93 protein-coding genes, 1 tRNA gene, 1 other RNA gene, 1 pseudogene and 1 riboswitch (1 of these 97 running past the window's edge) are annotated in these 115,343 nt (G+C 69.3%); of the genes and pseudogenes, 34 read left to right on the top strand and 62 right to left on the bottom strand.

From position 1 onward, the window contains the following. Positions 1–622: the 3' portion of a glycosyltransferase gene (locus tag ASE10_RS14685; protein WP_055900501.1), read on the top strand. Its footprint begins 1,484 nt before the window's first position; 622 of the gene's 2,106 nt are visible here — the last part of the coding sequence; its start codon lies beyond the left edge, outside the window; the stop codon is at positions 620–622. Between the two features lie 84 nt (positions 623–706). Here ASE10_RS14685 and ASE10_RS14680 read toward each other — a convergent pair whose 3' ends face one another. Both ASE10_RS14680 and ASE10_RS14675 read right to left on the bottom strand, forming a co-directional pair. Further along, the gene (locus ASE10_RS14680; RefSeq protein ID WP_056305908.1) at positions 707–2,134 is read right to left on the bottom strand and encodes a hypothetical protein; all 1,428 of its coding nucleotides are present in this window, start codon (positions 2,132–2,134) and stop codon (positions 707–709) included. Positions 2,135–2,377: 243 nt separating this feature from the next. Next, on the bottom strand, positions 2,378–4,561 hold the full coding sequence (locus ASE10_RS14675; RefSeq protein WP_055900498.1) for a bifunctional (p)ppGpp synthetase/guanosine-3',5'-bis(diphosphate) 3'-pyrophosphohydrolase: 2,184 nt from the start codon (positions 4,559–4,561) through the stop codon (positions 2,378–2,380). 76 nt (positions 4,562–4,637) lie between these two features. On the opposite strand from ASE10_RS14675, the gene ASE10_RS14670 reads away from it, so the two are divergent. Beyond that, positions 4,638–5,132, top strand: coding sequence for a hypothetical protein (locus ASE10_RS14670; RefSeq protein WP_055900495.1), 495 nt, complete (start codon positions 4,638–4,640; stop codon positions 5,130–5,132). A 378-nt stretch (positions 5,133–5,510) separates the two neighbouring features. Next, entirely contained in the window at positions 5,511–6,020 is a 510-nt protein-coding gene (locus ASE10_RS14665) for a hypothetical protein (protein ID WP_055900492.1), read from the top strand. A gap of 70 nt (positions 6,021–6,090) precedes the next feature. On the opposite strand, the gene hrpA is transcribed toward ASE10_RS14665, so the two are convergent. Next, entirely contained in the window at positions 6,091–10,068 is a 3,978-nt protein-coding gene (gene hrpA / locus ASE10_RS14660) for an ATP-dependent RNA helicase HrpA (RefSeq protein WP_056305868.1), read from the bottom strand. Positions 10,069–10,271: 203 nt separating this feature from the next. On the opposite strand from hrpA, the pseudogene ASE10_RS14655 reads away from it, so the two are divergent. The 4 genes and pseudogenes from ASE10_RS14655 to ASE10_RS14640 form a co-directional block, all read left to right on the top strand. Next, positions 10,272–10,751 (top strand): annotated as a pseudogene (locus ASE10_RS14655) (Dps family protein); the annotation flags it as partial. Positions 10,752–11,012: 261 nt separating this feature from the next. After that, the gene (gene recQ, locus ASE10_RS14650) at positions 11,013–12,824 is read left to right on the top strand and encodes a DNA helicase RecQ (protein ID WP_055900484.1); all 1,812 of its coding nucleotides are present in this window, start codon (positions 11,013–11,015) and stop codon (positions 12,822–12,824) included. 879 nt (positions 12,825–13,703) lie between these two features. Beyond that, positions 13,704–14,657 (top strand): prolyl aminopeptidase, encoded by a 954-nt coding sequence (pip, locus tag ASE10_RS14645; protein ID WP_055900482.1) that lies wholly within the window; start codon positions 13,704–13,706, stop codon positions 14,655–14,657. Positions 14,658–14,707: 50 nt separating this feature from the next. Further along, positions 14,708–15,220, top strand: a complete 513-nt coding sequence (locus ASE10_RS14640) for a hypothetical protein (RefSeq protein ID WP_056305873.1) — start codon at positions 14,708–14,710, stop codon at positions 15,218–15,220. Positions 15,221–15,326: 106 nt separating this feature from the next. Here ASE10_RS14640 and ASE10_RS14635 read toward each other — a convergent pair whose 3' ends face one another. Further along, positions 15,327–15,926 (bottom strand): hypothetical protein, encoded by a 600-nt coding sequence (locus ASE10_RS14635; RefSeq protein ID WP_055900476.1) that lies wholly within the window; start codon positions 15,924–15,926, stop codon positions 15,327–15,329. Between the two features lie 291 nt (positions 15,927–16,217). On the opposite strand from ASE10_RS14635, the gene ASE10_RS14630 reads away from it, so the two are divergent. Next, a complete protein-coding gene (locus ASE10_RS14630) occupies positions 16,218–16,949 on the top strand; it encodes a GAP family protein (RefSeq protein ID WP_056305876.1) in 732 nt (243 codons plus the stop codon). A 166-nt stretch (positions 16,950–17,115) separates the two neighbouring features. Here the strand turns inward: ASE10_RS14630 and ASE10_RS14625 are convergent. The 16 genes from ASE10_RS14625 to ASE10_RS14550 form a co-directional block, all read right to left on the bottom strand. Beyond that, positions 17,116–17,191 (bottom strand) — tRNA-Lys (locus tag ASE10_RS14625). A gap of 92 nt (positions 17,192–17,283) precedes the next feature. Continuing rightward, positions 17,284–17,982 (bottom strand): 7-cyano-7-deazaguanine synthase QueC, encoded by a 699-nt coding sequence (queC, locus tag ASE10_RS14620; protein WP_055900471.1) that lies wholly within the window; start codon positions 17,980–17,982, stop codon positions 17,284–17,286. 119 nt (positions 17,983–18,101) lie between these two features. Continuing rightward, the gene (queE, locus tag ASE10_RS14615) at positions 18,102–18,779 is read right to left on the bottom strand and encodes a 7-carboxy-7-deazaguanine synthase QueE (RefSeq protein WP_055900468.1); all 678 of its coding nucleotides are present in this window, start codon (positions 18,777–18,779) and stop codon (positions 18,102–18,104) included. Between the two features lie 121 nt (positions 18,780–18,900). Next, a complete protein-coding gene (gene ybgF / locus ASE10_RS14610; RefSeq protein WP_055900464.1) occupies positions 18,901–19,719 on the bottom strand; it encodes a tol-pal system protein YbgF in 819 nt (272 codons plus the stop codon). 15 nt (positions 19,720–19,734) lie between these two features. Further along, complete coding sequence (pal, locus tag ASE10_RS14605) at positions 19,735–20,274, bottom strand: peptidoglycan-associated lipoprotein Pal (protein ID WP_055900461.1); 540 nt, start codon at positions 20,272–20,274, stop codon at positions 19,735–19,737. 97 nt (positions 20,275–20,371) lie between these two features. Next, entirely contained in the window at positions 20,372–21,685 is a 1,314-nt protein-coding gene (gene tolB, locus ASE10_RS14600) for a Tol-Pal system beta propeller repeat protein TolB (RefSeq protein WP_055900457.1), read from the bottom strand. A gap of 135 nt (positions 21,686–21,820) precedes the next feature. Continuing rightward, on the bottom strand, positions 21,821–22,786 hold the full coding sequence (tolA, locus tag ASE10_RS14595) for a cell envelope integrity protein TolA (RefSeq protein ID WP_055900454.1): 966 nt from the start codon (positions 22,784–22,786) through the stop codon (positions 21,821–21,823). Next, complete coding sequence (tolR, locus tag ASE10_RS14590; RefSeq protein ID WP_055900451.1) at positions 22,783–23,232, bottom strand: protein TolR; 450 nt, start codon at positions 23,230–23,232, stop codon at positions 22,783–22,785. The genes tolA and tolR overlap by 4 nt, the downstream gene beginning before the upstream one ends. Before the next feature lie 95 nt (positions 23,233–23,327). Next, entirely contained in the window at positions 23,328–24,107 is a 780-nt protein-coding gene (gene tolQ, locus ASE10_RS14585) for a protein TolQ (protein WP_055900448.1), read from the bottom strand. A gap of 37 nt (positions 24,108–24,144) precedes the next feature. Next, positions 24,145–24,579 carry a tol-pal system-associated acyl-CoA thioesterase gene (ybgC, locus tag ASE10_RS14580; RefSeq protein ID WP_235565770.1) on the bottom strand — a complete coding sequence of 145 codons (435 nt, stop codon included), beginning with the start codon at positions 24,577–24,579 and terminating at the stop codon, positions 24,145–24,147. Between the two features lie 4 nt (positions 24,580–24,583). After that, positions 24,584–25,612: a Holliday junction branch migration DNA helicase RuvB gene (gene ruvB, locus ASE10_RS14575; RefSeq protein ID WP_055900443.1), complete on the bottom strand. Its 1,029-nt coding sequence runs from the start codon at positions 25,610–25,612 to the stop codon at positions 24,584–24,586. Positions 25,613–25,830: 218 nt separating this feature from the next. Then, a complete protein-coding gene (locus ASE10_RS14570) occupies positions 25,831–27,795 on the bottom strand; it encodes a potassium transporter Kup (RefSeq protein WP_055900439.1) in 1,965 nt (654 codons plus the stop codon). A gap of 36 nt (positions 27,796–27,831) precedes the next feature. Beyond that, positions 27,832–28,422 carry a Holliday junction branch migration protein RuvA gene (gene ruvA, locus ASE10_RS14565; RefSeq protein WP_055900436.1) on the bottom strand — a complete coding sequence of 197 codons (591 nt, stop codon included), beginning with the start codon at positions 28,420–28,422 and terminating at the stop codon, positions 27,832–27,834. Between the two features lie 34 nt (positions 28,423–28,456). Next, positions 28,457–28,984, bottom strand: a complete 528-nt coding sequence (gene ruvC / locus ASE10_RS14560) for a crossover junction endodeoxyribonuclease RuvC (protein ID WP_055900433.1) — start codon at positions 28,982–28,984, stop codon at positions 28,457–28,459. Between the two features lie 9 nt (positions 28,985–28,993). Continuing rightward, positions 28,994–29,725, bottom strand: a complete 732-nt coding sequence (locus ASE10_RS14555; protein WP_055900430.1) for a YebC/PmpR family DNA-binding transcriptional regulator — start codon at positions 29,723–29,725, stop codon at positions 28,994–28,996. 108 nt (positions 29,726–29,833) lie between these two features. Further along, the gene (locus ASE10_RS14550) at positions 29,834–30,424 is read right to left on the bottom strand and encodes an alpha/beta hydrolase (RefSeq protein WP_235565769.1); all 591 of its coding nucleotides are present in this window, start codon (positions 30,422–30,424) and stop codon (positions 29,834–29,836) included. A gap of 357 nt (positions 30,425–30,781) precedes the next feature. Between ASE10_RS14550 and ASE10_RS14545 the strand changes: the two genes are divergently transcribed. Continuing rightward, positions 30,782–32,248, top strand: a complete 1,467-nt coding sequence (locus ASE10_RS14545; RefSeq protein WP_055900427.1) for a DUF4832 domain-containing protein — start codon at positions 30,782–30,784, stop codon at positions 32,246–32,248. Between the two features lie 594 nt (positions 32,249–32,842). On the opposite strand, the gene ASE10_RS14540 is transcribed toward ASE10_RS14545, so the two are convergent. Beyond that, positions 32,843–33,367, bottom strand: coding sequence for a GNAT family N-acetyltransferase (locus tag ASE10_RS14540; protein WP_055900424.1), 525 nt, complete (start codon positions 33,365–33,367; stop codon positions 32,843–32,845). Between the two features lie 187 nt (positions 33,368–33,554). Then, on the bottom strand, positions 33,555–35,321 hold the full coding sequence (aspS, locus tag ASE10_RS14535) for an aspartate--tRNA ligase (protein WP_055900421.1): 1,767 nt from the start codon (positions 35,319–35,321) through the stop codon (positions 33,555–33,557). A 250-nt stretch (positions 35,322–35,571) separates the two neighbouring features. Here aspS and ASE10_RS14530 point away from each other — a divergent pair, with 250 nt between their 5' ends. Beyond that, positions 35,572–36,480, top strand: coding sequence for a DUF3011 domain-containing protein (locus tag ASE10_RS14530; RefSeq protein WP_055900418.1), 909 nt, complete (start codon positions 35,572–35,574; stop codon positions 36,478–36,480). 100 nt (positions 36,481–36,580) lie between these two features. On the opposite strand, the gene ASE10_RS14525 is transcribed toward ASE10_RS14530, so the two are convergent. Then, positions 36,581–36,907, bottom strand: coding sequence for a zinc ribbon domain-containing protein (locus ASE10_RS14525; protein WP_055900414.1), 327 nt, complete (start codon positions 36,905–36,907; stop codon positions 36,581–36,583). A gap of 170 nt (positions 36,908–37,077) precedes the next feature. Between ASE10_RS14525 and ASE10_RS14520 the strand changes: the two genes are divergently transcribed. Beyond that, complete coding sequence (locus tag ASE10_RS14520) at positions 37,078–39,174, top strand: NHL repeat-containing protein (RefSeq protein WP_055900411.1); 2,097 nt, start codon at positions 37,078–37,080, stop codon at positions 39,172–39,174. 156 nt (positions 39,175–39,330) lie between these two features. Here the strand turns inward: ASE10_RS14520 and ASE10_RS14515 are convergent, their stop codons facing one another. Further along, entirely contained in the window at positions 39,331–41,199 is a 1,869-nt protein-coding gene (locus ASE10_RS14515; protein WP_055900880.1) for an ABC-F family ATP-binding cassette domain-containing protein, read from the bottom strand. A 319-nt stretch (positions 41,200–41,518) separates the two neighbouring features. Between ASE10_RS14515 and ybaL the strand changes: the two genes are divergently transcribed. Next, positions 41,519–43,210 carry a YbaL family putative K(+) efflux transporter gene (gene ybaL / locus ASE10_RS14510; protein WP_055900408.1) on the top strand — a complete coding sequence of 564 codons (1,692 nt, stop codon included), beginning with the start codon at positions 41,519–41,521 and terminating at the stop codon, positions 43,208–43,210. A 29-nt stretch (positions 43,211–43,239) separates the two neighbouring features. Further along, positions 43,240–43,923, top strand: coding sequence for a YceH family protein (locus ASE10_RS14505; RefSeq protein ID WP_055900405.1), 684 nt, complete (start codon positions 43,240–43,242; stop codon positions 43,921–43,923). Positions 43,924–43,986: 63 nt separating this feature from the next. On the opposite strand, the gene ASE10_RS14500 is transcribed toward ASE10_RS14505, so the two are convergent. Genes ASE10_RS14500 through btuB form a run of 12 tightly spaced genes read right to left on the bottom strand, consistent with a single transcriptional unit; the run spans position 43,987 to position 55,316 of the window. Beyond that, positions 43,987–44,715: an adenosylcobinamide-GDP ribazoletransferase gene (locus ASE10_RS14500; protein WP_055900877.1), complete on the bottom strand. Its 729-nt coding sequence runs from the start codon at positions 44,713–44,715 to the stop codon at positions 43,987–43,989. Next, complete coding sequence (locus ASE10_RS14495; RefSeq protein ID WP_055900403.1) at positions 44,712–45,284, bottom strand: histidine phosphatase family protein; 573 nt, start codon at positions 45,282–45,284, stop codon at positions 44,712–44,714. Before ASE10_RS14495 ends, ASE10_RS14500 begins: the two co-directional genes overlap by 4 nt. Further along, positions 45,284–46,327, bottom strand: coding sequence for a nicotinate-nucleotide--dimethylbenzimidazole phosphoribosyltransferase (gene cobT, locus ASE10_RS14490; RefSeq protein WP_055900400.1), 1,044 nt, complete (start codon positions 46,325–46,327; stop codon positions 45,284–45,286). Before cobT ends, ASE10_RS14495 begins: the two co-directional genes overlap by 1 nt. 23 nt (positions 46,328–46,350) lie before the next feature. After that, entirely contained in the window at positions 46,351–46,872 is a 522-nt protein-coding gene (gene cobU, locus ASE10_RS14485) for a bifunctional adenosylcobinamide kinase/adenosylcobinamide-phosphate guanylyltransferase (RefSeq protein ID WP_055900396.1), read from the bottom strand. Then, a complete protein-coding gene (locus ASE10_RS14480; RefSeq protein WP_055900393.1) occupies positions 46,860–48,350 on the bottom strand; it encodes a cobyric acid synthase in 1,491 nt (496 codons plus the stop codon). Before ASE10_RS14480 ends, cobU begins: the two co-directional genes overlap by 13 nt. Continuing rightward, entirely contained in the window at positions 48,347–49,345 is a 999-nt protein-coding gene (gene cobD / locus ASE10_RS14475; protein WP_055900390.1) for a threonine-phosphate decarboxylase CobD, read from the bottom strand. Before cobD ends, ASE10_RS14480 begins: the two co-directional genes overlap by 4 nt. 44 nt (positions 49,346–49,389) lie before the next feature. Beyond that, positions 49,390–50,319 carry an adenosylcobinamide-phosphate synthase CbiB gene (gene cbiB, locus ASE10_RS14470; protein WP_055900874.1) on the bottom strand — a complete coding sequence of 310 codons (930 nt, stop codon included), beginning with the start codon at positions 50,317–50,319 and terminating at the stop codon, positions 49,390–49,392. A gap of 5 nt (positions 50,320–50,324) precedes the next feature. After that, positions 50,325–51,638, bottom strand: coding sequence for a cobyrinate a,c-diamide synthase (locus tag ASE10_RS14465; protein ID WP_056305877.1), 1,314 nt, complete (start codon positions 51,636–51,638; stop codon positions 50,325–50,327). 4 nt (positions 51,639–51,642) lie between these two features. Next, positions 51,643–52,260, bottom strand: coding sequence for a cob(I)yrinic acid a,c-diamide adenosyltransferase (gene cobO, locus ASE10_RS14460; protein ID WP_055900385.1), 618 nt, complete (start codon positions 52,258–52,260; stop codon positions 51,643–51,645). Next, positions 52,257–52,862, bottom strand: coding sequence for a hypothetical protein (locus ASE10_RS14455; RefSeq protein ID WP_056305879.1), 606 nt, complete (start codon positions 52,860–52,862; stop codon positions 52,257–52,259). Before ASE10_RS14455 ends, cobO begins: the two co-directional genes overlap by 4 nt. A 16-nt stretch (positions 52,863–52,878) precedes the next feature. Beyond that, on the bottom strand, positions 52,879–53,469 hold the full coding sequence (locus ASE10_RS14450; RefSeq protein WP_055900379.1) for a hypothetical protein: 591 nt from the start codon (positions 53,467–53,469) through the stop codon (positions 52,879–52,881). Between the two features lie 29 nt (positions 53,470–53,498). Then, positions 53,499–55,316 (bottom strand): TonB-dependent vitamin B12 receptor, encoded by a 1,818-nt coding sequence (gene btuB / locus ASE10_RS14445; protein ID WP_235565774.1) that lies wholly within the window; start codon positions 55,314–55,316, stop codon positions 53,499–53,501. Positions 55,317–55,467: 151 nt separating this feature from the next. Continuing rightward, positions 55,468–55,699, bottom strand: a riboswitch (cobalamin riboswitch). Positions 55,700–56,002: 303 nt separating this feature from the next. Between btuB and ASE10_RS14440 the strand changes: the two genes are divergently transcribed. Both ASE10_RS14440 and ASE10_RS14435 read left to right on the top strand, forming a co-directional pair. After that, positions 56,003–58,387 (top strand): TonB-dependent receptor, encoded by a 2,385-nt coding sequence (locus ASE10_RS14440; RefSeq protein WP_055900374.1) that lies wholly within the window; start codon positions 56,003–56,005, stop codon positions 58,385–58,387. A 203-nt stretch (positions 58,388–58,590) separates the two neighbouring features. Further along, entirely contained in the window at positions 58,591–60,624 is a 2,034-nt protein-coding gene (locus ASE10_RS14435) for an amidohydrolase family protein (RefSeq protein WP_055900371.1), read from the top strand. Between the two features lie 281 nt (positions 60,625–60,905). Here the strand turns inward: ASE10_RS14435 and clpB are convergent, their stop codons facing one another. From clpB to rluD, 11 genes are all read right to left on the bottom strand, one after another. Continuing rightward, positions 60,906–63,491 carry an ATP-dependent chaperone ClpB gene (gene clpB / locus ASE10_RS14430; RefSeq protein ID WP_055900367.1) on the bottom strand — a complete coding sequence of 862 codons (2,586 nt, stop codon included), beginning with the start codon at positions 63,489–63,491 and terminating at the stop codon, positions 60,906–60,908. Between the two features lie 322 nt (positions 63,492–63,813). Next, positions 63,814–64,344 carry a lactoylglutathione lyase gene (gene gloA / locus ASE10_RS14425; RefSeq protein ID WP_055900364.1) on the bottom strand — a complete coding sequence of 177 codons (531 nt, stop codon included), beginning with the start codon at positions 64,342–64,344 and terminating at the stop codon, positions 63,814–63,816. 54 nt (positions 64,345–64,398) lie between these two features. Beyond that, on the bottom strand, positions 64,399–65,997 hold the full coding sequence (locus tag ASE10_RS14420) for a hypothetical protein (protein WP_055900361.1): 1,599 nt from the start codon (positions 65,995–65,997) through the stop codon (positions 64,399–64,401). A 74-nt stretch (positions 65,998–66,071) separates the two neighbouring features. Beyond that, entirely contained in the window at positions 66,072–66,521 is a 450-nt protein-coding gene (locus ASE10_RS14415) for a DUF3574 domain-containing protein (protein WP_055900359.1), read from the bottom strand. A 161-nt stretch (positions 66,522–66,682) separates the two neighbouring features. Beyond that, entirely contained in the window at positions 66,683–67,717 is a 1,035-nt protein-coding gene (locus ASE10_RS14410; protein ID WP_055900356.1) for an NADP-dependent oxidoreductase, read from the bottom strand. Between the two features lie 145 nt (positions 67,718–67,862). After that, on the bottom strand, positions 67,863–68,465 hold the full coding sequence (locus ASE10_RS14405; protein WP_055900353.1) for a TetR/AcrR family transcriptional regulator: 603 nt from the start codon (positions 68,463–68,465) through the stop codon (positions 67,863–67,865). Positions 68,466–68,753: 288 nt separating this feature from the next. Then, on the bottom strand, positions 68,754–69,266 hold the full coding sequence (locus ASE10_RS14400; protein ID WP_082559540.1) for a thiol-disulfide oxidoreductase DCC family protein: 513 nt from the start codon (positions 69,264–69,266) through the stop codon (positions 68,754–68,756). Then, positions 69,256–69,831 (bottom strand): DUF4166 domain-containing protein, encoded by a 576-nt coding sequence (locus ASE10_RS14395; RefSeq protein WP_055900351.1) that lies wholly within the window; start codon positions 69,829–69,831, stop codon positions 69,256–69,258. The genes ASE10_RS14400 and ASE10_RS14395 overlap by 11 nt, the downstream gene beginning before the upstream one ends. 13 nt (positions 69,832–69,844) lie before the next feature. Next, positions 69,845–70,642: a hypothetical protein gene (locus ASE10_RS14390; protein ID WP_055900348.1), complete on the bottom strand. Its 798-nt coding sequence runs from the start codon at positions 70,640–70,642 to the stop codon at positions 69,845–69,847. Then, positions 70,642–71,496, bottom strand: coding sequence for a peptidoglycan editing factor PgeF (gene pgeF / locus ASE10_RS14385; RefSeq protein ID WP_056305880.1), 855 nt, complete (start codon positions 71,494–71,496; stop codon positions 70,642–70,644). Before pgeF ends, ASE10_RS14390 begins: the two co-directional genes overlap by 1 nt. A 3-nt stretch (positions 71,497–71,499) precedes the next feature. Further along, a complete protein-coding gene (rluD, locus tag ASE10_RS14380; RefSeq protein WP_055900342.1) occupies positions 71,500–72,474 on the bottom strand; it encodes a 23S rRNA pseudouridine(1911/1915/1917) synthase RluD in 975 nt (324 codons plus the stop codon). Between the two features lie 80 nt (positions 72,475–72,554). Here rluD and ASE10_RS14375 point away from each other — a divergent pair, with 80 nt between their 5' ends. Next, positions 72,555–73,439 carry an outer membrane protein assembly factor BamD gene (locus ASE10_RS14375; RefSeq protein ID WP_055900339.1) on the top strand — a complete coding sequence of 295 codons (885 nt, stop codon included), beginning with the start codon at positions 72,555–72,557 and terminating at the stop codon, positions 73,437–73,439. A gap of 329 nt (positions 73,440–73,768) precedes the next feature. Here the strand turns inward: ASE10_RS14375 and ASE10_RS14370 are convergent, their stop codons facing one another. The 4 genes from ASE10_RS14370 to ASE10_RS14355 form a co-directional block, all read right to left on the bottom strand. Continuing rightward, positions 73,769–75,952: a bifunctional (p)ppGpp synthetase/guanosine-3',5'-bis(diphosphate) 3'-pyrophosphohydrolase gene (locus ASE10_RS14370; protein WP_055900337.1), complete on the bottom strand. Its 2,184-nt coding sequence runs from the start codon at positions 75,950–75,952 to the stop codon at positions 73,769–73,771. A gap of 353 nt (positions 75,953–76,305) precedes the next feature. Further along, positions 76,306–76,605, bottom strand: a complete 300-nt coding sequence (gene rpoZ / locus ASE10_RS14365; RefSeq protein ID WP_055900332.1) for a DNA-directed RNA polymerase subunit omega — start codon at positions 76,603–76,605, stop codon at positions 76,306–76,308. Positions 76,606–76,884: 279 nt separating this feature from the next. Continuing rightward, positions 76,885–77,505 carry a guanylate kinase gene (gene gmk / locus ASE10_RS14360; RefSeq protein WP_055900326.1) on the bottom strand — a complete coding sequence of 207 codons (621 nt, stop codon included), beginning with the start codon at positions 77,503–77,505 and terminating at the stop codon, positions 76,885–76,887. Positions 77,506–77,780: 275 nt separating this feature from the next. Continuing rightward, positions 77,781–78,656 carry a YicC/YloC family endoribonuclease gene (locus ASE10_RS14355; protein WP_055900323.1) on the bottom strand — a complete coding sequence of 292 codons (876 nt, stop codon included), beginning with the start codon at positions 78,654–78,656 and terminating at the stop codon, positions 77,781–77,783. Positions 78,657–78,724: 68 nt separating this feature from the next. On the opposite strand from ASE10_RS14355, the gene rph reads away from it, so the two are divergent. The 8 genes from rph (at position 78,725) to ASE10_RS14315 (ending at position 85,452) form a co-directional block, all read left to right on the top strand. Then, positions 78,725–79,477: a ribonuclease PH gene (gene rph / locus ASE10_RS14350; protein ID WP_055900867.1), complete on the top strand. Its 753-nt coding sequence runs from the start codon at positions 78,725–78,727 to the stop codon at positions 79,475–79,477. Between the two features lie 23 nt (positions 79,478–79,500). Then, complete coding sequence (locus ASE10_RS14345) at positions 79,501–79,881, top strand: VOC family protein (RefSeq protein ID WP_055900864.1); 381 nt, start codon at positions 79,501–79,503, stop codon at positions 79,879–79,881. Next, positions 79,878–80,474 (top strand): RdgB/HAM1 family non-canonical purine NTP pyrophosphatase, encoded by a 597-nt coding sequence (gene rdgB / locus ASE10_RS14340; protein ID WP_055900320.1) that lies wholly within the window; start codon positions 79,878–79,880, stop codon positions 80,472–80,474. Before ASE10_RS14345 ends, rdgB begins: the two co-directional genes overlap by 4 nt. Positions 80,475–80,478: 4 nt before the next feature. Then, entirely contained in the window at positions 80,479–80,775 is a 297-nt protein-coding gene (locus tag ASE10_RS14335) for an antibiotic biosynthesis monooxygenase (protein ID WP_055900317.1), read from the top strand. A 124-nt stretch (positions 80,776–80,899) separates the two neighbouring features. Next, positions 80,900–81,442: a hypothetical protein gene (locus tag ASE10_RS14330; RefSeq protein WP_055900314.1), complete on the top strand. Its 543-nt coding sequence runs from the start codon at positions 80,900–80,902 to the stop codon at positions 81,440–81,442. A gap of 5 nt (positions 81,443–81,447) precedes the next feature. Further along, the gene (gene hemW / locus ASE10_RS14325) at positions 81,448–82,647 is read left to right on the top strand and encodes a radical SAM family heme chaperone HemW (protein ID WP_055900310.1); all 1,200 of its coding nucleotides are present in this window, start codon (positions 81,448–81,450) and stop codon (positions 82,645–82,647) included. Positions 82,648–82,840: 193 nt separating this feature from the next. Further along, positions 82,841–85,105: a DUF1631 domain-containing protein gene (locus tag ASE10_RS14320; RefSeq protein ID WP_055900305.1), complete on the top strand. Its 2,265-nt coding sequence runs from the start codon at positions 82,841–82,843 to the stop codon at positions 85,103–85,105. Next, entirely contained in the window at positions 85,102–85,452 is a 351-nt protein-coding gene (locus ASE10_RS14315; protein ID WP_055900302.1) for a PilZ domain-containing protein, read from the top strand. Before ASE10_RS14320 ends, ASE10_RS14315 begins: the two co-directional genes overlap by 4 nt. A 112-nt stretch (positions 85,453–85,564) precedes the next feature. Here the strand turns inward: ASE10_RS14315 and ASE10_RS14310 are convergent, their stop codons facing one another. From ASE10_RS14310 to ASE10_RS14270, 8 genes are all read right to left on the bottom strand, one after another. Further along, a complete protein-coding gene (locus tag ASE10_RS14310) occupies positions 85,565–88,294 on the bottom strand; it encodes an EAL domain-containing protein (protein ID WP_235565767.1) in 2,730 nt (909 codons plus the stop codon). A 678-nt stretch (positions 88,295–88,972) separates the two neighbouring features. Then, positions 88,973–89,956 (bottom strand): hypothetical protein, encoded by a 984-nt coding sequence (locus ASE10_RS14305; protein ID WP_055900299.1) that lies wholly within the window; start codon positions 89,954–89,956, stop codon positions 88,973–88,975. A gap of 47 nt (positions 89,957–90,003) precedes the next feature. After that, positions 90,004–90,954 (bottom strand): hypothetical protein, encoded by a 951-nt coding sequence (locus ASE10_RS14300; RefSeq protein ID WP_157481017.1) that lies wholly within the window; start codon positions 90,952–90,954, stop codon positions 90,004–90,006. A gap of 96 nt (positions 90,955–91,050) precedes the next feature. After that, positions 91,051–92,094 carry a hypothetical protein gene (locus ASE10_RS14295; protein WP_157481019.1) on the bottom strand — a complete coding sequence of 348 codons (1,044 nt, stop codon included), beginning with the start codon at positions 92,092–92,094 and terminating at the stop codon, positions 91,051–91,053. Between the two features lie 119 nt (positions 92,095–92,213). Continuing rightward, positions 92,214–92,750 carry a hypothetical protein gene (locus ASE10_RS20300; RefSeq protein ID WP_156087875.1) on the bottom strand — a complete coding sequence of 179 codons (537 nt, stop codon included), beginning with the start codon at positions 92,748–92,750 and terminating at the stop codon, positions 92,214–92,216. A gap of 149 nt (positions 92,751–92,899) precedes the next feature. After that, positions 92,900–96,319 carry a TonB-dependent receptor gene (locus ASE10_RS14280; RefSeq protein WP_082586116.1) on the bottom strand — a complete coding sequence of 1,140 codons (3,420 nt, stop codon included), beginning with the start codon at positions 96,317–96,319 and terminating at the stop codon, positions 92,900–92,902. A 328-nt stretch (positions 96,320–96,647) separates the two neighbouring features. Then, positions 96,648–97,727 carry a FecR domain-containing protein gene (locus ASE10_RS14275; protein ID WP_082559538.1) on the bottom strand — a complete coding sequence of 360 codons (1,080 nt, stop codon included), beginning with the start codon at positions 97,725–97,727 and terminating at the stop codon, positions 96,648–96,650. A 79-nt stretch (positions 97,728–97,806) separates the two neighbouring features. Beyond that, positions 97,807–98,376 carry a sigma-70 family RNA polymerase sigma factor gene (locus tag ASE10_RS14270; protein ID WP_162250187.1) on the bottom strand — a complete coding sequence of 190 codons (570 nt, stop codon included), beginning with the start codon at positions 98,374–98,376 and terminating at the stop codon, positions 97,807–97,809. A gap of 248 nt (positions 98,377–98,624) precedes the next feature. Here ASE10_RS14270 and pepQ point away from each other — a divergent pair, with 248 nt between their 5' ends. Then, entirely contained in the window at positions 98,625–99,953 is a 1,329-nt protein-coding gene (gene pepQ, locus ASE10_RS14265) for a Xaa-Pro dipeptidase (RefSeq protein WP_055900853.1), read from the top strand. 13 nt (positions 99,954–99,966) lie between these two features. Continuing rightward, complete coding sequence (locus ASE10_RS14260; RefSeq protein ID WP_056305882.1) at positions 99,967–100,287, top strand: low molecular weight protein tyrosine phosphatase family protein; 321 nt, start codon at positions 99,967–99,969, stop codon at positions 100,285–100,287. Positions 100,288–101,354: 1,067 nt separating this feature from the next. Here the strand turns inward: ASE10_RS14260 and ASE10_RS14255 are convergent. Both ASE10_RS14255 and ASE10_RS14250 read right to left on the bottom strand, forming a co-directional pair. Beyond that, positions 101,355–102,689 (bottom strand): aminopeptidase P N-terminal domain-containing protein, encoded by a 1,335-nt coding sequence (locus tag ASE10_RS14255; protein WP_056305883.1) that lies wholly within the window; start codon positions 102,687–102,689, stop codon positions 101,355–101,357. 16 nt (positions 102,690–102,705) lie between these two features. Beyond that, entirely contained in the window at positions 102,706–103,245 is a 540-nt protein-coding gene (locus ASE10_RS14250; RefSeq protein ID WP_055900850.1) for a UPF0149 family protein, read from the bottom strand. Positions 103,246–103,359: 114 nt separating this feature from the next. Between ASE10_RS14250 and ASE10_RS14245 the strand changes: the two genes are divergently transcribed. From ASE10_RS14245 to ASE10_RS14215, 8 genes are all read left to right on the top strand, one after another. Then, complete coding sequence (locus ASE10_RS14245; RefSeq protein WP_082559536.1) at positions 103,360–107,904, top strand: EAL domain-containing protein; 4,545 nt, start codon at positions 103,360–103,362, stop codon at positions 107,902–107,904. Between the two features lie 96 nt (positions 107,905–108,000). Beyond that, on the top strand, positions 108,001–108,222 hold the full coding sequence (locus tag ASE10_RS14240; protein WP_055900271.1) for a TIGR02449 family protein: 222 nt from the start codon (positions 108,001–108,003) through the stop codon (positions 108,220–108,222). Positions 108,223–108,233: 11 nt separating this feature from the next. Then, positions 108,234–108,536, top strand: a complete 303-nt coding sequence (locus tag ASE10_RS14235; RefSeq protein WP_055900268.1) for a cell division protein ZapA — start codon at positions 108,234–108,236, stop codon at positions 108,534–108,536. 125 nt (positions 108,537–108,661) lie between these two features. After that, a non-coding RNA gene (ssrS, locus tag ASE10_RS19725) (6S RNA) lies at positions 108,662–108,848 on the top strand. 117 nt (positions 108,849–108,965) lie between these two features. Next, the gene (locus tag ASE10_RS14230) at positions 108,966–109,559 is read left to right on the top strand and encodes a 5-formyltetrahydrofolate cyclo-ligase (RefSeq protein WP_055900265.1); all 594 of its coding nucleotides are present in this window, start codon (positions 108,966–108,968) and stop codon (positions 109,557–109,559) included. 8 nt (positions 109,560–109,567) lie between these two features. Next, positions 109,568–110,038: an EVE domain-containing protein gene (locus ASE10_RS14225; protein WP_055900262.1), complete on the top strand. Its 471-nt coding sequence runs from the start codon at positions 109,568–109,570 to the stop codon at positions 110,036–110,038. A 125-nt stretch (positions 110,039–110,163) separates the two neighbouring features. Further along, positions 110,164–110,811, top strand: coding sequence for a ribose-5-phosphate isomerase RpiA (gene rpiA, locus ASE10_RS14220; protein WP_055900260.1), 648 nt, complete (start codon positions 110,164–110,166; stop codon positions 110,809–110,811). Between the two features lie 130 nt (positions 110,812–110,941). Continuing rightward, on the top strand, positions 110,942–112,435 hold the full coding sequence (locus tag ASE10_RS14215; RefSeq protein WP_055900257.1) for a hypothetical protein: 1,494 nt from the start codon (positions 110,942–110,944) through the stop codon (positions 112,433–112,435). A 245-nt stretch (positions 112,436–112,680) separates the two neighbouring features. On the opposite strand, the gene ASE10_RS14210 is transcribed toward ASE10_RS14215, so the two are convergent. Continuing rightward, the gene (locus tag ASE10_RS14210; RefSeq protein WP_055900847.1) at positions 112,681–114,513 is read right to left on the bottom strand and encodes an ABC transporter ATP-binding protein; all 1,833 of its coding nucleotides are present in this window, start codon (positions 114,511–114,513) and stop codon (positions 112,681–112,683) included. Positions 114,514–115,343 lie beyond the last annotated feature (830 nt).

The raw sequence follows: 115,343 nt of genomic DNA, 5'->3' as shown, positions 1-115,343 counted from the left end.
CAGCCTGCTCGCGCAGGACGCGCCGCAGGCGCAGGTCGACATCCTGTCCAATCTGCACCGCGTCGCCGGGCCGGGGCGCGCGTTCGAGCAGCGCCGCGACCTGGTCTTCGTCGGCGGCTTCCGCCATCCGCCGAACGTGGATGCGGTGCGCTGGTTCGCCACCGAGGTGTTCCCGCTGATCCGCGCCGAACTGCCGGAGCTGCGCTTCCACTGCATCGGCGCCGACGCGCCGCCGGAGATCGCCGCGCTCGCCGAACAGCCCGGCATCGAGATCCACGGCCACGTGCCCGACCTCGATCCGTACATGGACGGCGCGCGCATCGCCGTGGCCCCGCTGCGCTACGGCGCCGGCGTCAAGGGCAAGGTCAACCTGAGCATGGCCCACGGCCAACCGGTCGTGGCCACGGCCTGCGCGGTCGAAGGCATGCACCTGCGCGACGGCGAAGACGCGTTGGTGGCGGACAACGCCGCCGACTATGCGCAGGCCGTGCTGCGGCTGTACCGCGATCCGGCGCTGTGGCAGCGCTTGGCGGAGAACGGTTTGCGCAATGTGGAGACGCACTTCTCTCTGGATGCGGCTCGCGAAGTGGTACGGCGGGTGTTGTTGCATGGGAAGACTTGAAGCCGATCCTCCCGTGAGCGCGTAACCGCAGGCTGCGACGACCGCAGCATGCAGCCGCTGCTGGAGAGCCGCCTGACCCCGGCCTCAGTTCACCCCGGCCGTCGCCACCCGTACCCGGTTGGCGAAATCCTCCAGGCCCGCCGCGCCCGCGTCCAAGGCGCGCGCCGCATTCAGCGCCGCCTGCGCCGCGCGCAATTCCCCGGCTCCCAGGCGCTCATCGCCGACTGCGATCCAGCGCTGCGCCAGACGCCGTCGCGCATCCATCAGCGCCGCGCCCTCGCCTTCCAAGGCACGCCGCGCATCCAGGCATTCGCCGGCGCGGCTGAGCCGGTTGCCGCGCAGTTCGTTTTCGAAACAACGCCGCGCCGCCGGCAACAGGCGGGCGGCGGCGGCGCGCACTTTGGGGTCCTGCGGCGCGATCGCCTGCGCCGCGCGCAGTTTGTCGTAGGCGCTGTCGCCGGGCGGCGCCAGCAGTTCGCCGCGCGCTTCGGCGGCGGCGGCTTCGGCCAGCAGCGTGCGCAGGCGCTGCTGGCGCTGGGCGATCGGCAGTTCGCCGCCCAGACGCTTGCGCGACTGGCGCGCGCGTTCCAGGTGCTGGCGCGCTTCGACCACGGCCGCGGTGGCGGGCGCGATCGCGTCGGCCGCGCGCAAGGCCGCGGCGGCCTCGTCGAAGCGGAAATCGGCGGCCAGGCGTTCGCTGCGCTGCGCGTAGGCGCTCGCAACCGCGCCCAGGCCGCGCTGCGCTGCCGGGTCCTCGTGCAACGCCGCCAGGATGTCGCGATAGCCCTCGGCGGCTTCGGACAGGCGGCCGCGACGCAATTCGCGCTCGGCCTCGCCGCGACGGGCGTCGGCGCGGCGTGCGAGTTCGGCCAAAGCATCAGGCAGTTCGCCATGGCCGGCATCGGCGGCCTGGGCACGGCGGATGCGCGCGGCGCCCGCGAGCAGATCGCCATGGGCCAGGGCCTGGCGCGCCTGCTGCAACAGATCGGCGAGGGTGTCCTCGCGGCCCTCCAGGGCTTCGACGCGGTCGGGCTGCAAGGCCAGCACCCGCTGGTACAGGGGCAGCGCCGCGTTCTCGCCGTCGTCGAGATGACCGGCCGCACGCGCTTGCGCGGCCTGCATCAGCACCCGGTCGAGGCCGGCGTCGGCGGCTTCGCGCGCGCGCAAGCGCTGCTCCAAGGCGTCGGCCTGGGCGCGCGGCACCGCCAGCTCGCTGGCCAGAGCGAGGGCGGCGTGGGCGTCGGCATAACGGCGTTGCACGATCGCCTGCTCGGCCCGGACCAGCGCGGCCTGGCCGACCCGGGTCAGGCCGCTGCGGGCTTCGTCGCGGTCCGGGTCCAGGGCCAGCGCGGCCTCGTAGAGTTCGCGCGCGCCGCGCCCGTCGGGCGACGTCAGCCGGCCCTCGCGCAGGGCCGCAGCGGCGTCGCTGCGCAACTGCTGCAGACGCGAATCGGGCCACAGGCGGTCCGCCAGCGGCTGGCGCAGCAGCACCAGGGCCAGCAGCACCAGCATTACCGCAGCGGCCGCGCCCCAGCCGAACCAGTGCGGCGCCGGCTCCCGCCGCGGCGGTCGGCTACGTTGGTCGAAACGAAGGCTGGTCCAGCGCCCGAATTCGGGTTCGATGCGGGTCGGCGCCGTGGCCGGCGTGCGGCCGCCGGGCGGTTCCTTGCGATCGTGGCTGGGCGGCGGTTCGGACGTCACCGCGAAAGCATAGCCCCGTAAGCACCGCACCAGAGTGACGGCGCGGATCGCGGCTCAGCAGCGCTGCGCCTGCTCCACGCCGGGCAGCGAGGACAGCTTGCCGAGCAGGGTCGACAACTGGCCGTAGTCGGCCACGCGCAGGCGCAGGCGCAGGCGCACGCGCGCGCCGGCGCGCTCGACGTCGCTGCGGATGCTGACCACGTGGGCGTTGCCCTGGGCGATCAGGTTGGTGACTTCCTTGAGCAGCCACTTGCGGTCCAGCGCCAGCACTTCGATGTCGGTTTCGTAGCCGCTGCCCTTGCGCCCCCATTCCACCGGCAATACACGCTGCGGCTGGGTCGCGGCGAGCCGTTCGAACGCCGCGCAGCCGGGACGGTGCACGCTGACGCCGCGGCCGCGGGTGAGATAGCCGACGATGGGCTCGCCCGGCAGCGGCTGGCAGCAGCGCGCCAGCTGCACCAGCAGGTTACCGACGCCTTCGACGGTGAAATCGGCGCTCTTGCTCGGGCGCCGCCGCGGCACCGGCGCCAGGGTGGTGGTGCCGGTCGTGGGCGGCGGCGGCGCGGCCGCGGCGCGCTCGTGTTCGAGCAGGGCGCGCCCGACCTGATGCGGGCCGAGGTCGCCGAGCGCGACCTGCACGTACAGGTCGCCGTCGTTGGCCAGATTGAAGCGCTCGCGCGCCGGCGCCAGATCGGCGCCGAGCAGACCGAGCCGGCGCAGTTCCTTGTCCAGCAGCTCGCGCCCGGCCTGTTCGTTGCGGGCGCGGTCGAGCTTGTGGAACCAGGCCCGGACCTTGTCGCGCGAACGCCCGCTGGCGAGGAAGCCGTTGGCCGCGACCAGCCAGTCGCGGCGCGGTTCGCCGGTCTTGGCGGTGAGGATCTCGACCCGGTCGCCGCTGCGCAGCTTGTGGTCCAGCGGGACGATGCGGCCGTCGATCTTGGCGCCGCGGCAGCGGTGTCCGACTTCGGTGTGGACGTGGTACGCGAAGTCCAGCGGCGTCGCCCCGGTCGGCAGGTCGATCACCTCGCCCTTGGGCGTGAGCACGTAGACCCGGTCCTCGACCAGCTCGGTGTCGAGTTCGCCGGCCAGGGTCGCGTCGCCGCCGTCGCGGCCGCCCTCGCCGTGGGCGTCGAGCAGCTTGCGCATCCAGGCGATCTTGCGGTCGAACGAGGCGTCGGCGGCCTGGCTGCCGGCTTCCTTGTACTTCCAATGCGCGGCCACGCCGAGTTCGGCCTGGCTGTGCATCTCGTAAGTGCGGATCTGCACTTCCAGGGTCTTGCCTTCCGGCCCGACCACGGCGGTGTGCAGCGAGCGGTAATCGTTGCGCTTGGGCCGGGCGATGTAGTCGTCGAACTCGCTCGGAATCGGCGTCCACTGCGCGTGGACCACGCCCAGCGCGGCGTAGCACGCCGCCAGGTCCTCGACCATGACCCGCACCGCGCGCAGGTCGTAGAGCTCGCCGATCGGCACGTCCTTGCGCTGCATCTTCTTCCAGATGCTGTAGATGTGCTTGGGCCGGCCGGCGACGTCGGCGCCCTGCAGCCCCGCCGCGGCCAAGGCCCCGCGCAGGGTACGCTTGACCTGTTCGATGTAGCGCTCGCGGTCGCCGCGCTTCTCGTCGAGCAGGCGCGCGATCTTCTGGTAGGTCTGCGGTTCCAGGTAACGGAACGCCAGGTCCTCCAGCTCCCACTTCAGCTGCCAGATGCCGAGCCGGTTGGCGAGCGGCGCGTGGATGTCGCGGGTCAGCGCGGCCAGTTCGCGGCGCGCGTCCGGCGCCAGCGCCTCGGCGTTGCGCATGCGCGCGAGCTGGCGCGCGAGCAGGATCGGCACCACCCGCAGATCGCGCACGATCGCCAGCAGCAACCGCCGCAGCCCTTCATGGCCGGAGCGCGCGCCGTGCTCGGCATGCAGGGTCCAGACCTGGGCCGCGGCGCGCTGACCGTCGAGCAAGGCCGCGACCGCGGGGAACTGCTTGTCCAGGACCGGGCCCAGCGCCGCCGCCAGGCCCGGATAGGCATGCAGCAATGCGGCCGCGACGGTGTCGCCGTCGGCGCCGAGCAGGCCCAGCGCGTCCAGGGTGGCCGCGACCACCGGCGGCGCGTCCAGGGCGTCGCGCGCGGCGGCCGGGTCGGCCGCGGCCTCGTCCAGGCGCTGCCGCAACGGACCGGCGATCGCCGCCGCCGAAGCGTGCGCGAGCGCGGTCTGGACCGGAGCGGAGGTGGCGGGCGATGCGTTCATCGCGGATTGCGTATCGGGATCGAAGCGCTATGGGGGAGCGTCTACACTAGCGGCCAACCGACCCGAGGAACAGCACATGCTCCGCACCCGCCCGCTGATCGTCGCCACCCTGCTCGCGCTGGCTCCACTGACGGTGTTCGCGCAGTCGCAGCCGCCGATCGAACAGCAGATGACGCCCGAACAGTTCAAGGCCGCCGGCCTGGACAAGCTCGACGCGGCGGAGCTGGGCCGTCTCAACGACTGGCTCAACCGCAAGATCGGCGACGAGAGCGCCAAGGCCGCCAAGAGCACCAAGGAGCTGATCGAAACCGAGCATCGCGGTTTCTTCAACTTCGGCGGCTCCAGCGACCCGATCGTCGCGCACATCAGCGGCGAGTTCCGCGGCTTCGGTCGCGGCCGCCAGTACGTGCTCGACAACGGCCAGGTCTGGCAGCAGTCCGACGACGCCTCGCTGGCGGGCGTCAAGCTCAGCAACCCGGAAGTGAAGATCAACCCGGGCCTGATCGGCAATGTCTGGTATCTGTCAGTGCAGGGCTACAACGCCCGCGCCAAGGTGCAGCGCACCAAGTAAGTACCCGGGCCGCGTCCGCGCACGGACGCGGTCGTCTTGGAACGCCGTCCCCGCACAGGCGGGGAAGCGCGAACGCATCCTCCCCAGTCAGTCCGGCCAGCAGGCGTGCCCTGCTGGCGTTCGGCCGCGCACGAACCCACCATTCTTCAGAGCACCGCTCGTCCTCGCAGCGCGGGGCTGGCGCGCGGGAACAAGGGAACGGGGTCTTGCGATCGGCGGTTGCCGTACACGGCGTCGCGACGTTCCGTGCCGCCCTGGCGGCGTCAAGAAACTGTCATACCTCCGCAATATTCTGGGCGAACCAGCGAGCGCCGCCTGCGATCCGTGCCGGAATCCGGCGTCGGCGCCCGCCCTCCGATCCCGTCGCCAGGCTCCCCCATGCATCGATTCCACCGCACCGTCCTGCTGCTCGCGCTCGCCCTGCTGCCTAGTCTGGCCGGCGCGCAGACGCCCTACCGCGAAGTCGAGCGCCGCCTGACGCCCGAGCAGTTGCGCGAGACCGGCCTGGATGCGCTGAGCCCGGCGCAGCTGGCCCTGCTCAATCGCCTGTTGCGCGAGGACGACGAACGCGAAGCCGCGGCCGCTCCGCAGGCTCCGGCGGCCGCCACGGCCACCGCGATGGCGCCGGGCCGCGACGACGCCGGCCTGCTGGAAGGCGCCAGCGACGGTCCGATCCGCAGCCGCCTGGTCGGCGATGTCGCCGAATGGGCGCCGGGCACCGTGTTCGCGCTCGAGAACGGCCAACAGTGGCGCGTGCTCAAGGGCAGCCTGAAGCTGCACAAGCCGATGCAGGCGCCAGCGATCGTGGTGGTGCCGGGCGTCAGCGGACGCTGGTTCCTGCAGGTCGACGAAGACCTGCCCAAGGCGCGGGTGCAGCGGATCAAGTGAGGTTCCGGCCCACGCGCGCCGCGCGTGGCTTTGCCGATCGGCGAAAAAGCCGTCTAGTTAACGCCACGCTCTAATTCCGCAGCTGCGCCAACCTGTTGGCCAACTTCTTCGGCGACACCCCGCCGCGCACGCCCAGTTCCTGCGCGAACAGCGACACGCGCAGCTCTTCCAGATCCCAGCGCAGGGCCTGCCAGCCCGGCGTGGCGGCGTCGCCGGCCGCGGTCGCGGCGGCGAGCGCGTCCGCGAACGGTTTGAGTTCGAGCATGCGCGCCTGATCGCGCACCGGGTCGCGCAAGGCGCGCTCCCCGCGCAGGGCCAGCGCCTTGAGGTAGCGCGGGTACTCGCGCAAGGCCTCGGCCGGCACCTCGCGCAGGAAACCCGGCGGGGTCAACGTCGCCAGTTGCGCGCGCATGTCGTCGAGGTTGCCGCTGGCCCAGCCCATCAGCGGCGATTCCAGCTTGGCGCGCGCCTCGGCGACCGCGGTCAGGATGGTTTCGGCCTGGCGCAAACGCTCCATCGCCTCCGGGAACAGCTTGCGCGCGGCCTCTTCGCGCCGCGCTTCGAACGCGGCCGCGTCACGCACCTGCTGCAAGGCGTCGTCGTCGCCCAGCAGCGAGCGCAGGGCGCCGCCGACCAGATCGTCGCGCAGTCGATCGCTGTCGCGCGGGCCGTCGGGGCGCGGCGCGGCCGATTCGATCGCCGCGTACAGCAGCCCGGTCTTGGGCGACACCGGCAGCTGCTTGCGCGCCTGCTTGAGTTTGTCCGCCAGCGCGATCGCCAGCAGCCGGCGCACGCCGCCCGGATGCGCGCGCAGCGCGGCCTCGCGCTCGGCGTGCACGCGCAGCGACACCGTGTCGCCGTCGTCGTGCAGGGCCGGGAACGCCGGCACGCCGGCGGCGCCGGGCACCGAGGTCGGAATCGGCTGCTCGGGGAACGCGGTCAGGCCGCGCTGGCCCAGACCGTCGGCGGCGCGGGCCGCGAACGCGCGCGCGGCGAGCTCGCCGTAGCGCGCACGCAGTAGTTCGAGGTCGCGCGATTCGGCCAGCACCGTCGGCTCGGCCTTGCGGCCGCCCTTGTCTTCGCCGGCATCGAGCAGGCGCAGGTTCATGCGCAGATGCGGCTCGATCGAAGCCGCATCGAAATCGCTCGCCGCGACCTCCACGCCGGTCAGCTTGCGCAGGAAGCGCGCAAGCGCGCCGACCAGATCGTCGGCCTCGGGCTTGGCGTGCGCTTCCTGGAACGCCTTGGCGAAATCCGGCGCCGGAACGAAGTTGCGGCGCAGAGTCTTGGGCAGCGACTTGATCAGCGCGGTGGCCTTGTCGGCGACGAAACCCGGCGCCAGCCACGACAGCTGCGCCGGATCCAACGCGTTGAGCAGGTGCAGGGGCACCGCCAGGGTCATGCCGTCGTCGATCGCGCCGGGCTCGAAGCGGTAACGCACGGCCAGGCGCGCGTTGCCCAGTTGCAGATAGGGTGGGAAACGCGCGGCCTCGCTTTCGCCGCCGACCATCAGATCGGCGCTGGACCATTCCAGCGCGGCCTTCTCGTTGGCCGGCAATTTGGCGTACCACGCGTCCAGCGCCTGGACGTTGTGCACCTGCGGCGGCAGCCGGTCCAGGTACCACTGCGCCATCCATTCCTCGTCGACCACCAGGCCGGCGCGGCGCTGCTTGGCTTCCTCGTCGCGCGCCTTGGTCAGGCTGGCGAGGTTGCGCTGCAGGAACGCGGCGCGGGTGTTGATCTCGCCGGTGACCAGGGCGTCGCGGGCGAAGATCGCGCGGCTTTCCTCCGGGTACAGCGCGCCGTAGTGCACCGGCCGCTTCGGCGCCAGCACCAGGCCGAACAGGCTGATCTGCTCGCTGCCGACCACCCGCCCCTGCGAACGCGCCCAGCGCGGATCGTGATGACGGCGCGCGAGCAGATGCGGCAGCTCCTGGATCGCCCAATCCGGCTCTATCGTGGCATTGGTCATCGACCACACCCGCTCGGTGTCGAGCAGGGTCGCGGCCAGTACCCACGGCGGCGGCTTCCTGGCCAGCGGCGAGCCGGGGAACAGCTGGAACTTGCGTCCGCGCGGACCGTCGTAGAAGCCCTTGTCCCCGCGCAGGCCGATCTGGGTCGGCAGGCCGGCCAGCAGGGCGCGATGCAGGGTGGCGTAGGCGCCGGAATCGATCTCGCCGGGCAGGGTCTTGATCGCCCAACCCAACTCCTCGCACAGCAGTTTCAGCTGGCGATGCAGCTCGCGCCATTCGCGCATGCGCAGGAAGCCGAGGAAGTGCTTCTCGCACCAGCCGCGCAACTTGGACTGGGTCAGCTCCTCGTGCGCGTTCTGGTAGGCGTCCCACAGCTTGAGGATGCCGACGAATTCCGAGCGCGGATCGGCGAACTCGGCGTGGGCGTTGTCGGCCGCGGCGCGCTGATCGGCCGGGCGCTCGCGCGGGTCCTGGATGCCGAGGAAAGCCGCGATCGCGACCATTTCGCGCAGGCAGCCGTGGTCGTTGGCGGCCACCAGCATGCGCGCCAGTTTCACGTCGACCGGCAACCGCGCCATGCTGCGGCCGATCGCGGTGAGCTTGCGCTGCTCGTCCACCGCGCCCAGTTCGGTCAGCTGCTGCCAGCCGTCGGCGATCGCCCGACCGTCGGGCGGCTCCAGGAACGGGAAGGCCTCAATGTCGCCCAGGCCCAGCGACAGCATGCGCAGGATCACGCCGGCCAAGGCGGCGCGGCGGATCTCCGGATCGGTGTAGCGCGGCCGCGATTCGAAATCGGCCTCGCTGTAGAGCCGGTAACAGGTGCCTTCGCTGATGCGGCCGCAGCGGCCCTTGCGCTGATCGGCGCTGGCCTGCGACACCGGTTCGATGTGCAGCCGGTCGAGTTTGCCGCGCGGGCTGTAGCGCTTCACCCGGGCCAGGCCCGGATCGACCACGTAGCGGATGCGCGGCACGGTCAGCGAGGTCTCGGCGACGTTGGTGGCCAGCACGATGCGGCGCTTGGGGCCGGGATTGAACACCCGGTCCTGGTCGCGCACCGACAACCGCGCGTACAGCGGCAGCACTTCGGTCTCGCGGTACTTGCGCCGTTCCAGCGACTGGTGAGCGTCGCGGATCTCGCGCTCGCCGGACAGGAAGATCAGCACGTCGCCGCGCGGATCCTCGCGGGTGATCTCGTCGCAGGCGGCGACGATGCCGTCGTTGACGCTGCGCTCGCCCTGGCGCGCCTCGCGCATGCGGCCGTCGCTTTCGGATTCGCCCTCGCCTTCCAGCGGCCGATAGCGCACGTTGACCGGATAGCCGCGGCCCTCGACGCTGACCACCGGCGCGCCGTCGAAATGCGCGGCGAAGCGCTCAGTGTCGATGGTCGCCGAGGTCACGATGACCTTGAGGTCGTGGCGCTTCTTCAACAACTGCTTCAGATAGCCGAGCAGGAAGTCGATGTTGAGGCTGCGTTCGTGGGCCTCGTCGATCAGGATGGTGTCGTAGGCCGACAGCCAGCGGTCGGACTGGATCTCCGCCAGCAGGATGCCGTCGGTCATGAACTTGATCGCGGTGCGCTCGCCGACGTTCTCGTTGAAGCGCACCTGGTAGCCGACCGCGCCGCCCAGCGGGGTATTCAGCTCTTCGGCCACGCGCCGCGCCACCGCGCGCGCCGCGATCCGGCGCGGCTGGGTGCAGCCGATCATGCCGGCGGCGCCGCGCCCGGCGGCCAGGCACAGCTTGGGCAGCTGGGTGGTCTTGCCCGAGCCGGTTTCGCCGGCGATCACCACCACCGGGTGTTCACGGATCAAGGCCACAATGCGCTCGGCCTCGCCCGCGATCGGCAGCGAGGCTTCGACCGGGGCCTGAGGCAACGCCGCCGCGCGCGACTCGCGCTGCGACACCGATGTCGCCAGCGCCTGCGCGAACGCATCGCGCGCGGCCGCGTCGCCCGGCTTGCCGCTCCAGCGCGACCACAGGCCGTGCAGGCGGCCGCGGTCGCGGCTCAGCGCGCCGTCGATGGCGCGCCGGGCCTGGCGTAACGCATTGCTAGCAGGAGCGTCTATAGACTTCATCGTTCGATAGCTTTTGCGGATCGCTCCGCAAGAAACAAAATATTTCACTTCGCGGGCGGCAGCGCCTATTGTCGCCGCAACACTCGAAAAGGGAGCAACACGTGGCCAAGACCAAACCCAGCAAGCCCAGCAAGGGCAAGACCGACAAGACCAGCAAGACCGCCTCGCTCAGCCCGGCCGCATCGCCGGCGGCGTCCAACAAGGCGCCTTCGATCGATATCGGGATCGGCACCGGCGATCGCAAGAAGATCGCCGAGGGCCTGTCGCGCTTCCTGGCCGACAGCTACACCCTGTACCTGAAGACCCACAACTTCCATTGGAACGTGACCGGGCCGATGTTCAACGCCCTGCACACCATGTTCGAGACCCAGTACACCGAGCAGTGGACCGCGCTGGACGATATCGCCGAGCGCATCCGCGCCCTGGGCTTCAACGCCCCCGGTTCCTACGCCGAGTTCGTGCGCCTGACCTCGATCCCCGAGGAGCCGGGCCTGACCGAAGCCGCGGACTGGCGCGAGATGGTACGCCAGCTGGTGGTCGGCAACGAAGCCGTCTGCCGCACCGCGCGCGCCGTGCTGGACCAGGCCGACGACGCCGACGACGCCCCGACCGAGGACCTGCTGACCCAGCGCCTGCAGACCCACGAGAAGTACGCCTGGATGCTGCGCTCGCTGCTGCAGTAAGCGCTTAGGCCTTTGCTCCCTGTGGGAGCGACGTAAGTCGCGATCCGGACGCCCGCGCTGCAGCGGTCCCGGGGCGATCGCGGCTTACGCCGCTCCCACAGGGGTGGTTTTTGCGGGTCGGCTAGCCTCGTCGACCCTGTCCGGCTGCCGTCGCAGCGCGTCGCGCCGGAGAGCGCCCCGCCGCCGGCTGCGGCGACTTCCTACAGCGCGCCGCGCCTCCCGCTTAGCGGCCATAACGCCGGCGCTCGTTACACTAGCGCCATGCCAGACCACGCCCTCGACCTGCTGCGCCGAACTTTCGGCCATCCCGACTTCCGCGGCGAGCAGGCGCAAATCGTCCAGCACGTGAGCGACGGCGGCGACGCCCTGGTGCTGATGCCCACCGGCGGCGGCAAATCGCTGTGCTATCAGCTGCCCTCGCTGCTGCGCGACGGCTGCGGCATCGTGGTCTCGCCGCTGATCGCGCTGATGCAGGACCAGGTCGAAGCCCTGCGCCAGCTCGGCGTGCAGGCGGCCTTCCTCAATTCCACCCTGGACGCCGCGGCCGCGGCCGAAGTCGAGCGCCAGCTGCTGGCCGGCGAGCTCGACCTGCTCTACATCGCCCCCGAGCGCCTGCTGACCGGACGCTGCCTGGCCCTGCTCGACCGCGCCCCGATCGCCCTGTTCGCGATCGACGAGGCCCACTGCGTCTCGCAATGGGGCCACGACTTCCGGCCCGAGTACCGCGAACTCACGATCCTGCACGAGCGCTGGCCCGACATCCCGCGCATCGCCCTGACCGCGACCGCCGACGCCCCGACCCAGCGCGAGATCGCCGAGCGCCTGAAGCTGGAGGACGCGCGCCGCTTCGTCAGCTCCTTCGACCGCCCCAACCTGCGCTACCGCGTGGTCCACAAGGACAACGGCACCCGCCAGCTGCTGGACTTCCTGTCCGCCCACCGCGGCGACAGCGGCATCGTCTACGCCTTCTCACGCCGGCGCGTGGACGCGGTGGCCGCGCAACTGGTCGAAGCCGGCATCCGCGCCCTGCCTTATCACGCCGGCATGGACGCGGCCACGCGCGCCGCCAACCAGCGCCGCTTCCTGCAGGAGGACGGCGTGGTGATGGTCGCCACCATCGCCTTCGGCATGGGCATCGACAAACCCGACGTGCGCTTCGTCGCCCACATCGACCTGCCCAAGTCGATCGAGGGCTACTACCAGGAAACCGGCCGCGCCGGCCGCGACGGCGAACCCGCCGAGGCCTGGCTCTGCTACGGCCTGGGCGACGTGGTCAACCTGCGCCAGCTGATCCAGCAGGGCGAGGCCGGCGAGGAGCGCAAGCGCCTGGAGCTGCGCAAGCTCGACGCCCTGCTCGGCTACTGCGAATCCACGCAGTGCCGGCGCCAGTCGCTGCTGGGCTGGTTCGGCGAACCGCATCCGGGCGCCTGCGGCAATTGCGACAACTGCCTGGATCCGCCGCAAAGCTGGGACGGCACCCAGGCCGCGCGCAAGGCCCTGTCCTGCGTCTACCGTACCGGCCAGCGCTTCGGCGCCGGCCACGTGATCGACGTGCTGCGCGGCGTCGAAACCGAGAAGGCGCTCAAGTTCGGCCACGACCGCCTCAGCACCTGGGGCATCGGCGCCGACCTGGACGCGCGCCAGTGGAGCAGCGTGTTCCGGCAACTGGTCGCCGGCGGCCTGCTCGAAGCCGACATCGAACGCCATGGCGCACTGCGCCTGACCGCCGACAGCGGCCCGGTGCTGCGCGGCGAGCGCGACCTGCGTTTCCGCACCGAACAGCCCAAGACCGCGCGCAGCCGCAAGACCCGCGGCGGCGCCGCCGCGGCGCCGATGATCGATCTCGATCCGGCCTCGCTGGCGCGCTTCAACGCGCTGCGCGAATGGCGCTCGACGACCGCGCGCGAACAGAACGTGCCGGCCTACGTGATCTTCCACGACGCCACCCTGCGCGCGATCGCCGAAGCCGCCCCGGACGACCTCGACGACCTGTCGGGCATCCCCGGCATCGGCGCCAGCAAGCTCGACCGCTACGGCGAGGCGGTGCTGCAGCATCTGCTCGACCACGCCTGAACCGCGATCCTGCCTCGGGTGAGCGACTCAATCCGCAACCCCACTACAGACAGGAATAACCCAAGCCCCGCCCCCGCTTTGGGGTAGGAGCGGCGTAAGCCGCGACCACGAACCCAACCAACAGCGCAAGCCCTCCGCAGTCGATATCGCCCCTGCTTCCTGTGGGAGCGGCGTAAGCCGCGATCGCGCCAACCGCGAGCCGGCGCAAGCCCGCCTCAGTCGATGCCGCCGAATAGCCGCAGGACCGATGGCACCCCAACCGACGCCGGCTAGGGATGCGGTAGCAACGATACGACGCAACGCTGTCGCGGCCCCCCCTCCTCCCCCTCGAATCGCCCCTGCTTCCTGTGGGAGCGGCGTAAGCCGCGATAGCGCCAACTCGCGAACCAGCGCAAGCCCGCCTCAGTCGATGCCGCCGAACAGCCGCAGGGCCGATGCCCCCTAATCGACGCCAGCTAGGGATGCGGTCGCAGCGATACGACGCAACGCAGTCGCGACTCACCCCGCTCCTCCCCCTCGAATCGCCCCTGCTTCCTGTGGGAGCGGCGTAAGCCGCGATAGCGCCAACCGCGAGCCGGCGCAAGCTAGCCCGCAGTCGATGCCACCGAAGGGCCGCAGGGCCGATGACACCCCAACCGACGCCGGCTAGGGATGCGGTCGCAGCGATACAAAGCAACGCGATCGCGGCTTACGCCGCTCCCACAGGAAGCCGGCCAGCGTCAGGTCGCCGCCCTGCGCCACCATCGGACACGCTCGCGCGGCCATCGCCGTCACCGTTCCACTGCTCCATCGCTCCATCGCTCCATCGCTCCATCGCCGCCCTATCGTGCCCGCCATCGCCTCGCCGTATGCTTGCGTAAACCTCACGGAACGCGGCCCATGCGCGAGCTATACCCCGAGATCGAGCCCTACCGCACGCAACGCCTGGCGGTCGACGATCTGCACGAACTGCATATCGAGGAATGCGGCAATCCCGACGGCGTGCCGGTGATCTTCCTGCACGGCGGTCCCGGCGCCGGCGTCTCGCCCTACCACCGCCGCTTCTTCGATCCGGCGCGTTATCGCATCGTGCTGTTCGACCAGCGCGGCGCCGGCAAGTCCACGCCGCATGCGGAACTGCGCGACAACACCACCTGGCACCTGGTCGCCGACATCGAGACGATCCGCGAGCATTTCGGCATCGATCGCTGGGTGGTGTTCGGCGGTTCCTGGGGCTCGACCCTGGCCCTGGCCTACGCCCAGACCCATCCCGAACGCGTGCTCGGCCTGGTGCTGCGCGGGATCTTCCTGGGCCGTCCGCACGAACTGCGTTGGTTCAACGAACTCGACGGCGGTGCGCGCTGGATCTTCCCCGAGCGCTGGGAGCGCTATCTCGACCACATCCCGCGCGACGAGCACGACAATCTGACCGAGGCCTACTGGCGCCGGCTGGACAGCGACGATCCGGCCGTGCGCCAGGCCGCGGCCGAGGCCTGGGGCTACTGGGAAGGCGGCAGCACCACCTTGATCCACGACCCCTACGAAGCCGGCAATTTCGACGAACCGCGGGTCGCGATCAGCGTCGCCCGCGCCGAGGCGCACTACTTCCGCAACGACGTGTTCCTGGAGTCGGATCAGCTGCTGCGCGACATCGGCCGCATTCGCCATATCCCGGCGACCATCGTCCATGGGCGCTACGACATCATCTGCCCGGCCAAGAACGCCTACGACCTGTCCCAAGCTTGGCCGGAAGCCGAACTGCGCATCGTCCTGGCCGGCCACAGCGCGGCCGATCCGGCGATCGTCGACGTGCTGGTGTCGGCGACCGACGCGTTGGCCGACCGCTTCGGCTGAACGCGACGTCACGGAGCTGCATTCCCGGGACCTTCTCGCAAGGAGCACGCATGCGCATTCCCCTGGCAACGCTGGTAGCGCTGGACGAGGACGAACTGTCCGAGGCCTTGACCTGGATCGACTGGCGTTCGTTCGAGTCCGAGGTCGTCACCGGTTTCTCGGACGAGCTAGACGAAGCCGATGCGATCGGCATGCTCGACGAGGACGATCCGCGGGAGCTGGTCCACCGCGGCCAGACCTACCTGATCCCGCTGACCGAAAGCGGCCGCGACCGCTACGTCATGATCGCCTCCATCGCCGAGATCCTCAAAGACCGCTACACCGTGTTCGTGCACAGCGATTCCTATGGCGGCGCGGACACCCACGGTTTCCTGGTGCTGACCAACGCGGAAGCCGCGCAGGCCCGGCAGCATCATTCCGATTGGCTGGAGCGGAGCTTCGAACCGCTGCCGCTGGCCATCGACGGCTTCAGCGGCAAGGCCATTCCCTACTTCGGGTTCGTGCCGCCGCCCGAGCCTGGCGACACACCCGCGGACAAGAAGCCGTTCTGGAAATTCTGGTGAGTCGCCGCACAGGCCGCGTCGACGCCTCAGGCTCGTAACGGTCACATTCTGATAAGACCGACTGCGCGCGAAGCGACGCGCCGACGGCGCGCCGCGACGCATGCCTTCATTTCTGCGCGGGAGCGAACTTCACCGTTTCGTACAGCTTGGCCATGCCGGCGCTTGCGGCGCTTTCGTTCGCGGCCACGGTCTGAGCGTAAAGCAGGCAGACCCAGCCTTCGCCGCAGGGCTTGAGCGCGTACAGGTCGACGCGCTTCGCATACGGCGAGTCGGCACCGAACAGGTTGTGGTTGTAGCGCGAGACCAGCGCCGGGAAACGGCCGCCCAACTTGTAGTCGGCGTGCTTGGGCTGGCTGTAGTTCTTGGAGCCGTCGATCTGGCGCTCGACCAGGAATTCGGCCGCGCCCTGCAGCGAAGGCGCGATGTCCTCGGGATAGACCTGGAGCGTGATGTCCAGCCCCAGGGTCTCGAAGTCGGGCTTGTCAGCCTCGATCCCCAGCGCGCGCCCGCCGCCTTCGTCCATGGCGGTGTTCTCGGTGACCGTCCAGTTGCCCGGCAGCGAAACGCTGATACCGTCCTGGGCGTACTTCTTGGCATGGGCGACATCCGGCGCGGCGATGGCGGGCGTGGCGATTTTCTCCGCGCGCACCGGCATGGCGGTCGCGGCAGCGGCGAACAGCAGAAGACTGAGCGAAGTACGAAGCATGGGAATCCTTTCGACGGGGGATGAACGCCGTATTCGGCGCACGCCAAGATAGTGGCTGGCAATGCCGGCGACAATCCACCCAACGCGATTCGCGCGTATCGCGAGTTTCGGACGCGCCCGCATCGGCATACACGGCGACGGCGGTATTGGCTCGGAAACGGGCGCTGGCCGGCGCGCGCCTGGGTCGATGTGCGGATCTCCTGGCCGTTAGCGAAGCATGCCGAACGGCCCAGGCCTTGCCGCCGATGCCTGCGTCACAATGCCGCTCCCGCTTACCGGCGCCGGAACCGCATGACCGACATCGTCCTGCCCGTACTCGGATTGGCCGTCGTGGACAGCGTCAATCCTTCCGCCCTGGCCGTCGCGCTGTGGTGGATGGCGCGCCCCGGCGCGGCGCCGCGCCTGCTGGCCTACATCGCCAGCATCGCCCTGACTTACGCGGCCTTGGGCATCGCGCTGATGCTGGGCCTGGGCGTAGCGGTCGAGCGCTACGGCAAGGCCTTCGATCATCCGCTGGCGCTCGCGCTGCAACTCGCGCTCGGCCTGGGCATGCTCGGCTACGCCATCTTCGCCCCCAAGCAGTCGAAAACCGTGCCGGAACAGCCGCAGCCGCGCGTCGGCGGTCTGCTCGGCATGGCCCTGCTCGGGGCGACGGTCACCGCGATCGAGCTGGTCACCGCGCTGCCGTACTTCGCCGCCGTGGCGCTGATGACCTCGGCCAAGCTCGCGCTATGGCAATGGCTGCCGCTGCTGCTGGTCTACAACGCGATCTTCGTCGCACCGCCCTTGCTGCTGCTGGGCCTGTACCTGTTCGCGGGCCGGCGCCTGCAAGGCCGGTTCGAGCGTTGGCGCGAGTCGCTGCAACGCGGCGCGCGCGAAACCCTGCTGTGGATCGTGGCGATCGCCGGATTGGCCCTGGCCGGCGATGCGGTCGGGCGTTTCATGGGCAAGCGCGCCGACCTCGCGGACATCTTCGACGACCCGTCGTCGGCTGCGGCGCCTCATGCCGAGCGCGGCGACTAGCCGCTGCGACGCCTCTGCGGGCCTTCGCAGTGAAATGCGCCTCGGCGCACGAGGTCTCCCTCGACAGCCCGAACCGCTGGGCGAGGCCCTGGAAGCTCACGCCCGCTCAAGCGCCGCGTCGGACGGGCAATAAAAAACGCCTGGGAGCGATCCCAGGCGTCGTATTTGGTGGGCCGTGTAGGATTCGAACCTACGACCAAAAGATTAAAAGTCTTCTGCTCTACCGACTGAGCTAACGGCCCGGAACATCGCCGGCAGCGCGCCGGAGTCGGACATTCTAACAAGCCGTCCGCGCCGAGTCAGGCCCCCGCTGAGCGGGGCCGGACGCGGCGGTTCAGACGTAGCGCGTCGGATCGGCCACGCCGGCGGCGGCGAAGCCCTCGGCGCGCAGGCGGCAGGCGTCGCAGTGACGGCAGGCACGGCCTTCGTCGTCGGCCTGATAGCAGGACACGGTTTCGGCGAAATCCACGCCCAGGCGCATGCCCTCGCGCACGATGTCGGCCTTGCTCAGGTACTGCAGCGGCGCGCGCACCCGCAGGCCCGCGCCCTCGACGCCGGCCTTGGTGGCCAGGTTGGCCAGGCGCTCGAAGGCCTCGACGAACTCCGGACGGCAGTCGGGATAGCCCGAATAGTCGACCGCGTTGACGCCGCAGTAGATGTCGGCCGCGCCCAGCACTTCGGCCCAGCCCAGCGCCACCGACAGCATGATGGTGTTGCGCGCCGGGACGTAGGTGACCGGGATGTCGTCCTTGGCCGCGTCCACGCCGACCGGATGATGGTCGGTGTCCAGCGGCACGGAGATCGTTTCGTCGGTCAGCGCCGAGCCGCCGATGCTGCGCAGGTCGACGTTGACGGTCTTGTGCGCGACCGCCCCCAGCGAGCGCGCCACGCGCGCGGCGGCATCGAGCTCGGAAGTATGGCGCTGGCCGTAACGCACGCTCAGCGCATGCACGGCATAGCCCTGCTCGCGCGCGATGGCGATGACGACGGCGGAGTCCATGCCACCGGAAACGAGGACGACGGCTTTTTTCATGGCGATTCGGGATTCGGGATTGGGAATGGGTTAGAGCGGGCGACGGGAAGCGCGCAGGATCCGGCGGGGTCGGAAGCCGCTGTCGCGAATCCCGAATTTCCGATCCCGAATCCCGGCCGTCAACGCCCGGGCTCGTCGTTCCAGAGGATCTTGTGCAACTGCAGCTGGAATCGCACCGGCAGGCGGTCGGCGACGATCCAGTCGGCCAGGTCGCTGGGTTTGATCTGGCCGAAGCTGGGCGAGAACAGCACGTCGCAGACCTCGGTCAGGCGGTGCTCGGCGACCACGGCCTTGGCCCAGTCGTAGTCCTCGCGGCTGCAGATCACCAGCTTGACTTGGTCGCGCGCGGTCAGCAGGGCCAGATTGCTCCACAGGTTGCGATGCGCTTCCTTGGAATCCGGAGTCTTGATGTCGAGCACGCGCGACACGCGCGGGTCGACCTCGGCGATGTCGATCGCGCCGGAAGTTTCCAGCGAGACCTCGTAGCCGGCGTCGCACAGCCGGCTCAGCAAGCCGATGCAGCGCTTCTGCGCCAGCGGCTCGCCGCCGGTGACGCAGACGTGGCGCGCGCCGTGGCTGGCGACCTGCGCCAGGATGTCGTCGATCTGCCACCACTCGCCGCCGTGGAAGGCGTAGGCGGTGTCGCAGTACTGGCAGCGCAGCGGGCAGCCGGTCAGGCGCACGAACACGGTCGGCCAGCCGATGCTGCGGGCTTCGCCCTGCAGGGACAGGAAGATTTCGGTCAGCCGCAGGCGTTCGGGCGACGCCAGGGCCGCGTCGGTCGAGACGGCATTCATAGGCATAGTTTATCGGAGCCGGCCGGCATGGGCTGGAACGGGGCTGGAATGCAGCGGTGCGCGGGCCTGCCTGCGGGCAGGCCCGGAGGCGCGGCTTGCGCCGGCCCTGCCGGGGGGCGGCTTAGCGCAGGCGGCCGAGCTGCAGCGCGTTGAGGCGGTCGGACGCGGCGCGGGCGGCGTCGGTGCCCGGGAAACGCGAGACCACTTCGCCCAGGGTGCGCTCGGCCGCGTCGACCTGGCGCAGGCCCTGCTGGGACAGGCCCATCTTGAGCAGCGCGCCCGGTGCCTTGTCGTGGGTCGGGTAACGCTCGTACAGGGCCTGGAACTGGACCAGGGCGAGCTGGTAGTTCTGGGTCACGTAATAGCTTTCGCCCAGCCAATACAGCGCGTTGGGGGTGTAGGTGCCGTTCGGGTAGGTCTCGATGAAGGCCTGGAACATGCGCGCCGAGTCGGCATACAGACCGGCCTTGAGCGCGTTGAAGGCGACATCGTAGGCGCTGCGCTCGTCGGCGCTCTGGGCCACGGTGCCGGCGTCGCCGTAGACCGTCGGGGGACGGTCCTGGGCGGCCGCATGCGGCGGCGGCGCAGCGGCGGGCTTGGGCGCAGCGGCGGCCGGAGCCGGCGCGGCGGCAGGCGCGCTGCCTTCGAGCTGGTTCAGGCGGCCGTCCAGATCCAGGTACTGGTTCTTGCTCGACTGCTGCAGCTGCTGATTCTGCTGCTGCAATTCCTCGACCTGCGAACGCAGCGCCTGGACTTCCGACTTGAGCTGGGTGACCTGGTTGAGCAGGTCGACGTTGGCCTGATTGTTGGCCGCGCGCTGCTCCAGCACCGCGACGCGGTCGGCCAGGCTGGCGCGCTGGGCGTACGCGGGGGCGGCGGCCGCGAGGGCCGCCGCTCCGCAGACGATCGAAGCCGCTAGGGTCTTTGCGAACGTGCGCATCGATCGTGGGTCCGATTACTTGGAGGTGTACACGATCTCGACGCGACGGTTCTTGGCCCAGCAGTCCTCGTTGGAGTCGGTGCAGACCGGGCGCTCTTCGCCGTAGGAGGTCACGGTGATCTGGCTGCCCGAGCCGCCGTTGGCCTGGATCGCCGAGGACACCGCATTGCCGCGGCGCTCGCCGAGGCCGAGGTTGTACTCGCGGCTGCCGCGCTCGTCGGCGTTGCCTTCCAGGGTCATGCGCGAGGACGGACGGTCGCGCAGGTACTTGGCGTGGCAGCCGACGATGGCCTGGAATTCCGGCTTCAGGCTGTCCTGGTCCAGATCGAAGTAAACCACGCGCTGACGCAGGCAGGCGTCGGTGTCCAGATCGTTCGGACCGTAGGCGCCCGAGGCGGTCGGACCCATGTCGGTCGACGGCTGAGTGGTGCCGACGTTGCTGCCGGTGTCGGTCGGCGGAACTTCCTTGACCTTCTTCGAGCAGGCGACGGCGACGGTGCAAAGCAGTGCGGCGAGCACGACCTTGCCGACGGTGGCAGGAGCGATCTTGTTCATGGTTTTTCCTCGTCAGTGGAACGTGGGGGCAGGACTAGCGGGACAGCCGGTGCCGGGGGATGCGGATACGTGATGCGGGATTGGCCTGGACGCGCGATCAACGCGGCGTGCGGTACGGACCCCATGCCGGTTCGCGTACGTCGCCGTCGTCCAGGACCACGCGCTCGCGCACGCGGGCGTCGGCGGAGACCGAATACAGCACGCCCCGGCGGCCTTCGCGCGCAGCATAGATGATCATCGCGCCGTTCGGAGCGAAGGTCGGGGACTCGTCCAGCGAACCCGGCGACAGGGTGCTCCAGCGCGGCGAACCCAGGCTGGAGTCCATCATGGCGATGCGATACGTGTTGCCGGCGCCCTGGGCGACCGCGATTTTCTTGCCGTCCGGGGACACGCTGGGGGTGGCGTTGTAGCTGCCCTGGAAGGTGACGCGGGTGGCGCCGCCGCCGCTGGAGGAGACCTGGTAGATCTGCGGGCGACCGCCGCGGTCGGAGGTGAAGTAGATCTTGCTGCCGTCGGCGCTCCAGGTCGGCTCGGTGTCGATGCCGAAATGGTTGGTCAGCTGGGTCAGCGCGCGGCTGCCCAGGTCCATGGTGTAGATCTCGGGGTTGCCGCTGCGCGACAGGGTCAGGGCCAGGCGGCGGCCGTCCGGCGAGAACGAGGGCGCGCCGTTGATGCCGCGGAACTTGGCCACCAGCTCGCGGCTGCCGGAGCTGATGTTCTGGATGTAGATCGAGGAATTGCCGCCTTCGAAGCTGACGTAGGCCAGGCGGTTGCCGTCGGGGCTCCAGGACGGCGACAGCAGCGGCTCGGGCGAGCGCACCACCGGCTGCGGGTTGAAGCCGTCGGAGTCGGCGATCTTGAGCACATAGTCGGCGCTGCGGCCGGTGCCGTTGGCGGTGACGTAGGCGATACGGGTGAAGAACGCGCCGCGCACGCCGAGGATGCGCTCGTAGATCTTGTCGGCGATCTGGTGGGCGGCGTCGCGCACGGCGTTGGTGCGCGCGGTGTAGGCGAAGCCGTCCAGGCGCTGCTGCTTGGCGACGTCGAACAGTTCGTATTCGATGCGGTAGCTGCCGGCGCCGCCGTCGAGGACGCGGCCGACCACGATGTAGTCCTGGTTGATCGCGCGCCAGGTCGGGTAGTTGATCTCGCTGCCGCGGCTGGGCTTGTCGGCGATCTGCTCGACCGGCAGGCCGCGGAACTGGCCGGAGCGGTTGAGGTCGTCGCGGATCACCTTGGCGATGTCGGTCTGCGGCGCCGAGCCGGAGCCCTGGTACGGCATCGGCACCACCACGATCGGCAGGGCTGCGGCCTTGCCGCCGACGATATCGACTTCCAGCCCCTGGGCGGCGGCGGAGAACGGAAGCAGCAGCGCGAGCAGCGCGGCCAGCCAGGACAGGGGTCGGTTCATCGGCACTCCATTACGGGTGAAAACGGGCACAGGTACGGCACGGACACTGTTCAGCTTGCGATTCTTAACAGTTTGGAGGTGAACGCCGCCTCAAAGCTGAACGAATTCAGGCTGAAGCGGCATTCCTGCACCCGGTCACTGATCCTGGGCGGTGAAATTGAAGTTGAGCTGGCGGTTGAAGACCTTCTCGAAGCCGGCGTAGGGCAAGGGCTGGGCCTTGAGCACGGCGGCCTCGATCGAGCGCCGCGCCTGCTCGTCGTAGGAGCACGGCGACGATACCTGTACGTCGATGACGGTGCCGCCTTGGAGCTGGCGGATGACCAGTCGGCATTTGGCGCCCAGCGGCACGCTCTCGGGCCGGGTCCACTTGGCCAGGATCGCGGCCTGCAACGCGGCCTGGTAGGCCGCCATCAGGCCCGGATCGCCCTGGCCGCCGGCGCCCGGGGTCGGTTGGGCGGCGTTGGCGTCGGCCTGGCTGCTTGAGGCGCTGCGGGCCTGGGCGTCGGCCAGCTGCTTGAGCTTCTGTTCGGCCAGGCTGGCCTCGCGCGCAGCGGCGGCGCGCTTGCGGCGGATGTCTTCGAGCTGCTTCTGGCGCTCCAGTTCCATCGCGGTCAGGCGCTGCTGGCGCTGGGCCTCGTCCTGGCGCTCCTGCTCGGTCAGGTCGACCTGTTCCTGGCGCTGCTTGGCTTCCTGCAGCTTCTTTTCGTCGGCGGGGTTCGGGGTCGGCGTATCGACCACCTGCTCCTGGCTGCGGTCGTCCGGGACCGGGATGAAATCCTGCGGCGCCTGCTGCACCGGCGTCGGCGAATCCTGCGGACGCGGCTCGGGCTCGGGCTGCGGCAACGGCAGGCTGTCCTCTATTTCCGGCTCGGGCTGAGGCAGCGGTTCGGAGATTGGCTCGGGCCGGTTGCGCAGCGTGCGCTGCATCGCCGCCGACAGGTCGGACACGTCGGTCAATTCCGACTCCATCGGCGAACCGCCGCCGGCCGGCGCGCCTTCGAACTTCCACAGCGCGCCGAGCAGGATCGCCAGGATCAGCAGCCCGTGCAGCAGCAGGGCCAGACCGACGGCTTGCGCGGTGTCGGCGCTGGTTTCCCTCATCGGGCCGCGCCCTTCTGCGGCTGGCTCATCAGACCGACCTTCTCGACCCCGGCGCCCTGCAGGATCTCCATCGCCTCCATCACCGGCTGGTAATTGGAGCGGCCGTCGCCGGCGATGTAGACCTGCAGTTTTTCCTTGCCGTTCTGCGCGACCAAAGCAGTCATGCGGGCGCGCAGCATGTCGCGGGTCACCGCTTCGTTGCTGCCGGCCTTGACCGCGAGGAAGTAGTTGCCCTTGGCGTCGATCTGGACCACGACCGGATCGTTCTTGGTCTCGATCGACTTGGCGTTGGACCTGGGCAGGTCGACGTCGACGCCCAGGGTCAGCAGGGGCGCCGTGACCATGAAGATGATCAGCAGCACCAGCATCACGTCGATGTAGGGCACGACGTTGATCTCGGCCTTGAGTTTGCGCTTGCGATGACGGCGCGCGGTTATGCCGGACATGGCCTTCCTCTCAATTCTTTACGACGCCTTCCGCCGCGGCGGAAGGCATAGGAGCGCGCTGGCGCTCGGATGCGGACGCGTGCGAGTGGCTCGCATCAGCCTTCGTCGAGGTGGGACTGCCGCTGCAGGATCGAGGAGAACTCCTCGGAGAACGCGTCGTAGCGCACCGACAGGCGCTCCACGCCGGTGGCGAAACGGTTGTAGGCCCAGACCGCCGGGATCGCCACGAACAGGCCCATTGCGGTCGCCAGCAGCGCCTCGGAAATGCCCGGCGCGACATCGGCGATGCCGACCTGCTTGGTGGTCGAGATCAGCGAATGCATGGTGACCATGATGCCGAACACGGTGCCGACCAGGCCGATGTAGGGCGAGGTCGAGCCGATGTTGGCGAGCAGTTCGAGGTTGTGCTCCAGGCCGTCGAGTTCGCGCGAACCGGTCGCGCGCATCGCGCGCTGGGCGCCTTCGAGCTGGGCGCGGGCATCGACGCCGCGACGCTGGCGGATGCGGTTGAACTCACGGAAGCCGGCTTCGAAGATCGCCTCCAGGCCGCCGACGCCGCGGCCGCGCTCGGTGGTGCCGGCGTAGAGCTTGCTCAGTTCGGCGCCGGACCAGAAGCGTTCCTCGAAGTGGTCGGCCTCGTTCCTGGCGCGCCGGATCACCTTCCATTTGCGGAAGATGATGATCCAGGATGTGATCGACGCCAGTACCAGCAGGGCCATGATCAGCTGCACCGGGAGACTGGCCTTGAGCACCAGGTCCAGCAGGCTGAAGTCGGCGCCCGCGGCGCTCGCGGCGGCCTGCGTCACCGCGCTGGCGGCCTCTTCCGGCAGGGCTTCCACGGTCGTGGCCAGAAGCGCGATCAACGATGACGTCATGCTTGTTTCTCCGTAGCCCGCAGCACGGGCCTGATGGTTACGTTGGTTCTTGCGGCGCCGGGGTCACCAGCGCTTTCAGCGGCTCGTACAGCGCCGCCGGAATCGGGCGCGGGCGGAAGTCCTGCGGGTCCAGCGCGGCCAAGCGCACCGTCGCCGTGAACAGACGCTCGTCGCCACGGTGGATGGCCTGCGCGAACACCAGGCTGGCGCGGCGGCACTCGCGCAGCTCCGCCGACACCGACAAGGCGTCGTCGAGGCGCGCGGGCTTGAGGAAGTCGATCTGCATCGCGCGGACCGCGAACACCAGCTCGAACTCCAGCCGCAGCCGCTCCTGGCCGTAACCCTGGGCACGCACCCATTCGCTGCGCGCGCGTTCCAGGAACGCCAGGTATTGCGCGTGGTAGACCACGCCACCGGCGTCGGTATCTTCCCAATAGACGCGTGTCGGCCAACTGAACGCCGGTGCAATCACTCGCTCAACCCTCTTCGAAAAGCCCGCTGGCATTGGCTTTCGGCTTCAGGCCGATGTGCCGGTAGGCCTTGGCCGTGGCCATGCGGCCGCGCGCGCTGCGGACCAGGTAGCCCTGCTGGATCAGGAAGGGCTCGATCACGTCCTCGAGCGTGCCGCGCTCCTCGCTGAGCGCGGCGGCCAACGATTCGACCCCGACCGGACCGCCGTCGAAGGACTCGATGATGGTCTGCAGCAGGCGCCGGTCGAGCTCGTCGAAGCCCTGCGGATCGACCTTGAGCATGGCCATGGCCGCGTCCGCGGTCTGGCTGTCGATGCGGCCGCCGGCGCGGACCTGGGCGTAGTCGCGCACCCGGCGCAGCAGGCGGTTGGCGATGCGCGGGGTGCCGCGCGAGCGCTTGGCGATCTCGGCCGCGCCCTCGGGCACGCAATCGATGCCCAGGATCTGGGCCGAGCGGCGCACGATCTTGGTCAGTTCCTCGGCGCTGTAGAACTCCAGGCGCTGGACGATGCCGAAGCGATCGCGCAGCGGCGCGGTCAGCAGGCCGGCGCGGGTGGTGGCGCCGATCAGGGTGAACGGCGGCAGGTCGAGCTTGATCGAGCGCGCCGCGGGGCCCTCGCCGATCATGATGTCGATCTGGTAGTCCTCCATCGCCGGGTACAGCACTTCCTCGACCACGGGCGAGAGGCGGTGGATCTCGTCGACGAACAGCACGTCGTGCGGTTGCAGGTTGGTCAGCAGCGCGGCCAGGTCGCCGGCCTTCTCGATCACCGGGCCGGAGGTCTGGCGCAGGTTGACGCCCAGCTCGTTGGCGATCACGTGGCTCAGGGTGGTCTTGCCCAGGCCGGGCGGCCCGAAGATCAAGACGTGATCCAGGGCCTCGCCGCGGCCCTTGGCGGCCTCGATGTAGATCTTGAGCTGCTCGCGAACCGGCTGCTGGCCCAGGTATTCGTCCAGGCGCTTGGGCCGGATCGAAGCCTCCAGGGCCTCGTCCTCACGGTTCGCGCCGGGGGCGATGATGCGGTTTTCGGTCATGCGGCTATGTTCGCATGGGCGGGGGCGGCTCTGGGGCGACGCCGGTGGCGGTTGGCGCCGGGAAGGCGGCTGGCTGCGGCGGATGGAGGCGGCTGGGTGCTTCTCGCGCTTGAGGCGCCCGCAGGGTGTGCGGAACGCGGCTGACGGCGCGAGACCGTGACCTCGTGTGCCCTCACCCCAACCCCTCTCCCGCGAGCGGGAGAGGGGCTAGAGCAGGATCAGATTTCGACCTGCGCGCCCAGCTCGACCAGGCGGTTGCCCGGGATGCGGAAGAAGCCGGTCGCCGGCGCGGCGTTGCGGTGCATGAAGGCGAACAGGCGATCGCGCCAGATCGGCATGCCGCGGTGGCGGCTGGCGACCACGGTCTCGCGGCTGGCGAAATAAGTGGTGTCCATCGGATCGAAATAGATGCCGCCGGCGTCGCAGGAACGCATCAGCGCCAGCGGCACGTCGGGCATTTCCATGAAGCCGAAGCGGATCAGCACGCGGTAGAAATCGTCGCCGATGGCTTCGATCTTGAGCCGCTTCTCGCGCGGCGCATGCGGCACGTTCAGGGTTTCCACGGTCAGGAACACGTTGCGCTCGTGCAGCACCTTGTTGTGCTTGAGGTTGTGCAGCAGCGCATGCGGGACCACGCCCTTGTCCGCGGTCATGAACACCGCGGTGCCCGGCACCCGGATCGGCGGCGCCAGCATCAGGCCGGGCAGGAAGCTGTCGAGCTGGATGCCCTCCTTGCGCACCTCGTCGTGCAGCAGCTCGCGGCCGCGGCGCCAGGTGCGCATCACCGTGAACACGGTCAGGCCCAGCACCACCGGGAACCAGGCGCCGTCGAAGAACTTGGCGCCGTTGGCGACCACGAAACCGACGTCGACGATGAAGAACACCACGCACAGCGGCAGCACCCAGGTGCGCCAGCGCGGCCACAGCGCGCGCGCGACCAGCGCCAGCAGCAGGGTGTCGATCAGCATCGTCGCCGACACCGAGATGCCGTAGGCCGTGGCCAGTGCGGTCGAGCTGCGGAAGGCCAGCACCACCGTGATCACCGCGATCGCCAGGATCCAGTTGATGTAGGGCACGTAGATCTGGCCGATGGTGTCGTGCGAGGTGTGCTTGATCTGCATGCGCGGGATGTAGCCCAGCTGCATGGCCTGGCGCGCGATCGAATAGGCGCCGGTGATGACCGCCTGCGAGGCGATCACCGCGGCCATCGTAGCCAGCACGATCATCGGGTACAGCGCCCACGCCGGCACCGCCTCGAAGAACGGGTTGCGCACCGCGGCCGGGTGTTCGAGCACGAGCGCGCCCTGGCCCAGGTAATTCAGCATCAGGCAGGGCAGCACCATGATGTACCAGGCGTAGCGGATCGGCCGGGCGCCGAAGTGGCCCATGTCGGCGTACAAGGCTTCGCCGCCGGTCACCGCCAGCACCACCACGCCCAGGATCAGCACCGAGTGCAGGCCGTGGTCGATGAAGAAGCGCGCGCCCCACATCGGGTTCAGCGCCTTGAGCACTTCCGGAGCGTCGACGATGTTGTGCACGCCGATCGCGGCCAGGGCCAGGAACCACAGCACGGTGATCGGGCCGAACACGCGGCCGACCTTCTCGGTGCCGAAGCGCTGGGCCAGGAACACCATCACCAGGATCACCACCGTGATCGGGACGATGAAACGGTGCAGGCCGGGCGCGGCGACTTCCAGGCCCTCGACCGCGCCGAGCACCGAGATCGCCGGGGTGATCACGCTGTCGCCGAAGAACAGCGAAGCGCCGAAGATGCCGAGGATGCCGACGACGTACGCCGAGCGCCCGCCCTTGGCCAGGGTGCGCTGGGCCAGGGTCATGAGCGCCATGATGCCGCCCTCGCCTTCGTTGTCGGCGCGCATGATGATGGTCACGTACTTGATGGTGACCACGATCATCAGCGCCCAGAACACCAGCGACAGGATGCCCAGCACGGTGTCGTGGAACGCCGCCGGAGTGATGTGCGGCCCGATCAGTCCGAAGTGCGGCGAAAACGCCTCTTTCAGCGTGTACAGCGGGCTGGTGCCGATGTCGCCGAAGACGACGCCGATCGCACCGACGACCAGCCCGGCCAGGCCCTTGCCGCCATGGCCGTGACCATGGCCCTGGGCGTCGTGAGCGTTCTTGCGCGGCTGCGCGTCGACAGAAGGAACGGTGGAAGCCATGGTGCGTGTGCTCCGGGCGGGTACGCCGCCGTGGGCTCAGCGAAGCGCGGACTTTAGCGCTTTGCGGATGATGGCGGCGGCGTCGTCGCCGGCGGCGGTGGCATCGCGCGCCATGCGCGCGGCCTCGGCGGGTTTGTAACCCAGTTGCTGCAGGGCGACGGTGGCCTCGCTCTGCGGATCGGCGGGCACGCCGTTGCCGCCGAGGATGGCGCCGGAGCCGACGAAATCCGCGGCGCGGTCGCGCAGCTCGACCACCATGCGTTCGGCGGTCTTCTTGCCGATGCCGGGGATGCGGGTCAGCGCGGTCACGTCGCCGGCCTGGACCAGGCGCGCGAACTCTTCGACCGGCACGCCCGACAGCACCGCCAGGGCGATCTTGGCGCCGATGCCGCTGACTTTCTGGACGTCGCGGAACAGGCGCCGCTCGGTCTCGCGCAGGAAGCCGTACAGCGAAACGCTGTCCTCCTTCTGCGCGTAATGGGTGAACAGCGCGACCTCGCGCCCCAGTTCGGGCAGGTCGTAGAAGGTGCTCATCGGCGCCTCCAGCTCGTAGCCGACGCCGTTGACGTCCACTACCAGCCAGGGAGGCTGCTTGTGCACGATGATGCCTTTGAGACGTCCGATCACCGACCCGCTCCCATGGGATGACGAAGCGGCGCGCTCATGCGCCGCGCCTGCGCAATTGCGCCGTGGTCAGGCCGATGCGCGCGCTGGTCGCACTCATATGCGCGTGCGTCAGGGCGACCGCAAGGGCATCGGCGGCGTCGGCCTGCAGCTTCATTTCCGGCAGATTCAGCAACAGCCGCACCATGTGCTGGACCTGCTGCTTGTCGGCCGCACCGCGGCCCACCAGCGATTGCTTGATCACCCGCGGCGCGTACTCGCTGATCGGAATGCGCCGACGCACGACGGTCGCCAGCGCGGCGCCGCGGGCGTGGCCCAGCTTCAGCGCCGAGGTCGCGGACTTGTCCATGAACACGGTCTCGATCGCGACCTGCTGCGGCTGCCATTGGTCCAGCGCCGCTTCCAGGCCTTCGCACAGCAGCCCGAGCCGCGACGGGAAATCCTCGGCGTCGAGCAGCTTGAGCGCCTGCGCGTGCACATAGGTGCAACGGCCGTCGGCCGCAACGTCGATGACGCCCAGGCCGGTCCGTTGCGAACCGGGGTCGATGCCGAGGATGCGGATCACGCAGGCAGTCTACGCGTAGGCGTCGGCGCCGAGATCGGCGTTGGAGTAGACGTTCTGGACGTCGTCCAGGTCTTCGAGCCAGTTGAGCATCTTCACCACCTGCTGCGCGGTCTCGCCGCTGACGGCGATTTCGTTCTCGGCGCGGTAGGTGATCTCGGCCTGGCCCGGGGCCAGACCGGCCGCTTCCATCGCGGCCTTGACCGATGCGAACGCGTCCGGCGCGGTCAGCACGTCGATGGAGCCGTCGTCCGGGTAGACCACGACATCGTCGGCGCCGGCTTCGATGGCGGCTTCGGTGACCTGGTCTTCGTCGGTGCCGGCGGGAAACCACAGCACGCCGCGCTTCTGGAACAGGAACGCGACCGAACCGTCGGTGCCGAGGTTGCCGCCGAACTTGCCGAAGGCATGACGCACGTCGGCGACGGTGCGGACCTTGTTGTCGGTCAGGCAGTCGACGATCACTGCGACTCCGCCCGGGGCGTAACCCTCGTAGCGGATTTCCTCGTATTCCACGCCTTCCAGCGCGCCGGTGGCCTTCTTGACCGCGCGTTCGATCACGTCCTTGGACATGTTGGCCGACAGCCCTTTGTCGATCGCCGTGCGCAGGCTGGGATTGCCGCCCGGATCGCCGCCGCCGCGGCGCGCGGCCACGCTGATCTCGCGGATGATCTTGGTGAAGATCTTGCCGCGACGCGCATCTTCGGCGTTCTTGCGCGCTTCGATCGACGGACCTCTACCCATGGCGTTACCGGCTCAATCTGTGAACAAGCCGGCGATTTTACTCGATCGGGCGCCGCCGCCGGGGCCGGACCGTCACAACCGGGCCCTCGCCGCCCGCCCGGCCTGGCCTCAGGCGCGCAGGCGCCCGTGGCGGAAGAAGGCGGCGGCCATCTGGGCCGCCTGCGCCGAAAACAGCAGGCCGCTGTGACTGGCGGGGATCACCGCATGGTCGCGCAGGCCGTCCAGGCGGGTCTCGGCGACCGCCACGGTGCCGTCGCTGTCCTGGCCGAGATCGCCGAAATAGCGGCCCAGGCCGTGCGGGGTCGAACCGGCGATCACCGCCACCTCGGCCCGGCCACGCCAGGGTGGGCAGCCGTGCAGCAGCAGCTCGGCGCTGCGGCCCAGCGCGGCCGCGGTCCAGGCGTGCCGGGCCAGCCCACCGGCGGCGGCGCTGCCGCACAGCGGCGAGCCCAGGCAGACCACCCGGGACACCGGCAGTTCGGGCTGGGCGGCCAAGGCGCTCAGGGCGATCAGGCCGCCCAGGCTGTGGGCCAGGATGTGGGTCGGTTCGGCCAGGCGTTCGAGCAGCCCCGGCAGGGCCGCGTCCGGCCCGCCGCCGGCGCCGGCGTAGGCATAGGTGCTGCTTTCGTAGCCGGCCTCGGCCAGGCGCGCGCCCAGCCAGCGCATCGACAGCGCCGGCATCCAGATGCCGTGGACCATCAGGACTCTGCGCGTCGCATCCGCCGTCGTCGCTCGCTCCATCGCCGCTCCGTCGTTCGCCATGAATGCGATATCGGGCCTGGGGCGATGCTAACCAAGTCTCCGTCCGGTATAGGGGCGGGCCTGAGCCGCGACCGCGCCACTCGGGCCTGCACAGGTTCGTGAGCAGAGCGTTCGCGGCTCACGGCGCGCCCTAAGCCGAAAGACACACGAAAGATGCAAAGCGCGTGGAACAAGCGTGACCCCGCTAACGGAACCGTTGTCCCACCCACGGGACACGCCGGATTGTGATGCCGCGCCCCTCCCGGCCCTGCGCGCAGCGTCCACCATCGCCGCGCCCCCACTCACGGAGTTCACATGGACCTGCGACCCGTAGCACCCGCCGCCCTCGCCGTCGCGATCGCGCTGACCGCTCTGCTCGCGCCCGCGCGCGCCGGCGAACTGCTCCCCGCCCAAAGCAACGACGACCTGTCCAACCCGCACCGCGGCTTCCTGCTCTGGGGCACCACGGTCGGCGCCGACGGCGGCCTGCCCGACAACTACTACGGCGCCTCGATCTACCAGATCTACCTGCCCTGGCGCGAAGTCGAGACCGCCGACGAGCAGTACGACTGGGCCGGCTTCGAACAACGCCACCTCGCGCCGATCCTGGCCGAGGATCCGAACGCGACCTTCGTGCTGCGCCCGGTCGCCGACTACCCCGACAGCGTCGGCAACAACATTCATTACTACTACGACGGCGAGCAGCCCGAGCGCGACTATCCCAAGTTCCTCGGCCAGGCCCCGCTCAACATCCCCGGCCACGCCTACAGCAACTGCGGCGGCGACGGCCCCGGCGTGGCGCCGGACTACAACACACCGGCGATGCGCGAGCAGTTGCAGCAGTTCGTGCGCGCGTTCGCGCGCCGCTACGACGGCGACCCGCGCATCACCGCCGTGCATGTCGGCCTGCTCGGCTTCTGGGGCGAGTGGCATACCTCCGGCTGCCCCAGCTACGAGCCCGATGCGACCACCCGCGCCTTGGTGCGCGACGCCTACATCAATAACTTCGCGCAGACGCCGGTGCACACGCGCTACGCGCGCGCCAGCGACGTCGGCGGCGCCGGCTTCGGCTTCAGCGAAGACTTCTTCCCGTCCTACACCGCGATGTGCAACGCCTATTCGCCCATGCTCAAGCGCTGCGACGACACCGGTTGGTGGAACCTGGAATGGGGCTATCGCAACGAAGTGCCGGCCGCGCGCCAGAACTGGCAGCTCAATCCGATCGGCGGCGAAAGCCCGTACGCGGACCAGAAGAAGTTGTGGACCGACCGCCCCGCCGACATCGTCAAGCTGGTGCGCGACTACCACTTCACCTGGCTGGGCCCGGCCGGCCAGCACGAGAACACCGGCACCGCGGCGTTTCGGGACAAGGTGCTGAGCATCAAGCGCGCGCTGGGCTACGAGTTCACCGTGCGGCGCGCGGCCTGGGCCGATCGGGTCGCGGCCGGTGCGGGCCTGCCGCTGAGCCTGAGCATCGAGAACACCGGCGTAGCGCCGCTGTACCAGGTCTATCAGGCCGAACTGCATTGGCTGGACGCGGGCGGCGTGGTGCGGGCCAAGTCGGCGCTCGACTATCCGCTCACCGGCCTGCTGCCGGGATCGCCGCAGAACCGCGACCTGCAGGCCAGCGTACCGGCAGCGCTGGCTCCGGGGCGCTACACGCTCAAGCTCGCGCTCGCCGACAGCTGGCCGGGCCGCCGCGGCATCGCGCCGCAGAATGCCGGGCGCGACGGCACGGGGCGCCTGACCTTGGGTGCGGTGGACGTGGTGGCGGCGCGCTGAGCCACGGACCGCGGCGTATCTACTGTGGGAGCGGCGTAAGCCGCGATGGGCGAGGTTCGGCTACCGGCGCAAGCCCCGACTCACGCGATCGCGACTCACGTCGCTCCCACAGAAAGCGGCAACGCRGCAAGCYTCGCAGCACCCGCCTYGGGGTAGGAGCGGCGTGAGCCGCGACCGCACGGTGGGAGCGGCACAGTGGGAACGGCGTGTGCCGCGACTCGCGCGTGCCACAACACGGCGTTGTGGGAGCGGCGTAAGCCGCGATGCGCCATGCGAGCAGCGACGCAAGCCCCGACTCACGCGATTCCCACAGAAAGCGGCAACGCAGCAAGCTTCGCAGCACCCGCCTTGGGGTAGGAGCGGCGTGAGCCGCGACCGCACCGCCACCGCCACCGGCGCARCAACCCTCGCGCGTGCCACAACACGGCGTTGTGGGAGCGGCGTAAGCCGCGATGCGCCATGCGAGCRGCGACGCAAGCCCCGACTCACGCGATCGCGACTCACGTCGCTCCCACAGAAAGCGGCAACGCRGCAAGCYTCGCAGCACCCGCCTTGGAGGAGGAACGGTCGGGACTGACGCCGCGCCTAGCTGGCTCAGGCCGCCGCGCGGCGCAGGATGTATTCGTGGTCGCGGGTCTGGCCCACGACGAACTCGTAATCGCCGACGTGGACGAAGCCATGGCGCGCGTAGAAGCGCTGCGCCCCGTGGTTTTCCGACCACACCCCGATCCACAGCGTGCGCGGGCCGTCGCGCAGCAGCCAGTCCATCACCGTCTGAAACAAACGGCCGCCCCAGCCGCCGTTCTGCGCCTCGCGCAGCACGTACAAACGCTTGAGCTCGCCATCGCCCGAGGCCACCTCCGCATGCGGCAGACCGCAAGGCCCAGCGGCCGCGTGGCCGATCGCCGTGCCGTCGCGTTCGAGCAGCCAGACCGCATAGTCCGGATGGGCGAGGATGACGGCTTGCTTCTCGACCGCGTAAGCGTCGGCCAAGAAGGCCTGCAGATCGTCCGGCGGATACAGATGGCCGAAGGTTTCGATGAAGGTGCGCGCGGCCAGATCGGACAACAACGCCGCGTCGGCGACGGTGGCGCGGCGGATGCGGTAGTCGTCGCTCATGGTCCAGCCGGCCCTCTCGCTTTCTGCTTCGTGTAGGAGCGGCGTCAGCCGCGACCGCGCAACCGCATCTGCCGGCGTTGACTGATCGCGACGCGCAAAACGTCCGCCCGCGCGATCGCTACGGCGCCGCCGGCCGCTGGAGCGTTCGCGGCCTGCGCCGCGCCTGCCCCAGCCCCGGATCCGACGCTCAGGCCGGATCCTTCGGCCGCACCATCACGTGCACTTCGGCCAGCTGCGCGTCCGGAATCGGCGACGGCGCGCCGGTCATCAGGCATTGCGCGGTGGTGGTCTTGGGGAAGGCGATCACGTCGCGGATCGACTCGGTTCCGGCCATCAGCGCGGCGATGCGGTCGATGCCGAAGGCGATGCCGCCGTGCGGCGGCGCGCCGTACTTGAGCGCGTCGAGCAGGAAGCCGAACTTGGCTTCGGCCTCTTCCGCACCGATGCCGAGCAGATCGAACACCGCCGACTGCATCTGCGGACGGTGGATGCGGATCGAACCGCCGCCGATCTCGTTGCCGTTGAGCACCATGTCGTAGCCGCGCGACACCGCGGTCTTGGCGTTGGCGCGCAGATCGGCGATGTCGTCCACCGCCGGCGCGGTGAAGGGGTGATGCAGGGCGACGTAGCGCTGCGCTTCCTCGTCCCACTCGAACATCGGGAAATCGGTGACCCATAGCGGCTTCCAGCCTTCGCCGACCAGGCCCAGGTCCTTGCCCAGCTTCAGGCGCAGCGCGCCCATGAAGTCGCTGGCGGTCTTGTAATCGGCGGCGCCGAAGAAGATCGCGTCGCCGCTGGTAGCGCCCGAGGCTTCGATAATCTTGGCCAGGGTCGCGTCGTCGAAGAACTTGGCGATCGGCGAGTTGATGCCTTCGCGGCCCTTGGACGCGTCCTCGACCTTCATCCAGGCCAGGCCCTTGGCGCCGTACTTGGCCGCGTGGGCACCGGCCTCGTCGATCTGCTTGCGCGACCAGCCCGCGGCGCCCGGCGCGCGCAGCGCGATCACGCGGCCGTCGGCGTGGTTGGCCCAATCGGTGAAGACCTTGAATTCGCAGTGCTTGACCAGCTCGGCGATGTCGACGAATTCCAGGTCGATGCGCAGGTCGGGCTTGTCCGAACCGTAGCGGCGCATCGCCTCGGCGTAGGTCATGCGCGGGAACTGCGCGTCCAGCTCGACGTCGATGGACTCCTTGAACACGACGCGGATCATGTCCTCGACCGTGTCCTGCACGTCGCGCTCGGAGACCCAGGCGAACTCCATGTCGAGCTGGGTGAACTCGAGCTGGCGGTCGGCGCGCAGGGCTTCGTCGCGGAAGCAGCGCGCGATCTGGTAGTAGCGGTCGAAGCCGGCCACCATCAGGATCTGCTTGAACAGCTGCGGCGACTGCGGCAATGCGTAGAACTCGCCCGGGTGCATGCGCGCGGGGACCAGGAAGTCGCGCGCGCCTTCGGGCGTGGCCTTGGTCAGGATCGGGGTTTCGATGTCCTGGAAGCCGCGCGCGTCCAGCCAGCGGCGCAGCGACTGCACCAGGCGGATGCGAGTGCGCATCATCTTCTGCATCTCGGGACGGCGCAGGTCGAGGTAACGATAGGTCAGGCGGGTTTCCTCGCCGGCGTTCTCGTGGGCGTGGAACGGCAGCGGCTCGGCCTTGTTCAGCACCTCGATGGTCGCGGCCAGGATCTCGACCTTGCCGCTGCGGATCTTGTCGTTGGCGGCCTGGCGCGCGCGCACCGTGCCGGTCACGCGCACGCAGCTCTCCACGCTCAGGTCGCCGGCGGTCTTGAACAGCTCGGCCATGTCGGAATCGACCACGATCTGGACCACGCCCTCGTGATCGCGCAAATCGGTGAACACCACATGGCTCTGGACGCGGTTGGTGTTGACCCAGCCGCACAAGGTGACGGTCTGGCCGATCAGCGCCTCGTCGACGAGGCCGCAGAAGTGGGTACGCATGGAAACTCCGGGATCGAAACGGCGGCCGGCGGCAGGGCCGGCACGGTGGGGGCGCCGGGCGGGCCGGCGCGCGTCCGGGCCTGGGCCAGGAACACGCTATCTTAACGGCTCCGGCCGGTTACTTGTCCGGCCGCGCAGCCTGCGGCTGGATTTCATCTACCTCCGATCCACATCCGCTCCACCCGGATTGCCCTGCACCACCGGCCGCGGCCCGGTCTGCCGCGTGTCCCACCCGGCTAGGGGAATGGCCATGCTGAAACTGCTCAAACCGCTGTCGCTGGCGCTGTGCCTGGCGGCCCTGGCCGCTCCCGTCCTGGTCCAGGCCCAGCCGCAGACGCGCGCCTATGCGCCCGAAAACCTGCGCAACCTGAACTACAACGACCAGGTCCGGGTGATCAGCCTGGAATACTCCGAGCAATCCAACGGCCGGCGCATCCCGGACGACCAGCTGCGCTTCTATATCGACCAGGTCAACCGCTCCAACTGGACCTTCAGCCGGATCAAGGCCGACATCTCCCAGTCCCTGGCCGGCGGCGGCGGAGTCGGTCCGCAACCCGGCGGCACGATCCGCTGCGAAAGCAACGACGGCCGCGTGCGCACCTGCCGCACCGGCTGGCCCGGCTATTCGCGCCTGATCAAGCAACTGTCCAAGACGCCCTGCACAGAAGGCAGCACCTGGCAGTCCCGCGACGGCAATATCTACGTCAGCGGCGGCTGCCGCGGCGAGTTCGGCCCCGGCCAGGGCCCGCAGCCCCCGGTCGGCCAGACCGTGCGCTGCGAAAGCACCGACAATCGTCCGCAGACCTGTTCGGTGCCCTGGTACGGGCGCACCCGGCTGTCGCGCCAGCTGTCCAGCTCGGCCTGCATCGAGGGCCGCACCTGGCAATCGCAGAACGGTCAGGTCTGGGTCACCCAGGGCTGCCGCGCCGATTTCATCGGCGACGCCCAGGTGCTGCCGCCGCCGCAGCCGGGCCGTCGGGTCACTTGCTCCAGCGTCGACAACCGGACCACGACCTGCGCCCTGCCGGTCGGCAACGCCATGCCGCGCCTGCTGCGGCAGATCTCCAAGCAGCCCTGCATCCAGGGCCGCACCTGGGGCATCGAGTCGCGCAACGCGATCTGGGTCAACCAGGGCTGCCGCGGCGAGTTCGGCAACTGACCGCCGTCGCGACGGGCGCCGCTACGGCGCTCGTCGCGAGGCGCCCGTCTACATCGGCCCTGCGATCGCAGGTCCGGCACCCAAGATCGGGCGCCCGGGATCAATCGCCGGAAGCGGCGGTTTTGGCGGCCGGCTTGGGCTCGCTCTTGGCCGGCTCGGCCTTGGGCGCGGCCGGCTTGGCCGCCCCCGAATCGCCGGCCCCGCTCGAACCGCCGGCATCGGCCAGGTTGCGCTTCTTGTCGCCGTCCTTCTTGAAGTCGGTCTCGTACCAGCCGCCGCCGGCCAGGCGGAACTGCGGCGCGGTGAGCTGACGGCTCACCGCCTCCGCGCCGCAGGACGGGCAGACGCTGGGATCGGCGTCGGACAGCTTTTGCAAACGGTCGAAGGTATGCCCGCAGGCGCTGCACTGGAAGGCGTAGATAGGCATGGAAACGCAGGGTTCTTGACGATGTAGGCAGACAGTGTGGGGCCGGACGCCGCCGATGCAAGCGCCGGACCGGCCGGCCCGATACCGCCGGCGCGGCTGAACCGAGTTGGCTAGAATCGGGCTCGCCCCAAGGCCCCGCTGCGCGCGCGGCCGTCGCAACCAGGAACCGCATGACCCGAAATCTCTGGCTGGGGCTGGCTGTCGCCCTCACCGCCGCCGCCTTGGCCGCCACTTTCGTGTTCGAACCCGGCATCCCGCGCAAACCCGCCGGGCCGCAGGCCACGCCGCTGGGCTGGGCCGGGCAATTGCAGCTGCGCGCCGGCGACGGCGTGCTCGGCTTGCGCGACGGCCTTGCGGCGCAGGCGCGTTTCGCCGACCCCTACGGCCTGGCCCTGGGCCGCGACGGCACCCTGTACGTGGCCGACGCTGGCGACAACAACCGCATCCGCGCGATCCGCGCCGACGGCCGCGTGGTCAGCCTGGCCGGATCGAGCGAGGGCTTCCGCGACGGCATCGGCGCCGCCGCGGCCTTCAATACGCCCTCGGGCGTGGCCCTGGACGCGGCGGGCAATCTCTACATCGCCGACACCGGCAATCACGCGATCCGCAAGCTCAGCCCACAGGGCGTGGTCAGCACCCTGGCCGGCGACGGCAGCGCCGGCTACCTCGACGGTCCCGCCGCGCAGGCCCGCTTCAACGGCCCCACCGGCGTGGCCGTGGATGCGCAGGGTCGGGTCTACGTCGCCGACACCTACAACGACCGCATCCGCGTGATCGGCAACGACGGCCAGGTGCGCACGCTCGCCGGCGGCGAGCGGCCCGGTTACCAGGACGGTCCCGCCGCGCTGGCGCGCTTCGACACGCCGACCGCGCTGGCGCTGGACCGGCACGGCCGCGTGCTGGTCGCCGACCTGCGCAACAACGCGATCCGCCGGATCGGGCTCGACGGCGTGGTCAGCACCGTGCTGCGGGGCTTGCAGGAGGACCCGCCGGACGCGATGCGGCGTCCGCTGAGCCTGGCCGTCACCCACGACGGCGTGATCTACGTCGGCGAGATGGCGCGCGGCCGCGTGCTCCAGATCGGCCTGGATCGCAGTCTGCACACCATCACCGACGCGACCACCGAGCAGCGCCTCGCGCGCCCGTCGGCGCTGGCGCTGGCGCCCGACGGCGCGCTCTACGTCGCCGATGCGCAGGGCTATCGCGTGCACCGGATCGCGCCGGTCGCGGCCGGCAGCGCGGCGACGCTCGCCGCGGTCGGACCCTCGCCGCAGAATCCGCTGCCGCGCAGCGAAGGCCGTTGGCCGCTGGCGCCGCAGGACGGCTGGCACGAAGTGGTCGGCACAATGGCCGAAGTGCGCGGCGACGGCAACGGCGAGGCCCGCCACCATCTGCACGACGGCCTCGACATCGCCGGCGACGTCGGCCAGCGCGTGCTCGCGATCGCCGACGCCAAGCTCAGCAGTCCCAACGGAACCTGGGGCATGGGCGCGCTCGGCGAAGGCATGTCCCTCGACACGCTCAGCTACATCCACATGCGCGTCGGCCGCGACCCGCAAGGCAATTCGCTCGACCCCAGCCGCTTCCATCCGGTCCTCGGCGACGACGGCAAACCCGAGCGCATCCGCGTTCTGCGCGGCACCCGCTTCCGCGTCGGCGACGCGTTGGGCACGATCAATCCGATGGCGCACGTGCACCTGGTGGTCGGTGCCAGCGGCTACCAGCGCAACGCGATCACCCTGGGCTTCGTCGGCTACACCGACAGGCACGCGCCGCAGATCGAGCGCGTGGCCCTGCTCGACGACGCGGCCCAGCCGCTGGAGCAGCGCGAGCAGAACCGCGTGCTGGTGTCGCGCGGATTGCCGGGGGTGCAGATCGTGGTCGATGCCTGGGATCAGGTCGATCGCAATCAGGCGCGACGCCGGCTCGGCCTGTATTCGCTGGGCTACCAATGGCTGGACGCGGCCGGCGCCCCGCTGCCGGGCTACGAAAGCCCGCGCACCAATCTGCAGTTCGACCGCATGCCGTCGGAAGACGAAGCGGTCCAGGTCGTCTACGCCGACGGCAGCGGCGTCACCGTGCACGGCAGCGCGATCACGCGCTTCCGCTATGTGCTGACCAACACCGCGCGCGACGGCAGGCTCGTGCCCGGCCTGTGGACGCCGACCGACCTGCCGCCGGGCGACTACACCTTGCGCATTACCGCGAAGGATTACAGCGGCAATGTCGCGGCGGCGAAGCGCGATCTGGATGTGCGGCTGCAGTGATGGGGCCGGTCGGGGCCGGCTGCTCGCTGCTCGCTGCTCGCGCCGATTGTTGAGTAGCGCATCGCGGCTTACGCCGCTCCTACAGGAAGCGGCGGCGCTGAGGCTGTCTGTGGGAGCGGCGTGAGCCGCGATCGGACTGGCGCGCGCCGGCGAAACTCAAGCCGCGTCGTACAGCGCCAGCCACTCCGCCTCGGCCTGGGCCAGTTCCGCCACCACCGCGTCGCGCTTGCGCGCCAGTTCGGCCGCGTTGTCGCCGCCGCCGGCGTACTTGGTCGGGTCGGCCAGATCCATGTCCAGGGTATGCAGCTTGGATTCCAACTCGGCCACGCGCGCTTCAGCCTGGGCCAGCTTGTGCGGATTGACCTTGGCGCGCGGCTTGGTCGGCGCCGCGGCCGGCACCACGGTCGATGCGGCGGCGGCGATGGCCTTGGCCGCGGCCTTGCCGTCGTTGCTGCTGTCGCGGGTGCGCAGCCATACCGCATAGGCGTCGAGGTCGCCGTCGAAGGGCTGGGCGACCCCGTCGGCGACACGCCAGAAGGTTTCGCAGACCAGGCCGATGAGGTGGCGGTCGTGCGAGACCAGCACGATCGCGCCGGCGAAGTCGCTGAGCGCCTCGGCCAGGGCCTCGCGCATGTCCAGGTCCAAGTGGTTGGTCGGTTCGTCCAGCAACAGCACGTTCGGCCGGCGCCAGGCGATCATCGCCAGGGCCAGGCGCGCGCGTTCGCCGCCGGAGAACGAATCGACCTTTTCGAACGCGCGGTCGCCGGGGAAATTCCACTTGCCGAGGAAATCGCGCAGCTGCTGGGTGGCGACGCCGGGCGCGATATCGGCCAAGTGGTCGATCGCGGTGGTGCCCTCGCGCAGCGATTCGACCGTGTGCTGGGCGAAGTAGCCGATGCGCAGGTCCGGGTGGCCGCCGCGCTCGCCGCTGAGCAGCTCCAGTTCGCCGACCAGGGACTTGACCAGGGTCGACTTGCCGGCGCCGTTCGGGCCCAGCAACGCGACCCGGTCGCCGGCTTCGAGGATGAAGCCGACCTGGTTGAGCACGGTATGCGAGCCGTAGCCGCAGTCGGCGTGCATCAGGCGCAGCAGCGCGTGCGGCAGCTTCACCGGCTCGGGGAAATCGATGCGCAGCGCGCGCTCGGCGCGCACCGCCTCGGTGCCGGCCATCTTGGCCAGGCGCTTGACCCGCGACTGCGCCTGCTTGGCCTTGGCCGCGCTGGCGCTGAAGCGGTCGATGAAGCTCTGCAGGTGGGCGCGCTCGGCCTGGGCCTTCTCGTGGGTGATCTGCTGCAGGCGCAGGTGCTCGGCGCGCTGGCGCTCGAACGCGGTGTAGTCGCCGGTGTAGAGCTTGGCCTTGCCGTCGTGCAGATGCAGGGTGTGGGTGGTGACCTCGTCCAGGAACTCGCGGTCGTGCGAGATCAGCATCAAGGTGCCCGGGTACTTGAGCAGCCACTGTTCCAGCCACAGCACCGCGTCGAGATCGAGATGGTTGGTGGGTTCGTCCAGCAGCAGCAGGTCCGACGGCGTCATCAGCGCGCGCGCCAGGTTCAGGCGCACGCGCCAGCCGCCGGAGAATTCCTTGACCGCGCGTTCGTGGGTGTCGGGCGAAAAGCCCAGGCCGTGCAGCAGCTTGCCGGCGCGCGCGGTGGCGTCGTAGCCGTTGAGCTCTTCCAGGCGATGGTGGGCCTCGGCCACGGCTTCCCAGTCCTCGCGCTCGACCGCGGCGCGCTCGGCCATCAGCACCGAATACACGGCGGCGTCGCCGGACAGGACGAAGTCCAGCGCCGGGTCGTCCAGGGCCGGGGTTTCCTGGGCCACGCTGGCCATGCGCACGCGGCTGGGCATGTCGAGGTTGCCCAGGTCGGACTCCAACTCGCCCTGGATCGCCGCGAACAGCGAGGACTTGCCGGTGCCGTTACGGCCGATCACGCCGATCCGCCACCCCGCTTGCAGGGTCAGGTCGACTTTGGACAGGAGCAGGCGTTCGCCGCGCCGAAGGGCGAAATCACGGAAGGCAATCATGCGCATAGTGTAGCGGGCCGAAGGCCGGAGCCGCCCGCGCGATCTGCGTCGATGCCGCCACGGGCGCCAATTCCGACCGATTCGGGCCGCTCCGGGCAGCGGATTCGGCGACCGCCCCACCGCCTCCGCCAGGGCCGCAGCGCGGCATGCGCCCCGGTTCCGGCGCCTTGACGACGGCCGGCCGGATCGGCGCCGCAGCCGGAAATCGGCCGTTTTCGTCGGCTTCGCGGCCACATTCGGCAGGATTGCGGCGACCCGCGCGGCTTGCATCCGGGGGTAGCGGCCCACATCCTTAAAAGCCGACACGACAGGAGACCCGATGCATCACACCTCCCTGATCGCGATCCTCGTAGCCGGTTTCGTCCTGGCTTTCATCTTCGGCGCGCTGGCGCAACGCCTGCGTTTGTCGCCGCTGGTGGGCTATCTGATCGCAGGCATCGTCGCCGGCCCCTTCACGCCCGGCTTCGTCGGCGACCAGACCCTGGCGCCGCAGCTGGCCGAGATCGGCGTGATCCTGCTGATGTTCGGCGTCGGCCTGCACTTCTCGATGCGCGACCTGCTCGCGGTGAAGGCGATCGCCCTGCCCGGCGCGGTGGTCCAGATCGCGGTCGCCGCCGCGATGGGCTGGGGCCTGGCGCGGTTCCTGGGCTGGTCGCACGGCGCCGGTATCGTGTTCGGCCTGGCCCTGTCGGTCGCCAGTACCGTGGTGCTGCTGCGCGCGCTGGAAGAACGGCGCCTGGTCGAGACCGTCAAGGGCCGGATCGCGGTCGGCTGGCTGATCGTCGAGGACCTGGCGATGGTGCTGGCGCTGGTGCTGCTGCCGGCCCTGGCCGGGGTGATCAAGGGCGAGGCCGGCGACGCCGTCGAAGTCTGGACCGCGCTATTCAAGACCTTCGCCAAGGTCGGCGCCTTCGTCGCGGTGATGCTGATCGTCGGCCGCCGCGTCATCCCCTGGATCCTGGAACGCGTCGCCGGCACCGGCTCGCGCGAACTGTTCACGCTGTGCGTGCTGGCCATCGCGCTCGGCGTCGCGTTCGGTTCGGCCGAACTGTTCGGGGTCTCGTTCGCGCTGGGCGCGTTCTTCGCCGGCATGCTGCTCAACGAATCCGAGTTCAGCCACCAGGCCGCCAACGAGACGCTGCCGATGCGCGACGCGTTCGCGGTGCTGTTCTTCGTCTCGGTCGGCATGCTGTTCAACCCGATGATCCTGGTCGAAAAGCCGCTGCCGGTGCTGGCGACCTTCGCCATCATCGTGCTCGGCAAGTCCATCGCCGCCTATGCGATCGTGCGCGCATTCGGCAAAGCCGCTCCCACCGCCTTGATGATCTCGGCCAGCCTGGCCCAGATCGGCGAGTTCTCCTTCATCCTCGCCGGCCTTGGCCTGCAATTGGGGATCCTGCCGCAGGAAGGCCAGGACCTGATCCTGGCCGGCGCCCTGCTGTCGATCGTGGTCAACCCGCTGCTGTTCGCCTGGCTGGATCGCAAGCAGGCGCGCGAAGCCGCGGCGCAGCAGGAGGCCGCGGTCGACCCGGTGGTGCCGCCGGTGCCGCCGGACATCGCCGACCACGTGATCCTGATCGGCTACGGCCGGGTCGGCAGCGAACTGGCGCGACTGCTGACCGAGCACCGCATCCCGCTGGTGGTCATCGACGGCGAGGACAGCCACATCGCCAAGGCCCGCGCCGCCGGGCTGGCGGCGATCCTGGGCAACGCGGTCAACGAGCGCGTGCTGCGCGAAGCGGTGCCCGAGCGCGCGACCACGGTGATGCTGGCGATTCCGCAAGCCCTGGAAGCCGGCGAAATCATCGCCAAGCTGCGCGCGATCAAGCCCGACCTGACCATCGTCGCCCGCGCCCACAGCGACAACGAAGTCCGGCACCTGATCGAACACGGCGCCGACGGCGCGGTGATGGCCGAACGCGAGCTCGCCCACAGCCTGGCCGAGATGGTGATGGCCGCGCCGATCTACCGCGGCGCGCGCCATCTGCCGCCGTCCTCCACGCTCGTCTGAGCGCATTCCCGAAACCACAGCGAGCGACCATGAGCGAGATCGACAGCTCCACCCCTACCGCGGAAGCCGGCGCCGCCGACGATGCGCCCGCGCCGCTGCTCAACTCGGTCGAGGCGCGCATCATCGGCTGCCTGATCGAGAAGGAAGCCACCACGCCCGACGTCTACCCGCTCACGCTCAACGCCGTGGTCGTCGCCTGCAACCAGAAGACCGCCCGCGAGCCGACGATGCAGTTGGAACAGGGCGAAGTCGGCAACGTGCTGCGCCGGCTGGAACCGCGCGGCTGGGTGAAGTCGCAGCACACCGGCCGCTCCGAGCGCTACTCGCATCGCGCCGGCACCCTGCTCGACCTGACCCGGCCGCAGACTGCGCTGTTGGCGCTGCTGATGCTGCGCGGCCCGCAGACCCTGAACGAACTGCTGACGCGCAGCGAGCGCATGGCCAAGTTCGAATCGACCGGCGACGTGCAGTACGCGCTGGAACGGCTGGCGCAGCACGCGCCGCCGCTGGTGCGCCTGCTCGGCCGCCAGAGCGGCCAGCGCGAAGACCGCTACGGTCACCTGCTTAGCGGCGAACCGGTCTGGAACGCCGTCGACTCGGGCGGCGACGAAGGCGGCCGCGACAGCGGCGGATCGGCGCTGGCCGAACGCGTGGCCGCCCTGGAAGCGCGGATCGCCGAACTCGAAGCGCGCCTGGACGCCGCCGGCGCCTGAGACTTGACCGCGCCCAGGCCCTGGGCGCGGCTTCCGGCGGCAAATAGATGCGGTGCGCGCAGCTCAGTACGACAGCGCCAGCGCGACCAGCACCCCTGCCTCGGTGATCTCGGCCAGGGCGCCGCAGGTGTCGCCGGTCATGCCCTGCAGACGCCGCAGGCAGGCCTGGCGCCACAGCAAGAAGATCGACCCCGCCACCGCCAACGCCAGTGCGCCGCGCCAGTCCGCGAGCGCGCACGCGGCGGCGCCGGCGAGCAAGGCGACGATCGCGGCCGCGCGCGGCGCATCGACCAGGGCGCGCCCGATGCCGCCGCTGCGCGCGTACGGCGTGCTCAGGAACGCCAGCGTCAGCGCCGCGCGCGCCAACAGCGGCGCCAGCAGCAGCGCGATCCAGGCCGGTGCCGGCAAGCTGGCGAGCGCGGCGAACTTCAACAGCAGCACCAACACCAGCGCGACCACACCGGCCGGGCCGCTGCGCGGGTCCTTCATGATCGTGAGCGTGCGCTCGCGGTCGCCCAGACCGCCGATCCAGGCGTCGGCACTGTCGGCCAGGCCGTCCAGGTGCAGCGCTCCGGTGAGGCATACCCAGGCCACCAGCAGCAGCACCGCCGACAACAGCGGCGGCGCGTGCTGCAGCAGCCCCGCGAGCAGGCACAGCAGGCCGCCGACGATCGCGCCGACCAGCGGATACCAGGCCAGCGAACGCGACTGCGCGCGCGCGTCGTCGAACACCGACGCCGGTACCGGCAGCCGGGTCAGGAAACCGATCGCGACCAGCAAGGCGCGCATCAGCCCCGTGCCACGCGGTCGGCGTCGCGGCACCAGCTCATCGCATGCAGGGAAGCGTGGGCCACGTCGATGCCGGCCATGTCGGCGAAATCGCGGCCTTCGTATACGCAGCGCAGCAAGCGGATCGCGCCGCCGTGGGTCAGCACCAGCACGCGGCGCGCGGGCCAGGCCGCGGCCGCGTCGTCGAGCGCGGCGACCAGGCGCGCACGGAACGCGTCGAAGGCTTCGGCGCCCGGCGGCGGATACGCGGCCGGGTTCGACCAGAACCGTCCCAGCGCCTCGCCCTGCTCTGCGGCCAGGGTTTCGATCGGCACGCCCTGCCAGTCGCCGAAGTCGTACTCGGCCAGGCGCGCGTCGAGCCGCAAAGGCAGGCCGCGTGCCTGCGCCAACTCCCGCGCGAACGCCGCGCAGCGCTGCAGCGGCGACGACACCACCGCATCCCAATCGCGGCCGAGCACGGCCGCGCGCAGCTGACTCCAGCCGATTTCCAGCAACGGATCGTCGAGCCGGCCGCGGTAGCTGCGCTGACCGGTGTCGCCGTGACGCAGCAGTTCGATGGATGCGGCCGGCATCAGCGTTCCGACACGCCGGCCTGAGCGAACGTGGCCATGCCGTTGTGCAGCGCGCAGGCCAGGCGCAGCACCGGCACCGCGACCGCGGCGCCGCTGGCCTCGCCCAGGCGCATGCCCAGGTCGAGCAGCGGCTGCGCATCCAGCGCCTGCAGCAACAGGCCGTGCCCGCGTTCGTGCGAGCGATGCGCGAACAGCAGCCAATCGCGTACGCCCGGATTGATCCGGGTCGCGGCCAACGCGGCGACGGTCGCGATATATCCATCGACCAGCACCGGCAGGCCGGCCTGGGCCGCGGCGACGAAGGCGCCGCTCAGGGCCGCGATCTCGAAGCCGCCGAGACGCTGCAACTGCTCGCGCGCCTCGGTCGCGTCGGCATGCAGCGCGAGCGCGCGTGCGACCACCGCGGCTTTATGGGCGATCCCTGCCGCGTCCAGACCGGTGCCGGCCCCCGCCAGTTCGGTCGGCGCGACGCCGAGCAGCGCGCAGGCCAGTGCGGTCGCGGCGGTGGTGTTGGCGATGCCCATCTCGCCGCCGATATAGAGCTGGGCGCCGTCGGCGCGCGCCAGGCGCACGCTGTTCGCGCCGGCATCCAGGGCGGCCTGCAATTGCGCCGCGCTCATCGCCGGCTGCTCGCAGAAATTCGCGCTGCTGGCGGCGACGATCGCGCGGCGCACTCCGGCGATCTCGCCGGGATCGTTGACCGTGCCCAGGTTGACCACGTCCAAGGTCGCGCCTAGCTCGCGCGCGAGCACGCTGATCGCGGCGCCGCCGCCGGCGAAGTTGCGCACCATCTCGCCGGTCACCGCCTGCGGAAACGCCGACACGCCCTCGGCGGCGACGCCATGGTCGGCCGCGAACACGCTGATCCAGACCCGGTCCAGCGCCGGTCGCGGCATGTGCTGCAAGGCGGCCAGCCGCACCGCGGCCGCTTCCAGCGCGCCTAGCGAACCCGGCGGCTTGGTCAGTTGCGCCTGCCGCGCCAGCGCCTGCGCTTCGCAGTCGCGGTCGGTGGCGGCACAGGCATCGAGGGTCCAGTCGCGCACAGCCGACGGGGTCGCAAGCTCGTTCAAGGTAGATCTCCTTTGAGCGCCAGCGGCAGGCCCGCGGCGACGAACAGCACGCGCTCGCAGCGCGTGCCCAGGGTTTGATGCAGACGGCCAGCTTCGTCGACGAAGCGCCGGGTGAGCTCGCCCATCGGCACCACGCCCAGACCGACTTCGTTGCTGACCAGCACGATCTCGCCCGGCAGCGACGGCAGCGTTTGCAGCAGCGCCTCGCGTTCGATGTCGTAGCGCGCCGGATCGCGTTCATCGCCGAGCAGATTGCTCAGCCACAGGGTCAGGCAATCGACCAGCACGCAGCGGCCATCGCGCGCGTGCTCGCGCAGGGCGGTCGCCAGGGCCAGGGGTTCTTCGTGGGTGCGCCAATGCGCGGGGCGACGTTCGCGGTGATGGGCGACACGCGCGGCCATCTCGCCGTCGCGCGCCTGCGCGGTGGCGATGTAGACCACGTCGGCGCTGCGTGCCGCCAAGCGTTCGGCCAGCGCGCTCTTGCCCGAGCGCGCGCCGCCGAGTATCAGGGTGCGCATGCGGCGGCTTCCGTATCGGTTTTCAGGCCCAGCAATGCGACCAGGCGTTCGGTGTCCAGATGCGCTTCCACCGCATCGGCCAGGCGCTCGATGGCGGTTTCGCGCAAGGCCTGCATGTCGACGGTCGCGGCGTCGCGCAGCCCGGCCCAACGCAACAAGGCGGCCAACGCGGCGGGTTCGTCGAACAGGCCGTGCAAGTAGCTCGCGAACACCTGCCCGTCTTCCGAGCAGGCGCCGTCGAGGCGGCCGTCGTCGAGACGCGAGGTCGCACGCGCCAGCGCCGGACCGCTGCTGAGACCGCAATGGATCTCGTAGCCGCGTATCGGCGCATCGTCGAGCACGAGCCTGCCGGCGACGTTGCGCAGCTGCTTGTGCGGCTCCAGGGTGGTGTCCAGCTCCAGCCAGCCCAGGCCTTGGCTGCTGCCGGGCGCGCCCTCGATGCCCAGCGGATCGTGCATCGCGCGCCCGAGCATCTGCAGCCCGCCGCAGATGCCGATCAGCTTGCCGCCGTAACGCAGGTGGCGCGCAATGGCTTCCTCCCAGCCGTTCGCGCGCAACCAGGCCAGGTCGGCGCGCGTGGACTTGGAGCCCGGCAGCACGATCAGGTCGCAGGCCGGCGGCGTCTCGCCGGGGCCGACATAGTGCAGCTCGACTTGCGGATGCGCGCGCAGCGGATCGAAATCGGTGTGGTTGCTGATCCGCGGCAGCGCCGGCACCGCGACCCGCAAGGCGGCCTGCGCCTTGTGCGTGCGCTCGCGCGGCAACGCGTCCTCGGCGTCCAGGTGCAGACCCTGCAGGTACGGCAGCACGCCCAGCACCGGCTTGCCGGTCTCGCGTTCCAGCCAGTCCAGGCCGGGCTGCAGCAAGGCGATGTCGCCGCGAAAGCGGTTGATCACGAAGCCGGCCACGCGTGCGCGCTCGCTGTCCGACAGCAGTGCCAGGGTGCCGACCAGGTGCGCGAACACGCCGCCGCGATCGATATCGGCGATCAGCAGGACCGGGCAGTCCACGGCCTCGGCGTAGCCCATGTTGGCGACGTCGCCGGCGCGCAGGTTGATCTCGGCCGGGCTGCCCGCGCCTTCGACGATCACCGCCTCGAAGCCGGCGACCAGGCGCGCGTGCGAGGCCAGCACCGCCTGCATCGCGGTGCGCTTGTAGTCGTGGTAGCCGCGCGCATCCATGTTGGCGACCGCGCGGCCGTGCAGGATCACCTGCGCGCCGGTGTCGCTGTTGGGCTTGAGCAGCACCGGGTTGAAATCGGTGTGCGGGGCCAGACCGGCGGCCTGGGCCTGCACGGCCTGGGCGCGGCCGATTTCGCCGCCATCGGCGGTGACCGCGGAGTTCAGCGCCATGTTCTGCGGCTTGAACGGCGCCACCCGCACGCCGCGCCGGTGCAACCAGCGGCACAGCGCGGTGACCAGAGCGCTCTTGCCGGCATCGGAGGTGCAGCCCTGCACCATCAGCACACGTCCGCTCATGCCGGGCTCCGTGCCGGTACGACTTCGGCCAAGGCCGCGCTCAGTCGCGCGTACGCCGCGTCGTCGCCGGGCAGGCCGAAACGCAGGCTGTGCGGCGCGTCGAACAAACGGGTGAGGATGCCGCGCTGGGCCAGTGCGTCGTGCAGTTCGGCCGCGTCCTCGCAACGCCGCCACTGGAAAAAAGCGCAGCCGCCGCTGGGGGCGAGTCCGTGCGCGCCCAGCACGTCGGCCAGGCGTGCGCCCTGCGACCGTAGCCGGGCGCGCATGCGCGTCTGCCAGTCGCGGTCGGCCAGGGCCAGTTGCACGACGTGTCGGCTCGGGCCGCTCAGGGTCCACGGACCCAGGCGTTCGCGCAGCGCGCGCAGCAACGCCGGTGCGGCGCAGACGAAACCGGCGCGCGCGCCGGCCAGACCGAAAAACTTGCCGACCGAACGCAGCACGATCAGGCCCTCGCGCTCGCTGTCGGCGCAGAGGCTGGCCTCGGGGGTCGCGTCCATGAAAGCCTCATCGATCAGCAGCCACCCGCCGCGCGCGGCCAGCTGTGCGTGCAGGGCCAGCAGCGCCGCTCGCGGGTAACGGTCGCCGCCGGGATTGTTGGGGTGGATCAGCACGATCACGTCGTAGCGCTCGGCCTGCTCGAACAAGGCTGCGCCCGAGCACAACTCGACCGCATGCCCGGCCTGACGCCAGGCGTGCGCATGTTCGGCATAACCGGGCGCGAGCACGCCGACCCGCGAACGCGCGCGCAGCCACGGCAGAGCCTGGATCGCGGCCTGCGAACCGGCGACCGCGAGCAGCTCCGGTGCGCCGTAGTACTCGCGCGCGGCCGCGGCAAGGCCATCGTCGTCCTCGGGCAGCCGATGCCAGGCGCGCGCCGGAATCGCCGGCACCGGCCAGGCCTCGGGATTGATCCCGGTCGACAGGTCCAACCAGTCCGCGGGCGCTATGCCGTAGCGCTGCGCCGCGCGCAACAGACGGCCGCCGTGTTCAAGCATGCTTGCGAACTCCTGCAGGCGGAAACCGCGACATGGCGTCGCGCTCAGAAAATGGAGACATGGCGCACCAGAATCGCAATGACAGTGAGCGCCGCCAGCCACAACCACACGCCGCGACGGACCAGCGCCTGGGCACGCGCGATCGCGTCGGCATCGGGCGCATCGCCCTCGCCCAGCAAGGGACGCTCCTCCCAGATGCCGTGATACGGCGCCGCACCGCCCAGGCGCACGCGCAGCGCCCCGGCGCCGGCCGCCATCACCGGGCCGGCGTTGGGGCTGTCCCAGGCCGGCGCTTGAAGACGCCAGCAGCGCAGCGCGCTCGCGGCATTGCCGAGCAGGGCGTAGGTCAACGCGGTCAATCGCGCCGGCAGATAGTTGAGCGCGTCGTCGATGCGTGCGGCGGCCCAGCCGTAGTGTTCGTAACGCGCGGTGCGGTAGCCCCACATCGCATCCAGCGTGTTCGCGAGCCGGTACAGCACCGCGCCGGCCGGACCGAGCACGGCGAACCAGAACAGCGCGCCGAACACCGCGTCGTTGCCGTTCTCCAGCACCGATTCGGTCGCCGCCGCGGCGATGCGTTCCGCGTCCAGGGCCTGGGTGTCGCGGCTGACGATGCGGCCGACCGCGGTGCGTGCAGCGTCGAGGTCGTGCCTGCGCAAGGCCTGCGCGACCGGCGTGGCGTGTTCGTCCAGACTGCGCAGACCGACGCACAGGTAGAGCACGCCGGCCGCGTAGGCCGTCGCCAGCCAGGGCGAGTACAGCGCGGCAGCGAGCTGCAGGGCCACGGCGAGCGCGGTCAACGGCAGCACCGCAAGCGACCAGGCCAGCACGCCACGGGCGCGGCCGTCGCGGTACAGCGCCCGTTCGATCGCCTGGGCGATGCGGCCGAAGCCGGCCAGCGGATGCGCGCGCCGCGGCTCGCCCAGCGCACGATCCAGCAGCAGCGCGGCCCACATCGCAGCGACGGCGTGCATGGCGCTCACGGCTGCAACAGGCGCAGCGCCGCCGTCGGGTTCGACGGGAAATAGAAGTGGACGAAGCTCGCGCTCAGACGGCGATCGCGGTACACCGCTTCGCGGCTGGGGCCGCCGTTGGGATTGAACGAATGCGCGATCGGTTGCGCCGCGATCTCGGCGCGCGCGTAGTGGAAGGTATGGCCGCGCAGCTCGCCTTCGGGCAGCGCCACCGATTGCAGGCCCAGCGCGGCCAGGCGCGGCTGCAGTGCCGCGTCGCCGGCCAACAGGCCGGCCATCGGCCGACGGTCGCCGTCCTTGTCGGCGAGCGTGTCGAGCAGGTACAGCAGGCCGCCGCATTCGGCCAGCAGCGGCTTGCCGGCGTCGCGGTGCGCGTGCAGGTCGCGGCGTAAACCGTCGCTGCCCGACAAGGCCGGCAGATGCAGTTCCGGATAGCCGCCAGGCAACCAGGCTGCATCGCAGTCGGGCAGACGCTCGCCGGCCAGCGGCGAGAAGTACACGAGTTCGGCGCCGGCTTCGCTCAACAGGTCGAGGTTGGCCGGATACAGGAAGCAGAACGCCGCATCGCGGGCGATCGCGATGCGGCGGCCGCGCAGCAGCGGCGGCACCGATGCGCGCACGGCCGGCGCGAACGCGACCGGCGGCGGCAGCGAGGCGTCGGCATGTGCGGCCCAGGCGTCGGCGAGTGCATCCAGGCGCGCATCGAGATCGCCCAGTTCGCTTGCGGACACCAAGCCGAGATGACGCTCGGGCAAGGCCAATGCGGGATCTCGCGGCAAGGCGCCCAGCCATTGCAGCGGCGCCGGCAGGCTCTCGCGCAGCAATTGCGCGTGATAGGCGCTGCCGACCCGGTTGGCGGCGACACCGTGCACCTGCAGCCCGTCGCGGTAGCGCGCCAACCCGAGGGCCAGCGCGCCGAAGGTCTGCGCCATCGCCGAGCCGTCGATGGTCGCCAGCACCGGCAGGCCCAGGGCGAGCGCGAGATCGGCGCTGGACGGCTGGCCGTCGAACAGGCCCATCACGCCCTCGACCAGGATCAGGTCGGCCTCGCCCGCGGCCTGGTACAGGCGCGCGCGCACGTCGTCCTCGCCGCACATCCACAGGTCGAGCTGGTAGGCCGGCGCGCCGCTGGCGCGTTCGTGCACCATGGGATCGAGGAAGTCCGGTCCTGTCTTGAACACGCGCACGCGCCGACCCTGGCGCGTATGCCAGCGCGCGAGCGCGGCGGTAACGCTGGTCTTGCCCTGGCCCGATGCCGGCGCGGACACCAGCAGCGCCGGGCAGTGACGCAGATCGTCGCTGGAATGGCTGGCGCTCATGCGCTTACAGCTCGACGCCTTTCTGGGCCTTGATGCCGGCCTGGAACGCATGTTTGACCACGCGCATCTCGGTCACGGTATCAGCGGCGTCGATCAGGCGGTCGGGCGCACCGCGGCCGGTGATGACCACGTGCTGCAGCGGCGGACGCGCGGCGACCGCCGCCAGCACCGCGTCGAGTTCGACGTAGCGGTGCGCTAGGGCGATGTTGAGTTCGTCCAACAGCACGAAGTCGTAGCGCTCGTCGGCCAGCATCGCCGCGGCCTTGGCCCAGGCCGCCTGCGCGGCGGCGATGTCGCGGGCCTTGTCCTGGGTTTCCCAGGTGAAACCCTCGCCCATCACGTGGTAGCCGAGTTGCTCGCCTTCGAAACGGCGGAAGAAAGCTTCCTCGCCGGTCGAGAAACTGCCTTTGATGAACTGCACCACGCCGCAGCGGAAGCCATGGCCCAGCGAGCGCGCGAGCATGCCGAAGCCGGACGAGCTTTTGCCCTTGCCGTTGCCGGTGTTGACCACCAGCACGCCGCGCTCGATGGTGGCGCGGGCGATCTTGCGGTCGACCAGCTCTTTCTTGCGCTGCATGCGCTCGCGATGGCGGTCTTCCTGGCTGAGAGTCGGATCGTTCATGCGCGGGCTCCGTGTTGGGTGGCGCGGACCGCGCCCAGTGCGCGCAGGCCCGCCCACAGGGCGAACGCGGCGCCGACGTAGCCGGCCAGAGTGCCGAGACTACGTGGATAGTACCGAGCGATGCGCCCGGCGAATCCGGCCAGGGTCGGTTCCGGATAGCGGCCGGAGAAGAAATAGAAGCCGCCGCCGGAGCACGCATAAGCCACGAACGCGGCCAGCGCCAGCACCAGCGCCAGCCGTGGCAGCGTCGACCAGCGATCGAGATGGATGCGGGCGTAGAAATTGCCGGCCAACCACAGCGTCGCGTACGCCGGCGCCAAAGCCCAGTACGCGGGCGACAGGCACCAGTCGCCGATCGTGCCCGAAGCCAGGCTGACGATGTCCAGCAGCGAGGCCAGCACGAATAGCAGCGGCAGCATCCACATCGGCCGCAGCATCGCGCCGGCGATAAAGAAGACCGCCCAGGATGCGCTCGGCAGCCGGTCGATGCTGGCGAAATGCTGGCCGCGGGTGGCGATCATCAGCGCCGCGAGCGCGACGCCGACGACGATCTGGGCGCGCGGCGAAACCAGCGGCAGGGAATGGGTGGTGCTGGCGGTCATCGGCAGGCTCCCTCGATCAGACTTCGGCGACGCGCGGCGAGGTGCGCGCGCCGGCGGCGCGCGCGATCAATGCGTAGGCGACCAGGCCTACGGCGATGTAGCTCAGGGTGGTGCGCACGAACAGCGGACCCCATTGCCACAACCGCGACAGGTACTGGCCCACATTGGGGTCTTCGTAGCGACCGCCGAGCCAGTAGAAGGCGCCGTTGGAGATCAGAAACGACAGCGAGGCCGCGGCCAGGCCGACGCCGAACGCGCCCGACAGCGCGCGCGGCGTGGCCCGCAGTCGTTCGGCGTACCAGCGGCCGCCGTACCACAGCGCCGCGTACGCCAGCAGCAGGCAGGCGTAGGCCGGGGTCACGCAGTAGTGCTCGAAGAAGCTCTTGCCCTGGGCCTGGATCGCGATCCAGTCGATCGCCACGGCCAGGACCAGGAAGGCGGCGAAGCCCAGGTGCCGGCGCAACCACAGGCCGCCGAGGAAGAACACCGCCATCGACGCATCGGGCAGATGCAAGGCGTCGCCGAAATGATGGAAGCGGGTCGCGACCATCGATGCGGCGAGCGCGGTGAACAGACTGTAGTAGACGGGTCGGGCAGGAACGTTCATCGGCAGCCTCGGTGGCGTGGACGTGGCGATCAGTTCGCCGGGCGGTAGCGCAGGGTCAGCAGGTAGTTGCGGCCCGGCTGGTTGTAGTAGGACGCGGTTTCGTAGCGCTGGTTGAACGCATTGTTGGCCGCCAACTGCAGGCTCCAGGACTCGTCGAAGCGGAAGCCCATGCGCAGGTCGGTGGTGGCGTAGCTGTCCAGGCGGCGGGTATTGGCCAAGTCGTCGTAACGGCTGCCGGCGACATAGACGCTGCCGCCGAAACTGAAGCGGCCGTAGCGGCGGTCGGCATCGAAACGGGCGCTTTCGCGCGCCCGCCGCGGCAGGATCTTGTCGCGACTGCTGCTCCGGCTGTCGTTGCGCGGATCCAGCCAGGTCGCGCTGGCGCGCAGGTCCCAACCGGCGAGCGTGGTGTCGACGCTGGCCTCGACGCCGCGGATGCGGGCGCGATCGATGTTGCCCGGCAAGCCGATCGAAGCGTCGAACGCGATCAGGTCGTCGACCCGGGTCTCGTAGCCGTTGAGCGACCAGCCGCCCCAGGCATGCTCACCGCGCAGGCCGAGCTCGAAGCTGCGCGATTCCTCGGGCTTGAGATCGGCGTTGCCGAAGCCGGGGAAGTACAGCTCGTTGAAGGTCGGCGCCTTGAACGCGGTGCCGTAGCTCGCGGTCAGGCGCAGCTGTTCGCTGAAGTTCCAGCCCCACAGCGCGCTGCCGGTGGTCTGGCCGCCGAACTGGCTGTCGTCGTCGCGACGCAGGCTGGCCTGCAGCGAATGCACGCCGAAGCCGTACTGGTACTGGCCGAACAGGCCGCGGTTGATGCGGCGGTCGTGGGCGTAGACGGTGCTGCTTTCGACTTCGTCCTGCTGCCAGTCGTAGCCCAGGCTGAGCAGGCCGCCGCCGAGGCCGAAGTCGCCCTGCAGCGAACCGAGCTTGCGGCGGGTGTTGAAGGTGCTGGAGTAGACGCCGTTCCTGTAGTTGTCGCTGAGGTCGGCGCTGCGGCCCAGGCTCAGGCCCAGCGTCGCGCGCTCGGACGGCGCGTAGCGCAGGCGCGCGCCGGCGATCTGCTGCACGGTGTCGGATTGGTTGTTGCTGCTGCCGTCGTACTCGTTGCGGCCCTCGGCGCGGAACAGGCGCGCTTCGGCGTCCCAGGCCTCGTTGAAGCGGTAACCGCCTTGGGCGGTCAGCGACAGGTTGCGGTAGCCGTCGCGATCGGGCGAGTTGGTGAAGCAGCCGGCGCCGCCCGGCGAGGGCTTGCCGCGGCAGGCGTTGATGCCGTCGGTGTCTTCGCTGGCGGCGTTGATCGAATACCAGCCGTTCTCGCCTTTGCCGCCCACGCCCAGGCTGCCGCGGCGCGTCCGCCAGCTGCCGATCGAGGCGCTGGCGTGCGGCGCGAACGCGCCCTGTGGACGCCGGGTGAAGATCTGGATCACGCCACCCAGCGCTTCGGAGCCGTACAGGCTGGAGAACGGGCCGCGCACGATCTCGATGCGCTCGATCTGTTCGACCGGAATGTCCTGCAGCGAGGCGCCGCCGCTGGTCGCCGAGCCGATCTTGATGCCGTCGATCAGGACCAGCACGTGGTCGGATTCGGTGCCGCGCAGGAACAGCGAGGTCGACTTGCCGGGACCGCCGTTGTTGGCTATCGACAGGCCGGGCGTGCCGCGCAGCAGGTCCGGCAGGTCGGCCGGTTGCAGGCGTTCGATGTCCTCGCGGTCGATCACGGTGACCGAGGCCAGGGTCGCGTCCTGGGTCTGCGCGGTGCGGGTGGCGGTGACGACGACCTGGTCGAGGTCGGTGGCGGCATCGGCGGCCACGGCCGGGGCGACGGCGGACAGCAGCGCCGTCGCCAGCGCAGTGCGGCGAAGGACGGAATGACGGAAATTCAAAGCATGCTCCTGGTCCGCGCCTACCCGCGCGGAATCGATGGATCGGAGACACGCAGGAGGGAACGACGAGGCGACGAAGCGCGGACGCAAGGCGGCCCCATGACAGCGCCCACCGCGTGTCGGGTCAGCCTCAGGCCGGTCTCCGGGCTCGCAAGCGAGGGCCTCCAGCCCTCCGATCCGCGCCTTCCCATGCATGCGCACAGTGGCTTCGTTGCGGATCGTTCGTCTTGCTTACCGTTGCGGGGGCAGCTCCGGAATAGCCGTCGCTTCGTTGGAAGGACTGGCGCACCGGATTCCCGTTTCAATCGCCGGCGGGGCCGGCAATCACCTCAAGCCCGCGCATGTTAACAGCCCGGCCGCGGCCGGCCGGCATGACGAAACGGCATGAGCAGGGGGCGACCGCGGAGTTCCAGGCTGCAGGCACCGCTGCGCCCCACTCGTTTGCGGGCCGATCCGGATCCGAACCAGCGCCCGATCCGGACGCCGACGCGGCCCCGACCTTCGATTTGGCAACCGCCGTCACAAACCGCCCGAACCCTATACCAATTGGCTATCGCTTCATGCGGATATCGGTTTGACCGGGTTGTTAGAACCGTGTTAAACCAAAATGACATCGCTACCAATCCCTCCGCCGCAAGGAGCCGCGCACCATGTCCGTTGCTTTCCGCGCCGTCCGTCGTCCGCTCGCACTCGCCCTGCTCGCCGCCCTCGCCGCTCCTGGCTACGCCCAGCAAGCACCCGCTCCGGGCGAACCCGCCTCCGAGGCCCACACCCTGGACCAGGTGATCGTCACCGGCACCCGGGTCAGCGATCGCACCGTCGCCGAATCCAGCGCGCCGATCGACATCATCACCCCCGAGGCGCTGGAGGCCACCGGCACGGTCGAACTCGCGACCGCGCTGGCGCGCGCCCTGCCCTCGCTGAATTTCCCGCGCCCGGCGATCACCGACGGCACCGACGCCGTGCGCCCCGCGCAGCTGCGCGGCCTGGCGCCGGACCAGGTGCTGGTGCTGGTCAACGGCAAGCGCCGTCACACCACCGCGCTGATCAACCTCAACGGCAGCCAGGGCCGCGGCTCCTCGCCGGTCGACCTCAACGCGATCCCGATCGCCTCGATCGAGCGCGTGGAAGTGCTGCGCGACGGCGCCTCGGCGCAGTACGGCTCCGACGCGATCGCCGGCGTGGTCAACGTGGTGCTCAAGGGCAGCGACCACGGCGGCAGCATCGCCGCGCGCTACGGCCAGTACAGCGCCGGCGACGGCGAGCAGTACCAGCTGTCCGGCGACGCCGGCTTCAAGCTCGGCGAGAACGGCAAGCTGCACCTGGCCGCGCAGGGCGGCCATCAGGACCAGACCAACCGCGCGCGCCCGTTCCAGGGCGTGGTCGAACAGCGCTACGGCGATCCCGACATCGACAGCGGCGCGGTCTCGTACAACGGCGAGTACAGCCCCACCGACTATCTGACCTTCTATTCCTTCGGCAGCTACAGCAAGCGCGACGTGCTCTCCAACGGCTATTTCCGCTTCGCCGGCGACCCGCGCAACATCCCCTCGATCTACCCCAACGGCTTCCTGCCGCAGATCCACAACGTCAGCAAGGACCGCGCCGCGGTGGTCGGCTTGCGCGGCGAAACCGCCGGCGGCACCCAGATCGACTTCAGCTACAACTACGGCCATAACGAGCTCAGCTTCGACATCGAGCACACCCTCAACCGCAGCCTCGGCCCGACTTCGCCGACGGAGTTCTACGCCGGCGCGCTCGAAGTCACCCAGCACGTGCTGAACCTGGACTTCGCCCGCCCGGTGGACTTCGGCTGGCAGTACCCGGTGACCTTCGCCTGGGGCGCGGAATGGCGCGGCGAGGAATTCTCCCAGCTCGCCGGCGAGCCGCTGTCCTACGCCAACGGCGGCGTGCCGGCCTCGAACGGCCAGATCATCCCGGGCGCGCAGGTGTTCTCCGGCTTCCGCGCCAGCGACGCCGGCGATTTCGACCGCCACAGCTATTCGCTGTACGCCGACGTCGAGGCCGACCTGACCGACAAGTTCTCCGCCGGCATCGCCGCGCGCTTCGAGAGCTACAGCGACTTCGGCGACACCACCTCGGGCAAGCTGTCGGCGCGCTACGCCTTCACCGACAAGGTCGCCCTGCGCGCCACCGCCTCGACCGGCTTCCGCGCGCCGTCCCTGCAGCAGCAGTTCTTCCAGTCGATCGCGACCAACTTCATCAGCGGCGTCCCGTACGAGATCGGCACCTTCCGCGTCGACAACCCCGCCGCGGTCGCGCTGGGTTCGGAGTCGCTGAAGGCCGAAGAGTCCACCAACTACAGCCTGGGCCTGGTGCTGCAGCCCAGCGACGGCCTGTACATCACCATCGATGCGTACCACATCAAGGTCGACGACCGCATCCTGCTGTCGGAAAACCTGACCAGCACCGCGGTGCGCAACTACCTGCAGGCCAATGGCTATCCGGGCATCGGCGGCGGCCGCTACTTCACCAACGCGGTCGACACCAAGACCCAGGGCGTGGACATCGTCGCGACCCAGGCCTGGGATCTGGCATCGGGCAAGTTCAACCTGACCCTGGGCTACAACTACTCCAAGACCGAGATCGAGAAGATCGCGCCCAACCCGGCGCGCCTGGCCGCGATCGATCCGGCCGCGGTACGCATCGGCCGCACCGAGATCGGCCGCATCACCAAGGGCGCGCCCAAGGACAAGTTCTTCCTGGCCGGCGATTGGGACACCGGCAACTGGAGCTTCAACGCCACCGCCACCCGCTACGGCGAATTCACCGAACTGCACGCCACCAATCCGTTGCTGGACCAGACCTTCGGCGCGAAGTGGACGCTGGACCTGGCCGCGACCTACCACCTGGACAGCTGGGACTTCACCATCGGCGGCGACAACGTGCTCGACGAGTACCCCGACGAGTCCAAGCTGGTGCTGGGCACGCGCAACTACCTGCCCTACAACACCGCCTCGCCGTTCGGCTTCAACGGCGCCTTCGCCTACCTGAAGGTCGGCTACAAGTGGTGATCTGAGCCGCGGATCGCGGCCGCATGCGCTCGCCGACGGCCCGGACTTCCGGGCCGTCGCTTTTGGCGCACCGCCGACGCGACGCATCGCCGCCGGCCCCGGGCCTCGATCTCCGTCGCGCGCGGCACATGCGCCGCGGCGTGGATTCGTTATAAGGAAGACCGACGCCGCGCCCCGCGGCGGCCATGCCCAAGGAGGGCGCCATGCGCTTCGCCGGTCCGCTGCTGCTGTCGCTGGTACTGTCCACCGCCATCGGCGACGCCCTCGCCGCACGCCGCGAACAAGTGGTGCTGATGCAGGGCAACGTCGCCGGCAAGCAGGTCGTCGAGACCGCCACCGACGGCTCGATCCAGGTGGAATACCACTTCAGCGACCGCGGTCGCGGCGACCGCAGCAAGACGCACTGGCGCCTCAATCCCGACGGCACCCTGGCCGACTACTCGGGCAGCGGCAACGACTACCTGCTCAACCCCTTCGAAGAGCGCTACCAGGTTAGCGGCGGCCGCGCGAGCTGGAAGAACCCTAGCGAACAAGGCGAAAAGACCCTGGCCGCGCCCGCGTTCTTCCTGCCGCTGCAGGCCCCGCCGGAAGTCAGCGGCGCCCTCGCGCGCGCCCTGCTGCAGGCGCCCGATCGCAAGCTCGCGATCCTGCCCGCGGGCGAGGCGCGCCTCGAAACCCTGGGCGAGCACGAGGTGGTCGGCAAGAACGGTCCGGTCAAACTGAGCCTGCAGCGCATCGTCGGCCTGGATTTCACCCCAGGCTCGCTGTGGCTGCGCAGCGACGGCTCGACCGCCGCCGCGATCTACGCGTCGGGCTGGTTCGTGGTCATCGACACCGAGTTGCAGGACGCGCTGCCCAAATTGCTGGAACTGCAGGAGCGCGCCGATGCGAGCTGGGGCGCCGAGTTCGCGCAGCGGCTCACCCATGCGCCCAAGGGACCGCTGCTGATCCGCAATGCCCGCCTGTACGACCCGCGCGACCTGAGCGCGACGGCGGGCACCAGCGTGCTGATCGAGGGTGAGCGCGTCGTACGCGTCGCCCCCGACGCCCAGCTCAAGGCGCCGGCCGGCGCCGAGGTGATCGACGCGAACGGCCGCTTCCTGATGCCGGGCCTGTGGGACGTGCACAAGCATTACGCGTCGATCCAGGACGGCGCGCTCGACATCGCCGCCGGCGTCACCAGCGCGCGCGACGTCGCCAACAACTTCGACACCTTCCCCGAACGCGTGAAGCGCTTCGAGGCCGGCACCGAGATCGGCCCGCGCGTGATGATGGCCGGCTTCATCGACGGCCCCGGTCCCTATGCCGGCCCGACCAAGATGCTGGTCGACACGCCGGAGGAAGCGCTCAAGGCCGTGGACTTCTACGCCGACCGCGGCTACATGCAGATCAAGACCTATTCGTCGCTGAAGCCGGAACTGTTCCCGATCATCGCCGACCGCGCCCACGCGCGCGGCCTGCGCGTGAGCGGGCACGTGCCGGCCTTCATGTCGGCGCGCCAGTTCATCGAGGCCGGCGCCGACGAACTGCAGCACTTCCTGTTCGTCGAACTCAACTTCATGTACCCGCGCGTGCAGGACACCCGCACCAAGGCGCGCCTGACCGAGGTCGGCGAGCACGCCCACGAGTTCCCGCCGGAGAAGGCCGAGGTGCGCGAGTTCGTCGACTTCCTCAAGCGCCACCACACCGTGCTCGACCCGACCATGGCCCTGGCCGAGGATCTGTACGCCGGCGATCCCGACAGCAAGACCCCGCCGGGCTTGCGCGGCGTCGCCGAACGTTTCCCGCCGCAGGCCCAGCGCGGCCTGAGCTGGGGCGCGCTGAAGCCGCCGCACGGCAAGGAAGAGGCCTACAGGCAGGCGTTTCCGACCATGCTGCGCCTGCTCAAGACCGTGCACGACGCCGGCGTGACCATCCTGCCCGGCACCGACGCGCTGGCCGGTTACATGCTGCACGCGGAACTGGAGGTGTATTCGCGCGCCGGCATCGCCAATGCCGAAGTGCTGCGCCTGGCGACACTGACCCCGGCACAGGTGCTGGGCGTGGACAAGGACCGCGGCGTGATCGCGCCGGGCAAGCTCGCCGACCTGGTGCTGATCGACGGCGATCCGCTGCGCGACATGAGCGACATCCGCAAGGTCGACCTGGTGTTCAAGGGCGGCAAGCGCTACGACCCGGCCGAGATCGAGCAGGCGCTGGGGATCGTGCCGCGCAAGGCGGCGGCGGTCGCGAACTGAGACTGCGATCGCTGGGCGGTACGTCGCGATTGGAGTTCAATCGCGGCTCACGCCGCTCCCACAGTACCGACGACGCCCCCGCATTCGGACGCCGTTTTCTGTGGGAGCGGCGTGAGCCGCGATTTCCCCAACACTCATGTATTTTCCGCAAACGAAACGGCCCGCATCGCGCGGGCCGCTTCGTAATCCAAGTGTGCGGCGTCGCCCGCATCGCATCCGGACGCCGCCGCCTTCTGTGGGAGCGGCGTGAGCCGCGATTACCTCAACACGCCGTTTCCAAATCAGGCTTTGCGGAACACCAGGTGCCCTGCCTCGGCTTCGACCTGGATGGTGTCGCCGCTGACGAACTCGCCGCTCAGGATCTTCTGCGCGAGCGGGTTCTCCAGTTGTTGCTGGACCGCACGCTTGAGCGGACGCGCGCCGTAGACCGGGTCGAAACCGACGTTGCCGATCAGGGCCAAGGCCGCATCCGACAGCGACAGCTTGAGGCCGCGCTCGCCCAGGCGCTTCTCCAGGCCGTGCATCTGGATCTTGGCGATCTCGCGGATCTGGACCTTGTCGAGCGGGTGGAACACGACGATGTCGTCGAGACGGTTGATGAACTCCGGCCGGAAGTGCGCCTGGACCACGCCCATCACCGCGGCCTTCATCTGGGTGTAGCTCTCGGCGCTGTCGTCCGAGGCCAGCTCCTGGATCATCTGCGAGCCCAGGTTGCTGGTCATCACGATCACGGTGTTACGGAAATCCACGGTGCGGCCCTGGCCGTCGGTGAGACGGCCGTCGTCGAGCACCTGCAGCAGGATGTTGAACACGTCCGGGTGCGCCTTCTCGACCTCATCGAGCAGGATCACGCTGTAGGGACGGCGACGCACGGCCTCGGTCAGGTAACCGCCTTCTTCGTAGCCGACGTAGCCCGGAGGCGCGCCGACCAGACGGCTGACCGCGTGCTTCTCCATGAACTCGCTCATGTCGATGCGGACCATGGCATCGCTGGAATCGAACAGGAACTCGGCCAGGGCCTTGCACAGCTCGGTCTTGCCGACGCCGGTCGGACCCAGGAACAGGAACGAACCACTTGGGCGGTCGGGATCGGACAGGCCCGCGCGTGAACGGCGCACGGCATCGGAGACCACGCGGATCGCCTCGTCCTGGCCGACCACGCGCTGGTGCAGCGCCTGCTCCATCTTGAGCAGCTTCTCGCGCTCGCCTTCGAGCATCTTCGACACCGGGATGCCGGTCCAGCGCGCGACCACCTCGGCGATCTCCTCGGCGGTGACCTTGTCCTGCAGCAGCCTGAAGCCCTGGGTCTCGGCTTCCTGCGCAGCCTTGAGCTGCTTCTCCAGCTCCGGCAACGCGCCGTACTGGATCTCGCTCATGCGCGCGTAGTCCTGGGTGCGCTGCGCGGCTTCCAGTTCGAGCTTGGCCTGCTCGATCTGCTCCTTGATCTTGGTCGCGCCCTGCAAAGTCGCCTTCTCGGCCTTCCAGATTTCTTCCAGATCGTTGAAGTCGCGCTCCAGGGTCGCGATCTCGGCTTCCAGATCGGCCAGGCGCTGCTTGGACTCGGCGTCCTTCTCCTTCTTCAGCGCCTCGCGCTGGATCTTGAGCTGGATCAGGCGGCGTTCCTTGCGGTCGAGCTCTTCAGGCTTGGAGTCGATCTCCATGCGGATGCGCGAAGCGGCCTCGTCCATCAGGTCGATGGCCTTGTCGGGCAGCTGGCGGTCGGCGATGTAGCGGTGCGACAGGGTCGCGGCGGCGACGATCGCCGGGTCGGTGATCTCGACGCCGTGGTGGACCGCGTAGCGCTCCTTGAGGCCGCGCAGGATCGCGATGGTGTCTTCGACCGAAGGCTCGCCCACGAACACCTTCTGGAAGCGGCGTTCCAATGCGGCGTCCTTCTCGACGTACTTGCGGTACTCGTCCAGCGTGGTCGCGCCGATGCAGTGCAGCTCGCCGCGGGCGAGCGCCGGCTTGAGCATGTTGCCCGCGTCCATCGAACCTTCGGCCTTGCCGGCGCCGACCATGGTGTGCAGTTCGTCGATGAACAGGATCACCTGGCCTTCGTTCTTGGACAGGTCGCTGAGCACGGCCTTCAGGCGCTCCTCGAACTCGCCGCGGAATTTCGCGCCGGCGATCAGGGCGCCCATGTCCAGCGACAGCACGCGCTTGCCGCGCAGGCCTTCGGGCACTTCGTTGTTGATGATGCGCTGGGCCAGGCCTTCGACGATCGCGGTCTTGCCGACGCCGGGTTCGCCGATCAGCACCGGGTTGTTCTTGGTCCGGCGCTGCAGCACCTGAATGGTGCGGCGGATTTCCTCGTCGCGGCCGACCACCGGATCGAGCTTGCCCGATTCGGCGCGCGCGGTGAGGTCGATGCAGTACTTCTCCAGCGCCTGGCGCTGTTCTTCCGCGTTCTCGGATTGCACGCTCTCGCCTCCGCGCAGTTTGTCGATCGCCGGTTCCAGCTTGGCCTTGCTCGCGCCCGCGGCCTTGAGCGCGCGGCCCACGTCGCCGCCGTCTTCGAGCGCGGCCAGCAGGAACAGTTCGCTGGCGATGAAAGCGTCGCCGCGCTGCTGGGCCAGCTTGTCGGTGACATTGAGCAGGCGCGCCAGATCGTTGCCGAGCGAGACGTTGCCGGCCTGGCCGCTGACCTTGGGCAGTTTTTCCAGGGTTTCGCCGAGGCGCTCGCGCAACAGCGGCACGTTGACGCCGGCCTGCGCCAGCAAGGGCCGAGTGCTGCCGCCGCTCTGATCCAGCAGCGCGCTGAGCAGGTGCGCGGGTTCGATCACGCTGTGGTCGCGACCGACCGCCAGCGATTGCGCGTCCGCCAGCGCCTGCTGGAAACGCGAGGTGAGCTTGTCCATCCGCATGGAGGGTTCTCCGAAAGGTGTGGCGGCCCGGCGCGAGTGTCGCGCGTAAGCCGCGAATGTCCTGTTAATGCGGGCTTTGGCGGATGATTCAAGACTGGCCGAGACGCAGGGACCGGCCGGTCTTCAGCCTGCGGAAGGCCGGCCTGCGCGGGTAGCGGTCGCCGCAATCCGCGAGCGCGAACCGCGGACCCCTTTGCAAAAAGAGGGCGGGCGCCCGGCGTCGTGCGAGGCCGGGGGAACGGGGATTTTCCCAGGGCGGAGGGCAATAGCCCCCCTCCGGCCCCCATTCAAAGAGAAGTACGGATTCCAGGCTCGCGAAGCATCAAACCCGGCTGGTCGGCTGCAGGATTTCGACCCAGTAGCCGTCCGGGTCCTTGATGAAGGCGATGTCCTTCATGCGGCCGTCGCTCAGGCGCTTCTGGAACTCGACGCCGAGCTGCTCGAAACGCGCGCAGGCGGCCTCGACATCGGGCACCGACACGCAGATGTGGCCGAAGCCGCGCGGTTCGCTGTTGCCGTGGTGATAGGCGAAGCCGGCATCGTCTTCGGTGCCGTGGTTGTGGGTGAGTTCGAGCACGCCGCGCTGGCTCAGCAGCCATTCGCCGCGCGCGGGTTCCTCGGCCGGGATCTGCGCCGGTTCCGGCACCAGCACCAGGAAATACAGACTGAACCTGGCCTCGGCGAAATCGCGCTTGCGCACCAGGGTGAAGCCGAGCACGCGGGTGTAGAAGTCCAGCGACCTGGCCGGATCCTTGATCCGCAGCATGGTGTGGTTGAACACGAAGTCGCGGGTGGCGACTTCGGGCCGCGCGGTCACGCCGGGCACGGCGTCGAGTTGCGTCTGCAGGGACATGGCGGGGCCGGATTCGAAGGGGAACGTACGATATGAGGACGCGCGGCGTCCGCCTCAAGCCGCCGCGGCGTCCGGACGCGGCTGGCGCTGCAGGGACAGCAATGCCATCAGCGCCGCCAGGGCGAGATAGGCGCCGATGAACTGCCAGGCGATGATGCGCGGCAAACCCTCCAGCGCCCAGGGCAGATAGATGCCGCCGCGCGGGTCGACCGAGTGGATGATGCCGAACAGCGACAACGCCGCGCCTGCGAGCAGGAACGCCGAAGCGCGCAGCAGCCGCCCGTCGACCATGGCCGCGACCGCGGAGGTCCAGATCATCGAAGTCATGATGAAACCGTTGCCCAGGGTCACGATCACCGCCAGTTCCGGCAGGCCGTGGCCGTCGAGCGCGCTCATCAGCTGGGCGTGGTGCTCGGGCGCGATCCAGCCCGGGTTGCCGGTCTTGATCGCGAGCATGTAGGCCACCGACGGCAGGAAGCCGAACACCATCGCGGTGGCGTGCTTGCTCGGCGTGGCCTGGAACGCCTGGGTGGTGATGTCGAGCGCGACGTAGACGATGATCGGCGCCAGTACCGCCAGCGGCAGCCATTGCACCAGCCCGGAGACGATGCCGAGCATGCCGCCCAGGCCGACGAACAAGCCGGTCAGCAGGGTATAGCCGCTGCGCGCACCCATGTGCTTGTACGCGGGCTGGCCGATGTAGGGCGTGGTCTGGGCGACGCCGCCGCAGAAGCCCGCGACCAGGGTCGAGAACGCTTCGGCGAGCAGGATGTCGCGGGTGCGGTAGTCGTCGCCCGCGGCGCGCGCGCTCTCGCTGACGTTGATGCCGCCGACCACCATCAGCAGGCCGAACGGCAGCAGCAGCGGCAGGTAGGGCACGGTCGCCGGAAGACCGTCGAGGAAGCCCAGGGTCGGCCACGGCAACACGATCTGCAGCGGCACGGCTTCGGGCCAATGGAAGCCGGGCGCGCCCAGGCCGAGCGCCCCCAGGCCGTAGTAAAGGACGGTGCCGAACACGAAGGCGACGAACACGCCGGGCAGCTTGACCGGCAGGCGGCCCTTGGCGATCAGCACGTACAGCAGCAGGCCGAGAGTGACGAAGCCGACCATCGGCGAGCGCAGGGTTTCGACCAGCGGCAGGAAGCCCATCAGCACCAGCGCCACGCCGGCGATCGAACCCAGCAGGCCGGCGCGCGGGATCAGGCGGGTGACCGCGTCGCCGGCGAAGGACAGCACGAACTTGAGCAGGCCCATCACGATCAGCGAGGCCATGCCCAGCTGCCAAGTCGCGATCGCCGCGGCCTGCTCGTCCAGACCGGACTGCTTGTAGGCGACGAAGGCCGGGCCCAGCACCAGCAAGGCCATGCCGATGCTGGTCGGCGCGTCCAGGCCCAGCGGCATCGCGGTCACGTCGTCGCGACCGGTCCTGGCGGCCAGGCGCCGCGCCATCACCGTGTAGATCAGGTTGCCGACCAGCACGCCGAAGGCGGTGCCGGGGAACATGCGCGTGTACACGATCTCGGCCGGGAAACCGAAGATGCCGATCAGCGCCGCAGCGATGAAGCCCAGGATGGACAAATTGTCCACCACCAGGCCGAAGAAGCCGTTGAGGTCGCCGGCGACGAACCAGCGGCGTGAGGAGGTGGCGGTCATCGGCGTGTCCTGGGTGCTGCGGTGGGCGACCTGGGATTGTGCAGGCTGGACGGGCCGCGCGAACAGCGTCGGCGCTAGAACGAAACGTCCGCCCGCTGTCGCGACCACAGCACCGACTGGTGGCCGCTGGCGCGTTTCCAGGCCACGCGGATCGCCTCGATGTCGGCGCTGCGCGCGGGCGTGTCCTCGTGCAGCACCACCAGCACCTTCGCGCGCTGGCGCTCGGGGCCGGCGGCGCCGCGGAACAGCCACTGGCCGTAGCCGTCGAACACCGTCAGGCCGTCGGGAAAGCGCGGCGTGACTTCGCGGTCGAGAAAGGCGAGCCATTGCGCCTCGTCGACCTGGGTCTGCGGCTGGCCCTCGGTGCCGACGCTGAAGTAGAGCTCGCTGCGGATCCAGCCCGCCGCATCGGCGGGGCGCGCGGCATCGCCGTGCATGGCGGCGTCGACGCGGGGTGCTGGCGTTGTGGTCGCACAGGCGCTCAGGGCGATGCACAGCGACAGCAGCAGGGCTCGGCGCAGCATCGTCGTTCCTCGTTCGGCGGCAGGACCGGCGCAGAGTGCCACGAACTTGGGGCGACACGTGGGGTCGCGGCCGTTTCGCCACGGGGGCGAACCGGCCGGGCGATTATCGAGCGATACGTCCGGCTGCGCGGGGCGGCCGGACGTATCGCCGGGTTTCGCTCTCAGTCCGCGCCGACGCGCACCACGAGCTTGCCGAAGTTGCTCCCTTCGAGCAGTCCGATGAACGCCGTCGGGGCGCTCTCCAGCCCTTCGACCCGATCCTCGCGCAGCTTCACCCGGCCGCTCTCGACCCATTCGCCCATGTCGCGACGGAAGGCTGCGAAGCGATCGGCGTAGTGATCGAGGATGATGAAGCCCTGCATGCGGATGCGCTTTTGCAGCAGCGTCGTCATCACCAGCGGCAGCCGGTCCGGGCCCTGCGGCGGGACTTCTTCGTTGTAGTGCGCGATCACGCCGCACACCGGCACCCGCGCGTTGTGGTTGAGCAAGGGCAGCACCGCGTCGAACACCTCGCCGCCGACGTTCTCGAAATAGACGTCGATGCCGTCCGCGCAGGCGGCAGCGAGGCGTTCGGCCAACCGCGGGTCGCGGCGGTCCAGGCAGACGTCGAAGCCGAGTTCCTCGACCGCGTAGCGGCATTTGTCGGCGCCGCCGGCAATGCCGACCACGCGCGCGCCCTTGAGCTTGGCGATCTGCCCGACCACCGCGCCGACCGCGCCGGTCGCCGCGGCCACGACCACGGTCTCGCCCGGCTTGGGCTGACCGATATCGAGCAGGCCGACATAGGCGGTGAACGCGGGCATGCCCAGACCGCCCAACGCCAGCGAGGGCTGGGCCATGTCGCCCAGCGCGAGCAGATCGCTCCCGTCCGACAGCGCGTAGTCCTGCCAGCCCGCGCTGCCCAGCACCAAGTCGCCGACTCGGTATTGCGGATGTCTGGAGGCGACGACGCGGCTGACCGTGCCGCCGACCATCGGCTCGCCCAGGCGCACGCCCGGCGCGTAGCTGGTGCCGGCTTCGTCCATCAGGTTGCGCATGTAGGGATCGAGCGACAGGAACAGCGTGCGCAGCAGCACCTGTCCTTCGTCCGGCGTCGGCACGGCGTCCTCGTGAATCCTGAAGTCTTGCGGCGTCGGCACGCCGCGCGGGCGCGCTGCCAGGAGGATGCGGCGATTGAGGGTGTCGGTCTGCGGCATGGGGCAATCCTGTGGGGTGGAAGCTTCGGGGCCGCCGGCACTCATAGGCGCCGGTGGCGTGGACGGGGTAAAGACACGAATCAAATAGACCGGTCGTCTATAGATAGAGCAAAGAGAAAGGCGGGAGGGCCTGCGCCGCGCCGCCTCAGATGTAGAGCGCCAGACCCAGCAACTGCCGCGTGCCCACCATGGCCGTGTCCAAGGGCGCGCGGTCGCGGGTGATCTTGGCCAGCAGGCTGGCGCCGAGCCAGCTCTGGTAGAGCGTGAGCGCGGCCGCGTTCGCGTCCGGCGGGGCCGACAGCGAACCGTCCTGCCCGCCCTCTTCGATGCAGCGCGCCAGGCGTTCGACGATGCCGCGGGTCCCGCGCCCCAGTGCTGCGCGCATGCTCTCGGACAGGTCGCAGACCTCCGCGCCCAGCTTGACCACGAGGCAGCGGCTCTGGGCCTCATCGCCGGTCTGCGAGTCCAGCCAATCGTGGAAGTAGCCGATCAGGCGACGCGCGGCAGGCCCCGGCTGCGCCAGCAGGGTATCCATACGCGCCAGGTAGTCGCTGAAATAGGCTTCCAGCACGGCCTCGCCGAAGGCCTCCTTGGAACCGAAGTAGTGATAGAACGAGCCCTTCGGCACCTGCGCCGCGGCCAGGATTTCGGCCAGGCCGACCGCGCTGAAACCCTTGCGCAGCAACAGTGGGTGGGCCACGTCGAGGATGTGCTGGCGGACGTCGGTGGGGGCGGTGGCGGTATTCATGGCTACGGACTCTAAACTCAATTAGACCGGTCGTCTAGAACGATGAACAGGACGTAGGCTTACGGAGCGGGAACGCCGAATTGCCATCCGAGGCCCTAGGGCCTCAACCCGTCGCTGGAACCCGGGCTCGATCAGCAGGCAGAAGGACGGAGCTGCAAGGACATCCTGCTATCAGGAGTGCCGATGCCGGCTGCGGATAAAGACCGCCGCAACGGCGACGCCCACTCGCCCCGCCGCCGAAGCACCGAGGCTTCGCTAACGCAGACCCGCCCGCCCCCTATCGGCGCACTAGTCGAGAAACCGCGTGCGCTGCTCCGCCGTCGGCAGCAGGCAATGCTCGTAACGCCCGAACCAGCGGTAGCGGTTGCGCGCGATCAGGCGATACAGCGGATCGCGCAAGGCGCGCGGCAGCCAACGGATCGACGCGCCCGCGCGCCAGATCCCGCCCAGGCCGGCCAGCACCCGCGCGATCGCATCGGTGTCGGTCCAGGCGCGGCCGTCCTCGACTAACAGGAACGACACCGGATCGTCCGGATCCAGCCCGTGCGCCGCCAGCAAACCGCGACCGTGCGCGCCCTGCATCGCCGCATAGCGGTAGCGGCGCGCGCGGTCGTGACGCAGCAGGAAACCGATCCAGCCGTTGCACAACACGCAGACGCCGTCGAAGACGATCACCGGACCGCTTTCGCCGGTCGCCGCACGCGGCTCTGCCGCTTCGCGCCGAGCCGAGCCGTTCGCGGCGGTGCCGACCTGGCCGGCGCCGCTCGCGGCACGCTCGCCGTTGGCCGTATCAATCGACATCGAGCCAACCCCGGTAATGCACCAGCAAGCCCGCCAATGGCAGGGCCGCACGCACGTCGAAACGGTAGCGGCCGTCCTGCTCGGACTCGGTCGCGCGCACGCCCGAGAACCAGCGCGCGGGCAGCGCCAGACCCAGCGCGCGTACGCGCTCCACGCGCCAGGCCAGCGCACCGTCTTCGACATCGAGAGCGAAACCGAAATGCACCCGCCCCAGGCGTTCGCACAGCAGGCCGTCCTGCGCCCACAGCCGCGAAGGCATGGCGTGGCCGGCGAAGCGACGCGTCCAGCGTTCGGATGCGGCGTCGCCGGCGATCTCCACTTCGATCGCGCCCGCATACGCCGGCGGCAACCGTGCCGCCCAGGCGCACAGGCGCGACAGCCAGGAGCGGCCGCGCTCGGCCACCACCTCGCCGCGATAGGCGCGCAGCCCCTGGCGACCGTGCAGGGCGCGCAGGCGCGCGGACAGCAGGTCGTAGCGCGGGCCCAGCACCTGCCGATACAGGCCGGGCGCGGCCGCCGTCGCGGCGACGGCAGGATGCGAGGTATCGGCGGGACAAGCGCTCATGGGCAGACGCAGCTCAGTCCGGCTTCGAGTACTCGCGACCGTCGTAGCTCAGGCGCTCGCTGCGCGTCTCCGACTCGGCGACGCTCTCCGCGCATTCATCGCCCTTCAGCGACTGGCGCGTGCTCTTGTCGACGGTGCGCAGGATCAGTCCGGCGTAACCGTGGTCGCGTTTGCCGTCGACCGCGAGCGTGCTGCGGCTGCTATGGAATTCGCCGTCGCAGCGGGTGTCCCACTCGCCGTTGTCGGCATCCATCTCGATATCGCGCAACACCGGCCGGATCGTAACGCCGTCGAGCACGTACAGGCTCAGCCGGGTACTGCTGTAGGGATTGGCGCGCGAGCCATTGGCGGAGTTCACCCGCACACCGAAGGCCGTGGTGCTCTCGTTGAGACGGTAGCGCGCCGTGTCCAGGGCGAGCCCGGTGATCCGGATCGCATCGGACTGCAGGGCATCGTTCTCGCGATATCGCTGGGCGATGCGCTCGTGCATCGAGTCGGCGACCAGCAGTTCCAGATCGGCGCTGCCTTCGTCGTCGAAGGTGTTCTGGTGCTGCAGCATCACCGCGATCAGGGTTTTGTCCGGCGATGCCGGCCAGACCTTGCAGGCGACCTCGCCCAGGTTGATCCAGCGCGGCTCGGCGCCGGGCAGGCGCAGCATCTCGCCGTTGTCGCCGGTTTCGCCCTGGGCGCCGGGATAGGCGGCGGTGAGCAGCGAATACATGCGCGACTGGCAGTCCTCCGCAGCGAACGCCTGCGGGGCCAGCGCCAGCGACAGCAGCAGGACGGCGATACGGCGAAACGGTTTGCGCATTACTCGCTCCAGATGAGGGTGGCCATGCGGCCGCCGCGCTGGTCGCGACGGTGGGAATAGAAACGCTGCGGATCGGAGATCGTGCAAAAGCCGCCGCCGTGCAGGTTCGCGGGCACGAGGCCCGCCGCGGCCAGGCGGCGGCGCGCGAGCGCGTACAGATCGACGCGCCAATGCTGCGGGCGAGTCGCGACGAAGGCGTGGGCGGCGGCGCGGTCCTGGGTGACGAAAGCGTCATAGACCTCGGCGCCGACTTCGTAATGCTGCGGGCCGGCGGCCGGCCCCAGCCAGGCGATCAGGCGCTGCGGCGGCGTGCGCATGGCTGCCGCCGTCGCTTCGAGCACGCCCGCGGCCAGGCCGCGCCAGCCGGCATGGGCGGCGCCGACTTCGCTGCCGTCGTCGGCTGCGAACAGCACCGGCAGGCAGTCGGCGGTGAGGATGGCGAGCACGGTGCCGGGGGTGGAGGTCACCGAAGCGTCGGCTTCGGGCTCCGGGGTGCCCTCGCCCCAGCCCTCTCCCGCGAGCGGGAGAGGCGGCGTTTGCGTGGCGGTTCGTGCGACCTCGCTCGCTGCCGCGTTTGCGAGATCCGCATGCAGCTGAGCGGCGCCGTCGAAACGCACGACAGCCACCCCGTGCACCTGCCGCAGCCAGCGCGGCGGCGACGGCAGGGCCGCGTGTTCGATCAGGGCCGCGCGATTGCGCAGCACCGCCTCGGCCTCGTCGCCGGCGCGCAAGCCCAGATTGAAACGGTCGAACGGCGGCGCCGATACGCCCGGCCCCGTGCGCAGCGTGGTGAAGCCGCGCACGTTGGCCGGCGCGGGCCAGTCGGCAGGCAGCCAGGCGTCGCCGTCGCGCATGGCTCAACGCGCCTTTTCGGCCGCGGCGACGGTGTCGTCGTGCAGGGTCTTGATCAGCGCGCGCATGTCGGCCGGCACCGGCGCGCTGCAGCGCACCGGCTCGCCGCTGACCGGGTGGGCGAACTCCAGGGTTTCGGCGTGCAGGGCCTGGCGACGGAAGCCGCGCAGGGCCTCGACCAGCGCCTCGGTCGCGCCGCGCGGCAGCTTGAGCGGGCCGCCGTACAGCGGATCGCCGACGATCGGGTGCTTGAGGTGCTGCATGTGCACGCGGATCTGGTGGGTGCGCCCGGTTTCGAGCCGGCATTCCAGCAGGGTGTGGGCGCGGAAGCGTTCGCGCAGGCGGTAATGGGTGACCGCGTCGCGGCCGTCCTCGCGCACCGCCATGCGGATGCGGTCGCGCGGGTGCCGGTCGATCGGCGCATTGGCGGTGCCGCCGGAGACCAGCGCCCCCACCACCACCGCCAGGTACTGGCGATGCACTTCGCGCGAGGACAGCTGCTCGACCAGGGCGGTGTGCGCCGGCAGGGTCCGCGCCACCACCATCACCCCGGAGGTGTCCTTGTCGAGGCGGTGGACGATGCCGGCGCGCGGCAGCGCGGCCAGCGAGGGGTCGCGGTGCAGCAGCGCATTGACCAGGGTGCCGGCGGGGTTGCCGGCGCCCGGGTGCACGACCAGGCCGGCCGGCTTGTCGATCACGATCACGTGCTCGTCTTCGTACAGCACGTCCAGCGCGATGTCCTCGGGCTCGGAATGCGTCTGGATATCGAGCACGGCGGTCAGGGTGACGGTTTCGCCGCCGCGCACGGGATCGCGCGGGCGGACTTCGCGGCCGTCGAGGCGGGCATCGCCGGACTTGATCCAGGCGGCCAGCCGGGAGCGCGAATAGTCCGGGAACAACTCGGCCAGGACCGCGTCGAATCGGCGCCCGGCGGCGCTGTCGGGCACGGTGGCCTGGAGGGGGTTTACGGACTCGTTCATCGGATGGGCAGGATTCAGGGGCAAGGCGCAGGGACTGCTATTATCGGCTCTTCGTGCCTCCGGCGCCCGCGAACCTTGCCATGACCCTTCGTTTCGCCCCTTCACTCCGCCTCGTCCGACTGCTGTCCCTGTTGCTGATCGTGGTCCTCGCTGGGTCTGGCTGCGGCCGGCTGGGCAAGATGTTCAAGGACAAGGATGCGGACGAGGGCCAGCCGGTCGAAGCGCTGTACACCAAGGCCCATACCTCGATGACCAACGGCAACTGGGCCGCTGCGGAGGCCACGTTCAAGCGCCTGGTCGCGCAGTACCCCTACGGCCCGTACACCGAGCAGGCCCTGGTCGAGACCGCCTACGCCCAGTTCAAGTCCGGCAAGCACGACGACGCGATCAGCAGCATCGACCGCTTCATCCGTACCTACCCGACCCACCGCTACGCCTCCTACATGTACTACCTGCGTGGCCTGGTGAACTCCAGCCGCGACACGGTGTTCCTGCAGCGCGTGTGGCGCCTGGACGCCAGCCGCCGGGACCTGGCCACGCCGATGCAGGCCTACAACGACTTCGCCATCGTCGCCGACCGCTACCCCAACAGCCGCTACGCCGCCGACGCGCGCCTGCGCATGATGGCGCTGCGCGACACGTTCTCGCGCCACGAGCTCGACGTCGCCCTGTACTACCTGCGCCGCACCGCCTATGTGGCCGCGGCCGAGCGCGCCAAGTTCCTGCTCGAAACCTACCCGCAGAGCAAGTACCAGAACGACGCGGTCGCGACCCTGGCGGTGGCCTACACCGGCCTGGGCAACGAGACCCTGGCCGCCGACGCCAAGCGCGTGCTGCAGCAGAACGACCCCAATCACCCTTATCTGCAGGGCGACTGGCCGGACTATCCGAGCAACTGGCGCAAACTCAACCCGTTCGCGGGCGAGAAGTCGGCCCTGGACAACCAGGACCGCAACGCCAAGTAAGCCTCGGCTTACCTCGCGATGTTGCAGACGCCGCCTTCGGGCGGCGTCTGCGTTTGCGGGGTTCGGATTGCGGGAGACCCGGGGGCGCGAATGCGTCGTCACGGAGCCGATGCGGCTATCGCCCATCCCGCGACTCGCGCAGATCGGCCTGGGTAGGATGCGGCGAGCCAGAGGCGAACCGCATCGCGGCGGCTAGCATCGCCTAGATGTGCTGCATGCCCACCGACACGGAGCCGATGCGGTTATCACCGCATCCTACGAATGCGCAGATCGGCCTGGGTAGGATGCGGTGAGCCACAGGCGAACCGCATCGCGGACGCCGGCGCCACTTACATCCGCTGCACGCCCAACACCACGTTGAGCCGGCGCACGCGCCGCATCACGTCGGCCAGGTGGCGGCGGTCGGCGACCTCGATCGAGAACCGCATGATCGCGATGTTGGAATCGCGCTCCAGGTACTCGACGCGGTCGATGTTGGACTCGGCCTCGGCGATCGCCGCGGCCACCTGCGCCAGCGCGCCGGGGCGGTTGTCGACCTCGATCCGAAGCGCCGCGCCGAAATCGCCGCTGACCTGGCGGTCCCAGCCGATCGGTACCCAGCGGTCCGGCGACTTGCGGTATTCGGCGACGTTGGGGCAGTCCAGCCGGTGCACCACGATGCCCTTGCCGGCGGTGTGGTAGCCCATGATCTCGTCGCCAGGCAGCGGCAGACAGCAATTGGCGAAGCTGATCACGCCGCGCTCGGCGCCGGTGATCAGGATCTTGTCTTCGGTCAGGCGCGGGCGGTCGATCGCGCGCCCGCGCGGCTTGCCCGGGGTCTCGCGCGCGAGCGCCAGCGCGACCTGGTTGGGCATGCGGTTGCCCAGCGCGATATCGGCCAGCAGCGCTTCCAGACGCGGGTAGCGGCTTTCGCTCAGATACGCTTCCAGGCGCAGCGCCGGCACGCGGTCCAGCGAGGTCTCCAACGCTTCCAGGGCGCGATCGAGCATGCGGTGGCCGAGCTGGACCGCGTCCTCGTGTTCGAGCTGCTTGAGCTGCTGGCGGATCGAGGTGCGGGCCTTGCCCGAGACCACGAACTCCAGCCATTGCGGCTTCGGCGTCGAGGACTTGGCGGTGATGATCTCCACGCGCTGGCCGCTGGCGAGCTTGGTCCGCAGCGGCACCAGCTTGCTGTCGACGCGCGCGGCCACCGCGCGGTTGCCGACATCGGTATGCACGGCGTAGGCGAAGTCCAGGGCGGTGGAATTGCGCGGCAACGAGAGGATGTCGCCCTTGGGCGTGAACAGGTAGACCTCGTCCGGGAACAGGTCGACCTTGACGTTTTCGAGGAACTCCAGCGACGAGCCGGTCGAACGCTGCGACTCGACCAGGCTGGCGATCCAGCTGTGGGCGCGGCTCTGGGCGCTGTTCGGGCCTTCCCCGCCGTGCTTGTAGGACCAGTGCGCGGCGATGCCGCGCTCGGCGATCAGGTCCATCTCCTCGGTGCGGATCTGCACTTCCACCGGCGAGCCGTAGGGGCCGAACAGCACCGTGTGCAGCGACTGATAGCCGTTGGCCTTGGGGATGGCGATGAAATCGCGGAAGCGCGCGTCCAGCGGCTTGTACGCCGAATGCACCACGCCCAGCGCGTGGTAGCAATCAGGCACGCTCTTGACCACGACCCGGAAGCCGAACACGTCCATGACCTGGGTGAAGCTTTTGTGCTCGTGGTGCATCTTGGTGTAGATGCTCCACGGCGACTTCACCCGGCTGATCAGGCGGTGCTGCAGCTTCTCTTTCGCCAGGCGCTGGGCCAGATGCGCTTCGATCTGCACCAACGACTCGCGCCGCACCACCGGCTGGGTGCGGATGCGCTTCTCGATCACCGCATGGCGCCAGGGATGCAGGGCGCGGAAGCCCAGGTCCTGCAGCTCGGCCTTGATCAGATTCATGCCCAGGCGCTGCGCGATCGGGGCGTAGATCTCCAGTGTTTCCAGGGCGATGCGCTCGCGCGCCTCGGCGCTCTGCGCGCCCAGGGTGCGCATGTTGTGCAGGCGGTCGGCGAGCTTGATCAGGATCACGCGCAGGTCGCGCGCCATCGCCAGCAGCATCTTGCGGAAGCTCTCGGCGGCCGCTTCCTGGCGGTCGCGGAAGTGCAGCTTGTCCAGCTTGGTGACGCCGTCGACCAGCTCGGCCACGGTTTCGCCGAATTCGGTCGCCAGCCCCTCTCGGGTCAGCGGGGTGTCTTCGATGGTGTCGTGCAGGATCGCCGCGATCAGGGTCTCGACGTCCAGGCCCTGGTCGGCCAGCACCTTGGCCACCGCGACCGGATGGGTGATGTAGGGCTCGCCGGATTTGCGGGTCTGGCCCGCGTGCGCGGCGGCGCCGATCGCCCAGGCGCGGCGCAGCAGTTGCCGCTGCGCTTCGGGCAGGTAGTGCGCGGACCGTTCGAACTCGCGCACGTAGTCCGGCAGGTCCGCGTCTTCGTGGGCGGGGACCGGATAGGACTGCAGCGCGGGCTCGGCGGGGGTCATAAGAGCAATCTACGCGGGCGGCGGCGCGGCTTGCAACGCGGCCGCGGACGTTTCCGGCATCGGAAACATGAATATGGTGGCGATTACCGGAATCCGTATGCGCGGGCGGCTCGAGTTAACGGCGGCGGGCACGGTTCGTGCCGGCCGCCGGGCCGCCCGACGGTCTGTGGGAGCGGCGTGAGCCGCGATCGCGCGATCCCGGATCGGGGTTCAATCGCGGCTCACGCCGCTCCCACAGAAAGCTCCGTCCCGCGCCACGACACGCGGCATCGTCCGCGCCCCGCATACGAAAACGGCCCCGCCGAGGCGGAGCCGTTGGGTGTCGCGGGCGCGGCCCGGAGGCCGCAGCCGGATCAGTCGTCGCCCTTGGACAGGTCGTCGTCGGCGACCACTTCGGCGGCGGCCCATTCCAGCGCCTCGCGCTCCTTGCGCTCGCGCTCGGACTTCTCGACCGCGTCGATGTATTCGGGGTTGATCTGGCGCGCGGCGATTTCGCGCAGCGCCAACACGGTCGGCTTGTCGTTGGCTTCGCTGTTGTCCAGCTGCGGCTCGACGCCGTTGGCCAGCTGACGGGCGCGCTTGGCGGCCAGCATGACGAGTTCGAAGCGGTTATCGACCACTTCCAGGCAATCTTCGACGGTGATGCGGGCCATGGGGCTCCTGGCGGCCGGTGCGGCCGTCTTTACAGCGGATGGGGACCGGGAAGTTTAGCGGCGCCGGCGCCCCAGAGCAAGAATAGGCGGCTTTCGGGGTTAAGAATCAAGCAGTTAACTGCCCAAAAGCAGCGCAACCCGGGGGTAGGAGCGGCGTAAGCCGCAACCGCGGCAGTAGGCTACGGCGTCGCTAGGCTGGGTTTGCGGGGCAGTCGGGTCGCGGCTTACGCCGCTCCTACCCCAAGGCGGAAAGCTGGGCTGGGCCGGGTCGCGCCCCGCTCAGCCCTCGTCGGCCAGCAGGGCGGTGATCAGGCGCGAATGGCGCGCCACCTGCGGTTCGCGCCGCAACCGGCTGGCGACGAAGATCGCGCACATCTCGTCGACCGCGGTGTCGAAGTGCTCGTTGACGATCACATAGTCGAATTCGCCGTAGTGCGACATTTCCTCGCGCGCGGCCGCGAGCCGCTGCTGGATCACCTCTTCGCTGTCCTGGCCGCGGGTGCGCATGCGCGACTCCAGCGCCTGCCGCGACGGCGGCAGGATGAACACGCTGACCGCGCCGGGCACCTTGTTGCGGACCTGGCGCGCGCCCTGCCAATCGATCTCCAGCAGCACGTCGCGGCCGCCCGACAGTTGCGGCTCGACCGACTGGCGCGCGGTGCCCTTCCAGTCGCCGTGCACGCGCGCGTGCTCGAAGAAGTCGCCGGCCTCGACCATGCCTTCGAATTCCTCGGCGCTGACGAAGTGGTAGTGCTCGGCATGGCGTTCGCCCGGACGCGGCTGGCGCGAGGTGAACGAGATCGACAGGCTGATGTTCGGGTCGCGGGCCAGCACCGCGTTGACGATGCTGGATTTTCCGGCACCGGACGGGGCAGCGACGATATAGAGGGTTCCGCGCATGAATTCGCCTGTAGCTGGGGGCTAGTAACGAGTGAATAGGAATTGGGAACTAGTGCGGAGCGGCAAAGCACCCCTACTCGCTACTGCATAAACTGGTTACTGCTTTTACCGACCACTGCTTCTACTAGTTGCTGCTCCACTAGTTGCTGCTCTACTAGTTGCTGCTCTACTAGTTGCTGCTCTACTAGTTGCTGTTCTACTAGTTGCTGCTCTACTAGTTGCTTAGTTGCTGCCTCTACTGGTTGCCGCCCTTACCAGATGCTGCTTCTCCGCAGCTACTCGATGTTCTGGATCTGCTCGCGGACCTGATCGATCAGCACCTTCAGCTCCACCGCCGCCGCCGAACTGCGCGCGTCGACCGACTTGGAGCCCAGGGTGTTGGCCTCGCGGTTGAATTCCTGCAGTAGGAAGTCGAGCCGGCGGCCGACCGCTTCGCGCAGTTTCAGCACGCGGCGGGCCTCGGCGACATGGGAGTCGAGCCGGTCGAGCTCTTCCTCCACGTCCAGCTTCTGCAGCCACAGCACCAGTTCCTGCTCGACGCGGCCCTGATCGAAACCGCCGACGCCGCTGGACTGGGCCAGATCGGCCAGACGCGTTTCCAGCTTGGTGCGCTGACCGGTGCGGATGCCCGGCATCATGCCGCGCACGTCGCCGGCGATCGCGGCGATGGCGTCGACGCGCTCGGCGATCACCGCCGCCAGCTTGGCGCCCTCGCGCTCGCGCGCGGCCAGGAATTCGTCCAGCACGCCGTCCAGCAGTTCCAGCGCCGCGATCTGCAGCGCCGCCGGGTCGGTGGCCGGGGTCTGCAGCACGCCGGGGAACTGCAGCAGGTCGGTGAGTTCGGTGCGCAGGCCCGGGAAACGCGCCTGCAGGTCGATCGCCAGCTCGCCCAGCTCGCGCAGGCGGGTCGGGTTGAGCTGCAGGGCGGCGGCGCCTTCGGGCGCGCGCAGGCGCAGCACGAAGTCGAGCTTGCCGCGGCTCACGCGCGCGGCGATGCGCTCGCGCAGCGCCGGTTCCAGCGCGCGCAGCTCGTCGGGCAGGCGCAGGCCCAGTTCGAGGAAACGGTGGTTGACCGAGCGCAGCTCGCAGCCGAGCGTGCCCCATTCGGTGACGCGTTCGCCGCTGGCGAAGGCGGTCATGCTGCGGATCATGCGGTGGTCCAAGGCCTACAGGGAGCGAATGGTAAACTCGCCGGCCACCAAAACGGTAACTCATGGTCATGACCGGCACTTCCGCCGCCCCCACCGACGCCGTCGCGCGTCCCAGCGGGCGCACGCCCGGGCAGATGCGCGAAGTCCGCATCGAACGCGCTTACACCGCCCACGCCGAGGGCTCGGTGCTGGTCAGCTTCGGCCAGACCCGGGTGCTGTGCACCGCCAGCATCGAGAACAAGGTGCCGCCCTTCCTGCGCGGCAAGGGCGAAGGCTGGGTCACCGCCGAGTACGGCATGCTGCCGCGCGCCACCCACACCCGCAGCGACCGCGAGGCCGCGCGCGGCAAGCAGGGCGGGCGCACGCTCGAGATCCAGCGCCTGATCGGCCGCGCCCTGCGCGCCTGCATCGACCGCAAGGCGCTGGGCGAACGCACCATCACCCTGGACTGCGACGTGCTGCAGGCCGACGGCGGCACCCGCACCGCCGCGATCACCGGCGCCTACGTGGCCCTGGTCGACGCGGTGCGCTGGCTGCAGGCGCGGCGCGAGATCAACAAGGATCCGATCTTCGGCGCGGTCGCGGCGGTCTCGGTCGGCGTCTACCGCGGCGTGCCGGTGCTGGACCTGGATTACGCCGAGGACAGCGACTGCGACACCGACATGAACGTGGTCATGAACGACGGCGGCGGCTTCATCGAGCTGCAGGGCACCGCCGAGGGTCATGCGTTCCGGCGCGAGGAACTCGACGGTCTGCTGGCCCTGGCCGAAGCCGGCATCGCCGAACTGATCCAGCACCAGCGCCAGGCCCTGGCCTCGTGAGCGACGCCTCGCCGCCGCGCAGCCTGGGCGCCTTCACCCTGCTGGTGCGCGACTACGACGAGGCGATCGCCTACTACACCGGCGCGCTCGGCTTCGTCCTGCTCGAGGACACCGACCTGGGCGGCGGCAAGCGCTGGGTGCGGCTATCGCCCTCGCCCGGCAACGAAACCGCGCTGCTGCTGGCGCAACCCGGCGACGCGGCCCAGGCCGCGCGCGTCGGCGACCAGACCGGCGGCCGGGTCGGCTACTTCCTGCATACCGACGATTTCGCCCGCGACCACGCCACGATGAGCGCGCAGGGCGTGCGTTTCATGGAAGCGCCGCGCCACGAGGCCTACGGCACCGTGGCCGTGTTCGAAGACCTGTACGGCAACCGCTGGGACCTGCTGGAGCTGAAGCGATGAAACTGGTGTTGGCCAGCAGCAATGCCGGAAAGCTGATCGAACTGCGCGAATTGCTGGCCGACACCGGCATCGAGCTGGTCGCGCAGAGCGACCTGGGCGTGGAGGACGCCGAGGAGACCGCCAGCACCTTCGTCGAGAACGCCCTGCTCAAGGCCCGCCACGCCTGCGCGATCACCGGGCTGCCGGCACTGGCCGACGATTCGGGCATCTGCGTCGACGCCCTGGGCGGCGCGCCGGGCCTGTATTCGGCGCGCTATTCGGGCGTGCACGGCGACGCCCAGGCCAATATCGACAAACTGCTGCTGGCGATGAAGGACGTGCCCGAAGGCCGGCGCGCGGCGCATTTCTACGCCGTGATCGTGCTGCTGCGCCACCCCGGCGACCCGCAGCCGATCATCGCCGAGGGCGTGTGGCCGGGCATCATCATCGACCAGCGCCGCGGCACCGGCGGCTTCGGCTACAACCCGGTGTTCCTGGACCCCGACTACGGCCTGACCGCGGCGGAGATGGACACCGAGCTCAAGAACCGCCTCAGCCACCGCGGCCGCGCCCTGGCCGCGCTGCGCCAGAAACTGCTGGACGCGATACGCTGAGCCCATGTTCGCGGTGCTTTGGCAGTATCGGGTGCGTCCCGGCTCGGAACCGGCGTTCGAGGCGCTGTACGGCGCCCAGGGCGACTGGGTCGCGCTGTTCGGCGCCCATCCTGGCTATCTGGGCACCGAACTGCTGCGCGACGAGTCCAGCGGCGAATATCTGAGCATCGATCGCCGGGCCTCGCAGGCCGACTACGACGCCTTCCTCGCCGCCGACGAGCCGCGCTACGCCGAAATCGACGCGCGCGGCGACGCACTGACGCTGTCGGAACGCCGGATCGGCCGCTACCGCGTGGTGTGACCGTCAAAGCCGGAGCGCGGCGTGCGTCACCGGCCGGCGCCACCCGCCCGCGTATCCTTGTCGCCACCGCGATCGTCCTCCCCCCAGGGCCGGCGCGCCCGCCCCACGAATCGAATCCGTCCGCATGCCGCATACCTTCCCGCTCCGCACCGCTAGCCTGGCTCTGGCCGGCGCGCTGGCCCTCGCCGGCTGCAGTTCCTTCGACGCCCTGTCGCCGCTGACCTGCAGCCGCAACGAGATCCGCGAACTCGGCGACGCCAAGCCGGCGCACCGCCGCTACAGCTTCCCGTTCCGGATCGAGTACGAACAGGACGGCCGCCGCGGCGTGGCCGAGAACAGCCTGGTCTGCGTCTACCTCGGCCGCGAATACCAGGGCGAGTGCGAGAACAGCAACCGCTGGAGTGCCTCGCTGGCGCGCGGTCCGGGGCTGCGGGTACCGCTGGGCACGGCGCGCAACGGCCGCCAGGTCGCGTTCGACCCGGGCGATTGCGAGCTGCTGGTCAACCACGGCCAGGACCAGCCGGCCTATCTGGTGGTCGGCCGCGACGCCGGCGAGGCCGACGACGCGGCGATGCTCGAACCGCTGTCGATGCGCCGCGACTACGGCATCCGCATCGTCGACTACCGCATCGACCTGAGCGCGCGCCAGCCGCAGGCGGCCAGGTAGAGCGCATGTTGTCCTTGCCGCCCCTGTCGCTATACGTGCACTTGCCCTGGTGCGTGCGCAAATGCCCGTACTGCGATTTCAACTCGCACGAGGGCCGCGGTCCGCTGCCGTTCGCCGACTACGTCGACGCCCTGCTCGCCGATCTCGACTACGATCTGCCGCTGGTCTGGGGCCGCACCGTGCAGACCGTATTCTTCGGCGGCGGCACGCCCAGCCTGTTCCCGCCGGAGGCCATCGACCGCTTCCTGCAGGCCGCCAGCGCTCGTCTGCGCTTCGCTCCGGGCTGCGAGATCACCCTGGAAACCAATCCCGGCACCGCCGAGCACGGCCGCTTCGAGCTCTACCGCGCCGCCGGTGTGAACCGCCTGAGCTTCGGCATCCAGAGCTTCGACGACGGCTGCCTGCGGCGCCTGGGCCGGATCCACGACAGCGGCGAGGCCGAGGCGGCGGTCAAGCTGGCCCAGGACGCCGGCTACGACAACCTCAATCTCGATCTGATGTACGCCCTGCCGGAGCAGAGCCTGGCGATGGCCGAGCGCGATCTGGAACGCGCTTTCGCACTGGATCCGACCCACGTCTCGCACTACCAGCTGACCCTGGAACCCAACACCGTGTTCGCCGCGCGCCCGCCGCAGGGCATCCCCGACGACGACGGCGCCTGGGACATGCAGGAGCACTGCCAGGCTCTGCTGGCCGCGCACGGCTATGCTCAGTACGAAGTCAGCGCCTACGCGCGCCCGGACCGCCGCTGCGCCCATAACGTCAATTACTGGCGCTACGGCGACTACCTGGGCATCGGCGCCGGCGCCCACGGCAAGATCACCCTGGGCGCCGAACAGGCCGTGCTGCGGCGCTGGAAGATCAAGCACCCGACCCAGTACCTGGCCCGCGCCGGCAGCGCCGAGGCGATCGGCGGCGACGACCGCATCGCGCCGGAGCGGCGGCCGTTCGAGTTCATGCTCAACGCCCTGCGCCTGGTCGACGGCTTCGCCCTGTCGGATTTCGAGGCCCGCACCGGCCTGGCCCGGAGCGCGATCGCCGCGCCGCTGCAGACCGCGCTGGCGCGGGGCTGGCTGGAGCAGGACGGTGGGGAGCGAGACGGTGAGGAGCGGGACGGCCAGGGGCGCGAAAGCGAACGCGTGCGCCCGACCGAACTGGGCCGGCGCTACACCAACGACGTGGTGTCGCTGTTCCTCGACGACTAGGCTTTGCGTCGCAGTCGTCGTGCTGTCCCGCAACATCGGCGGCCGAGCGGGCGCCAACCCGCGCTGGCCGCGCTCCGCCCCTGCCCGCGTTTGAATCGGTGGTCGCTCCATTCCGGCCGCTTGGCAGCGACAGGGCTGGCGGGTCTCAAGGGGGCGTGATTAGATCGCCCGATCCGGTACCGGTGAGTCCTGCATGTCCGCGACATTCGAACCGCTAGGCAAATCGTTCCCGCGGCCCACGCTGGCGTCCGCGGCGATGCCCAAGCGCGTGCGGCGGGTGCTCGAGCATCTGTACGCCCTGGTCTCCGACGAGATGGCGCGCGCGCTCGACCACATGCTGGCCGACTACGAGCAGCAGCTGTTCCGCCAGGCCGACCAGGCCCGCAACGCCAGCCTGCAGTCGGTTCATCTGGAAACCCTGCGCCTGGTGCGCCTGAACCGGGTCGACCTGATCCCGCGCTACCTGGTCGGGCTGGAGACCGCCCTGACCAAGGTCCGCGAACCGGTGACGGCGGCCGAGGAGCAGCAGGCCCTGCCGACCTTCCGCGACCTGCGCCTGGTCGAAGACCAGGAGATGGACGAGCACGCGGCGCTGCGCGCGATCGCAGCGCGCCAGGAGGCGCGCGCCGGCCTGCCCCTGCTGTTGCTGGGCCAGCGCTTCGGCGTACTCGCCGGCGCCCCGGCCTTCGACGCCGAGCGCCTGCCGCTGGGCCCGCACAGCCTCGGCCGGATCATGGCCGAAGCCTGCTCGGTGCTGCAGATCGGCCAGGAGGCCAAGCTGGACCTCTACCGCATCTACGACCTGCACGTGATGACCGGCTACGCCCAGCTGGTCGAGACCATGAATGCCCTGCTGGCGCGCGAGAACGTGCTGCCCAGCCTGTCGTTCGTGCCGATCCGGGCGCGCCCGACCGCGCAGAACGTCGAGCGCAGCGAAGACCCGCGCAGCGCGCGCGAGGACGGCGCCCGCGGGCCGCGCGGCGCGCGTCCCTACACCGCCTGGACCGGCCAGACCGACGCCGCGGCGATCGCCGCCGGCGGCGACGAGGGCAGCGACTACGCCTCGCTGCAACAGTTGCTGTCCGGCCGCCGCGAGCTGCTCGGCAAGCTGCGCCCGGGCGCGCAGCCGGCCGCGCGCCCGCCGCTGGCCACCGACGAGCTCATCGACTCCCTGCGCGCGCTCCAGGCCACGCCCGCGCACGCGGCGCCCGCGCAGCGCAGCGTCGCCGATCTGCGCCAGACCCTGCTCGCCCAGGCCCGCCAGCAACGCGGCGAGGCGGCGACCCTGTCGCGCGAAGACAGCGACGCCTTCGAGCTGTTGGACCTGTTCTACGGCGAGATCGAACGCGAACTGCGCGGCGACGCCGCCACCTCCGGCATGCTCGGCCGCCTGCAGGTGCCGCTGCTGCGCCTGGCGCTGCAGGACCGCGCCTTCTTCGTGCGCAGCCAGCATCCGGCGCGGCAATTATTGAACGCGGTCGCCGAGGCCGGCGCGAGCTGGATCCCGAAAGAGGAAGCCGACCCGCAGCTCAACGACCAATTGCGGCGCGCGGTCGATCACGTGGTCGAGCACTACGACGGCGACGCGGCGGTGTTCGAGGCCGCCAACCAGAGCCTGCAAGACCATCTGCGCTCGATGGCGCGCAAGGCCGAAGTCGCCGAACGCCGCCATGTCGAGGCCGCCCGCGGCAAGGAAAAGCTCGAGATGGCCAAGCAGCAGGCCAGCGACGCCATCGCCGCGGCGGTCCACGGCCAAGCCCTGCCCAAGTTCGTGCAGGCACTGCTGACCCAAGCCTGGTCCGACGTGCTGACCCTGACCCTGCTGCGGCACGGTGAGGAATCTGACGAATGGCGGCGCCAGGTCGAGGCGACCCGTCAGATCGTCGCGGCCAACGTGGCCGGCGCCAGCGAACAGGCGCCCGGCGGCCTGGACGGCGACATCGAACATGCCCTGACCTTGGTCGGCTATCACGCCGACGAGGCCAATGCGATCTCGCGCCAGCTCACCGTCGGCGCCGCCGCGGCCAACGACGACGTCGCCTCGCGCACGGAACTGGCGATGAGGCTCAAGGCGCGCGCGCGCCTGGGCGAGGACAGCGGCACGGCCAAGCGCGAGCTTCCGGCGCGCAGCGAGCAGGAACAGATCTGCTGGGAACACATCCGCACCCTGCCCTTCGGCACCTGGTTCGAGTTCGTGATCAATCAGCAAGGCGATGTAATGCGCAGACGCCTGTCCTGGTTCAGCACCGTCACCGACAACGCCCTGTTCGTGAATCAGCGCGGCCAGCGCGTCGGCGAGCAGTCGCTGGACAGCCTGGCGCGGATGATGGCGCACGGCCAGACGCGCGTGGTCACCGCCGAGAAGGGCCGGCTGGTCGATCGGGCCTGGAACGCGGCGCTCAGCGTGCTGCGTGGTTTCGTCAGCGGCGGACAGAAGGCGGAGGAGGCCGAGGCATGAACGAGGAATTCCGCCGCGTCCGCCGGCGCCGGGTCAGCGATCCGGTCCAGGTCGTCGACACCATGACCGACACCGTGATCGGTCAGCTCAGCAACCTGTCGGAAACCGGCATGCTGCTGATCGCCAGCGCGCCGCTGGTCGAAGACGCGCTGTACCAGTTGCGCTTCAGCCTGCGCGACGCGCCGCACCACACCTCGCCGATCGAAGTCGGCGCGCACCTGCTGTGGCAGGACCGCGCCAGCATGCCGGGCCAGACCTGGACCGGTCTGCGCTTCATCACCATGCTCGAAAGCGAGATGCTGCAGTTGCGGCAGTGGCTGGATTCGCCCGGCGGCACTTACGAGTAAGGCGCGAACGGGCTCAACGGACGACGTCGTTCGGTATCGCGCGACGACGCGATTCGTTTCCCCTCGCCGCATCCTACGTAGGGCGCGGTAATAAGCGCGCCATCGCCATCGATCAACGCCGATGGAACGGCACCGGCTCGGGCTGGTGCAAGGCGTAGCCCTGGGCGTAGTCGACGCCCATCGCCCCCAACTCCATCAGGATCTCGTCGCTGGTCACCCACTCGGCGATCACCTTGAGTCCGCGCTGGTGGCCGATGTCGGTCACCGCCTTGACGATGGCATGGCTCATCGGATCGGTGAGCAGATCGCGGATGAAGGCGCCGTCGATCTTGATGATGTCCACCGGCAGATTCTTGAGGTAGCCGAACGAGGACATGCCGGCGCCGAAATCGTCCAGCGCGAACCGGCAGCCGACCGCGCGCAGACGCTCGATGAAGCGCGCGACCTGGGCCAGGTTGCGTACCGCCACGGTCTCGGTGATCTCGAAGCAGACCCGCTGCGGCTCGACGGCGTGGCGCTTGAGCAGCTCCAGGATCAGGTCGGCCAGGGTCTCGTCCTCGATGCTGGCGCCGGAGAGGTTGATGGTCGCCGTGCGCAGCTGTTGGCCGGACGGATGCAGGCGGTCGAAGTTGGCCAATGCGGTCTCGATCACCCAGCGGTCGATCATCGGCATCAGGCCGTAGCGTTCGGCCGCGGGAATGAAGGCGCCGGGCACCACCAGCCGGCCCTCCTCGTCGCGGAAGCGCAGCAGCAGCTCCAGGTGCAGCCCGGGCTCGGCGTCCGCCGACAGCGGCCAGACCTCCTGGTACTTGAGCAGCAGCCGGCCCTCGTCGATCGCCCAGCGCAGGCGATTGGCCCATTCCATCTCGCTGCGCCGGCGCGCGGCGTTGTCGTCGTGCTCGGAATAGAAATGCACGCGATTGCGGCCGCCCTCCTTGGCCATGTAGCAAGCGGTATCGGCCTGCGACAGTAGATCCTTGAGGGTCACGTTGGCGCGGTCCAGCATCACCCCGCCGATGCTCGCGGTGACGGTGTAGGTGCGCTGCTCCCATACGAACACGTAGCCGTCGATGTGCTCGCGCAGGCGTTCGGCCACCAGCATCGCCCCGGCGAGGTCGTGGACTTCGGTGGCGAGCACGCCGAATTCGTCGCCGCCCAGGCGCGCGAGCACGTCGCCGCCGCGCAAGTGCACGCTCATCATCGTCGCCAGCTGGCTCAGTAGCTGATCGCCCGCGACGTGGCCGGAGGTATCGTTGATCAGCTTGAACTGGTCCAGGTCGATATACAGCAGCGCGCACGGCGGGCCGCCCGCGGCGACGGCGGCCAGCACGCGCTCGATCCTGCGCTCGAACTCGCGCCGGTTGTAGAGCTCGGTCAAGGTGTCGTGACTGGCCTGATACGTCAGCAATTCGGTGAGCTGGCGCTGCTCGGAAATATCGGAAGCGACCATCAGCAGCTTGGAACGGCCCTCCAGCACCACGCCGGTGATCGACACGTTGGCCCAGAAGCGGTCGCCGTTGACGCTGCGCAGCATGGCCTCGGCGTTGGCGCAGTCGACCAGGTCGGCCGCGCGCAGCTTGTCGCGCAGCAGTTCGTCCTCGAACAGCTCCGGCAGCGGCACTTCGTATATGGCCTCGCCCAGGCGCGCGCGCGAGGCCTGGTTGGCGTAGGTGATGCTGCCGTCGTCGCGGCGCGCCAGCAGCACCAGCGCCGGCAGCAGTTCGTTGAGGACACGGAAGCGCTCTTCGCTCTCGCGGTAGCGGCGGCTCATGCGCGAGCCCAGCTCCAGCGCCAGCCGGCGCGTGCGCGCGACCGACCACACCAGCGCCGCCAGCAGCACGCTCGCCAGCAAGCCGGGCAGCAGCACCCAGTTGTGCCCGCTCACGCCGTTCTTGACCGAATTCAGCGCGCGCATGCGCACCCGCCAGCGACGCCCCCCGTAGTCGATGTCGCGTTCGAACCTATATCCCGTGGCCGCGGTCGGGGCCGGGCCGGTCGCGAACAGCGAAATCGCCTTGTCCGGCGCGGTACCGTCGGTGACGTCGCTGACTTCGACCTGCAGCTGGCGACGCGCCTCCTCGCCCAGGCCGCCCTCGATCAGTTGCCCGGCGTGGAACGAGATCGCGATCGAGCCGCGCATGCGCGCGCGACGCTCCTCCTGCGTGGCCGGCGGCGGGCCGGCGGTGAATACCGGCAGACGCATGGTCACGCCGTCGCGACGCGAATCGGGGCCGCGCTGCTGAGCGAGCCGGAACGGCGCCGACAGCACCGCGCGGTCGCTGTCGCGCGAACTCAGCACGCCGACCAGATTGGTCGGCTGCAGGTTCACGTCCAGCCCGACCACGCGCTCGTTGCCGGCCAGCGGCGCGACCAGGTCGGTGATGTAGTGATCGCCGTCCACTCGCGGCGCGCGGCGCGAATAGGCCATCGCCTGCAGGCTGGGAAAGCGCTCGCGCGGCCGCACGTTGGCGTAGAGGTTGGCGAATTCGGCGGGCGTGACTTCGTCCGAGGTCAGGAACAGGGTCTGGACCGAGCGCAGCAGCAGTTCGCAGGCCTGCAGGCGATCGACCACCGAGTGATAGCCGCGCTCCGCGCTGCTCTCGAGCGCGGCGGTGCGATCGTCGACCACGCGCCGCTCCTGCGCGCCGCCCAGCCACAGGGTCAGGGCGACCCCGAAAGCCAGCGCGAGCAGGCTCAAGGCCCATGCCGGCACGCCCAGCGGCGCGATCCGGTCGGAAACGTCGGTCGGCGGATTGCCGGAACCGGCGAAGCCGCGCCCGCCGTCGACCGAGCCGCCCTGCGAGGACGAAGAGAATCCGTCGAAATCCCTGGACGTCCCCAAGAGACCCTCCATGATGTCCCGCGATCCAGCGATCCTACCCCGCCCACCTCGCCCAGCTTCAACATTGCGTTCACGAGGCCCGAGGCATGCCGGTCTCGAACGCCTGGTCACGGCCGGCGGGCCCGCGCTACCTAGGGCTCGAGCGTCGGGATCAGTCTACGCCGTCGTGGCGATCCGCAATCCGCGCAAGACCCTCCCTGTCCAAAGCCGCCTCAACCGCGCTGCGCGGTCTTCGGCGAATCGCGGAGCATGCGGCCGCCCACCTGCGCTTCTGGCCGTAGCCGGCGATCGCCTGCCTTGAGTGACGACGCGTCTACAAGTTCCCTACGGAATCCAGAGGATGCGAGCGGCCACTCGCCGCGATCCGCGCAGGCGCGACCGTGCCGGCGCGACTCGGTCGGGATCCGGCGCTCGCTGGCGGTCTGTCTCTCCAGACTCAGCCGATGCTGATACCGGTCTTTATAGCGATAGAAGCGGCAAGCCGCTGTCGGTGACGTCCGCTCGGTTTCCCTGAGCGATTTGAGCCGCCCTACGACCGGCTCGGCCAAAGGGCTCCGGGCCAGCTTGGCTGGCTGCCGCTAGGTACGCCGGCGTCGCTGCCTCAAGCTGGGTCCGCACCGACCCGTGCGACGCGCGTCACACGATCCCCCGTTCTCAGCCCACGCGTGCCGATCTGGCTCAACCCCCGAAAGGCGCGCAGGCATCCCAGCCCTGCGGTGTGCCGGCGGTCGAGGCGCCGTTGAAGTTCTCGCGCAGTGTCGTTTGCGCCCACTCGTCGGCTTCGGCGCGCTGCGCCGGACTCAGGTTCGCCGCGGCGAGCGCGAGCTGCCGGTCGATCTGGGCCGCCCGGAAGTTTTCCGCGCCGAGACGATAAAGCTTGAGATAACGATAGTGCCGGTCCACGTCGGTGCCCACCACGCCCGCCAGCAGGCTCTGCGAGCCCGGCTCGTAGGCGCTCTGCAGCAGATCGACGACCCGCCAGTCCCCGGCGGCCAGGCCGCTCTCGATCAACGCCGTCGCCTCGCGGCGGTACGCGCCGAGCGCAGCCGGTTGCTTGAGCAGGCTGCGCTGGTCGTACAGCGGCCCGCGGCTGAGATAGCAGGCGCGCGCGTCGGCGTCGCCGAGCCGGGCGGCCTGGGCCATGTTCGCGTTCAAGGTATCGAGAATCTCGTCGCCGACATCCGCGCACAAGGTCCGCCCTTCTTCCACTTCGCGCTGACGGATCTCGGCGGATTCGAGCAGGACCTGATAGGTCCGCAACTGCGCCGCGTTCAAATTCTCCGTCTTGTGCTCGGTGAGGTCGCCGGCATTGCGCATCGTCGACCATTCGGTGGCGCGCAAACGGCTGCAACGGTTGAGGTCGCGTAACAATCGCGCTGCCGCCCGGGCGTCGCCCGCGTTCGCCTGCGCCTGCAATTGCGCATACACCGTCTTCAGCGGCGTGCCCAGCGGCGGCATCGACGCGCCCCGGTCGAAGTCGAGACTCGCCTTGGCGACGATCGGCAGCTCGCTGCCGGGAGCCTGGCCGGCGGGATCCGCCGCGGTGGTCGCCGGCAGCGCCGTCGGATGCCCGCTCGATCCTTCCTTGCGGCCGAGCAGATAGGCGCCGAACAAGGCTGCCAGCACCAGGCAAGCCCACAGTAGGAAGCGATATTTGCTCATGCCCCAAGACCTGGATGGAGTCGCCTGCGTATCGCCGAAGAGAGGTTTCATTCGTAGGAGAACCCGCAAGGATCCCAGCCCTCGGGCGTTTCCTGCGCAGAGTAACCGCTGAAACTCTTCTGCAAGGTGGTCTGCGCCCAGACATCGGCGTCTATGCGCTGCGCAGGAGACAACGAGGCGGCCGCGGAGTCGAGCTGCTGATCCAGTCGGGCGCCATCGCGCGGCCCCATGCCGAGGCGGTATAGCTTGAGATAGCGGTAGTGCAGCGTAGGGTCCGAACCCAGCAGGCCGGAAAGCAGGCTGTCGGAGCCGACTCGGGACGCATGGCGGACGATGTCGACCACTTTCCAATCTCCTGCCTGCATACCGGAATCGATCAGGGCATGGACGCTGCGACGATAACCGTCGAGCAGCTCGGGCCGCGTCGCGAAACTGCGCGGATCGACATTCGGCCCCTGCTTGAGATAACAGGCGCGCGCATCGACGTCGCCGAGTTCGGCGGCACGCTTGAGGCTGGGCACCAGGCTGGCGAGCATTTCGGCGCTGGCTCCGTCGCACAGATCGTGGAAGCGCTTCATGACCGGCTTGCGCTCTTCGATCGCATCGAGCTGGATCTTGTAGTCGCGTAGCTGCTGCGCATCCATCTTTTCGGTCTTTTGCGCGAGCAGCTCGTCGGCGGTGCGCGTCAACATCCAATCCAGTGCTGGCAAGCGGCTGCAAAACCCGACATTTCGATACAGGCGGGTCGCAGCGACGGCATCGCCGGCCTCGGCTTGCGCCTGCAACTGCGCGAATGCGTCCTTCAACGGTGCGGCAGCCGAACCGGGCGATACCGAGACTTGAAGCGTCGTTGCGGAACCGGGGTTTCCACCGGCCACCGCAGGCGTCTCGGCTTGCGTCCCGGCCCGTACCGAATTGGTCTCCGCCGCGGCCTGACCGTCCCCAAAGCGTTCAAAGCAATACGCGCCGACGGCTACGGCCGTCGCAACCAGCGCCATCCACAGAACCCCTCGATTCATGCCTCGATAGTATCGCAAGGCGGTTCTCGCGAACCGCCTTGCGTAGGGTGTTGCATCGCGCGAATCGCCCGTCACTTATTGAACGCTGGACAGCACCGACGGCGTACCGGCGATGGCGGACTTGCCGCTCATGATGGCGGTGTTCTTGCCTGAGGCCGAGGGCAGGCCCACCTTCAGGTTCACCGCGCCCGAGACCAGCGTATCGAGCAGCTGGGTGATGATCGGCAAGCCCAAGGCGATGTTGCCGCAGCCCTTCGCCGCCGGCACCGCGAACGAGTTGTCGACCAGGGTGTTGTCGCTGATGTGGAGCACGCTGTAGCCGTTGTCCGGATCGGTCGTCTCGAAGTCGTAGCTGCCCGGGTTGCCCGAAATCGGCAGATTCGGCAGCGGCGGCTGGGTGGTGCCGGTTTGCAGCTTGATCGTGATCGGGTTCTGCGCCGAGCCGATATAGCAGCTGTTGCCCAGGAACGGGTTCTGCAGGCGCACGCGCACCTTCAGCGTCGCCGCGGTGGGGTCGCTACCGTCGTCCGGAGGAAACAGTGCATTGCCGAAGTTGGTCTGGATGGTGTCGACCGGCTCCATGGTCGCGGTCACGTCGTTGACCGTGCCGACGATGTTCCAGAACGCGACCCAAAGCGGGAGCGGCCACTCCGGCAAGGGGTTGGTGATGCCGAGCAGGCCGCCGGGCACTTTCGCCGCCGGAGCCGACAGCGTCGCCGCGCCCACCGCGTCGTAGAGCGGCGAGGGGCCGGTGTCGATCACACCGCCCTGCAACACGATCGGTTGGGTGATCGGCAAGGTGGTGGCGCCCATCGCGAGCGTGCCGGAAGTGGTGGTGTTGACCACGCAGGCGCCGACTTGCGGATTGTTGTACGGGCAGTACTTGAAGATCGCGTAGGGACCGGTGGGTACGGCCGCGGATGCGGCGGACGTGACGGCGATTCCGGCTAAGGCCGTGGCAAAAGCCACGGAAAGCGTCGTCTTGAACATGTTTAACTCCTGGATGGAATGGGAGAGCCGTTTCGACGATGGCCCGATGCGCCGCGAACCGGGGTCGGGTCGCGGCGCCGTCCATGCCGACGGCGGTGGGCCCATCCCGCGCCGCTTAAAGCGATCCATGCTTTGAGCGGTCCGTGCTCGTAGCGGCGGGGATGGCCCGTACCAAAACGCGGGTGCCGTCGGCGTCGTGGCCGTGCTTACGATCGATGCCTAGGGTCCGATCGCACGGATGTCCGCACTCAAGGCGTCAGCTGGATGGGCTTGCTGGCGGTCAGCGAGGGATTCGACTTGACCGTGCAGGTGCCGCCGCCGGTGACGGGCAGGCTGGTGACGGGGAACGAGAATCCGTTGCTGCCGCCGCCGTAGGGATGCGCGTTCGTCAGCGTGCCCGCGACGCTGCCGGTGCAGGTCTTGCCCAGGATCGTGATGCTGATTCCGCCGACCGTCGTGGACACCGAAGTACCGGAAGCGGTGCCCGACACCGACCAGTGCGGCGGGGTCGCGGCGCTGGAGGTGATGTTGTTGCAGGTCGAGCTGCCGGTGAAGGTGGCGGCCGAGACCACGGCCACGCCGCCCGTTACCGTGAGCGTGAAGTTGGCGGTGCACGGCGCCGGGATGCCGTTGACGGTAGCCGAGGTCGGGCCCGAGAGGACGACGGTTCCGTCGCCCCAGGTCGCGGTCCCGGCGTCATAGATTTCCCAACCGGCGAAAGCGGAAGATGAGCAGAACGCGCCTGCCGCAACACAGGCAGCGAGTATGGCTGACTTAAGCTTCATGGTATTCAACTCTCCTTGTACGAGTACGACCGGAATCGCCGGACGCTCGATGCGTCAGGCGGGTTTGCCACGATGGATCGGATGCCGTGGCGACACTTCCTGCCGGTTTGCGCTAGCGACGCCGGCAGGGATGGGAGGAAGGTCGGGCTTCAGAAGAAGCCCTTGCGCAGCGAGATGCCGATGATGCGAGGGTCCTGCGTGAACACGTTCGCGGTCAGGCCGCTGTCGTCGCTGTTGAGGAAGGTGCCGGTGATCGCCTTGCCGTCGAGCAGATTCTTGACGTAGAGCTGTACGGTCAGATCGGCTTCGGGCTTCTGCCAGGTCAGCGACAGGTTGACGTTGCCCCAGTCGTGCAGGCGGTCGATCTCGTCCTGGTAGATGCGCGCCCAGCTCGCGCCCTGGTAGTACAAGTCGGCACGCACGGTGAAATCGCCGTGCGCGGTGAAGAACGTGTACTGCGGGCTGAGGCTGGCGGTGATGTGCGGCGCATTCGGCAGCTCGTTGCCGCCGACGTTGGCCGCAAAGCCCTGGCCGCCGTTCGGCGCGTCGGTACGCGGGTCGTAGAAGAACCCGAACGCATCGCCCCAGGAGCCGCCCGGCGTGAATCCGCCCACCGCGACCGGATAATTGAGCGAACAGAAGCTGTTGAGGATGATGCCTGCATTGGAGGTGACGTCGCCGCCGGCGTAGATCAGGGCCATGACCTGCGCCACCTTGTCGCGCGGCGCGATGCAGTTCGAGGCTTGTTGCACCCACGGCCGCAACACGACCCAGTCGGGATTGCCCTGGGTGCGATTCATCACGTCGATCGAGTACTGGTTGTCGTCCAGGCGCGTGCGCAGGAACCCGACGTTGCCGCTGAGCTGGAACGACGGCGTCGGCCGCCACGCCAGTTCGATTTCCGCGCCCCAGGTCTTGGCGTCGAAGTTCTCGTTGAAGGTGGCGCGGTCCTGGATCTGCGAAACCTGATAGCCACGGTAGTCGTTGTAGAACACGGTGGCGTTCAGATTGAGCTTGCCGTCGGCCATTACGTTCTTCATGCCGAGCTCGAACGCGTTGACGAACTCCGCATCGAATCCGAGATCGCGCTGGGTGAAGCTGAGGAAATCGGGATCGGCGCCGATGGCCGGCGAGTTGGTGCCGCCGGCCTTGTAGCCGCGCGAGCCCGACAGGTACACCAGGGTGCTGTCGGTGAACGGCAGGTCGGGTTTCCAGTCCAGCACCAGGCGTCCGGTCGGCTCGTTCCAGGTCTGACGGACATCGGGCAGCGCCGGGTAGCCGCTGTTGACGAAGCCGGCGCCGACGAAGGAGTAGTACGGCGGGCCGGATTTGGTGGACGACAGCAGGGTCTGGCTCGGATACGGCGTGGTGATCTTGGTGTCGCGGGTCAGGCGCAGACCGGCGGTCAGCTTGACCGTATCGGACAGCTGCCAGTAGGCCTCGCCGAACAACGCGGCGGATTTGGTCTTGGCGACGTTGCGGCTGCGGAAATAGTTGTGCCCCTGGCCGTCGATGCTGTCGAGCGAGTTCGGGTCGATGTAGACGCAGGGGTAGCCGGACAAGCCATTGACGGTCGCGCCGCCGTTGCCCTGCGGGCAGTCGACCGGGGTATTGCCGGAACCCAGGCCGACGCCGGCGGTGTTGTTGAAGTTCCGCGCGATCGCGGTGAAGACGTTGTTGAAGACGTAGTAGCTTTCGTCGACCGAGTAGTACAGGTAGTTGGCGCCGATGCTGAAGTTGAACGGGCCTTCGGACATCGACTGCAGGCGGAACTCCTGCGACCACTGCTTGCTGTAGGAATCGACCAGGTCGACGCCCAGCATGCGATCCGAACATCCCAGCTGCGGGTCGCAAAGCACGCCCTTCGGCGCCAGCGGATAGGCCGGCGCCAGATCGCCGTTGGGCGTGATCTGCACCAGCGGATCGGTGTCGGTGAACACCGCATTGGACTGGAAGCGGTTGTAGTCCTGGGTCGAGTAGTACTTGTCGCGCGTGTACAGCGTCTGCGAGACGAACTTCAGTTTCTCGTTGATTTCGGTGTCGAAGTTGAACTGGACGACATCGTTCTTGGCCTGGAACCTGGGATCGTAGGTGGTCTCGATCTGGCGCAGGTCGGTCGACTGGGTGCGGCCCTCGTAGGGGTTCACGCCCGGCGGAATGAGGTAGATCGGGCCGACGAAGTTGCCGTCGGGATCGAGCGCCGAGGCCAGTGTGCCGGGAAAGGTGCCGCTCGCCAGCACCCACGGCAGGCTGCCGCCGTTGGGCAGGCCGAAGGCGCCGCGATCGTAGAGCGAACCGTCCGCGCAGCCCTGGCTCATGAAGTTGCGATCGAAGCTGTTCGGCGGAATGCCGTCGACGTCGGTAGCGCCGGGGTCGGTATGGCACAGCTGCTTGCCGGTGCGCGCACGCCTGTCGTCTTCGTCGAAATGCTCCCAGACCAGGCTCAGGTTGGTCGCGTCGCTGGGTTTGAACACCACCGAGGCGCGCGTCGACCACAGGCTGCGATCGTCGACATCCCTGCCGGTGGCGGTGTTCTCGATGTAGCCGCTGCGGTCGGTCCAGGCGCCGGCCATGCGGAACGCCAGCGCCTCGTTGATCGGCAGGTTGACCATGCCGCTGAACCGCTTGCTGTCGAAATTGCCGGCTTCGACCTTGAACCAGCTTTCGTAGGCGCTGGGGTCGGCCAGCTTCGGGATCATGTTGACCACGCCGGCGGTGGCGTTGCGGCCGTACAAGGTGCCTTGCGGCCCGCGCAGCACCTCGACCCGGTCCACGTCGAAGTATTCTTGTTCGAACAGACGGTTCCGGATCATCGGCGTGCTGTTGAAGCTGATCGCCACGGCCGGATCGGTGGTCACCGACAAGGCCTGCGTGCCGATGCCTCGGATCTGAAAGTTGTAGCTGGCGAAGTTGGTTTTGCTGAACGTGACGTTCGGCGTCGCCGTCACCAGATCGCCGCCGGTTTCGATCTTGCGGTCGCCCAGATCGTCGCCGCTGAACGCGCTGATCGCGATCGGCACATCCTGAATGCGCTCGACGCGCTTCTGCGCGGTGACCACGATGGTGTCGAGATTGGTCGCCGCCTGGGCCTTGGCCGTAGCGGTGGGATCGGGCGCCGTTTGCGGTTCTGCCTGGGAGTCCGCCGCCGGCTGCGTGTCAGCGGTCCCCTCTGCGTTTCCCGGTGGCACCGCGTCGGCAGGAGGCTTGGCGTCCTCCGACGCCGAATGTCCGCCCGCGCTGCCGTTGATGAGGATCGCGCCGGATGCGCTGGTCGAGTATTTGAGACCGGTACCTGCGAGCAGTTCGTCCAGCGCCTGTAAGGTCGGCTTCTCGCCGCGCACCGCGCGTCCGGTCTTGCCGACCGCGAGTTCGGGCGAATACAGCAACTGTTGGCCGCTCTGGCGCGCGTATTCCGACAAGGCGGCATCGAGCCGCTGCTGCGGGATATCGAACCTGGCGGTGATCGCATCGCCGCGGGCATAGGCGGTCAGATACGGCAGCAACGCCAGCAGCAGCACACAGGGTTTGAGCACGCGCCTCGACAGTCGCTTCTGGTCTTGCACTCGCATCGGTTCCCCTCCGGTGGCGGGCCCTCTTCGCGTGGCCTCGTGTTTGTAAGGACGCAGCGATTCGGAAAACCCGAACCCGTCCCGACGCAATCGCGATGCGGGCGGTGAAACCCGCCGATCGCCTCGGAATTGTTTTGCAGCGCAACAAAATCGCAGCTGCGTTCCGCGGCATCGCCTCGCCCGCGATCGCATCGGCGCGGGATCGGTACCGGCCGCGCCTGCGCCGGCGAGCGCCGCGACACCAATCGAACGCGAGGCCGCCGGGCACGACGCAACCCGACGCGGCGCATTGCTGCGCCACGTACGGGAGGATCGGAGGCAAGAGCCGTCAGCCGCGCTCGGGCGCGCGCGGCTTCAGCACGATCGCGTCGCTCTGGCTTACCGCGCGTTCGATCGGGAAGTAGGCGGTCACCGCGTCGACGAAGGTGTCGGTGTCGCCGGTATTGAACGCACCGCTGATCTTCAGCGCCGCCAGACGCGTATCGCCGAGCACGATCTGGTTGCGCGAGTAGCGGTTGATCTCGGCGACGGCGTCGGCGAGGCTCTCGTTCTCGAACACGACCTGGCCGTGCCGCCAGCTCACTTCCCGCCTTACGTCGGCCGCGCGCACCTGCGGCACGGCCGCCGCCAGCGCGACGAACTGCTGGCCCGGCTGCAGTTCCGCGGTCGGCGCGACGGCGATCGCGGTCGGCTGCGTGCGTTCGCGGGTCACGGTCACGCGGCCTTCGAGCAGGGTCACCTCGAACAGGCGTTCGGACATGTGGACCTCGAACTCGGTGCCCAGCGCGGTCACCTGGCGGCCGTCCGCGGTGACGACGAACGGCCGCGAGCGGTCCTTCGCCACCTTGAACAGGGCCTGCCCGCGCTCCAGCGTCACCGCGCGCATCCTGCCTTCGTAATGCACCGAGACCCGGCTATCGGTGTTCAGGGTGACCACCGAACCGTCGTCGAGTTTCACCTCCGAACGCTGGCCGATGCCGGTTTCGTGGACGTTGCCGGCGATCGCGTCCTGCATGTCCCGGACCATCCGGCCCGGCGCATCGGGCCGCAGGATCAGCAGACCGATCGCGGCGACGGCCACCAGCGAGGCGGCTATCGAGTAAGCGTAGATGCGCGGCGCGCACGAAGGCCTGGCGTTCGCGGCGCGCGCCAGGGTCTCGCGCCGCAGCTCCAGCATCTCCGGCGCATCGGCGACCGCGCGCGCCAAAGCGTGCGCGGCCTCCACCCGCCGGAATGCAGTGGCGTGCGCCTGCGAGCCAGCGCGCCAGGATTCGAAGGCTGCGCGCAGGGACGCGTCGGCGTCGGGGTCGGCATCGAGCAGGACTTCGCTCCAGCGCGCCGCCGCTTCGTCGATATCGTCCGGCAAGGGACCCGGTCCGCTCGCGATGGGCGTGGTTTTCCCGTTCATCCGACGCCCTCCCTCGACACGTCCGGCCCGACCGCACGGACGCAGGCGACCGGATCGCATCCGGCTTGCATGCCCCGGCTCATTCCGGCGTCTCCGAGTCCATCGCGCGGCCCAGTTGCGCCAGCGCTTTGGCCATATGCTTTTCGGCGGCCCGCACCGAAATGCCCAACATGTTGGCAATGTCCATATATTTCCGCTTCTCCATTGTGCGCAGCACGAACACGTCGCGCGTACGCTGCGGCAGCGCACGCAGGACGGCGACAGCCAGTTTCACCGCCTCCTCTCCCAGTAAGACGCGCTCCGGCGAGATTTCCGTAGCGGGCTGGTGAATTTCCTCGTCGAAGGACTCGTGCGCGTCCTGGTCGCGGACCTGGCGACGGCGGCCCCAGTCGCGCAGGGCGTTGGCGGCGATCTGGAAAACGTACTGTTTTACATGCTCGATCGGCCCGCCGCGCGCGCGCCGAACCAGGTGCAGGAACACCTCCTGGGTCAGGTCTTCGACTTCGGCCGGATCCTTGACTCGCTTGGAGAAGAATCCGCGCAACGGCGCGCGGTACTGCAGGGAGATGTTCTCCCATTGGCTGGCGCAATCCTCGCCATAGTCGGCGAGCGATGCCGGTTCGCGCGCTGACGGCGCCGGGTCTGCCATCGAGTCCCTCCCCATACGCGTTGGTATGCGCAGGCCGGCAGCATACTCCGTCGCGCCGGGGCTCGTTTGTGCGGGTGCGTGGCCGCCGCTACGGCATCGCGATCCGGCATTTTCCCCGGCGAAATCGCGGTTTTCACGAACGAGGCGAGATGCGGCGGCGCAACATTTGTCCGGCCTCTGGCTACGCAGCCGGCCTGCGGGAACGGACGGAATCCGTCAAAATCCCCGAACTCCCCCAGAGAACTTCCCTGATGTCCCACGATCCAGCGAGCCTGTACCCCGCCCACCTGGCCGAGCTTGAAGGTCGCGTTCACGAGGCACTGGAGCGCGCCGGTCTCGATCACCTGGTCGTGCCCAGCGGGACCTCGCATTACCAGTTCTTCGACGATCGCGACTATCCCTACGCCGTGAACCCGCAGTTCAAGGCCTGGCTGCCGCTGACCCGCAACCCGGGCAGCTGGCTGGTCGCGACGCCGGGACGCAAGCCCAAGCTCATCTACCTGCAACCGTTCGACTACTGGCATGTGGTGCCGCAGGCGCCCAGCGGCTACTGGGTCGATCACTTCGACATCGTGGTGATCCGCAAGCCCGAGGAAGCCCTCGCCCATCTGCCGTCCGACCCTGCGCGCTGCGCGATCCTCGGCGAGCCGCAGAGCGCGCTGGGCGCCTACGTGCCCAACAACCCGCAGCCGGCGATCGACTATCTCGAATTCCACCGCGCCTACAAGACCCCGTACGAAGTCCAGATGATGCGGGCCGCCACCCGCCGCGGCGTGCGCGCGCACCGCGCCGCCGAGGCCGCGTTCCGCAACGGCGGCAGCGAGTTCGACATCCACCTGGCCTACTGCGCTGCCGCGCGCCAGGAAGGCGCCGACCTGCCGTACAACAACATCGTCGCCCTGAACCAGAACGGCGCCGTGCTGCACTACACCGAGCTCGAGCGCGAGGCACCGGCGCAGCTGCGCAGCTTCCTGATCGACGCCGGCGCCAGCCACCACGGCTATGCCTGCGACATCACCCGCAGTTACGCCGCCGACGCCGGCAGCGAGTTCCAGGCCCTGATCGACGCAGTCGACGCGGCCCAGCTTAAGATGTGCGACCAGGTCCGCGCCGGCACCGACTACAAGCGCATCCACCTCGACGCCCATCTGGCCTTGTCCGGCATCCTCAAGGACTTCGGCGTGATCAAGCTCTCGCCAGAGTCGGCGCTGGAAACCGGCGTCAGCAACGTGTTCTTCCCGCACGGCATCGGCCACGGCATCGGCCTGCAGGTCCACGACGTCGCCGGCTTCGCCGCCTCCGACCGCGGCGGCACCATCGCCAAGCCAGAGGGCCAGCCCTACCTGCGCCTGACCCGCGAACTGGGCGTCGGCATGGCGGTGACGATCGAACCGGGCGTCTACTTCATCGACCTGCTGCTCGATGGCCTCAAGCAGGGCCCTCACGCCGATGCGGTGGACTGGAACCGGATCGAGCAATTCCGCCCCTACGGCGGCATCCGCATCGAGGACGACGTGGTCTGCACCGACGGCGCGCCGATCAACCTGACCCGCGACGGTTTCGCGGAAGCGGCCTGAACCGCGCGATGCGATGAAGCGGATCTTGTTCGTCTGCGGCCAGAACCGGCTGCGCAGCCCGACCGCCGAGCATTTGTTCGGCGGCCGGGCCGACCTCGAGGTCGCCTCGGCCGGGCTCAAGCACGACGCGGAGCAGCCGCTGGGTGCCGACCTGGTCGAATGGGCGGAGCTGATCTTCGTGATGGAGAAGGCGCAGCGCATCAAGCTGCAACAGCGGTTTCGTGTGCAGCTCAAGGGCAAGCGCGTGGTATGCCTGGATATACCGGACGAGTACGACTACATGGAACCGGCGCTGGTGGAGCTGCTGGAGGCTAGGGTGCCGCGGCATTTGTGAGGCAAGCGAGCGCTGGGACGTATGCACCTAAGCGTGATTGGGCGCTGAAGCCACTGGATCCTGCCTTCGCGGAGATGACGGCAAAAAACCAAAGCAGTTGCGGTTGCCATGGCTGTTACAACCGCAGCTTCGGTTGCCGTTGCCGTTGCCGTTGCATTGAAATCCAACGCCCCGCACTCGCCCAACCCTCAGACCCGAAGGGCGGCGCGCAGGACGCGCGCCGTTTTTCGAGGAACAGGATGTTCCTTCGAAAAATCCCCGCGCCACCTCCGATCTCGCACGGGAGGGTTGTCTAGGCAAGCCCTTCTCTTTGGTTACTTTCTCTTGGGCTAGCAAGAGAAAGTGACCCGCATGCGCAGCGGGCGGAAGCCGTTGACTTGAGAATCGAAACCTTCGTCGAACCTCGGAGTTCGCGATCGCGGCTTACGCCGCTCCTACCCCAAGGCGGGTGGGTAAGTGACCCGCATGTGCAGCGGGCGGAAGCTGTTGCTCTAAAGAACCGAAGCCATCGCAGAAACCCGGAGTTCGCGATCGTGGCTCACGCCGCTCCCACAGAAAGCAGAAAGCGAAGCCGATCCGAATCGAAACCAGCGCGGTAGCCGAAGGTCGCGGTCGCGGCTCACGCCGCTCCTACCCCAAGGCGAGCGGCAAGAGAAAGTGACCTGCACGCGCAGCGGGCGGAAGCTGTTGCTTAAGAACGAAACCAGCAAAGCAGCCGGAATTCGCGATCGCGGCTTATGCCGCTCCCACAGAAAGCAGAAAGCAGGAAGCCGATCCGCATCGAAATTCACGCAACAGCCGAAGGTCGCGGTCGCGGCTCACGCCGCTCCTACCCCAAAGCGAGTGGCAAGAGAAAGTGACCCGCACGCGCAGCGGGCGGAAGCCGTTGACTTGAGAATCGAAACCTTCGCCGAACCTCGGAGTTCGCGATCGCGGCTTACGCCGCTCCCACAGAAGGCAGAAGGCGAAGCCGTAGCGGAACGTCCGCCGGAAGACGAAGGTCGCGGTCGCGGCTCACGCCGCTCCTACCCCAAGGCGACAACGCCAACAGAGCGGAACATACCGCCTTACTTCGCCATCAAGGCTTCGATCTCGTCAGCGCTGCGCGCCAGCTTGTCGGTCAACACCTGGTAGCCGTCCTTGGTGACCAGCACATCGTCCTCGGTGCGTATTCCGATCCCCCGCCACTTCGGATCCACGGTGGCGTCGTCGGGCGATACGTACAGACCCGGCTCGATCGTGAACACCATGCCCGGTTCGAGCAGGCGCGACTCGCCCTCGATTCGGTATTCGCCGACATCGTGCACGTCCAGGCCCAGCCAATGCCCGGTCTTGTGGCGATAGAAACGGCGGTAGCTGCCGTCGGCGATGTTCTTCTCCAGCTTGCCCTTGAGCAGGCCGAGCTTGAGCAGGCCTTCGGTCAGGGTTTCCACCGCGGCGTTGTGACCCGCCTCGTAGGCCACGCCGGGGCGCGCCTGCGCCAATGCGGCGGCCTGGGCCGCGCCGACCAGATCGTGCAGCGCGCGCTGCGGCGCGCTGAAGCGGCCGTTGACCGGGAAGGTGCGGGTGATGTCGGCGGCGTAGCCTCGAAACTCGGCGCCGGCGTCGATGAGGATCAGATCGCCGTCGCGCGCCTGGCCGTTGTTCGCTCGGTAATGCAGTACGCAGCCGTTGGTGCCGGCGCCGACGATGCTGCCGTAGGCCGGTTCGGCGTCGTGCATGCGGAACACGCGTTCCAGCTCGGCCTGCAGTTCGTACTCGCGCACGCCCGGACGCGCTGCGCGCATCGCGACCTCGTGCGCCTGCACGCTGATGTCCGCGGCGCGCTGCATCAGCTTGAGTTCGTCGCGGTCCTTGAACAGGCGCATCTCGTCGAGCAGATGGCCGAGCTCGAGGAACTCGTGCGGCGGCTGCGCGCCCTGGCGCACCATCGCGCGCACGCGATTGAGCCAGCCGATCAGCTTGAGATCGAATTCCTGATCGCGGCCGAAGTGGTAGTAGACGCGCGAGCGGCCTTCGAGCAGGCCCGGCAGGATGTCGTCGAGGTCGGCGATCGGATAGGCGTCGTCGAGACCGAAGGCCTCGACTGCGCCCTCGGGGCCGAAGCGCGGGCCGTCCCAGCCTTCGCGTTCGAGATCGCGCTCGCGGCAGAACAGCAGGGTTTCGCCGTGCTTGCGGCCGGGCACCAGCACCAGCACCGCTTCGGGCTCGGGAAAACCGGTGAGGTACCACAGGTCGGAATCCTGCCGGTACGGGTAGTGGGTGTCGCGGCTGCGGATCACCTCGTTCGCCGCCGGCAGCACCAGGATGGCGTCGTCGCCGGCCATGTGCATGAGCTGCTTGCGGCGGCGCGCGTAGGCCTTGGCGGGGATGTGGCTGGCGATACCGGATGCGTTGCTCATGGTCGCGGCGGCGGGCTCAGTTCAGGCGCTGCCGATGCTGCGCGGCCAGCACGCAGTCGCCGTGCAACAGCAGCGCGGCGACACGCACGAACTCTTCGATCTCGACCAGCGCTTCCTCGTCCTCTTCGTCGCCGTCGTCCTGCGGTTGGGCGACGGCGAGCTTGGCCAGATCGCCCAAGGCCTCGCGGCCTTCCACCGACAAGGCATTCGCCGACACGCCGGCCAGGCCGAACCCGCCGAGGAAGCCGCGGCACCAGTCGAACAACGCGCCGCTGCGCTCGGACAGCGAGGCGTCGGCGTCCGGCAGCAGCAGGGTGAAGTCGAAACTGCGATCGGACAGCTGCGCGGCGCTGGCCAGGCGCAGCTGGTCGAGCGCGCTGCCGGTTTCCGGGGCGGCGACGGTGTCGTCGGCCAACACTTTGGCCGGCCATTCGCGCAGCGAAGCGCCGCCGCCGGCGAGCCAGCCGCACAGCGCGCCGTGGAGTTCGGAAGCCGAGGCTGCGAGCGCCAGCTGGCGGCTCTGGGCGTCGACGGCGGAGAGGTCGGGCAGTTCGATGGCGGGCACGGGTATGGCTGTGGGGGAGTTGCACCAGTTTAGCAACGCCGCGCCGCGGCTTGTTGCGACGGACTACGCCTGCCTACACTGCGTGCTGCCACGCCCTGCGACCCGGTGTCCGTGCGTCTACCCTGCCCAGCCGTTATCCGTCTCGCCGGTCTGCTCAGCGCATTGCTGGCGCTGGCGGGCACGGTGCTGCCGGCGGCGGCCGCGACCCGGGACTACTACTTCACCCGCCTGGGCAGCGATATCGGCCTGGCCCAGAATTCGGTCACCGCGCTGGCCCAGGACACCCAGGGCTTCGTCTGGGTGGGCACCCAGGGCGGCCTGCACCGCTACGACGGCCAGCGCTTCGTGCCGTATCGCCACGACCCGCGCGATCCCGCCAGCCTGCCCGACAGCTATGTCACCGCGCTGACCCTGGAGAGCGACCGTGCGCTCTGGATCGGCACCTATTCCGAATACGTGGCGCGGCTGGACCTGGGCACCGGCCGTATCCGGCGTTACCCGGCCCCGGCCGGCAGCCAGGCCTCGCGCCAGGTGATGACCCTGCTGTACCGAGCCGGTCGGGTCTGGATCGGCAGCCTCGCCGGCCTGGAACGGCTGGACCCGGCCAGCGGCCGCCGGCAGACCCTGCTGAAGCTGCCCGACACCGTGCGCGACCGTCCCTGGCAGAAGCTGGTGTCGGATACGGACGGCAACGTCTGGTACGGCAACGGCACCGGTCTGTATCGGATCGGCATGGACGACCGGGTCGAATTGATCGACCCGCAGCCGGTCGCCAGCCTGCTGCGCGACCACCGCGGTCAAGTCTGGATCGGCCGCAACGATGGCCTGTACCGCCTGCACAGCAACGGCCGCAGCCTGATCCGCGCCCTGCCCCCCGAAGCGGGCCCGCCGACGCCGTCCACCGACGTGCGCGCGATAGTCGAAGCGCCCGACCACCGCCTGTGGCTGTCGATGTTCGGCGACGGTCTGCGCCGCTACGACCCCGACACCGGCCGGGTCGAGCCGGTGCGCGAAGACGACGGTATCGACGCCGGACTGCCGGAAGACACCATCGCCAGCCTGATGATCGACCACGGCGGTTTGCTCTGGGTCGGCGGCACCTTCCGCGGCGTCGCCCTGGCCGACCCGCGCGGCACCCGTTTCAGTTACGTGCTCGACCTCGACAGCGGCCGCCCGCGCAACGCCGCCGCCGACGACAGCATGCGCGCCCTGATCGAGGACGACTTCGGCGGGCTGTGGCTGGGCACCGACAACGCGCGCCTGCTGCGCTACGACCTGGCCCAGGACCGCTTCGACGACTACACCGCGCAGCTCGGCGTCGGCGTGCGGGTGATGGCTTTCGCCCGCGCCGATCGCGGCCGGCTCTGGGTCGCGACCGGCCAGGGCCTGCACCGGCTCGATCCGGCCACGCGCAAGCTCGAACGCATCGACCTGGGCCCGTACAGCGCGGCGCCCCTGCGCAGCATGATCGTCGCCCGCGACGGCACGCTCTGGCTCGGCTGCAGCGGCAAAGGCGCGCTGCGCTACGACCCGGCCAGCGGCGCGATCGCCCATTACGGCTACCGCGAGGGCGATCCCAGCGGGCTCAGCCACCCGGTGGTGCATGCCTTGCTGGAAGACCGCCGCGGCCGCATCTGGTTCGGCACCGGCGACGGCCTGGACCTGCTGGAACCGGCCAGCGGGCGCATGCGCCATTACCGCCATCGCGCCGACAACCCCGACAGCCTGCCCGGCAATCTGATACGCGCGCTGCACGAGTCCGCCGACGGCACGGTCTGGATCGGCGGCCACTCCGGGCTCAGCCGCACGATCGAACACGGCGGCGAGATCCGCTTCGCCCACCCGCTGGGCGCGGCCCTGAACGACCGCCCGGTGCCGGTGGTGTTCACCGTCGCCGAAGCGCCGAACGGACGGCTGTGGCTGGGCACCGACGCCGGCATCCTGCGCTTCGACGTGATGCCCGGCTGGGTGCGCCGCTACGGCCTGGCCGACGGCCTGCAGGACCTGGAATTCAACGGCGGCGCGCTCACCCGTCTGCGCGACGGCCGCTTCGTATTCGGCGGCGTGCGCGGCCTGAACCTGTTCTCGCCGACCCGCATGTACGACTCGCGCTACACCCCGCCGGTGCGCCTGCTCGGGGCCTGGATCGGCGCCGAGGCCACGGTCGACAGCGGCGCGCTGTGGCAGCCGGCGCAGCTGGACGTGCCGGCCGCGGCCGGGATCCTGCGCCTGCGCGTCGGCGCCCTCGACTTCGCCCCGGATTCCAGCATCCGTTACCGCTACCGGATGGACGGCTTCGATCGCGGCTGGATCGAAAACGGCATGCGCCGGGACATCACCTACACCCGCCTGCCCGCCGGCCGCTACACCTTCCGCGCCCAAGCCACCAACCGCGACGGGGTCTGGACCTCGCGCGAGCTGGTGATCCCGATCCACGTCGCCCCGCCGCTGTGGCGGCACCCGATGGTGATCCTGGCCGCGGCGCTGGCGCTGGTCGCCCTGCTCGCCAGCGCGGGCTGGCGCTGGCACCGCGCCCGCCAGCGCGAACGCGGCTACTTCCAGCAGATCCGCGAGCGCGAGGAGCGCCTGAAGCTGGCGCTGTGGGCCTCGGGCGAACAGTTCTGGGACTACGACCTAGCGCGCCGCGAGATGCACCGCATGCGCGTCGACGAACAGCACGCGCAGACCCCCGACATCGGCGTCCAGACCCACGTGGTCGACGACCACGAGATCCACGCCGACGACCAGCAGCGCGTGTTCGACCTGCTCAAACAGCACCTGCGCGGCGACGCGGCGCTGTTCCTGTCCGAACACCGCATCCGCAATCCCGGCGGCGGCTGGAGCTGGGTGCGCGCGCGCGGCCGCGTGGTCGAACGCGACGCCAAGGGCCGCGCCCTGCGCGTGGCCGGCACCGCCCGCGACATCACCGCCAGCCGCAGCGCCGAGCGCGACCGCCGCATTTCTAGCGAAGTGCTGCGCAGCATGGCCGAGGCGGTCGCGGTGATCGACCGCGACTTCAACTTCATCTCGATCAACCCCGCCTTCACCCACATGACCGGCTACGGCGACGCCGAGGTGATCGGGCGTTCGGCCAGCCTGCTCGACAGCCGCCAGCACGACCCCGAGTTCTACCGGGAGATGCGCGCCGAACTGGAGCGCAGCGGGCGCTGGTCGGGCGAGATCTGGCAGTCGCGCAAGGACGGCGCCGAGTTCCTGTGCTGGCTGCAGAGCAGCGCCGTGCTCGACGCCGGCGGCCAGCGCAGCCACTACGTCGCCGTGCTCGGCGACATCACCGACCAGAAGCGCGCCGAGCAGGAACTGCGCTACCTCGCCAACTACGACACCCTCACCAGCCTGCCCAACCGTACCCTGCTCTCGGAGCGGCTGTCGCGGGCGATCGTGCGGGCGCGCCGCCAGGGCCACCGCATCGCGGTGCTGTTCCTGGACCTGGACCGCTTCAAGGACATCAACGACTCGCTCGGCCACGCCGCCGGCGACCGCATCCTGCGCGCTGCCGCCGCGCGCCTGCAGGAAACCGTCGGAGCCGAGCACACCGTCGCCCGCCTGGGCGGCGACGAGTTCACCGTGGTGCTGGAGAACATCGACACGCCGGAGGATGCCGAAGCGATCGCGCGCCGCCTGCTGCGCGCGTTCGAGACCCCGCTGGATTTCGACGAACGCCACGACGTTTCGATCTCGCCCTCGATCGGCATCAGCCTCTACCCCGACCACGCCCAGGTGCCGACCGACCTGCTCAAGCACGCCGACACCGCGATGTACCAGGCCAAGGCCGCCGGCCGCCGCACCTACATGCGCTACACCGAGGACATGGACGTGGAGATCCGCCGCCGCGCGACCATCTCCGCGGCCTTGCGCAAGGTCCTGGACCGCGGCGAGCTGCGCCTGGTGTTCCAACCGCGCATGTCGCTGCCCGAGCAGCGCATCACCGGCGTCGAGGCCCTGCTGCGCTGGCGCAGCGCCGAGTACGGCGACATCTCGCCGGCGCAATTCATTCCGCTGGCCGAGGAAAGCGGCCTGATCCTGGAAATCGGCGAGTGGGCGATGAACGAAGCCTGCCGGGTGCTGGCGCGCTGGCGCGGGCAAGGCCTGGACCAGCTGTCGATGTCGGTCAACGTCTCGGCGCTGCAACTGCTGCGCAGCGACCTGCCGCGAGTGGTCGCGCGCGCGCTCGACGACAGCGGCATCCCGGCCTGGCGCCTGGAACTGGAACTCACCGAAAGCGTGATCATGGCCAACGCGGTGCAGACCGCGGCCACACTGCAGGCGATCCGCGATCTCGGCGTCGGCCTGGCGGTCGACGACTTCGGCACCGGCTATTCCTCGCTGGCCTACCTCAAGCGGCTGCCGATCAACACGCTCAAGATCGACAAGGAGTTCGTCGGCGATCTGGGCCGGGACCCGGACGACGAGGCGATCACCAGCACCGTCATCAACATGGCCCATTCGCTGGGCCTGAACGTGGTCGCCGAGGGCGTGGAGTCGGAGGCGCAGATGGAATTCCTGCGCGCGCACGGCTGCGACGAGATCCAGGGCTACTGGCTGGCGCGGCCGCTGGAACCCGAGCAATGCCTGGCGTTCATCCTCGCGCGCACGCCCGCCACGCCCCTCCCCCCCGCCGATCCGGACTGAGACCGCCGCCCCGCTCCGGCGCATCCGCGCACGCGACGGCGCGCTCCCGGCCACGGCCGCTTGACCGGCTCCCGGCTCCCTGCCTATCGTGCCCGCATGGACCGCGCCGAACTGCTCGCCCAAATGCAATCGCTCGCCGACCGCGTCGACGAGCTGGCCGAGCGCGCGCGCCGTCTGCACGACGAGAACCGCAGCCTGCGCCAGCAGCAGGAACAGCTGGCCGGCGAACGCTCGGCCCTGTTGGCCAAGAACGAGCAGGCGCGCACCCGCGTCGAAGCGATGATCGCGCGGCTGAAGTCGCTCGAGCAGCACACCTGAGCACCCGCCCGATGAGCGCCAGCGAACCCGTCAGCATCCGCCTGCTCGACCGCGAGTACACGGTCGGCTGCGAGCCGTCCGAACGCGACAGCCTGTTGCTGGCCGCCAAGCTGCTGGACAGCAAGATGCGCGAGATCCGCGGCGGCAACCGCATGGCCGCGCTCGACCGCGTCGCCGTACTCGCCGCGCTCAACCTCGCCCACGAACTGCAACAGCTGCGCGGCGAGAACGAAACCCGCGACCGCGAACTGGCGCGCACCCTGGGCGACCTGCATCGCAAGCTCGACGGCCTGTTCGACGCCGCGCCGCGCTGAATCCGCGCCGCGCATGCCGACGGCGGCGCGATTCGCGGACGCAATTCACGGTATCGATGAACCGCTACGCAGCGTTGCCGACGAGCGGACATGCGCACCGGTACTCCCGCGCTATACTTCGCCCACGTCCTCTGCTGTGCGCGACGGCGTGCACAAACATTCGCCTTGTCCCTTAAATACGACCACGGGGGCGCAGCGGAAGCCCGGAGTGCAAGTCCGCCTCGCAGCGGGAAGCCCGAAGGCAGCCAAGCGTCCCCACTTGAACCCCGGGTTCAAGGTCGTTTGGCATGCATCGCCATTGGCGGAGGACTACTTATTCCCGGACGGGCGCCTTACGGCGCCCGCTCCTTCTTGGCACGCCCCTTGGGTCTGTTACCAATGGGGTCGTGTGTCGATGGGTCGCGTGCCCCCTGATGGAAGCCCTGCCGCATGACGGCTGACCGTGCGGCGCTGCGCCGCGACCTGCGCGAACGCCGCCGCGCCTTGGGCGCGGCCGAACGCATCGCCGGCGCCGAACGCCTGGCCGGACACCTGCTGGCGCTGCCGTTCGCGCCGCAATCGGGCTACGTCGCCGGCTACTGGGCCCTGGATGGCGAAATCGGCCTGCACGTCTGGCAGCTGCGGTTGCCGCCCGACTGCGTCTACTGCCTGCCCGTGCTCGGCGACGACGGCGCGCTGCGCTTCGCGCCCTGGCGCCCGGGCGACCCGCTGGCGAGCAACCGCTACGGCATCCCCGAACCCGACGTCGCCCCGACGTCGCTGCTCGACCCGCGCGACCTGAGCATGGCGGTGACTCCGCTGGTCGGCTTCGACCCGCGCGGCCACCGTCTGGGCATGGGCGGCGGCTGGTACGATCGCAGCTTCGCGTTCCGTCAGCGCGAGCCCGCGCCGCCCTGGCTGGTCGGCGCCGCGTTCGAGGTTCAGCGCGTCGACGCGCTCGCCCGCGCCGACTGGGACGTCGCCCTCGACGCCGTGTGCAGCGACGCCGCCGTCTACGACACCCGTCATTCCCTGATCGCGTGAATTCCCCCATGACCGCACGCCGCCGTTACTGGCTCATGAAGTCCGAACCCGACACGTTCTCCATCGACGACCTCGAGCGCGTGCGCACCGAGCCCTGGAACGGCGTGCGCAACTATCAGGCACGCAATTACATGCGCGACGGCATGAAGGTCGGCGACGGCGTGCTGTTCTACCACTCCAACACCGCCGTGCCCGGCATCGCTGGTTTGGCCACGATCGCCAGCGCGGCGTATCCGGACCCGACCCAGTTCGACCCCAAGTCCGACTACCACGACCCCAAGAGCACGCGCGAAGACCCGCGCTGGCTGCTGGTCGACGTGGCCTTCGATCGCAAGCTCAAGCGCGTGATCACCCTGGACGAGATCAAGGCCCGCGCCGACGACCTCGGCGAGGACTTCGCCCTGATCCGGCGCGGCAACCGCCTGTCGGTGCTGCCGGTGACCGCCGCGCAGTGGAAGCTGCTGCTGGCGATGGAGTGATAGGCCGGGATTCGAGATTGGGGATATAGGGATTCGCACCAGCGTCCCGGCCCGACCGAATATCCACTGATCGCTTTCATTACCCGCTTTAACCAATCCCGAATCCCTACTCCCGAATCCCGAACATGACTGAAGCCAAGCGCCTGGCCGGCGAAAAAGCCATCGACTACATCGAGGACGGCATGATCGTCGGCGTCGGCACCGGTTCCACGGTCGCCTACTTCATCGACGCGCTCGGCCGCAACAAGGAGCGTATCAAGGGCGCCGTGTCCAGCTCCGAACAGAGCACCGCGCGCCTGAAGGCGCTGGGCATCGAAGTGCTCGATCTCAACGCCACCGGTCCGCTGTCGCTGTACGTCGACGGCGCCGACGAGTGCGACCCGCACAAGCGCCTGATCAAGGGCGGCGGCGCCGCGCTCACCCGCGAGAAGATTATCGCCGAGGCCAGCGCCAAGTTCGTCTGCATCGTCGACCCGGCCAAGCGCGTCGACGTGCTCGGCAAGTTCCCGTTGCCGGTCGAAGTGATCCCGATGGCGCGCAGCCTGGTCGCGCGCGAGATCCTCGGCATGACCCGCGCCCAGCCGGTCTGGCGCGAGAACGTGGTCACCGACAACGGCAACTGGATCCTCGACATCCACGGTTTGGCGATCACCGATCCGGTGGCGCTGGAAACCGCGATCAACCAGATCCCCGGCGTGGTCAGCGTAGGCCTGTTCGCGCGCCGCGCGGCGGACGTGGTGATCGTCGGCGGCGAGCCTCCGATCGTCATGTAAGCCGTTGATTCGGCTGTAACTCTCAGCATTCGAGACGATCCGCCGGCAGACTCGGCGGATCGTCGGCCGGCGGCCCTCCCGGAGCCCGTCGCGCAGCGCGATACTGGATCCCCATGCGTGGCCCGCCGTCGTGACCCTGCGCTGCCTGTTCGTCGACTTCAATTCCTACTTCGCCTCGGTCGAGCAATACGACGAGCCGCGCCTGCGCGGCCGTCCGGTCGGCGTGGTGCCGGTGATGGCGGCGACCACCTGCTGCATCGCCGCCAGTCGCGAAGCCAAGCTGCACGGCGTCAAGACCGGCACGCCGGTTCGCGAAGCGCTGGAACGCTGCCCCGATCTGATGATCGTGCAGGCGCGGCCCGCCCGTTACGTCGAACTCCACCACAAACTGATCGCCGCGATCGAAGACTGCATCCCGATCGACGGCAAACCGCTGTCGATCGACGAAGTCGCGTGCCGGCTGATGGGCCGCGAACGCCAGCGCGACAACGCGGTGGCGATCGCGCAACGGATCAAGCGCACACTGATCGATCGCGGCCTGAGCCCGGCGATCCGCTGTTCCATCGGCATCGCGCCCAACACCTTTCTGGCCAAGACCGCGTCCGACATCGAAAAGGTCGACGGCCTGACCGTGGTCGAACTGGCCGATCTGCCGCAGGCGCTGCACGGGCTGGAACTGCACGATCTGTGCGGCATCGGCCCATCGATGCTGCAGCGCCTGCACGAAGCCGGCCTGAGCACGGTCGCGCAACTCACCGCCGCGCCACGCGAACACCTGCGTGCGATCTGGGGCGGGATCGAGGGCGAACGTTTCTGGGCCCAGTTGCGCGGCATCGAACCGCCGTCGCGGCAACGCAAGGCGGTCGGCTCGGTCGGCCATTCGCACGTGCTCGATCCGCAGATGCGCAACGCCGAGGGCATGCGCTCGGTAATGTTCAAACTGCTCGCCAAGGCGGCGATGCGCCTGCGCCAGGAACGTTGCCAGGCGCGCGGCCTGAGCTTGCATGTGCGCTTCGTCGGTCGCGAACAACGCTACGACCGCGGCCTGTCTTTCGCCGCGCTCGACGACACCCCAACCCTGCTGCAACTGATGGCCGAAGCGATCGAACCGCTGATGCGCGCCGCCGGCAACGGCCGCTGGAACCTGCAGCGGCATCCGCCGCTGTCGGTGGCGGTGTCCCTGATCGATCTGCAACCCTGCGCCGCCGAAACCGGCGCCCTGTTCGTCGATCGTCAGCGCAATCAGGCCCTGACCCGCGTGCTCGACCAGGTCAATCAGCGTTACGGCAACAACCGCCTGTACTTCGGCGCGATGCACGAAGCGCTGGCGCAAGGCGCCGCACCGATGCGTATCCCCTTCAGCCATATCCCCGACGAGGCCATCGAGGCCGATGTCGGAACCGGCCCGCTGGTCGCCGATCCGAGCATGGACGAGCTTTGGCTGCAGCGATTGCGCCAGTTCAATGTGATGGCGGAGACGGCGCATCGGCAGGCGCGCGAACGTGGCGACGCGAAGCCGGCTGCTGCTGCCGGCCATCAGCCCTCGGGCGTTGGGGGCTGGGTGCGTAAGCGCCGTGGGCAGCCTGGGGATGGTGAGCGTGGTAGTACGGGTTCGCTGTTTTGATCGATTGGCCTCTTCCTGTAGCGGAAGGAGCCGGCTGAGGGAGCGGCGCGAGCTCGGATCTCACACCTGATCCCGGGCCCTCATCCGGCCTGCGGCCACCTTCTCCCGCAAGCGGGAGAAGGGACTGCGAAGGATCCTTCGCTAAGAAGCCGCGAAGAACCTCTCGCTCTTGAGCCCCTCTCCCGCATGCGGGAGAGGGGTTGAGGTAAGAGCCGCTGCGCTGTGGGGTGATAACCGTCGCCCCGTTAGGCATCCACGCCGACAAAGCCACCGGTCTGTCGCTTCCACAGCCGCGCGTACAGCCCGTCGCGCGAGATCAGTTCCTCGTGCGTGCCGGTTTCGATGATCCGTCCCTGATCCATCACCACCAGCCGGTCCATGCGCGCGATCGTCGACAGGCGGTGCGCGATCGCGATCACCGTCTTGCCCTGCATGAGCGAATCCAGGCTGTCCTGGATCGCCGCCTCGGCCTCCGAGTCCAAGGCCGATGTGGCCTCGTCCAGGATCAGGATCGGCGCGTTCTTCAGCAGCACGCGCGCTATCGCCACCCGCTGGCGCTGGCCGCCGGAAAGCTTGACCCCACGCTCGCCGACCAATGCCTCGTAGCCCTGCCGGCCCTCGCCGTCGACCAGGCGCGGAATGAACTCGTCCGCCCTCGCCTCGCGCGCGGCCGCGAACATCTCCGCCTCGCTCGCGTCCGGACGACCGTAAAGCAGGTTGTCGCGGATCGAACGATGCAGCAGGGACGTGTCCTGAGTGACCACGCCGATCTGCGAACGCAGGCTCTCCTGGGTGACGCCGGCGATGTCCTGGCCGTCGATCAGGATGCGGCCGCCTTCCAGGTCGTAGAGCCGCAGCAGGATGTTCATCAGCGTCGACTTGCCCGCACCCGAGGGACCGACCAGGCCGATCTTCTCGCCTGGCTTCACCATCAGGTCCAGGTCGGCGATCAAACCGCTGTCGCGGCCGTAATGGAAGTGCACGCTCTCGAAACGCACACCGCCCTCGCTGACCGTCAGCGCCTTCGCATCCTCGCGATCGACCACGGTCAGCGGCCGCGAGATCGTCTCGATGCCGTCCTGCACCGTGCCGATGTCCTCGAAGATCCCGTTCACCGTCCACATGATCCAGCCCGACATGTTGTGGATGCGGATCACCAGGCCGGTCGCCAATGCGATCGCGCCGACCGTGATCGCGCCGCGGTGCCACAGCCACAGCGCCAGACCGCAGGTACCGACGATCAACAGACCGTTGACCACGGTGATGCTCATGCCCATCAACGTGGTCATGCGGGTCATGTCGCGCGAGCGACCGGTCTGCTCGAACATCGCTTCGCCCACGTATTCCTCTTCGCGCCGCGAGTGCGCGAACAGCTTGAGCGTGGCTATGTTGGTATAGCCGTCGACGATGCGGCCCATCAGCTTGGAACGCGCATCCGAAGCCCGCCACGAGCGCAGCTTCACCCGCGGCACGAAGTAGCGCAGCAGTCCGATATAAACCACGATCCACACCAGCAGCGGCACCGCCAGCCAGGCATCGGCCTGCGCGAACAGATAGATCGCCGAGCCCGAGTACACCACCACGTACCACAGCGCGTCGAAGGACTGGGTGGTGGATTCGCGCAAGGATGGGCCGGTCTGCATGATCCGGTTCGCCACGCGGCCGGCGAAGTCGTTCTGGAAGAAGCTCAGGCTCTGCCGGAGCATGTAGCGGTGAGTCTGCCAACGCACCAGGTTGGTGATGCTCGGGTGCACGGTCTGGTTGAGCAGCAGATCGTGCAGACCGAGGAAGAACGGCCGCGCGATCAGCATCACCGCCGCCATCCACAGCAGATCGCCGCCGTGCCGCGCGAACAGCTCGCCGCTGGGCGTGGTGTTGACCAGGTCGACGACCCGGCCGAGGTAGTCGAACATCACCACCTCGACGATCGCGACGAAGAATCCGACCACGGTCAGGACCGCGAACACCGGCCAGGCCTGGCGGATGAAGTGCCAGTAGAACGCCGCCACCGTGCGCGGAGGCATGACCTCCGGTGCGGGACGGAACGGGTCGATCAACGATTCGAACCAACGAAAAATCATCATGGCTTTGCGCCTTGTTTGAGCTTGGAAACTCCCTCCGCACGCGCCCGGCTCCGCGCCAGCAACAGGCGCACGAGCGGACGCGCGAGGGCGAACGGGCGCCTGGGGCGCCGGATCAACGAATCGGGAGTGGGGCGGCGGACGAGCGCGCGCGATCAGCGGCCACAACAGGCCCTGTCTGCGGACGGTCTGCCTGGCGCGGCCTGAAACCAGGCCACGGCTGCGGACTTAGCGGTGAACCGCGCCGACGATGGTGAACTTCATGGAACCTCTCCTGTTCCGATCCGGGATCGGTGAGGGCCGACAAGTCGATGCGACCGCGACCGGCGCGCCGCGCACGATCGCGCGGCTGCAGGCGGGAGTGTACTCAGACCTGCGCCTGGATGCAGGCATGGCCGCAAGACGCCGGGATCCGCACATCTTCGGGCTTGAAGCGACGGCCGCCAGCCCGGCCGCGGCTTTTTGCAGGGGACGCACGGCCTCGAAGGACTCCTCGGCTCCGCGGTAACCGCGATGCCTGGTCCCGAAACAAAAAATGCCGGCGCAAGCCGGCATTTTTGTTAAGTGCCCCGCCCGGCGCCTTCCGCTTTGGGGTAGGAGCGGCGTAAGCCGCGACCGCGATCTCCACGCGGCGACGTACCTGTCTGGGTAGAGGGGCGGCCCGAGCCGCACTCGTGCTCCCCGCCGCGCCGCTTCCTGTGGGAGCGGCGTAAGCCGCGATCGCCATCACCGAACGACGTCGTCGCTTCATTGCCATCGCGGCTCACGCCGCTCCCACAGCAGGCGGTTCGGCCCGCCATCCGGCAGGGACGAAGGACGCCGGTATG

It is taken from the genome of Lysobacter sp. Root76 (assembly GCF_001428685.1).
Classification (GTDB): Bacteria; Pseudomonadota; Gammaproteobacteria; order Xanthomonadales; family Xanthomonadaceae; genus Lysobacter.
Note: the sequence above shows the minus strand (reverse complement) of the source record. Positions and strands in the feature narration are given on the sequence as shown.

Coding starts and splice junctions, on each gene's coding strand:
- ASE10_RS14515 (WP_055900880.1), bottom strand. CDS start 41,199: ATGATTGCCTTCCGTGATTTCGCCCTTCGGCGCGGCGAACGCCTGCTC.
- rpiA (WP_055900260.1), top strand. CDS start 110,164: ATGACTGAAGCCAAGCGCCTGGCCGGCGAAAAAGCCATCGACTACATC.
- hrpA (WP_056305868.1), bottom strand. CDS start 10,068: ATGAAGTCTATAGACGCTCCTGCTAGCAATGCGTTACGCCAGGCCCGG.
- cobO (WP_055900385.1), bottom strand. CDS start 52,260: ATGAACGATCCGACTCTCAGCCAGGAAGACCGCCATCGCGAGCGCATG.
- ASE10_RS14225 (WP_055900262.1), top strand. CDS start 109,568: ATGACCGCACGCCGCCGTTACTGGCTCATGAAGTCCGAACCCGACACG.
- ASE10_RS14570 (WP_055900439.1), bottom strand. CDS start 27,795: ATGGCTTCCACCGTTCCTTCTGTCGACGCGCAGCCGCGCAAGAACGCT.
- ASE10_RS14465 (WP_056305877.1), bottom strand. CDS start 51,638: ATGAGCGCCAGCCATTCCAGCGACGATCTGCGTCACTGCCCGGCGCTG.
- ASE10_RS14300 (WP_157481017.1), bottom strand. CDS start 90,954: ATGGCGCTGGTTGCGACGGCCGTAGCCGTCGGCGCGTATTGCTTTGAA.
- ASE10_RS14390 (WP_055900348.1), bottom strand. CDS start 70,642: ATGCGCAAACCGTTTCGCCGTATCGCCGTCCTGCTGCTGTCGCTGGCG.
- ASE10_RS14520 (WP_055900411.1), top strand. CDS start 37,078: ATGACCCGAAATCTCTGGCTGGGGCTGGCTGTCGCCCTCACCGCCGCC.
- ASE10_RS14635 (WP_055900476.1), bottom strand. CDS start 15,926: ATGCTTCGTACTTCGCTCAGTCTTCTGCTGTTCGCCGCTGCCGCGACC.
- ASE10_RS14415 (WP_055900359.1), bottom strand. CDS start 66,521: ATGCTGCGCCGAGCCCTGCTGCTGTCGCTGTGCATCGCCCTGAGCGCC.
- pal (WP_055900461.1), bottom strand. CDS start 20,274: ATGAACAAGATCGCTCCTGCCACCGTCGGCAAGGTCGTGCTCGCCGCA.
- ASE10_RS14630 (WP_056305876.1), top strand. CDS start 16,218: ATGACCGACATCGTCCTGCCCGTACTCGGATTGGCCGTCGTGGACAGC.
- rpoZ (WP_055900332.1), bottom strand. CDS start 76,605: ATGGCCCGCATCACCGTCGAAGATTGCCTGGAAGTGGTCGATAACCGC.
- ASE10_RS14320 (WP_055900305.1), top strand. CDS start 82,841: ATGTCCGCGACATTCGAACCGCTAGGCAAATCGTTCCCGCGGCCCACG.
- ASE10_RS14555 (WP_055900430.1), bottom strand. CDS start 29,725: ATGGGTAGAGGTCCGTCGATCGAAGCGCGCAAGAACGCCGAAGATGCG.
- ASE10_RS14530 (WP_055900418.1), top strand. CDS start 35,572: ATGCTGAAACTGCTCAAACCGCTGTCGCTGGCGCTGTGCCTGGCGGCC.
- tolR (WP_055900451.1), bottom strand. CDS start 23,232: ATGTCCGGCATAACCGCGCGCCGTCATCGCAAGCGCAAACTCAAGGCC.
- rdgB (WP_055900320.1), top strand. CDS start 79,878: ATGAAACTGGTGTTGGCCAGCAGCAATGCCGGAAAGCTGATCGAACTG.
- ybaL (WP_055900408.1), top strand. CDS start 41,519: ATGCATCACACCTCCCTGATCGCGATCCTCGTAGCCGGTTTCGTCCTG.
- cbiB (WP_055900874.1), bottom strand. CDS start 50,319: ATGCACGCCGTCGCTGCGATGTGGGCCGCGCTGCTGCTGGATCGTGCG.
- ASE10_RS14395 (WP_055900351.1), bottom strand. CDS start 69,831: ATGAGCGCTTGTCCCGCCGATACCTCGCATCCTGCCGTCGCCGCGACG.
- ASE10_RS14230 (WP_055900265.1), top strand. CDS start 108,966: ATGACGGCTGACCGTGCGGCGCTGCGCCGCGACCTGCGCGAACGCCGC.
- ASE10_RS14540 (WP_055900424.1), bottom strand. CDS start 33,367: ATGAGCGACGACTACCGCATCCGCCGCGCCACCGTCGCCGACGCGGCG.
- aspS (WP_055900421.1), bottom strand. CDS start 35,321: ATGCGTACCCACTTCTGCGGCCTCGTCGACGAGGCGCTGATCGGCCAG.
- ASE10_RS14270 (WP_162250187.1), bottom strand. CDS start 98,376: ATGGCAGACCCGGCGCCGTCAGCGCGCGAACCGGCATCGCTCGCCGAC.
- ASE10_RS14235 (WP_055900268.1), top strand. CDS start 108,234: ATGAGCGCCAGCGAACCCGTCAGCATCCGCCTGCTCGACCGCGAGTAC.
- ASE10_RS14330 (WP_055900314.1), top strand. CDS start 80,900: ATGCCGCATACCTTCCCGCTCCGCACCGCTAGCCTGGCTCTGGCCGGC.
- ASE10_RS14495 (WP_055900403.1), bottom strand. CDS start 45,284: ATGCCGGCCGCATCCATCGAACTGCTGCGTCACGGCGACACCGGTCAG.
- ASE10_RS14405 (WP_055900353.1), bottom strand. CDS start 68,465: ATGAATACCGCCACCGCCCCCACCGACGTCCGCCAGCACATCCTCGAC.
- rluD (WP_055900342.1), bottom strand. CDS start 72,474: ATGAACGAGTCCGTAAACCCCCTCCAGGCCACCGTGCCCGACAGCGCC.
- queE (WP_055900468.1), bottom strand. CDS start 18,779: ATGAATGCCGTCTCGACCGACGCGGCCCTGGCGTCGCCCGAACGCCTG.
- recQ (WP_055900484.1), top strand. CDS start 11,013: ATGCCAGACCACGCCCTCGACCTGCTGCGCCGAACTTTCGGCCATCCC.
- ASE10_RS14505 (WP_055900405.1), top strand. CDS start 43,240: ATGAGCGAGATCGACAGCTCCACCCCTACCGCGGAAGCCGGCGCCGCC.
- ASE10_RS14670 (WP_055900495.1), top strand. CDS start 4,638: ATGCTCCGCACCCGCCCGCTGATCGTCGCCACCCTGCTCGCGCTGGCT.
- cobD (WP_055900390.1), bottom strand. CDS start 49,345: ATGCTTGAACACGGCGGCCGTCTGTTGCGCGCGGCGCAGCGCTACGGC.
- ASE10_RS14680 (WP_056305908.1), bottom strand. CDS start 2,134: ATGCTGGTGCTGCTGGCCCTGGTGCTGCTGCGCCAGCCGCTGGCGGAC.
- tolA (WP_055900454.1), bottom strand. CDS start 22,786: ATGAGGGAAACCAGCGCCGACACCGCGCAAGCCGTCGGTCTGGCCCTG.
- ASE10_RS14525 (WP_055900414.1), bottom strand. CDS start 36,907: ATGCCTATCTACGCCTTCCAGTGCAGCGCCTGCGGGCATACCTTCGAC.
- gloA (WP_055900364.1), bottom strand. CDS start 64,344: ATGTCCCTGCAGACGCAACTCGACGCCGTGCCCGGCGTGACCGCGCGG.
- ruvB (WP_055900443.1), bottom strand. CDS start 25,612: ATGACCGAAAACCGCATCATCGCCCCCGGCGCGAACCGTGAGGACGAG.
- clpB (WP_055900367.1), bottom strand. CDS start 63,491: ATGCGGATGGACAAGCTCACCTCGCGTTTCCAGCAGGCGCTGGCGGAC.
- ASE10_RS14400 (WP_082559540.1), bottom strand. CDS start 69,266: ATGTCGATTGATACGGCCAACGGCGAGCGTGCCGCGAGCGGCGCCGGC.
- ASE10_RS14370 (WP_055900337.1), bottom strand. CDS start 75,952: ATGACCCCCGCCGAGCCCGCGCTGCAGTCCTATCCGGTCCCCGCCCAC.
- ASE10_RS14450 (WP_055900379.1), bottom strand. CDS start 53,469: ATGAACGTTCCTGCCCGACCCGTCTACTACAGTCTGTTCACCGCGCTC.
- ASE10_RS14260 (WP_056305882.1), top strand. CDS start 99,967: ATGAAGCGGATCTTGTTCGTCTGCGGCCAGAACCGGCTGCGCAGCCCG.
- tolQ (WP_055900448.1), bottom strand. CDS start 24,107: ATGACGTCATCGTTGATCGCGCTTCTGGCCACGACCGTGGAAGCCCTG.
- ASE10_RS14480 (WP_055900393.1), bottom strand. CDS start 48,350: ATGAGCGGACGTGTGCTGATGGTGCAGGGCTGCACCTCCGATGCCGGC.
- ASE10_RS14545 (WP_055900427.1), top strand. CDS start 30,782: ATGGACCTGCGACCCGTAGCACCCGCCGCCCTCGCCGTCGCGATCGCG.
- ASE10_RS14275 (WP_082559538.1), bottom strand. CDS start 97,727: ATGAACGGGAAAACCACGCCCATCGCGAGCGGACCGGGTCCCTTGCCG.
- ASE10_RS14420 (WP_055900361.1), bottom strand. CDS start 65,997: ATGACCGCCACCTCCTCACGCCGCTGGTTCGTCGCCGGCGACCTCAAC.
- hemW (WP_055900310.1), top strand. CDS start 81,448: ATGTTGTCCTTGCCGCCCCTGTCGCTATACGTGCACTTGCCCTGGTGC.
- ASE10_RS14410 (WP_055900356.1), bottom strand. CDS start 67,717: ATGCCGCAGACCGACACCCTCAATCGCCGCATCCTCCTGGCAGCGCGC.
- ASE10_RS14295 (WP_157481019.1), bottom strand. CDS start 92,094: ATGGATCGCTTTAAGCGGCGCGGGATGGGCCCACCGCCGTCGGCATGG.
- rph (WP_055900867.1), top strand. CDS start 78,725: ATGACCGGCACTTCCGCCGCCCCCACCGACGCCGTCGCGCGTCCCAGC.
- ASE10_RS14305 (WP_055900299.1), bottom strand. CDS start 89,956: ATGAGCAAATATCGCTTCCTACTGTGGGCTTGCCTGGTGCTGGCAGCC.
- ASE10_RS14550 (WP_235565769.1), bottom strand. CDS start 30,424: ATGGTCCACGGCATCTGGATGCCGGCGCTGTCGATGCGCTGGCTGGGC.
- ASE10_RS14640 (WP_056305873.1), top strand. CDS start 14,708: ATGCGCATTCCCCTGGCAACGCTGGTAGCGCTGGACGAGGACGAACTG.
- ASE10_RS14315 (WP_055900302.1), top strand. CDS start 85,102: ATGAACGAGGAATTCCGCCGCGTCCGCCGGCGCCGGGTCAGCGATCCG.
- cobU (WP_055900396.1), bottom strand. CDS start 46,872: ATGCGCACCCTGATACTCGGCGGCGCGCGCTCGGGCAAGAGCGCGCTG.
- ASE10_RS14240 (WP_055900271.1), top strand. CDS start 108,001: ATGGACCGCGCCGAACTGCTCGCCCAAATGCAATCGCTCGCCGACCGC.
- ASE10_RS14435 (WP_055900371.1), top strand. CDS start 58,591: ATGCGCTTCGCCGGTCCGCTGCTGCTGTCGCTGGTACTGTCCACCGCC.
- ASE10_RS14355 (WP_055900323.1), bottom strand. CDS start 78,656: ATGATCCGCAGCATGACCGCCTTCGCCAGCGGCGAACGCGTCACCGAA.
- ASE10_RS14665 (WP_055900492.1), top strand. CDS start 5,511: ATGCATCGATTCCACCGCACCGTCCTGCTGCTCGCGCTCGCCCTGCTG.
- gmk (WP_055900326.1), bottom strand. CDS start 77,505: ATGCGCGGAACCCTCTATATCGTCGCTGCCCCGTCCGGTGCCGGAAAA.
- ASE10_RS14375 (WP_055900339.1), top strand. CDS start 72,555: ATGACCCTTCGTTTCGCCCCTTCACTCCGCCTCGTCCGACTGCTGTCC.
- tolB (WP_055900457.1), bottom strand. CDS start 21,685: ATGAACCGACCCCTGTCCTGGCTGGCCGCGCTGCTCGCGCTGCTGCTT.
- pgeF (WP_056305880.1), bottom strand. CDS start 71,496: ATGCGCGACGGCGACGCCTGGCTGCCTGCCGACTGGCCCGCGCCGGCC.
- pip (WP_055900482.1), top strand. CDS start 13,704: ATGCGCGAGCTATACCCCGAGATCGAGCCCTACCGCACGCAACGCCTG.
- ASE10_RS14335 (WP_055900317.1), top strand. CDS start 80,479: ATGTTCGCGGTGCTTTGGCAGTATCGGGTGCGTCCCGGCTCGGAACCG.
- ybgF (WP_055900464.1), bottom strand. CDS start 19,719: ATGCGCACGTTCGCAAAGACCCTAGCGGCTTCGATCGTCTGCGGAGCG.
- ASE10_RS14455 (WP_056305879.1), bottom strand. CDS start 52,862: ATGACCGCCAGCACCACCCATTCCCTGCCGCTGGTTTCGCCGCGCGCC.
- ASE10_RS20300 (WP_156087875.1), bottom strand. CDS start 92,750: ATGAAGCTTAAGTCAGCCATACTCGCTGCCTGTGTTGCGGCAGGCGCG.
- ASE10_RS14675 (WP_055900498.1), bottom strand. CDS start 4,561: ATGAACGCATCGCCCGCCACCTCCGCTCCGGTCCAGACCGCGCTCGCG.
- ASE10_RS14280 (WP_082586116.1), bottom strand. CDS start 96,319: ATGCGAGTGCAAGACCAGAAGCGACTGTCGAGGCGCGTGCTCAAACCC.
- queC (WP_055900471.1), bottom strand. CDS start 17,982: ATGAAAAAAGCCGTCGTCCTCGTTTCCGGTGGCATGGACTCCGCCGTC.
- ASE10_RS14255 (WP_056305883.1), bottom strand. CDS start 102,689: ATGAGCAACGCATCCGGTATCGCCAGCCACATCCCCGCCAAGGCCTAC.
- ASE10_RS14440 (WP_055900374.1), top strand. CDS start 56,003: ATGTCCGTTGCTTTCCGCGCCGTCCGTCGTCCGCTCGCACTCGCCCTG.